The 105,019-nt window shown below is 65.9% G+C and carries 103 protein-coding genes and 1 pseudogene; 39 read left to right on the top strand and 65 right to left on the bottom strand.

Annotation, left to right across the window (positions count from 1 at the left end; all coding sequences use genetic code 11):
* Positions 1–43: 43 nt before the first annotated feature.
* Entirely contained in the window at positions 44–1,021 is a 978-nt protein-coding gene (locus ABZW16_RS06240) for a hypothetical protein (RefSeq protein WP_354952774.1), read from the bottom strand.
* A 102-nt stretch (positions 1,022–1,123) separates the two neighbouring features.
* Between ABZW16_RS06240 and ABZW16_RS06245 the strand changes: the two genes are divergently transcribed.
* Positions 1,124–1,804, top strand: coding sequence for a TetR/AcrR family transcriptional regulator (locus ABZW16_RS06245; RefSeq protein WP_354952776.1), 681 nt, complete (start codon positions 1,124–1,126; stop codon positions 1,802–1,804).
* Positions 1,805–2,178: 374 nt separating this feature from the next.
* Here the strand turns inward: ABZW16_RS06245 and ABZW16_RS06250 are convergent, their stop codons facing one another.
* From ABZW16_RS06250 to recO, 7 genes are all read right to left on the bottom strand, one after another.
* Entirely contained in the window at positions 2,179–2,784 is a 606-nt protein-coding gene (locus ABZW16_RS06250; protein WP_354952778.1) for a response regulator transcription factor, read from the bottom strand.
* Between the two features lie 24 nt (positions 2,785–2,808).
* Positions 2,809–4,173, bottom strand: a complete 1,365-nt coding sequence (locus ABZW16_RS06255; RefSeq protein WP_354952780.1) for a sensor histidine kinase — start codon at positions 4,171–4,173, stop codon at positions 2,809–2,811.
* A 321-nt stretch (positions 4,174–4,494) separates the two neighbouring features.
* Positions 4,495–5,274, bottom strand: coding sequence for an ABC transporter permease (locus ABZW16_RS06260; RefSeq protein WP_354952783.1), 780 nt, complete (start codon positions 5,272–5,274; stop codon positions 4,495–4,497).
* Position 5,275: 1 nt separating this feature from the next.
* Positions 5,276–6,238, bottom strand: a complete 963-nt coding sequence (locus ABZW16_RS06265) for an ABC transporter ATP-binding protein (protein ID WP_354952785.1) — start codon at positions 6,236–6,238, stop codon at positions 5,276–5,278.
* Positions 6,239–6,329: 91 nt separating this feature from the next.
* The gene (locus ABZW16_RS06270) at positions 6,330–6,758 is read right to left on the bottom strand and encodes a hypothetical protein (protein WP_354952787.1); all 429 of its coding nucleotides are present in this window, start codon (positions 6,756–6,758) and stop codon (positions 6,330–6,332) included.
* Positions 6,759–6,771: 13 nt separating this feature from the next.
* Entirely contained in the window at positions 6,772–7,596 is an 825-nt protein-coding gene (locus ABZW16_RS06275; protein WP_354952789.1) for an isoprenyl transferase, read from the bottom strand.
* Positions 7,597–7,639: 43 nt separating this feature from the next.
* A complete protein-coding gene (gene recO, locus ABZW16_RS06280; protein WP_354952791.1) occupies positions 7,640–8,425 on the bottom strand; it encodes a DNA repair protein RecO in 786 nt (261 codons plus the stop codon).
* A 106-nt stretch (positions 8,426–8,531) separates the two neighbouring features.
* Here recO and ABZW16_RS06285 point away from each other — a divergent pair, with 106 nt between their 5' ends.
* The 3 genes from ABZW16_RS06285 to ABZW16_RS06295 all read left to right on the top strand — a co-directional run bounded on the left by ABZW16_RS06285 (position 8,532) and on the right by ABZW16_RS06295 (position 10,092).
* Positions 8,532–8,702 (top strand): antitoxin MazE-like protein, encoded by a 171-nt coding sequence (locus tag ABZW16_RS06285; RefSeq protein ID WP_354952793.1) that lies wholly within the window; start codon positions 8,532–8,534, stop codon positions 8,700–8,702.
* Positions 8,703–8,808: 106 nt separating this feature from the next.
* Complete coding sequence (locus ABZW16_RS06290) at positions 8,809–9,294, top strand: HIT family protein (protein WP_354952795.1); 486 nt, start codon at positions 8,809–8,811, stop codon at positions 9,292–9,294.
* 21 nt (positions 9,295–9,315) lie between these two features.
* On the top strand, positions 9,316–10,092 hold the full coding sequence (locus tag ABZW16_RS06295; protein ID WP_354952797.1) for a M15 family metallopeptidase: 777 nt from the start codon (positions 9,316–9,318) through the stop codon (positions 10,090–10,092).
* A 206-nt stretch (positions 10,093–10,298) separates the two neighbouring features.
* On the opposite strand, the gene ABZW16_RS06300 is transcribed toward ABZW16_RS06295, so the two are convergent.
* Both ABZW16_RS06300 and ABZW16_RS06305 read right to left on the bottom strand, forming a co-directional pair.
* Complete coding sequence (locus ABZW16_RS06300; protein WP_354952799.1) at positions 10,299–10,898, bottom strand: TetR/AcrR family transcriptional regulator; 600 nt, start codon at positions 10,896–10,898, stop codon at positions 10,299–10,301.
* The gene (locus tag ABZW16_RS06305) at positions 10,885–11,751 is read right to left on the bottom strand and encodes an alpha/beta hydrolase (protein ID WP_354952801.1); all 867 of its coding nucleotides are present in this window, start codon (positions 11,749–11,751) and stop codon (positions 10,885–10,887) included. Before ABZW16_RS06305 ends, ABZW16_RS06300 begins: the two co-directional genes overlap by 14 nt.
* 163 nt (positions 11,752–11,914) lie before the next feature.
* Between ABZW16_RS06305 and ABZW16_RS06310 the strand changes: the two genes are divergently transcribed.
* On the top strand, positions 11,915–13,345 hold the full coding sequence (locus ABZW16_RS06310; RefSeq protein WP_354952803.1) for an amidase: 1,431 nt from the start codon (positions 11,915–11,917) through the stop codon (positions 13,343–13,345).
* Between the two features lie 329 nt (positions 13,346–13,674).
* Here the strand turns inward: ABZW16_RS06310 and ABZW16_RS06315 are convergent, their stop codons facing one another.
* The 12 genes from ABZW16_RS06315 to ABZW16_RS06370 all read right to left on the bottom strand — a co-directional run bounded on the left by ABZW16_RS06315 (position 13,675) and on the right by ABZW16_RS06370 (position 27,806).
* The gene (locus ABZW16_RS06315) at positions 13,675–15,216 is read right to left on the bottom strand and encodes a serine/threonine-protein kinase (protein WP_354952805.1); all 1,542 of its coding nucleotides are present in this window, start codon (positions 15,214–15,216) and stop codon (positions 13,675–13,677) included.
* Positions 15,217–15,220: 4 nt separating this feature from the next.
* On the bottom strand, positions 15,221–16,438 hold the full coding sequence (locus ABZW16_RS06320) for a hypothetical protein (RefSeq protein ID WP_354952807.1): 1,218 nt from the start codon (positions 16,436–16,438) through the stop codon (positions 15,221–15,223).
* 46 nt (positions 16,439–16,484) lie between these two features.
* A complete protein-coding gene (locus tag ABZW16_RS06325; RefSeq protein WP_354952809.1) occupies positions 16,485–17,981 on the bottom strand; it encodes a serine/threonine-protein kinase in 1,497 nt (498 codons plus the stop codon).
* Positions 17,982–18,004: 23 nt separating this feature from the next.
* Positions 18,005–19,567 carry a serine/threonine-protein kinase gene (locus ABZW16_RS06330; RefSeq protein ID WP_354952811.1) on the bottom strand — a complete coding sequence of 521 codons (1,563 nt, stop codon included), beginning with the start codon at positions 19,565–19,567 and terminating at the stop codon, positions 18,005–18,007.
* A complete protein-coding gene (locus ABZW16_RS06335) occupies positions 19,564–20,823 on the bottom strand; it encodes a hypothetical protein (protein WP_354952813.1) in 1,260 nt (419 codons plus the stop codon). The genes ABZW16_RS06330 and ABZW16_RS06335 overlap by 4 nt, the downstream gene beginning before the upstream one ends.
* Complete coding sequence (locus ABZW16_RS06340) at positions 20,810–22,279, bottom strand: serine/threonine-protein kinase (protein ID WP_354952815.1); 1,470 nt, start codon at positions 22,277–22,279, stop codon at positions 20,810–20,812. Before ABZW16_RS06340 ends, ABZW16_RS06335 begins: the two co-directional genes overlap by 14 nt.
* 122 nt (positions 22,280–22,401) lie before the next feature.
* The gene (era, locus tag ABZW16_RS06345; protein ID WP_354952817.1) at positions 22,402–23,313 is read right to left on the bottom strand and encodes a GTPase Era; all 912 of its coding nucleotides are present in this window, start codon (positions 23,311–23,313) and stop codon (positions 22,402–22,404) included.
* Positions 23,306–23,665: a cytidine deaminase gene (locus ABZW16_RS06350; RefSeq protein WP_354952819.1), complete on the bottom strand. Its 360-nt coding sequence runs from the start codon at positions 23,663–23,665 to the stop codon at positions 23,306–23,308. Before ABZW16_RS06350 ends, era begins: the two co-directional genes overlap by 8 nt.
* Positions 23,658–25,010 (bottom strand): hemolysin family protein, encoded by a 1,353-nt coding sequence (locus ABZW16_RS06355; RefSeq protein WP_354952821.1) that lies wholly within the window; start codon positions 25,008–25,010, stop codon positions 23,658–23,660. The genes ABZW16_RS06350 and ABZW16_RS06355 overlap by 8 nt, the downstream gene beginning before the upstream one ends.
* Positions 25,007–25,561, bottom strand: coding sequence for an rRNA maturation RNase YbeY (gene ybeY / locus ABZW16_RS06360; RefSeq protein ID WP_354952823.1), 555 nt, complete (start codon positions 25,559–25,561; stop codon positions 25,007–25,009). Before ybeY ends, ABZW16_RS06355 begins: the two co-directional genes overlap by 4 nt.
* A gap of 22 nt (positions 25,562–25,583) precedes the next feature.
* Entirely contained in the window at positions 25,584–26,669 is a 1,086-nt protein-coding gene (locus ABZW16_RS06365; RefSeq protein WP_354952825.1) for a PhoH family protein, read from the bottom strand.
* A gap of 219 nt (positions 26,670–26,888) precedes the next feature.
* Positions 26,889–27,806 (bottom strand): LysR family transcriptional regulator, encoded by a 918-nt coding sequence (locus tag ABZW16_RS06370; RefSeq protein ID WP_354952827.1) that lies wholly within the window; start codon positions 27,804–27,806, stop codon positions 26,889–26,891.
* Positions 27,807–27,904: 98 nt separating this feature from the next.
* Between ABZW16_RS06370 and ABZW16_RS06375 the strand changes: the two genes are divergently transcribed.
* Positions 27,905–29,146 (top strand): MFS transporter, encoded by a 1,242-nt coding sequence (locus ABZW16_RS06375; protein WP_354952829.1) that lies wholly within the window; start codon positions 27,905–27,907, stop codon positions 29,144–29,146.
* 38 nt (positions 29,147–29,184) lie between these two features.
* On the top strand, positions 29,185–29,574 hold the full coding sequence (locus tag ABZW16_RS06380) for a zinc-ribbon domain-containing protein (RefSeq protein ID WP_354952830.1): 390 nt from the start codon (positions 29,185–29,187) through the stop codon (positions 29,572–29,574).
* Between the two features lie 54 nt (positions 29,575–29,628).
* On the opposite strand, the gene ABZW16_RS06385 is transcribed toward ABZW16_RS06380, so the two are convergent.
* A complete protein-coding gene (locus ABZW16_RS06385) occupies positions 29,629–30,255 on the bottom strand; it encodes a TetR/AcrR family transcriptional regulator (protein ID WP_354952832.1) in 627 nt (208 codons plus the stop codon).
* Positions 30,256–30,503: 248 nt separating this feature from the next.
* On the opposite strand from ABZW16_RS06385, the gene ABZW16_RS06390 reads away from it, so the two are divergent.
* Both ABZW16_RS06390 and ABZW16_RS06395 read left to right on the top strand, forming a co-directional pair.
* Positions 30,504–31,439, top strand: a complete 936-nt coding sequence (locus ABZW16_RS06390) for a metal-dependent hydrolase (protein ID WP_354952834.1) — start codon at positions 30,504–30,506, stop codon at positions 31,437–31,439.
* Entirely contained in the window at positions 31,439–32,626 is a 1,188-nt protein-coding gene (locus ABZW16_RS06395; RefSeq protein WP_354952836.1) for a hypothetical protein, read from the top strand. The genes ABZW16_RS06390 and ABZW16_RS06395 overlap by 1 nt, the downstream gene beginning before the upstream one ends.
* Here ABZW16_RS06395 and ABZW16_RS06400 read toward each other — a convergent pair.
* Complete coding sequence (locus tag ABZW16_RS06400) at positions 32,597–33,052, bottom strand: MerR family transcriptional regulator (RefSeq protein ID WP_354952838.1); 456 nt, start codon at positions 33,050–33,052, stop codon at positions 32,597–32,599. The genes ABZW16_RS06395 and ABZW16_RS06400 overlap by 30 nt on opposite strands.
* Positions 33,053–33,133: 81 nt before the next feature.
* Here ABZW16_RS06400 and ABZW16_RS06405 point away from each other — a divergent pair, with 81 nt between their 5' ends.
* A complete protein-coding gene (locus ABZW16_RS06405; protein ID WP_354952840.1) occupies positions 33,134–33,748 on the top strand; it encodes a class I SAM-dependent methyltransferase in 615 nt (204 codons plus the stop codon).
* A gap of 2 nt (positions 33,749–33,750) precedes the next feature.
* On the opposite strand, the gene ABZW16_RS06410 is transcribed toward ABZW16_RS06405, so the two are convergent.
* The 4 genes from ABZW16_RS06410 to ABZW16_RS06425 all read right to left on the bottom strand — a co-directional run bounded on the left by ABZW16_RS06410 (position 33,751) and on the right by ABZW16_RS06425 (position 38,081).
* On the bottom strand, positions 33,751–34,491 hold the full coding sequence (locus tag ABZW16_RS06410) for a 16S rRNA (uracil(1498)-N(3))-methyltransferase (protein WP_354952841.1): 741 nt from the start codon (positions 34,489–34,491) through the stop codon (positions 33,751–33,753).
* 3 nt (positions 34,492–34,494) lie between these two features.
* Positions 34,495–35,646, bottom strand: a complete 1,152-nt coding sequence (gene dnaJ, locus ABZW16_RS06415) for a molecular chaperone DnaJ (protein ID WP_354952843.1) — start codon at positions 35,644–35,646, stop codon at positions 34,495–34,497.
* 175 nt (positions 35,647–35,821) lie between these two features.
* A complete protein-coding gene (hrcA, locus tag ABZW16_RS06420; protein WP_354952845.1) occupies positions 35,822–36,853 on the bottom strand; it encodes a heat-inducible transcriptional repressor HrcA in 1,032 nt (343 codons plus the stop codon).
* Positions 36,854–37,277: 424 nt separating this feature from the next.
* Positions 37,278–38,081 carry an alpha/beta hydrolase gene (locus ABZW16_RS06425; protein ID WP_354952847.1) on the bottom strand — a complete coding sequence of 268 codons (804 nt, stop codon included), beginning with the start codon at positions 38,079–38,081 and terminating at the stop codon, positions 37,278–37,280.
* 281 nt (positions 38,082–38,362) lie between these two features.
* Here ABZW16_RS06425 and ABZW16_RS06430 point away from each other — a divergent pair, with 281 nt between their 5' ends.
* A complete protein-coding gene (locus ABZW16_RS06430; RefSeq protein ID WP_354952965.1) occupies positions 38,363–38,548 on the top strand; it encodes a helix-turn-helix domain-containing protein in 186 nt (61 codons plus the stop codon).
* Here the strand turns inward: ABZW16_RS06430 and ABZW16_RS06435 are convergent.
* From ABZW16_RS06435 to ABZW16_RS06445, 3 genes are all read right to left on the bottom strand, one after another.
* A complete protein-coding gene (locus ABZW16_RS06435) occupies positions 38,545–38,763 on the bottom strand; it encodes a hypothetical protein (protein ID WP_354952849.1) in 219 nt (72 codons plus the stop codon). The two genes, ABZW16_RS06430 and ABZW16_RS06435, sit on opposite strands and share 4 nt — an antisense overlap.
* A 259-nt stretch (positions 38,764–39,022) precedes the next feature.
* Complete coding sequence (hemW, locus tag ABZW16_RS06440) at positions 39,023–40,183, bottom strand: radical SAM family heme chaperone HemW (protein ID WP_354952967.1); 1,161 nt, start codon at positions 40,181–40,183, stop codon at positions 39,023–39,025.
* 271 nt (positions 40,184–40,454) lie between these two features.
* The gene (locus ABZW16_RS06445; RefSeq protein ID WP_354952851.1) at positions 40,455–40,859 is read right to left on the bottom strand and encodes an SgcJ/EcaC family oxidoreductase; all 405 of its coding nucleotides are present in this window, start codon (positions 40,857–40,859) and stop codon (positions 40,455–40,457) included.
* A gap of 212 nt (positions 40,860–41,071) precedes the next feature.
* Between ABZW16_RS06445 and ABZW16_RS06450 the strand changes: the two genes are divergently transcribed.
* The 6 genes from ABZW16_RS06450 to ABZW16_RS06475 all read left to right on the top strand — a co-directional run bounded on the left by ABZW16_RS06450 (position 41,072) and on the right by ABZW16_RS06475 (position 47,018).
* Positions 41,072–41,164: an Ms4527A family Cys-rich leader peptide gene (locus tag ABZW16_RS06450; RefSeq protein ID WP_354952854.1), complete on the top strand. Its 93-nt coding sequence runs from the start codon at positions 41,072–41,074 to the stop codon at positions 41,162–41,164.
* 134 nt (positions 41,165–41,298) lie between these two features.
* The gene (locus ABZW16_RS06455) at positions 41,299–43,098 is read left to right on the top strand and encodes a nitrite/sulfite reductase (RefSeq protein ID WP_354952856.1); all 1,800 of its coding nucleotides are present in this window, start codon (positions 41,299–41,301) and stop codon (positions 43,096–43,098) included.
* A gap of 14 nt (positions 43,099–43,112) precedes the next feature.
* On the top strand, positions 43,113–43,847 hold the full coding sequence (locus ABZW16_RS06460; protein ID WP_354952858.1) for a phosphoadenylyl-sulfate reductase: 735 nt from the start codon (positions 43,113–43,115) through the stop codon (positions 43,845–43,847).
* A gap of 73 nt (positions 43,848–43,920) precedes the next feature.
* Complete coding sequence (gene cysD, locus ABZW16_RS06465) at positions 43,921–44,850, top strand: sulfate adenylyltransferase subunit CysD (protein ID WP_354952860.1); 930 nt, start codon at positions 43,921–43,923, stop codon at positions 44,848–44,850.
* A gap of 1 nt (position 44,851) precedes the next feature.
* Positions 44,852–46,141: a GTP-binding protein gene (locus tag ABZW16_RS06470; protein WP_354952862.1), complete on the top strand. Its 1,290-nt coding sequence runs from the start codon at positions 44,852–44,854 to the stop codon at positions 46,139–46,141.
* Between the two features lie 55 nt (positions 46,142–46,196).
* The gene (locus ABZW16_RS06475; RefSeq protein WP_354952864.1) at positions 46,197–47,018 is read left to right on the top strand and encodes a sirohydrochlorin chelatase; all 822 of its coding nucleotides are present in this window, start codon (positions 46,197–46,199) and stop codon (positions 47,016–47,018) included.
* 357 nt (positions 47,019–47,375) lie between these two features.
* Here the strand turns inward: ABZW16_RS06475 and ABZW16_RS06480 are convergent, their stop codons facing one another.
* Together ABZW16_RS06480 and ABZW16_RS06485 are read right to left on the bottom strand one after the other, a co-directional pair.
* Positions 47,376–47,687, bottom strand: a complete 312-nt coding sequence (locus ABZW16_RS06480; RefSeq protein WP_354952866.1) for a hypothetical protein — start codon at positions 47,685–47,687, stop codon at positions 47,376–47,378.
* A gap of 15 nt (positions 47,688–47,702) precedes the next feature.
* Positions 47,703–48,107: a spore-associated protein A gene (locus ABZW16_RS06485; RefSeq protein ID WP_354952868.1), complete on the bottom strand. Its 405-nt coding sequence runs from the start codon at positions 48,105–48,107 to the stop codon at positions 47,703–47,705.
* A 216-nt stretch (positions 48,108–48,323) separates the two neighbouring features.
* On the opposite strand from ABZW16_RS06485, the gene ABZW16_RS06490 reads away from it, so the two are divergent.
* Positions 48,324–49,274, top strand: coding sequence for an AraC family transcriptional regulator (locus tag ABZW16_RS06490; RefSeq protein ID WP_354952870.1), 951 nt, complete (start codon positions 48,324–48,326; stop codon positions 49,272–49,274).
* Positions 49,275–49,326: 52 nt separating this feature from the next.
* On the opposite strand, the gene ABZW16_RS06495 is transcribed toward ABZW16_RS06490, so the two are convergent.
* Positions 49,327–49,938: a TetR/AcrR family transcriptional regulator gene (locus ABZW16_RS06495; protein WP_354952969.1), complete on the bottom strand. Its 612-nt coding sequence runs from the start codon at positions 49,936–49,938 to the stop codon at positions 49,327–49,329.
* Between the two features lie 106 nt (positions 49,939–50,044).
* Between ABZW16_RS06495 and ABZW16_RS06500 the strand changes: the two genes are divergently transcribed.
* Positions 50,045–51,469, top strand: coding sequence for an MFS transporter (locus ABZW16_RS06500; protein ID WP_354952872.1), 1,425 nt, complete (start codon positions 50,045–50,047; stop codon positions 51,467–51,469).
* 8 nt (positions 51,470–51,477) lie between these two features.
* Positions 51,478–52,170, top strand: a complete 693-nt coding sequence (locus ABZW16_RS06505; RefSeq protein WP_354952874.1) for an SGNH/GDSL hydrolase family protein — start codon at positions 51,478–51,480, stop codon at positions 52,168–52,170.
* Between the two features lie 72 nt (positions 52,171–52,242).
* Here the strand turns inward: ABZW16_RS06505 and ABZW16_RS06510 are convergent, their stop codons facing one another.
* Together ABZW16_RS06510 and ABZW16_RS06515 are read right to left on the bottom strand one after the other, a co-directional pair.
* Entirely contained in the window at positions 52,243–52,686 is a 444-nt protein-coding gene (locus ABZW16_RS06510) for a hypothetical protein (protein WP_354952876.1), read from the bottom strand.
* Between the two features lie 180 nt (positions 52,687–52,866).
* Positions 52,867–53,808, bottom strand: coding sequence for a YafY family protein (locus ABZW16_RS06515; RefSeq protein ID WP_354952878.1), 942 nt, complete (start codon positions 53,806–53,808; stop codon positions 52,867–52,869).
* A gap of 98 nt (positions 53,809–53,906) precedes the next feature.
* Here ABZW16_RS06515 and ABZW16_RS06520 point away from each other — a divergent pair, with 98 nt between their 5' ends.
* Positions 53,907–54,314: a VOC family protein gene (locus ABZW16_RS06520; protein ID WP_354952880.1), complete on the top strand. Its 408-nt coding sequence runs from the start codon at positions 53,907–53,909 to the stop codon at positions 54,312–54,314.
* Positions 54,315–54,847: 533 nt separating this feature from the next.
* Here the strand turns inward: ABZW16_RS06520 and ABZW16_RS06525 are convergent.
* Together ABZW16_RS06525 and ABZW16_RS06530 are read right to left on the bottom strand one after the other, a co-directional pair.
* On the bottom strand, positions 54,848–55,642 hold the full coding sequence (locus ABZW16_RS06525; RefSeq protein WP_354952882.1) for an HAD hydrolase family protein: 795 nt from the start codon (positions 55,640–55,642) through the stop codon (positions 54,848–54,850).
* 208 nt (positions 55,643–55,850) lie between these two features.
* Positions 55,851–58,541 (bottom strand): Hsp70 family protein, encoded by a 2,691-nt coding sequence (locus ABZW16_RS06530; RefSeq protein ID WP_354952884.1) that lies wholly within the window; start codon positions 58,539–58,541, stop codon positions 55,851–55,853.
* A 600-nt stretch (positions 58,542–59,141) separates the two neighbouring features.
* On the opposite strand from ABZW16_RS06530, the gene ABZW16_RS06535 reads away from it, so the two are divergent.
* On the top strand, positions 59,142–59,903 hold the full coding sequence (locus tag ABZW16_RS06535) for a glucose 1-dehydrogenase (protein ID WP_354952886.1): 762 nt from the start codon (positions 59,142–59,144) through the stop codon (positions 59,901–59,903).
* 162 nt (positions 59,904–60,065) lie between these two features.
* Here ABZW16_RS06535 and ABZW16_RS06540 read toward each other — a convergent pair whose 3' ends face one another.
* From ABZW16_RS06540 to ABZW16_RS06580, 9 genes are all read right to left on the bottom strand, one after another.
* Entirely contained in the window at positions 60,066–61,685 is a 1,620-nt protein-coding gene (locus ABZW16_RS06540) for an FAD-dependent oxidoreductase (protein ID WP_354952888.1), read from the bottom strand.
* Position 61,686: 1 nt separating this feature from the next.
* A complete protein-coding gene (locus ABZW16_RS06545) occupies positions 61,687–62,691 on the bottom strand; it encodes a diiron oxygenase (RefSeq protein ID WP_354952971.1) in 1,005 nt (334 codons plus the stop codon).
* Positions 62,692–62,818: 127 nt separating this feature from the next.
* Positions 62,819–63,964 (bottom strand): Hsp70 family protein, encoded by a 1,146-nt coding sequence (locus tag ABZW16_RS06550; protein ID WP_354952890.1) that lies wholly within the window; start codon positions 63,962–63,964, stop codon positions 62,819–62,821.
* Positions 63,965–64,455: 491 nt separating this feature from the next.
* Positions 64,456–65,169, bottom strand: a complete 714-nt coding sequence (locus ABZW16_RS06555) for a hypothetical protein (RefSeq protein ID WP_354952892.1) — start codon at positions 65,167–65,169, stop codon at positions 64,456–64,458.
* Between the two features lie 304 nt (positions 65,170–65,473).
* Positions 65,474–66,469 (bottom strand): sulfate ABC transporter ATP-binding protein, encoded by a 996-nt coding sequence (locus ABZW16_RS06560; protein WP_354952894.1) that lies wholly within the window; start codon positions 66,467–66,469, stop codon positions 65,474–65,476.
* Positions 66,466–67,272: a sulfate ABC transporter permease subunit CysW gene (gene cysW / locus ABZW16_RS06565; protein ID WP_354952896.1), complete on the bottom strand. Its 807-nt coding sequence runs from the start codon at positions 67,270–67,272 to the stop codon at positions 66,466–66,468. The genes ABZW16_RS06560 and cysW overlap by 4 nt, the downstream gene beginning before the upstream one ends.
* On the bottom strand, positions 67,269–68,069 hold the full coding sequence (gene cysT, locus ABZW16_RS06570) for a sulfate ABC transporter permease subunit CysT (RefSeq protein WP_354952973.1): 801 nt from the start codon (positions 68,067–68,069) through the stop codon (positions 67,269–67,271). Before cysT ends, cysW begins: the two co-directional genes overlap by 4 nt.
* 215 nt (positions 68,070–68,284) lie before the next feature.
* Complete coding sequence (locus ABZW16_RS06575) at positions 68,285–69,292, bottom strand: sulfate ABC transporter substrate-binding protein (protein ID WP_354952898.1); 1,008 nt, start codon at positions 69,290–69,292, stop codon at positions 68,285–68,287.
* A 218-nt stretch (positions 69,293–69,510) separates the two neighbouring features.
* On the bottom strand, positions 69,511–69,600 hold the full coding sequence (locus tag ABZW16_RS06580; protein ID WP_309546086.1) for an Ms4533A family Cys-rich leader peptide: 90 nt from the start codon (positions 69,598–69,600) through the stop codon (positions 69,511–69,513).
* A gap of 106 nt (positions 69,601–69,706) precedes the next feature.
* On the opposite strand from ABZW16_RS06580, the gene ABZW16_RS06585 reads away from it, so the two are divergent.
* Together ABZW16_RS06585 and ABZW16_RS06590 are read left to right on the top strand one after the other, a co-directional pair.
* The gene (locus ABZW16_RS06585; protein ID WP_354952900.1) at positions 69,707–70,777 is read left to right on the top strand and encodes a M48 family metallopeptidase; all 1,071 of its coding nucleotides are present in this window, start codon (positions 69,707–69,709) and stop codon (positions 70,775–70,777) included.
* 377 nt (positions 70,778–71,154) lie between these two features.
* A pseudogene (locus tag ABZW16_RS06590) lies at positions 71,155–71,493 on the top strand (transglycosylase family protein); the annotation flags it as partial.
* A 153-nt stretch (positions 71,494–71,646) separates the two neighbouring features.
* On the opposite strand, the gene ABZW16_RS06595 reads toward ABZW16_RS06590, so the two are convergent.
* Positions 71,647–71,934 carry a hypothetical protein gene (locus ABZW16_RS06595; RefSeq protein WP_354952902.1) on the bottom strand — a complete coding sequence of 96 codons (288 nt, stop codon included), beginning with the start codon at positions 71,932–71,934 and terminating at the stop codon, positions 71,647–71,649.
* 103 nt (positions 71,935–72,037) lie between these two features.
* On the opposite strand from ABZW16_RS06595, the gene ABZW16_RS06600 reads away from it, so the two are divergent.
* Positions 72,038–74,023, top strand: a complete 1,986-nt coding sequence (locus ABZW16_RS06600) for a glycoside hydrolase family 15 protein (RefSeq protein ID WP_354952904.1) — start codon at positions 72,038–72,040, stop codon at positions 74,021–74,023.
* Positions 74,024–74,030: 7 nt separating this feature from the next.
* Here the strand turns inward: ABZW16_RS06600 and ABZW16_RS06605 are convergent, their stop codons facing one another.
* On the bottom strand, positions 74,031–75,830 hold the full coding sequence (locus ABZW16_RS06605) for a dynamin family protein (RefSeq protein WP_354952906.1): 1,800 nt from the start codon (positions 75,828–75,830) through the stop codon (positions 74,031–74,033).
* 85 nt (positions 75,831–75,915) lie between these two features.
* Positions 75,916–78,216 (bottom strand): hypothetical protein, encoded by a 2,301-nt coding sequence (locus ABZW16_RS06610; protein ID WP_354952908.1) that lies wholly within the window; start codon positions 78,214–78,216, stop codon positions 75,916–75,918.
* Positions 78,217–78,631: 415 nt separating this feature from the next.
* On the opposite strand from ABZW16_RS06610, the gene ABZW16_RS06615 reads away from it, so the two are divergent.
* The 3 genes from ABZW16_RS06615 to ABZW16_RS06625 all read left to right on the top strand — a co-directional run bounded on the left by ABZW16_RS06615 (position 78,632) and on the right by ABZW16_RS06625 (position 81,348).
* Positions 78,632–79,021 (top strand): hypothetical protein, encoded by a 390-nt coding sequence (locus tag ABZW16_RS06615; RefSeq protein ID WP_354952910.1) that lies wholly within the window; start codon positions 78,632–78,634, stop codon positions 79,019–79,021.
* A 70-nt stretch (positions 79,022–79,091) separates the two neighbouring features.
* Entirely contained in the window at positions 79,092–79,790 is a 699-nt protein-coding gene (locus ABZW16_RS06620; RefSeq protein ID WP_354952912.1) for a response regulator transcription factor, read from the top strand.
* Between the two features lie 367 nt (positions 79,791–80,157).
* A complete protein-coding gene (locus ABZW16_RS06625) occupies positions 80,158–81,348 on the top strand; it encodes a HAMP domain-containing sensor histidine kinase (protein ID WP_354952914.1) in 1,191 nt (396 codons plus the stop codon).
* A gap of 2 nt (positions 81,349–81,350) precedes the next feature.
* Here the strand turns inward: ABZW16_RS06625 and ABZW16_RS06630 are convergent, their stop codons facing one another.
* From ABZW16_RS06630 to ABZW16_RS06640, 3 genes are all read right to left on the bottom strand, one after another.
* Positions 81,351–81,557 (bottom strand): hypothetical protein, encoded by a 207-nt coding sequence (locus ABZW16_RS06630; RefSeq protein WP_354952916.1) that lies wholly within the window; start codon positions 81,555–81,557, stop codon positions 81,351–81,353.
* Positions 81,558–81,677: 120 nt separating this feature from the next.
* Positions 81,678–83,540: a translation elongation factor 4 gene (gene lepA / locus ABZW16_RS06635; RefSeq protein WP_354952918.1), complete on the bottom strand. Its 1,863-nt coding sequence runs from the start codon at positions 83,538–83,540 to the stop codon at positions 81,678–81,680.
* An 86-nt stretch (positions 83,541–83,626) separates the two neighbouring features.
* Positions 83,627–84,280, bottom strand: coding sequence for a DUF6304 family protein (locus ABZW16_RS06640; RefSeq protein WP_354952920.1), 654 nt, complete (start codon positions 84,278–84,280; stop codon positions 83,627–83,629).
* Positions 84,281–84,426: 146 nt separating this feature from the next.
* Here ABZW16_RS06640 and ABZW16_RS06645 point away from each other — a divergent pair, with 146 nt between their 5' ends.
* The 3 genes from ABZW16_RS06645 to ABZW16_RS06655 all read left to right on the top strand — a co-directional run bounded on the left by ABZW16_RS06645 (position 84,427) and on the right by ABZW16_RS06655 (position 86,277).
* Positions 84,427–85,155, top strand: a complete 729-nt coding sequence (locus ABZW16_RS06645) for a hypothetical protein (RefSeq protein WP_354952922.1) — start codon at positions 84,427–84,429, stop codon at positions 85,153–85,155.
* Between the two features lie 116 nt (positions 85,156–85,271).
* Positions 85,272–85,850: a type II toxin-antitoxin system PemK/MazF family toxin gene (locus ABZW16_RS06650; protein ID WP_354952924.1), complete on the top strand. Its 579-nt coding sequence runs from the start codon at positions 85,272–85,274 to the stop codon at positions 85,848–85,850.
* Positions 85,851–85,869: 19 nt separating this feature from the next.
* Complete coding sequence (locus ABZW16_RS06655) at positions 85,870–86,277, top strand: DUF5360 family protein (RefSeq protein ID WP_354952926.1); 408 nt, start codon at positions 85,870–85,872, stop codon at positions 86,275–86,277.
* A gap of 172 nt (positions 86,278–86,449) precedes the next feature.
* On the opposite strand, the gene ABZW16_RS06660 is transcribed toward ABZW16_RS06655, so the two are convergent.
* From ABZW16_RS06660 to ABZW16_RS06675, 4 genes are all read right to left on the bottom strand, one after another.
* Positions 86,450–87,238, bottom strand: a complete 789-nt coding sequence (locus ABZW16_RS06660) for an aquaporin (RefSeq protein ID WP_354952928.1) — start codon at positions 87,236–87,238, stop codon at positions 86,450–86,452.
* 186 nt (positions 87,239–87,424) lie between these two features.
* Positions 87,425–88,267, bottom strand: a complete 843-nt coding sequence (locus ABZW16_RS06665; protein ID WP_354952930.1) for a transglutaminase family protein — start codon at positions 88,265–88,267, stop codon at positions 87,425–87,427.
* Entirely contained in the window at positions 88,264–89,238 is a 975-nt protein-coding gene (locus tag ABZW16_RS06670) for an alpha-E domain-containing protein (protein WP_354952932.1), read from the bottom strand. The genes ABZW16_RS06665 and ABZW16_RS06670 overlap by 4 nt, the downstream gene beginning before the upstream one ends.
* Positions 89,238–90,827, bottom strand: a complete 1,590-nt coding sequence (locus tag ABZW16_RS06675; RefSeq protein ID WP_354952975.1) for a circularly permuted type 2 ATP-grasp protein — start codon at positions 90,825–90,827, stop codon at positions 89,238–89,240. Before ABZW16_RS06675 ends, ABZW16_RS06670 begins: the two co-directional genes overlap by 1 nt.
* A 432-nt stretch (positions 90,828–91,259) precedes the next feature.
* Here ABZW16_RS06675 and rpsT point away from each other — a divergent pair, with 432 nt between their 5' ends.
* Together rpsT and ABZW16_RS06685 are read left to right on the top strand one after the other, a co-directional pair.
* The gene (gene rpsT / locus ABZW16_RS06680; RefSeq protein WP_354952934.1) at positions 91,260–91,520 is read left to right on the top strand and encodes a 30S ribosomal protein S20; all 261 of its coding nucleotides are present in this window, start codon (positions 91,260–91,262) and stop codon (positions 91,518–91,520) included.
* Positions 91,521–91,900: 380 nt separating this feature from the next.
* Positions 91,901–92,146, top strand: coding sequence for a hypothetical protein (locus tag ABZW16_RS06685; protein ID WP_354952936.1), 246 nt, complete (start codon positions 91,901–91,903; stop codon positions 92,144–92,146).
* A 65-nt stretch (positions 92,147–92,211) separates the two neighbouring features.
* On the opposite strand, the gene ABZW16_RS06690 is transcribed toward ABZW16_RS06685, so the two are convergent.
* Positions 92,212–92,895: a helix-turn-helix transcriptional regulator gene (locus ABZW16_RS06690; protein WP_354952938.1), complete on the bottom strand. Its 684-nt coding sequence runs from the start codon at positions 92,893–92,895 to the stop codon at positions 92,212–92,214.
* A gap of 44 nt (positions 92,896–92,939) precedes the next feature.
* Between ABZW16_RS06690 and ABZW16_RS06695 the strand changes: the two genes are divergently transcribed.
* Positions 92,940–94,670, top strand: a complete 1,731-nt coding sequence (locus ABZW16_RS06695) for a recombinase family protein (protein ID WP_354952940.1) — start codon at positions 92,940–92,942, stop codon at positions 94,668–94,670.
* Between the two features lie 10 nt (positions 94,671–94,680).
* Here the strand turns inward: ABZW16_RS06695 and ABZW16_RS06700 are convergent, their stop codons facing one another.
* The 7 genes from ABZW16_RS06700 to ABZW16_RS06730 all read right to left on the bottom strand — a co-directional run bounded on the left by ABZW16_RS06700 (position 94,681) and on the right by ABZW16_RS06730 (position 101,666).
* Complete coding sequence (locus tag ABZW16_RS06700) at positions 94,681–95,004, bottom strand: hypothetical protein (RefSeq protein ID WP_354952942.1); 324 nt, start codon at positions 95,002–95,004, stop codon at positions 94,681–94,683.
* Positions 95,005–95,026: 22 nt separating this feature from the next.
* Entirely contained in the window at positions 95,027–95,902 is an 876-nt protein-coding gene (locus ABZW16_RS06705) for a replication-relaxation family protein (protein WP_354952944.1), read from the bottom strand.
* Positions 95,899–97,422, bottom strand: coding sequence for a type IV secretion system DNA-binding domain-containing protein (locus tag ABZW16_RS06710; RefSeq protein WP_354952946.1), 1,524 nt, complete (start codon positions 97,420–97,422; stop codon positions 95,899–95,901). The genes ABZW16_RS06705 and ABZW16_RS06710 overlap by 4 nt, the downstream gene beginning before the upstream one ends.
* Entirely contained in the window at positions 97,412–98,632 is a 1,221-nt protein-coding gene (locus tag ABZW16_RS06715; protein ID WP_354952947.1) for a hypothetical protein, read from the bottom strand. Before ABZW16_RS06715 ends, ABZW16_RS06710 begins: the two co-directional genes overlap by 11 nt.
* Before the next feature lie 77 nt (positions 98,633–98,709).
* Positions 98,710–99,249: a hypothetical protein gene (locus ABZW16_RS06720; RefSeq protein WP_354952949.1), complete on the bottom strand. Its 540-nt coding sequence runs from the start codon at positions 99,247–99,249 to the stop codon at positions 98,710–98,712.
* A gap of 662 nt (positions 99,250–99,911) precedes the next feature.
* On the bottom strand, positions 99,912–100,343 hold the full coding sequence (locus tag ABZW16_RS06725) for an SAM-dependent methyltransferase (protein WP_354952951.1): 432 nt from the start codon (positions 100,341–100,343) through the stop codon (positions 99,912–99,914).
* A 51-nt stretch (positions 100,344–100,394) separates the two neighbouring features.
* Complete coding sequence (locus ABZW16_RS06730; RefSeq protein ID WP_354952953.1) at positions 100,395–101,666, bottom strand: helix-turn-helix transcriptional regulator; 1,272 nt, start codon at positions 101,664–101,666, stop codon at positions 100,395–100,397.
* A gap of 860 nt (positions 101,667–102,526) precedes the next feature.
* Here ABZW16_RS06730 and ABZW16_RS06735 point away from each other — a divergent pair.
* The 5 genes from ABZW16_RS06735 to ABZW16_RS06755 all read left to right on the top strand — a co-directional run.
* A complete protein-coding gene (locus ABZW16_RS06735) occupies positions 102,527–102,670 on the top strand; it encodes a hypothetical protein (RefSeq protein ID WP_354952955.1) in 144 nt (47 codons plus the stop codon).
* The gene (locus ABZW16_RS06740) at positions 102,670–103,050 is read left to right on the top strand and encodes a hypothetical protein (protein WP_354952957.1); all 381 of its coding nucleotides are present in this window, start codon (positions 102,670–102,672) and stop codon (positions 103,048–103,050) included. Before ABZW16_RS06735 ends, ABZW16_RS06740 begins: the two co-directional genes overlap by 1 nt.
* A 6-nt stretch (positions 103,051–103,056) precedes the next feature.
* The gene (locus tag ABZW16_RS06745) at positions 103,057–103,359 is read left to right on the top strand and encodes a hypothetical protein (protein WP_354952959.1); all 303 of its coding nucleotides are present in this window, start codon (positions 103,057–103,059) and stop codon (positions 103,357–103,359) included.
* A gap of 180 nt (positions 103,360–103,539) precedes the next feature.
* Complete coding sequence (locus ABZW16_RS06750) at positions 103,540–104,613, top strand: hypothetical protein (RefSeq protein ID WP_354952961.1); 1,074 nt, start codon at positions 103,540–103,542, stop codon at positions 104,611–104,613.
* Between the two features lie 140 nt (positions 104,614–104,753).
* Positions 104,754–105,019, top strand: a 266-nt coding sequence (locus ABZW16_RS06755; protein ID WP_354952963.1) for a hypothetical protein, incomplete at its 3' end; no start/stop codon positions are given.

A 105,019-nucleotide genomic window follows, 5' to 3' on the forward strand; every position in this document is an offset into this window, starting at 1 on the left:
CCCGGTAGCGGTGGCCTGCGGTCGATTTCGAGGCGCGGTTCGGTCAGACGGCGACCGTTTCGCCGGACGGCACCGGCGCTGGATCGGCCGGTTGACGGCGGCCACGTAGTGCGCCGACGCCGAGCAGGGCGATCGCGGCGACGGCCCAGATGATCAGAACCACAAGAGGTTTGGTGGCGGCAGCACCGTCGAAGAAGGCGACCGAGCGCAGCAGCGAGGCAGCGGCGCCGGGAGGCAGCAGCTGACCGACGGCGCCCCACGGCTGCGGGAGCAGTTCCGGGGCCGAGGTGGCGGCCGAGAACGGGTTGCCGACCAGGAGCATGACCAGCGCGGCGATGCCGATGCCCGCGCGGCCGACCGCGGTGGCGAGCCCGACGACCGCGCCGGAGACCGCGAACGACACCAGACCGGCGACCGCGGCCAGCGTCAGGTAGGGACCGGGCACCACCGACATCCAGGTCTGGATGATCACGATACTCAGCAGTCCGCCCGCGATACCAAAGGTGACCAGGCCGATCGCCTTACCACCGACCGTCGGAATCAACAGGCTGAGCAGCACACCGGCCGCGATACCGGACATGACCAGCGGTAATACCATCGCCCCGAAGGCGGTACCGCGCGGATCGTCGGGATCGGCGGCGACCACATCCTCCACCGCCGCGGCCGGGGCACCGGACAGCTGCTGGGCGATCGCGGTGAGTTGTTGCGCCACAACGGGACTCGCACCGGAGGCAACCAGGACGCGCGGCGCGCCGCCGCCGGTGATGATGGCGCCGTAGACGTCGCGGTTCTCGATGGCGTCGCGAGCCGCCGCTTCATCGGCCGGATTGGTGATATCGAAGGCGTCGGGATCGTGCTGGGCCAGTTTGTCGGCGACCATCGCGGACTGCGGGCCGCTAACGGCAATGGGCAGATCGCGCGGCGCGATATGGGCCGCCGGCCAGGCGAAGGCGATCAGCATCAAGGCCTGGAGCAGGGCCGCGCCGACGCCCACGGCGAGCGCCCGCTGGGTGGTATTCATGACGTTCTCCCGAAAATCGAATGATCGTTCTCTTTCGATGTGGATACCGTCGCACGCCCCGTTGGACTTGTCAAGAACGAGCATTCGTTTTATTTTTGGGACATGCCTCGAGTCAGCGAAGAACACCTGGAACGCCGCAGACAGCAGATCCTCGACGCCGCCCAGCTCTGCTTCGCCCGCAAAGGCTTCTACGAGACCTCGATGCAGGACATCTTCAGTGAATCGGGGCTCTCGGCCGGGGCGGTCTACCGCTATTTCAAGAGCAAGGACGACATCATCGCGGCGCTGGCCACCGAGACCACCGTCGAACTGCGGGCGAGGATGACCGAGGCGATCCGCACCGACCCGCCGCCGACACCGGCGCAGTTCGTCAGCCTGATCGCGGAATACATCGTCTCGCAGAGCGGTCCGGAGGGTAGGGTCCGGCTGGCACCGCAGGCCTGGGCATTGGCTCTGGTGCGTCCCGATGCGTCGGACTACGTCAAAGCGGCGGTTCTCGCCATGCGCGATCTCTGGCACGAGTACGCCGAGCGGATGCGCGATGTCGGCTGGCTGCCAGCCGATGCCGATACACACGCGGTGGCAACCGTGTTGATCGGCCTGCTGCCGGGATTCATGCTCCAGCACTTGATCATCGGCGACCTCGAACCGGAAACCCTGGCACGTGGCGTGGCGATCCTACTGCCCTTCGACCAGCCCGCCGCCCACTCGACCGACGCGCTGTCAGATGTGCGCTCCAGCCGTTCGACGCGGGGCTCGGATCCGCTGGCGCATCAGCCCTAGCGAGACCAGCGGCGGCAGGAGTCGCATCCAGCCGCCGCCGCTGCCCGTCTTGTGCGGTCGTCGGTGGAATTCGCCGGGCTCGCTCGTCTTCGTACCGGCTGGCCTGCCGGTCCCCAACGCGAACTTCGGCGATCCCAGTCAGGCGGCGGAACGGATCAGAGTCGCCAGTGCGTCGGCACGGCCATCGGTACCGGCCCTTTCGTGCGTTTGCTGCCGGATGGCGCGCCCGAGCCCAAGGCGACCTACTCGTCGAGTTCGGATGCGATTCCGCATATCCAGTCGCTACCTCGCACAATTGGTGACTTGCGAGGTAGGCGCTGGTTATGCGGTAGCGCAATCGGCTGCTGCCCCGCGAGGAGTACCCGGGCGAGGGCTCAGAGCCAGCCGAGGCGTTCGGCGGCGCGTACGGCTTCGGCGCGGGTGGTGGTTCCGGTTTTGCCGATGGCGGACGAAAGGTGGTTGCGGACAGTGCCTTCCGAGAGGTGCAGCTGTTTGGCGATCGAGCCCGCGGTCGCACCATCGGCCGCGGCGGCGAGGACTTCGCGTTCGCGGGCGGTCAGCCGCGAGGTGCCGACGGTCAAGGTTTCGGTGGCGAGTGCGGGATCGACAACACGCAAGCCCATGTGGACTCGGCGCACCGCATCCGCGAGTTCGCGGGCCGGAGTGTCCTTGACGACGAATCCGCTCGCGCCAGCGTCGATTGCGCGCCGCAGATAGCCGGGACGGCCGAAGGTCGTGACCATCAGAATGCGCAGCTCCGGATGGGCGGCATGCAGTTGCGCCGCGACCGCGATACCGTCCAGGCCCGGCATTTCCACATCCAGCAGCGCCACATCGGGTGTCGTGCGGGCCACGGCGGCGAGGACCTCGTCACCGCGACCGACCTCGGCGACCACCTCCAGATCGGTTTCGAGGCCGAGCAGCGCGGCGAGGGCGCCGCGGACCAGCGCCTGATCGTCGGCGAGCAGCAGTCGGATCATGCACGCCCCCGGCCGATTTCCGGATCACTCGACAGCGGGCACCGTGGCACGCACACGAACTCCACCTCCTTCAGGCGAGGACAGCGTCAATGTTCCCCCGGCGGCCCGCACCCGTTCGCGCAGGCCGGACAGCCCCGATCCGGACTCGGGTTTGCCGATCCCGCGACCGTCGTCGACCACGTCGATGCTCGTACCGGTCACGATGACCGTGCAGTGCCGGGCAGCGCTGTGCCGGATCACATTTGTCACCGCCTCGCGCAGTACCCAGCCGAACAATTCACTATCGCGGATATCGGGCAGTTGCGCGATATCCGGAAGTGCCGCATCGATACCGGCGGCCGTCAATGCCGTTCGCGCATTGGCCAATTCACCGCGCAGCGATACCTCGCGCAGACCACCGACGGTGTCGCGCACCCCCGCCAGCGCCTCCCGCGCCAACCGCTCCACATCGGCCATCTCGGCCTTGGCCCGCGTCAGATCCACATCGATGAGGCGTTGCGCGAGTTCGGTTTTCACCGTGATGACGGTCAGCGAATGGCCGAGGATGTCGTGCACGTCGCGCGCGACGCGATTGCGTTCCTCGACGATCGCGAGCTCGGCCCGCTGGCGTCGAGTCAGCTCGGCCAATCGCTCACCGCGCACCCCGAGCTGCCTGGCCACCCAGACCACGACGGGCACGAACGATACATAGAACGGCACACCGGACAGGCTCGGCAGCGCTACCGGCACAAGCAGCATCGCGAGCATGACCGCGAACGACACATATCCCGATTCGCGCGGCGGCATATGGAAGACGGCGATCACGCCGACAAAGATCGAGGTCGGCAGGGCAACCGGGCCGAGCAGCGCGATCAGCGCCGCGGTGCACGATGCCATGGCCGCGAGCGTCGGCCACATGCGCCGGTCGAGCGGACGGTCCACCAGCGGGTCGCTGTGACTGGGCCGCCGGAAAACGATGAAGGATCCGACGATCAATGCCGCATAGGCCAGCAGTGCCGCGGTCGCCAGAACCGCGGTCAACCGGTCCCCGCTCACCCAACTCTGGATAATCGGCCCGACCATATAAAACAGCCACGACACCGATATGAATCCGCCGAGCCACCCGCGCGGCTTCCCCTCCACCGCATCTCCCCCGTCCTGCACCACCCGGTCCAGCAGTTCGGACGCCGCCCCGCCCCGCAGCGCACCGAGCGCGGACTTCACCCCCATCGCCGCGCCCCCACGCACGCGAAACTCCGATACCGGTCGCACGCGGAATGGCTGATCACGAGCACCGACGCTACCGAACTCGCCGATGCCGCCGCTATCGCGCCTGGCGGGGCGTCCTTGCCCGCCCATGCCTGATGATGGGGCGTCCTTGCCCGCCGCCGCGCCCGACGAATGCGGCATCCCTGACCACCACACCCGACGACGCGGCACCCCCGACCACCACACCCGACGACGCGGCACCCCCGACCACCACACCCGACGACGCGGCACCCCCGACCACAGCGGCTGCTGATAGCTGGGTAGTCCGCGTCCGCATCGCCATATCGTGCGGCGAACACTTCGGTCAGCACACGGTCATGCCATATCGCACGGCCACCGCACGCGGCATCGCCACCCCGCATCGGGCGGCCTCCCTCGGTCCTGCGACCTCGAACAGCAACATCACACCATGCCGCCCGGCCGCGCACCCTGGTAGGTGGGCGGCCGGATGCGCGGGACAACTCAGCGGGCAGTATCACGGCGGAACAGGATGGCGGCCCCGCCAATGAAGACCGTGGCCCAGGCGATGACATTGAGGATCGCCAGGGCGATCGATGCGGCGCTGGTATCGCCGAAGGGCATCCGCGCCAGGGTGGCGACGCCATTGGTCGGGAAGATCTTGGAGACCGTCTCGAACCAGCCGTGCAGCGGCATGAACAGACCGCCCGCGAAGGACAGGCCCGCAAGGACCGGACCGAGCAGCTGCATGACATTCTCCGAGGGCAGCAGGTAGCCGACGAACAGGCCGAAGGCGGCAAAGACCAGCGAGCAGATCCAGGCGAGCAGGAAGCAGCTCACCCAGGCCGCGGCCGTCAGGTGCGCGCCGAAGATACCGCCGACGACGAAGACCGCGGCGACCGAGACCAGGCCGAGCACCATCGCGACGGCAACCTTGGTGGCGATATAGGCGACTGGACGCAGTGGGGTGAGCCGCAATTGGCGACTCCAGCCCTGCGCGCGTTCGATCGCAACCATGGCGCCGCCGCTCGTGGTCGCCAGCATCGCGCCATACACCGCCATCGACACCATGACGTAGCCGGTGACATTGCCCGAGCCGAAAGACTGTGTCCGGTAATCGGATTGCAGTCCGAAGATGACGAAGAACAGCGGCGGCATGATCAGTGTGAACATCATGGTGCGCCGGTTGCGCAGCATGCGATGCAATTCCAGCCGCAGGAAGCCGAGGCTGAAACCGCCGAGCGGAACGCGCGTCGAGACCGCTTGTGGGACAAGAGTGGTCATATCAGTTGTCTCCCGTGGTGAGCGCCAGGAATGCCGATTCGAGATTGTGCGAGGTGATTTCGAGATCGACTGCCGGGGTCTCGGTCAGCAGATGGCGGGCGACAGCATCGGAGTCCTTGGTGTGCAGGATGATTCGGTCGCCGCGCAGCTCGACCTCGTCGACGCCGGGAATCGCCGAGAGCCGAGCCGGATCCGCGCCGGGCAAAGTGGCGCTCACCGCACGCCCCGCGGCCAGGTTCTTGATCTCGGCGGCGCTGCCATCGGCGACCACCCGGCCCGCGCGCACCAGCACGATCCGGTCGGCATAGGCATCGGCCTCGTCGAGGTAGTGAGTGGCGAACAGCACGGTCCGGCCGCGGTCGGAGTCCTCGCGCATGGCATTCCAGAACTCTCGCCGCCCCTCGACATCCATGCCGGTGGTCGGTTCGTCGAGGACGATGAGATCCGGATTCGGCAGCAGAGCCAGCGCGAATCGCAGCCGCTGCCGCTGCCCGCCCGAACACTTGCCGACCAGACGAGCACCGATATCGGTGATCCCCGCGCGAGCCAGCACTTCCTCGACCGAGCGCGGATACGCGTGCAGTGTGCCCACCAGCTGCACCGTCTCGGCCACGGTCAGATCGGGCAATAGCCCGCCCGACTGCAGGACCGCCGAAATCCTGCCTGCCGCAAGGGCTTCGGCCGGTGTCCCGCCGAAAACGTGCACACTGCCGGAGTCCGGTGCCGCCAGGCCGAGCAGCATATCGATGGTGGTGGTCTTACCCGCGCCATTGGGTCCGAGGAAGGCGACGATCTCCCCCGGCGCGACCGCCAGGTCGAGTCCATCGACGGCGTGCACCTCGCCGCCGCCCGGGAGCCGAAAGCTCTTGTGTAGATCGCGCAGTTCGATCGCGGACGACGCCCGGTGCCTGCCCGAGCCCCCCGCCGCGGCGAAGATGGCCGTGGATGTCAGTGCCGATGTCATGACTCAACGGTCACGCAATCAGCGGTCCGACACCTCGCACGAGTGTCACGAACCTCCCATGACATCTGTCATGGCGTCGACCCGGCCCGGCTCAGGGCAGCAGGCCCTGCCTGGCCTTACCCGCGCCGGAGAGCACCAGCAGCAGCATGGTGGCCAGCGCCTGATCGTCCAGACCCGCGGCCGGGAAGGTGTAGCGCAGGATGACATCGGCCTGGCTGCCCCGACTGATCAGCGTGATCGAGCCGAACTGGATCGCGCCATTGCGCTCGGCGACCCGCTTGTGCAGCTGCGGCTTGAGCGGGCGGTCCCAGGCCAGTACGCAGGTCAGCGTCAGCACGTCCAGGCCGGGCGCCAAGGTCACCGCGCGCAGCGAGCACAGTGCGCCCTCGTATTCGAAACCGAGCGAACCATCGGCGTCGACCCGCACGGCGACGTCGTAGAGCGACAGACAGGCACCCGCCCTGGCCTGTAGCTCCTGTTCGGGGGTCACTGTTGCGTCCATATCGGTGCCGCCGTTCATCTGCTGCCGCCGTTCACTTGGTCCCCCCGAAGCGACGGTCACGCGAAGCGTACTGGAGACAGGCCTCCCACAGGTTGCGCCTGTCGAAATCGGGAAACAGCGTGTCCTGGTAGACGTATTCGGCGTAGGCGGACTGCCAGATGAGGAAGTTCGAACTGCGGAATTCGCCGGAGGGGCGCAGGAACAGATCGACGTCCGGCATATCCGGCTCGTCCAGGTACTTGGCGACCACCGCCTCGTTCACCTTCTCCGGATCGATCTCACCCGCCGCCACGCGACGCGCGATTTCCCTTGCGGCATCGGCGATTTCGGCGCGACCGCCATAGTTGACGCACATGGTGAGGGTCATCACCGTGTTGTCCTTGGTCAGCTCCTGCGCGATCTCCAGTTCGTTGATGACGCTGCGCCACAACCGCGGTCGCCGCCCCGCCCAGCGCACCCGCACACCCATCTCGTTCATCTCGTCGCGGCGGCGGCGGATGACATCCCGGTTGAACCCCATGAGGAAGCGCACCTCGTCCGGGCTGCGCCGCCAGTTCTCGGTGGAGAAGGCGTAGGCCGAGAGCCACTTCACACCGATCTCGATACAGCCCTCGACGGTGTCCATCAAAACCGCCTCGCCGCGTTCGTGGCCCGCGGTGCGCGGCAACCCGCGCTCCTGCGCCCAGCGCCCATTGCCGTCCATCACCAGCGCCACGTGCCTGGGCACCAACTCCGGCGGCAGTTCCGGCGGCGTCGCCCCCGACGGGTGCGGCGACGGCGGACGGACGGCGCGTTCGGCACCCGACCGTGCACGGGTCGAACTGGTCGGCGCGGCGGAGTCTCGACGGAGGATCACGGCACCTATCCTGCCTGATTGTTGTGGAGAACTTGTGTGCAGGTCAGCCAGCTTGTCCTGCGGTCGAGGACGCCAAAACGGTCTGGCCATCGGTCGGGTGCGACCGCTCGATCAGCGGCAGGGTGCGCAGCTGACGCTCGAGATGCCACTGCAGATGTGCCGCGACCAAGCCGCTGGCCTGTCTGCGGACCTGCTCGGGGACCTGCTCGACGTACTCCCAATCGCCTTTCAGCAGGGCGATCAGCAGATCGAGGACGCCGGGGGCCGGGGTGGCGGAGCCGGGCGGGCGGCAATGCACGCAAACAGCGCCACCGGCGGCGACGTGGAACGCGCGGTGCGGGCCGGGTGTGGCACAGCGTGCGCATTCGTCCAGCGCGGGGGCCCAACCCGCAAAACCCATGGCGCGCAACAGGTATGCGTCGAGGATCAATTCGTGCGGACGTTGTTTTGCGGCGATTGCCCGCAGCGCGCTCGCGGTCAGCGTATGCAGCTTCGGTGCGGGTGCGCGCTCCTCACCGGCCAGTCGTTCCGCGGTCTCCAGCACCGCGCAGGCCGTGGTGTAGCGCCCGTAGTCGTCGACGATATCGGCGGCGAACGCCTCCATGGTGTGCACCTGGGTGATCGTGTCGAGATTGCGCCCGGGGTGCAGCTGCACATCCACATAGGCGAACGGCTCCAGCCGCGCCCCGAACCGCGACTTCGTCCGCCGCACCCCCTTGGCCACCGCCCGCACCAACCCGTGCTGGCGCGTCAGCAACGTGACAATGCGATCCGCCTCACCCAGCTTGTGCTGGCGAACCACGACCGCCTCATCCCGATACAAACGCACACCGTCATCCTTTCACGAATGGGCGACGCCCACCTCCAGGCAAGGCCGAGCAGCGCCGACTCGCAAGCGCGTGACATGTCCCCGCCGCACGCGAAACATGTAGCGCATGGCCGCTCAGGATCGTGTGCAGGCTCACCGTGACCGAATACGAGAGCAGGGGGCTCCGCAGTTCCTGGCCGAAGCACACCGGCAATCCGTGGTGCTCGCCGACAACCTGCACGCAGCTGGGGACCAGGCATTCGTGGACGCCATCAGCTACTCACTGGATGACGAGTGAAGCGAGGTGAGTTCTGGACCATCGCCACCGGCAGCGGCTATACCTCGTCGTATTCCTCGGCATCGCGGACTGAACTACCTGGGGAGGAACCGTGCACGGAGACCGGTTGCCATTCGATTTGGCCGGGTATACGGAGCGAGTGCGATCAGGGGGCTGCTTCATCTGCGACCTGGTCGCGGGTGCGCCCGGTTCGGAGCATGAGGTCATCTTCGATGACGGCACGCACATCGCGTTCCTCGGGAGATACCCGACGATGTACGGGCACGTTCTGGTGGCTCCGAAGGTGCACATCGAGCATGTGATCCGGGACTTCGAACAGGACGCGTACCTGCAATTGCAGGCGGCGGTTCATCGGGTCGCGCGCGCTGTCGAGGCCGTTGTCCCGTGCGAACGCACCGACCTGCTCTCACTGGGCAGCCAGCAGGGCAATGCCCATGTGCACTGGCATGTCCAGCCACTCACTCCCGGCACGCCATACGAGCGGCAACAGTTCCATGCGCTGATGGCCGAGAACGGGGTGATCCCATGGTCGGCTGCCGAGGCGGCGCAGTTGGGCGGGCGGTTGCGGGCGGAACTCGGTTCGGGAAGGTAGCGCCGCGGCTATGATCTTCGGATGCGCGGAATTCGGTTCTGCTCAGTGGTTTTGGCCGGGGTCGCCGCCTTCGGGGTAGCGGCTTGTGGGAACACGAAACCGAGTTCGCCCAAGGCCGACGAGTCGGCGTTCGTATCGGTGGCCGAGATCGATCCGACGATCGTTGTCGATGCACGGTATTTCGGGGAGCACAACTTCATCGGCGGGCGGATCAACGGATACGAAGCGCCGAAGTGTCTGTTGACCAAGGAGGCGGCCACGGCGCTCGCCGACGTGCAGCGGGAACTCCGGCCGATGGGGCTTGGGCTGAAGACCTACGATTGCTACAGACCGCAGCGCGCGGTGGATCAATTCGTCAGTTGGGCAAAGGATCTCGGCGACACCACGATGCGGGCGGAGTTCTATCCGACGGTGGAGAAGGCGAATCTGTTCCGGGACGGGTATATCGCGGAGAAGTCCGGGCACAGTCGCGGCAGCACCTTGGATCTCACGATCGTCGCACTACCGGCGCCGGATCAGGAGCAGTACCACAGCGGCGATCCACTGCGCGCCTGCACACTGCCCGCCGACCAGCGATTCCGGGACAACAGCCTCGACCTGGGTACAGGCTACGACTGCTTCGATCCACTCGCCCACACAGCCAACCCAGCACCGAGCGGCACCCAACGGGCCCTGCGGGAGCTGCTGGTGAACCTCATGGACGAGCACGGTTTCAAAAACCTCGCCGAAGAGTGGTGGCACTTCACCCTGAAAAACGAGCCCTTCCCGAACACATACTTCGACTTCCCCATCCAATAACCCAACCCCGCACATCCATTGCCCTCCCCACACAAGGTGCACAACCTACGCGCAAAGACTGCTCGCCGAGCGTAGTCATAGGGCGTCGAATACGGCCTGGGCGACCACCATTCGACTACCTTCGACCGCCCCTGGACCCAGGGGGCAATACGGGAGGAGCTAGCTGGGCGAGGCAGTAGGGCGACGGCCTCGCAAGCGCGCACACGTCAGGTGCGGAGGATGCCGCCGATGAGCAGCATCAGCGACTGCTGCGCCTGGGCTCTGGCCGCGTCCTTGTCGGTGGCGTGCGCGACGATCAGCCCCGCCTCGGTGACCGCGCTGAAGATCAGCTGGGCCAGTACCGGGATCGGCGCGTCGGCGATCAGCCCGGCATCGCGGGCCCGTTCCAGTTCGGCAATGACCAGTCCCAGCCCGTGGCGCGCCTCGAACTCGCGAAAGGCCTGCCAGCCGAGCACGGCGGGACCGTCGTACAGGGTTATTCGAATCATCTCGGGACGCTGACAGATCTCCAGGAAGACGCCGAGGCCGATGGCCATCGAGGTGAGAATGTCATCGGGATTCACTGCGCCGATGGCATTTTCGATTTCCGTGGTGCTCTCGATCTCGATTTTTTCGAGCACCGCAAGGAACAGACCGCGCTTATCGCCGTAGTGGTGGTGCAGCGCGCCGCGGGTGACTCCCGCCTCGGTGACGAGTTCCTCGGCCGAGGTCGCCGCGAATCCGCGCTCGGCGAACAACCGGCGACCGGCCTGCTCGAGCGCGGCTCGGGTGGCGCGGGAGCGATCCTCCTGACTACGGCGTTGCATGCAGCCGAGTGAACTCCAGGATCGTTTCGGAGAGCAACTCGGGCTGGTCTTCGGAGATGAACGTGTAGGAGTCGTCGATGAATTTCAGGGTGGCATTCGGCAGTTCGGCAGCCAGGCGCTCGGCGAACTTCACCGGGAAGATCTTGTCCTCGCGCGCCCAGGCGATCAGCACCGGAATCCGCACCGATGGGAATCGGGTCGCGGCATCGAGCGTGTAGCGACGATGCACGCTCTTCAGGAACCGGCGCAGATCCTTGCGGATCGCCGCCGACTTCCGGCTCGGCAGCAAGTAGGAGTCGACGATCTCCGGCGGGACCGGGCGCTTGGTCACCCAACCGAAGGCGATCGGCAGACGGTGCAGCGCACGGATGCGCATCAATTCGGTCAGCGGGCGCAGCGAGCCGGGAACCCGCGCCAGCACGGGCAGCGCCGCGAAGGCAGGCGGGAAGAATGCCTCGTAGGCGTCGCACGAACTCAGCACGACGCGGCCGATTCGTTCCGGACGACGGGTCAGCAACACCTGGGTGATCGCGCCACCGGTGTCATTGGCGACCACAGTGACGTCGGTGAGGTCCAGTCGCTCCAGGAAGTCGGCGATCAGATCGGCGACCCCGGTAGGCGTGAGATCCGCTGCGGGGACCGGGATTTCGTGTGAACCGAGCGGCAAGTCCGGACTGAGGCAGCGATAACCCGCCGCCGCGATGGTGGGGACGACCTTGCGCCAGAGGTCGGAATTGACGAGCAGGCCGTGGACGAAGACAACCGGCGCACCCTCGCCCGTGTCGTGATACCGGATGCGGCCGCCGGGTAGATCTACCTCGTGCGTGCGGCCGAGTGACGTACTGATTCCCATGGTTCCTCCATGTGTTCGCAGTGCGCATCCACTGTTACATACATACCGTATGTATGTCCATAGTCCGGCCTCCTACCTGGGGTGGAGATTTGCGAGCCGATGTGGACGGTTGACCAGCTCCGCGCTACCGTGCAACGAACGAACAAAGGAAGACGGAGCTCACATGACGGTGTCCGACCCCACCCTGCGCCCGGCCGCGACCACCGAACTGGGACTCGCCGACCTCGCCGCGGCACTCGCGCAGGGCACGATCAGCTCCGTGGCCGCGGCCGGCGCCGCGCTGGACCGGATCGAGGCCAGCCAGCCGACCCTGAACGCCTTCCGCGTCGTCCGGCGCGAGCAGGCACTGGCCGAGGCGGCCGCGGCCGACGAGCGGTTGGCCGCTGGCGAACGACTCCCCCTGCTCGGCGTGCCGATCGCGATCAAGGACGACACCGATATCGCCGGTGCGCCAACGGCATTCGGCTGCGGTGGCGACCTGCCGCCGAAAACCGAAGACGCCGAATCGGTGCGGCGGCTGCGCGCGGCCGGTGCGGTGATCGTCGGCAAGACCAATACCTGCGAACTCGGTCAGCTGCCGTTCACCAGCGGCCCCGCCTTCGGACACACCCGCAATCCGTGGGGCGCCGCACACACCCCCGGCGGTTCGTCCGGCGGCTCCGCGGCCGCCGTCGCGGCCGGATTGGTGCCCGCCGCACTGGGTTCCGATGGCGCGGGCTCGGTGCGCATTCCGACCGCGTGGACCAATCTCGTCGGCATCAAACCGCAGCGCGGCCGCATTTCCACCTGGCCGGAGGCCGAGGCCTTTCACGGTCTCACCGTGAACGGACCGCTGGCTCGCACCGTCGCCGATGCGGCACTGCTGCTGGACACCGCGGCCGGACCGCATGCGGGCGATCTGCACACCCCCGAACCGCTCACCGTCTCCGCTGCCGTCGGCCGTGATCCGGGGCGACTGCGCATCGCATTGTCGCTGCGAATTCCGTTCACCGCCACCAAGACCGCGCTGCATCCGGAGGTCGAGGTCGCGGTCCAGCACATCGCCGCCACGCTGCGCCGCCTCGGACATTCGGTGACCGTGGCCGATCTGCACTACGGCATCATGCTCGGTGCATCATTCCTGCCGCGCTCGATGGCGGGCATCCGGGCCATCTACGACAAAATGCCCGGCGCGCAGGTCGATCCGCGCACGACCGCCAACGTCTGGTTCGGCCGGGCCCTCAGCGGACCGGCACTGTTCGCGGCGCGCCAGGCGGAACCGTTGCTGCACAAGCGAATCGGCGGGTTCTTCCGCGACTACGATCTGGTGCTCGCGCCGACCACCGCGACTCCCCCGCCGCGCGCCGAGGAGATCGATGGCATCGGCGTCAATGCCACCAACGACCTGATCACCGCCGCCTGCCCCTACACCTGGCCCTGGAATGTGCTCGGCTGGCCCGCCGTCAATGTCCCCGCGGGCTTCACCGACGCCGGGCTCCCGGTCGGCGCACAGCTGATGGGGACGGCGAACTCTGAGCCACTATTGGTTTCCGTTGCGGCACAACTGGAATCGGAACTCCGCTGGGATCGCCACCGCCCCGAACCCTGGTGGTGAGTTCGGCGTTCGGGCGGGGGGCCAGACCTCGGTGACGCTCGTGGTGCCCGCCGCGCACCAGTCCGGACCCCGGCCGTTGCCGACGCCCTGCGGATACAGCAGCAAGCACTGCTGCGGCTGGCCGGACTTCCCCAGGCCGGTGGCGACGAGGATGCCGATAGTGGAGTCGTCGGCCACTCGACCTCGCGAGAAGCACAGCGTCCCGGTGACTCCGAGATAGTCGGTGCCGCGCATTCACAGCAACTCCAGGAGTTTGCCGATATCCTCCGAACCGGTATGACGTCCCTCCCCCTTGGTCGAATAGTTGGACGGCACAAGAACTTTCGCCGCTAGACCGGGGCGTTTCGCCACCAGCGTTCGAGGAGGTCTCGGCCGGATTCGCCACCGAATACCCGCAGCTGACAGTTGCTGCGTCCGGCGTCGGCGAATTCGACCTGTACCGCACCCGCCGGTCCACCGGCCGGACCGGTGACGTCCTGCCAGATCACCCTACCCCGGCCGGATGGACGCTCCCATTGCTCTTCCCCAGCGACTGCCGCATCGGTGTAGGGCTCTATCTTGCTCGGGGTTCGATTGGCATTGCACGCAACGATAAGCAGTTCCAGCGGATTGCGGTCACCGTTGCAAGACAGGTAGGTTGTCGTACCCACCGCCTGGTTTACATCGATCGGCCGCTTGTCCGCGTCCACCGCGACACATCGCATCCCCTGATAGCCGCTGTCCGCCGGGGTCTTGGGCAGCAGCTCGGGCAGCACCCGCACCATGTAGTTATGACCGCCCCACGATGCGGCGCCAGCGGCAACCGTAGTTGCCGGTGGCATCGTGGCACTGGTTGGCGAGACCACCGTACTCGACCCCGCCGTGGCACCGGTCGACCGAACGTCACTCGAATTCCTGTTCAGTGCAAGCGCACTCGCGACGCCGAGCGCGACGACCGATGCCGCGATACCGACAGCCAGCGCGATGCGGCGACGGGACCGCTGCTTCGTTCGCGGCCACGGATCGAGCGCGGCCACATCCCCCCGACGACCGAAAGCGGCCGCCGCCGCAAGCGCGAGCGCACCACAGGAGTGATGGCGATCTTGCGGGTTCTTCGCCATCGCCTGTGCGATCACGTCATCGATAGCCCGCGGCAGTGCCGGATTCGCTACGGAGGCACGTGGGGGCCGATCCTGGATATGCGCCTGCATCACCGCGACGGCGGTAGTCCGGGGAAAGGGCTTCTGTCCGGTCAGCAGTTCGTACAGTGTGCAGCCCAGCGCGTAGACATCGGCCCGGTGATCGATCTGGCCCGCCATCAGCTGCTCCGGCGCGGCATAGGCGAGCGTAGCCAGGACGGCCCCCGCTTCGGTCAGCGCCGTGGTTTCGATTGTGGCCCTTGCTATTCCGAAATCGGTAACGTACACGCGATCCGGCTGACCTGGCCGGGGCTGCAATAGGATATTCGCCGGTTTGACGTCGCGGTGCAGCATCCCGACCCGATGCGCCTCGTCGAGACCGCGCGCGGCGGCATCGATAATGTGCAGCGCCCGTTCGGATGTCAACTCCGCGGGGCCGCGGCGGATGAGCTGCGCGGCGTCGATACCGTCGACGAACTGCACCGCGATCCAGAGACGGCCGTCCTGCACGCCGCGGTCGTGCACGGCCACGACATTCGGATGGTCCAGCCGGGCAGCGAGTTCGGCCTCGCGAATGAACCGCGCGCGAAACTCCGCGTCCGCACCGTGCTCATCCGAGAGCACCTTCAGCGCATCGTGGCGCGGCAGCCGCGGATGTTTTGCCACATACACCGAACCCATCCCGCCACTGCCGAGCATCCGCTCGATCACATACCCGGCGAAAACCGTCCCCGGAACGAACCTTCCAGCCATATCCCTACTCGCTGTTCAACAGCAGACCGAGCTGCGCCGCGACCCGCTGATGGGTGCTCTCCAGATCGCGGCCGCGAATCAGCGCTATGTAGCGGCCGTGCATGAGGCTGCAGGTGAATCGGAGCGGGATCTGCGGGGGAACGTCGAGCTGCTCGAAGCAGCGGACGTCGGGCACTGCCTCCGGCGTAGGCGCGACACGCAGTTCCGGCTCCTGTCCCCGCGCGGGATCCGAGAATGCCCGGCGGGCGGCAACCGCATCCGGATAGCGTTCGAGCTCATTCCAGCCGTTGACGGCGGTGAGCTCGATCGAGCTCGGACGCTGGCGCGAGCCGTACAGGTAGGCACCACGCAGGCCGTAGACGATCCCGGTCACGGTGGCGGCGACCTGCCAGCCCGCATTCTGCTCATAGTCGGTCATCGCCACCGTCGGAAAGGGCCAGCGCCCAGGTACTTCGGCGATCAACCTGGCCAGCATGCCGTCGCTGTCGAGTGGCAGCGCGGCGAGCCGGTCCCGCGGTGTGGCCGAATAGTCGCGCAACCGGGTCGATTGCGCTTCGAAAGCCTGGCGCGCCACTGTGGTGAGCACGGCGAGATCCGGACTCGTATGCCCGACGAGCACACTGATCACGAAGGATTCGTGCGCCGTCGTCGCGGCCAGTGTCGGCACGTTCGGACGCCAATGCGCGGACGCCGACGGCTGATCCGGGATGGCAACGGACACATTGTCGGGACTCGCCGCGGCATCGGTCGCGTCCATCTCCCGAGCGGCCTGCCGAGCCGCGGCCGCATCGGGGAAGCGAAGCAGCACAACAGTCAGCAATCGGGACCGACCGATGACGGGTGGACCGATCTGTTCCTTGTCCGCGCCGCCGACCATGAAACCGGCCAGCATCCCGTACCGTTCGAGCACCGGGCGCACCGATTTCGCGAGCACTCGGGTCGCCTTCGCGGGCGTCGGTAGCGGCATTGCGCCGCCGGTCTCGAATGTGAATTTCAGGGACGCGTCGGCCTCGACCGGATCGATGATCGCCTCCGCCATCCGGACCGATTCCAGTGTCCGCCCATAGCTTTCGTTGTCGTTGGGCGGCACCTCGAGGGGTTCGATGCTGTTCAGGCCGACATCGAGTGCCTTCGGATTCGGGTTCGCCGGTACCGGATGCCCCTGGAGCGCACAACCCGCCGTCAAGACCAGCACCAAGACCGCTACCGCCGTGGCAGCCACCGAACGAGTCCGGTCGGCGCGGTTCATTCTCGCGCGATCGTTAACCTCACAGTGGCGCATCGAGCCACCACCGCGTTCGCAGATCCGCACCGGACCGATCGCCGACTATCCGCATCCGACAGAAGTTCCGATTCGGACTCTCGAACGACACCTCCAACTCGCCCAACACGCCTCCCAGCCGGTTCGTGTAGTTGCCCCAGTGCAGTTCGCCGGAACCGGACGGCCGGCTCCAGCGTTCGGCGCCCTCGGACCGTTCTTGCGCAGCTGCTGGCGGCATGACCGAACGATCGGTGTTGCAGGTGAGGATGACCTGTTCCATCGGATCCTGGTCGCCGGTGCAGTTCAGCCGATCGATCGGCATCCGCGCATCGAACGACATGGGGTAACCCTGCTGATCGAGGAACTTGCAATCGTGCAATTCCCGATAGCCGACACCCAGTGGTGTGGCCGGTAGCAGATCGGAAAATGCCGCGAAGACAGTGGCGTGTGGGCTCCATGCCGCGGCCGATGCGGCAGCCGCACGGTCGACGCTGGTGGTCGGCCCCGGCGCGGCGGGCGTGGCCGATGGGTCGCGACCGATCCGGTGCACCGCCGAAACCACCACCGCGACAAGGGCAATGGCGAGCACCGTTGCACCGAGCAGCGCCCGCCGATCCGGCCCGCGCGATGCGGGAGCCGGTGCGACCGCGGTCGGATCCGATTCGGGCAGCAGCGCCGCCGTCGCCGCGGTCGCGAGCGCTCCGCAGCTCGGGTACCGATCCGGCGGCTGCTTTGCCATGGCCTTGGCGATCACCGCATCGAATGCCGTTGGCACGCTGGGGTTTCCGCGTGAGGGCCGGGGCGGGGGCTCGTTCAGCTGCGCGTGCATCATCGCCCCCGGGCTGTCCCGAGGGAACGGGACCGAGCCGGTGAGCATGTGGTACAGCGTGCAGCCGAGCGAATATACATCGGCGCGATCGTCCACGGCGTCACCGCTGATCTGCTCCGGCGCCGCATAGGCCACCGTCCCGGGCATACCGCCGCCACCGGCCACTGTCGTCACATCGCCGACGGCGCGGGCGATGCCGATATCGGCGATCAGCACTCGCTCCGGCCCATCCGCCTGTTCGGCGACGAGGATGCGGCCCGGCCGCACATCCCCGTGCAGCAGGCCGGCACGATGGATCTCGTCCAGTCCGCGGGCCGCCTCAACGACTATGTGAACCGCGCGCTCCACGTTCAGCTCGGTTCGGCCGCGCCGGATCAACTCACCGGCATCGACGCCACTCACATACTGCATCGCAATCCACAGTCGGCCGTCCTGTTCACCGCAATCCCGGACCGCGGCGACATTGGGATGCTGCAGCCGCCCGGCGACTTCGGCCTCGCGCAGGAAGCGCGCGCGGAAGTCGGGCTCGGCCGCATAGTCATCGGACAGAATCTTCAGCGCGTCCCGACGCGGCAGCCTCGGATGCTGCGCCAGATAGGTGGTGCCCATATCGTCGGCGCCGAGGCGGCGCTCGATGCGATATCCGGCGAATGTGGTGCCTTCGGCAATATCCACGGCGTCTTCCTCCCTAACTCGGTTCAGAACGGCGCGCTACCCCACCAGCGGTCGTATAGGTCTTTGCCGGAGGTCCCGCCGAATACGAACAGCGAACAGAAGTTCCGCTGGGGATCGTCGAACAGAATCCGGATCAGGCCCTGGGGCCGGTTGGGGCCCAGGGGGTCATTGTCCGGAGTGCTGGTGTCGAACCAGAGAATTCGGCCGCGCCCGGATCGGCGCTCCCATCGTTCATCACCGATCGGGACGAAATTGGGGTCTGCGCGGTAGTTGGTCGGACTGCGATTCGAATTGCAGCCCACGAAGATCGTCTCCACCGGATCCCGGTTTCCGGTGCAATCCAGATTGGCGACCGCGGGCGCGGTTCGGTTCACATCGACGGGACGATTTTCCAAGTCCCGCGCGACGCACCTGAGGCCCTGATACCCGCCCTCGACCGGACTGGCCGGAAGCAGTTCGGGAAGGGCTTGCGCGACAAAGGTGTGGCTGCCCCACGACAACCGAGCGTTGGTGGTCGTTGCGGTGGCGGCGGGCGGGCTGGTCGCCGCCACCGGGGTGCTCGATCCGATCGTGACGGTGGTCGCCGCTGGTCGCGTCGAATTCCTCATCAGCGCAACCGAACTCGCGATTCCGATGACAACGACCGATGCGGCGACACCGATCGCGAGCCCGACGCGCCGCCGACGCACCGGAGGTCGCGGCTCGGCATTGGGCACCTCGACTGTGACCGCCTCCGCGCGGCCGTCGAGCGCGGCCGCCGCCGCATCGGCCAGCGCACCACACGACGGATAGCGATCATCCGGGTTCTTCGCCAACGCCCGCGCAATCACCCGATCAATGACCTGCGGCAGCAACGGATTCGCCGCGGTGACAAGGGGCGGCGGATCCTGGATGTGCGCCTGCATCACCGCGACGGCAGTCTTGCGTGGAAACGGCTTTGTGCGGGTGAGCAGTTCATAGAGCGTGCAGCCCAGCGCGTACACATCGGCCCGCTGATCGACCACGCCACCCATGAGCTGTTCCGGCGCGGCGTAGGCCAAGGTCGCGAGCACCGACCCTACCGAGGTCAGTGCGGTCGATTGTCCAGCGGCCCTGGCTATTCCGAAATCGGAAAGGAAAACTCGATCGGGTTCGCCGGGTCGCGACTCGAGCAGGATATTGGCCGGTTTGACGTCACGGTGCAGCAGTCCCGCGCGATGCGCGGCATCCAGACCACGGGCGGCCGATCCGACAATGTGTGACGCCCGCTCCGGTGGCAGCTCGGCGGCATCGTGGCGGATGAGTTCGGCCGCATCGATACCGTCGACGAACTGCATCGCGATCCACAGCCGACCGTCGTACACGCCTCGGTCGTGCACTGCGACGATATTGGGATGTTCGAGCCTGGCCGCGAGTTCGGCCTCTCGAATGAATCGAGCACGGAACTCGTCATCACCACTGTGGATCTGCGCGAGCACCTTGAGCGCGTCGTGGCGCGGGAGCCGCGGGTGCCGCGCGACGTACACCGTTCCCATCCCGCCGGTGCCCAGCACCCGCTCTATCAGATACCCGGCGAATACCGTGCCCGGGGCAAGGGTCTCGGTCATGTACCCCGCTCACTGTTCACCAGCAGCCCGTATTGAGCAGCGACCCGCTGTTGGAAGTCGCGCAGATCCCGACCGAAAAGCACTGCGACATAACGCCCGTACAACACAGTGCAGCTGTAGATGAACGGACGCGCGGTCAGCTCGCCCGGATCCTTCGCGCAGGCGACATCCGGCACCCCGGTTGGGCCGGGGATCGCTCGCCGCCCGTTCTTATCGACCCCGTCCTGCGCCTTCGTGAAGGACTTGCGCGCGGCAGCCACATCGGGGAATCGCATCAGAGCCTCTAAACCATTGAAGGCCATGAGCTCCGGCGGATTCGGTTTTCCGACACCCCGGTACAACAAGGTGGCATGTGTGCCGTATACGACGCCACTTGCCTGGGGAGCGCTATTCCACCCCGCGTTTGCCTGTTCGGTACCGAAGGCCACGGCGGGAAACGGCCAGCGCCCCGGCGCTTTCGGCACCATGCGCGCGACCATGCCGTCGCGGTCCAGCGGCAGGGCCGCGAGCTGTTCGCGCGGAGTCAGCGCGAACCCGCGCAGCCTGGGCAGCTGGGCATCGAATGCCTTGCGCGCCAACGCGGTAAGGGCAGTGAGGTCGGCAGCGGTATGTCCACCGAGCAGCGTGACGACAAACGACTCGTGCGCGAGCGAGACCGCTATCGTCGGCACATTCGGACGCCAGTGTCCGTGTGCGGCCGGATATTCCGGGATGGTGACGGACACATTCTCGGGACTGACCGACGCATCGACCGAGTCGATCTCCTCGGCGGCCCGCTGCGCCGCGGTGGGGTCGGGGAATCGCAGCACCAGCACGGTCAACAGCCGGGCGGTGCCGACGAACGGCGTAAGCTCGACCTCCTTGTCGATGCGACCGACGGCAAAACCGGCCAGCATTCCCCACTTTTCCAGGACCGGACGGACCGGGGCCGCGAGATACGCACCCGCTTTGGCGGACGTCGGCAGTGGCACGGCCGTGAAGCCACTCAGCGGGAAGGTCAAGGTCGAATCCGCCTCTGAAGGATCGGCCATGACCTCGCCCAGCCGCATCGATTCCATCACCCTGCCGAATTTCTCATTATCGCCGGCCGGTTCGTGGAGCGGTTCGAGGCTGTATCCGCCGATGTCGAGCGAGCCGAGGTCGGGCCGTTGCGGCATCGGCTGCCCGTGCGCGGTACAGCCGGTGGCGAGCGCCAGCATCGCCACCGTGCTGGCCAGGGCGGCACGGACTTTGCGTACCCGATCACAGCGGGGCATCAGGCCACCACCGGTCGTGTAGTTCGGTGCCCGACGCGGCACCGTCCACCTGCACCGTGCAGAAATTCCGGCTCGGATCGTCGAAGTAGACCTCCAATTGGCCGCGGATCTTGCCATCGATTTCGATATCGGAACCCCAGTTCACATGCCCCGTGCCGGACGAGCGGACCCAGCGTTCATCGCCCTCTATCCGAGCGAAGAAGCGATCGGGGAAGATCGCCGACCGGTTGGCATTGCATTTGACGGTCATGGTGCGCGCCGGGTCGCCATCACCGATGCAGAACACTTCGCCGACTACGGCAGGTGCGTCGAAGGAAGCGGCATGGCCTGCCTTGTCGAGTGGAATACAGCCCCCGACGTCCTTGTACCCGGTCGCCAATGGCGAGGGCGGCAGCAGTTCGGGAAATGCCTGCGCCATATAGGCGTAGGCACCCCACTCGGCGGTGTTCACATTCGGCGGACCCGCGGTGGTCGAGGGTGGTGGCGTGCTCGCCGGTGCGCCGCCGGTCCACAGAACCGTCGAAATCGCGCTTGCCACAACGACGACAACCAGCAGCCCCGTCGCGAGCAACCGGTCGCGGTGCTTGGTCCGCGCCGCGTCCGGTCCGGAACCGGTGAGCGCGCCCCCCACCAGTGCGGCCCGCGCCGCCGCCGCGAACGCCGCACAACTGGAGAACCGCTCGTCCGGCTGCTTTGCCATGGCCTTGGCGAGCACCGCGTCGAATGCCGGTGGCACGCTGGAATTTCCGAGCGAGGGCCGGGGCGGGGGCTCGTTCAGATGCGCGTACATCACCGCCCCCGGACTGTCCCGAGGAAACGGGACCGAGCCGGTGAGCATGTGATGAAGCGTGCAGCCCAGCGCGTAGACATCGCCCCGATGGTCCATCGGATCACCGCTGATCTGCTCCGGCGGCGCATAGGCCAGGGTGGCTGTGGTCCCACCGGAGGCGAGGGTGGTCGAATCATCGGCGGCACGGGCGATTCCGAAATCGGTGACGAGCACCCGATCCGACCCGTCGGGCTGCGCGGCGACGAGGATATTGGCCGGCTTCACGTCGCGGTGCAGCAGGCCCGCCTGGTGGATCTCATCCAGACCGCGCGCCGCCTCCCCGAAAATCCGAACGGCGCGCTCGATGGGGAGCGCGTTCATCTTGATCAACTGGGCGACATCGGCACCGTCCACATACTGCATCGCGATCCACAGTCGACCGTCCTGCTCACCCCTGTCCCGCACGGCGACCAGATTGGGATGTTGCAGCCGCGCGGCGATTTCGGCCTCACGCAGGAATCTGGCCCGGAACTCCGGGTCCCCGGCATGGACATCGGCGAGTATCTTCAGCGCGTCCTTGCGCGGCAGCCGCGGATGCTGGACGAGGAAGACTGTGCCCATCCCGCCCGCACCGAGACGGCGTTCGATCTGGTACCCGGCGAATACCGCGCCCTCGACCACGTCCACAGCTCAGCCCTCCGTATGCGTCGGGACCCTTCCGACGCATGTACGGCCCCGGAGTGATCACGGACAGCCGCCAACGGGCCGACTATAGCAGCGGCTCGAGCGTCACATCCCATGTTTCCAGGTCAGAACCCAAGTTTGCCAAGCTGTTTCGGGTCGCGCTGCCAATCCTTGGCAACCTTGACGTGCAGATGCAGGTAGATGCGGACGCCGAGAATGTGTTCGATCTGTTTGCGCGCGTTGGTGCCGACCTCCTTGAGGCGGGCACCGCCCTTGCCGATGATGATGGCCTTCTGCGACGGACGCTCGACATACAGCAGGGCATGCACGTCGAGCATGTCTTCGTTCTCTTCGCGCGGCAGCACCTCTTCGATGACCACCGCGAGCGAGTGCGGAAGTTCATCGCGGACACCTTCCAGGGCAGCCTCGCGAATGAGCTCGGCCATGAGGGTTTCCTCGGGCTCGTCGGTGAGCTCGCCGTCGGGGTAGAAGGCCGGGCCCTCCGGCATTTTCGAGGCGATGACGTCAACGAGAACCTCGACCTGTTCCCCCTTGACCGCGGAAACCGGCACCACATCGTGGTCCGGACCGAGCAGCTGCGATAGCGCCATCAGCTGTTCGGCGACCTGGTCGCGGCTCACCTTATCGATCTTGGTAACCACACCGAGCAGCGTCGTCTTCGGCGCCATCTGCTTGATCTGCTGCAGGATCCACTTATCGCCGGGACCGATCTTCTCGTCGGCCGGAATACACAGCGCGATCACATCGACCTCGGAATAGGTATCGCGGACGAGGTCGTTCAGGCGCTGGCCGAGCAGGGTGCGCGGGCGGTGCAGGCCGGGGGTGTCGACCAGAATGAGCTGGGTGTGGTCGCGGTGCACGATGCCGCGGATGGTGTGGCGGGTGGTCTGCGGACGCGAGGAGGTGATCGCGATCTTCTGGCCGACCAGGGCATTGGTCAGCGTCGATTTGCCGGTATTCGGGCGGCCGACGAAACAGACGAAGCCGGAACGGAATTCGGTGGTGTCATCAGCCACCCTGCACCTCCACACCCTCGGCATCGTCGACGATCTCGAAGACCGCGCCCGAGCGGTCGGTGAAGATGATGCGCGCCTCGGCCGCCACCTCGCGCACCGCGAAGACCCCGGCGTCCGACAACCTGCCCCCGACGACCACGGCCGCCTCGAATCCCTCCGCGCCGCTGGAGATCGCGGCCGCGACGGCGGCCTGCAGCGCGGTCAGCCGCAGCGACGGCAGGGAAACCTCACCGGCGGAATACGTGCGGCCGTCGGTATCGCGGATGGCCGCGCCCGAACTGCCACCGGTGCGGCCGAGCGCCCCCTTCGCCAGCACTAGTAGCTTGTTGTCCTCGGCATCCAGTTCAGCCATCGCTGTCTCCGTTCTGATCACGATCGTTCGGGATATCCCGTTCTGACCCGTTACTTTTGCGCCTGCCATTGGACTTCTCGGCATGCGATTTCTCCGGCGCCTTGCGCACGACAATGGTGTGCACTCGCACCCGACCCCGCGCGTCCGCGCCGCCTTCACCGCGCAGTACCAAGCCGTGCGCAACGGCTTTGGAGCCGGGCAGCGGCACCCGGCCCAGTGCGTGTGCGAGCAGTCCGCCGACGGTATCGACGTCCTCCTCCTCGATCTCCAGGCCGTACAGCTCGGCCAGATCATCGACCGACAGCCGCGCCGACACCCGGTAGCGGCCCTCACCGAGGTCCTCGATGGGCGGGGTCTCGTCGGTGTCGTACTCGTCGGCGATTTCACCGACGATCTCCTCGAGCACATCCTCGATGGTCACCAGTCCGGCAATGCCGCCGTATTCATCGACGAGCAGCGCCATATGGTTTCGCCTGCGCTGCATTTCGTCGAGCAGACTGTCCAGCGGTTTGGAGTCGGGCATGAACACGGCCGGGCGCATCGCGTCGCGCACCTGCACCTTGCGACTCCTATCCGCATACGGCACAAGGTCTTTCAGATACACCACGCCGAGAATATCGTCGACGTTCTCCCCGATCACCGGAATGCGGGAGTGCCCACTGCGCACCGCGAGCGACATCGCCTGTGCCGCGGTCTTATCCGCTTCGATCCAGACCATCTCGGTGCGCGGCACCATGACCGCGCGGGCCGGGGTGTCGCCGAGTTCGAAGACGGACTGGATCATCCGGCGTTCGTCATCGGCCACCACGCCGCGTTCGCTGGCCATCTCGAACACTTCGCGCAGCTCGATCTCGGATGCGAAGGGGCCGTTGCGAAATCCCTTACCAGGGGTGATCGCATTGCCGATCAGGATCAGCAGCCTGCTGACCGGACCGAGCACCGTGCCGATGAACTGCAGCGGCAGCGCCGAGGCCAGTGCGATGGAGTAGGCGTGCTGGCGGCCGAGCGTGCGCGGGCCGACCCCGATCACCACATAGTCCACCAGCACCATGACGACGGCGGTGAAGAGCAGCGCCCAATCGTCGTCCCAGAGCGGAATCAGCGCCGCCGCCAGCAGTACCGTCGCGCTGATCTCGCACAGAATACGAAGCAGCACAAGAAGATTCACATACCGTGGCCGGTCGGCCACGATTCTGGTCAGCCGCACCGCGCCCGGCCGCTCGGCCCGGACCATATCCTCGAGTCGTGCCGGTGAGATGGTGTTCAGCGCCGAATCGACACCGGCGAAAACCCCGCCCACCGGGACGAGCAGCACCGCCAGCAGGATGAGGGTCAGCGAATTCACGCGGGGCCCAGCGCCTCACCCGGTGTGGTGAAGCCCGCCTTCCCCAGCAGCCTGGCATCGCGTTCGGCCAATTCGGCCCGCAATTGCGCCTCGCGCAGGCTCTCGTACCACTCCTCGAGCAGCCGGGCCTGTAGCGCGAACATCTCCTTCTCCTCCTCGGGCTCGGCATGGTCGTAACCGAGGAGGTGCAGCACGCCGTGCACGGTGAGCAGCGCGAGTTCGTGATCGAGCGAATGACCGGCTTTGCGGGCCTGGCCCGCGGCGAATTCCGGGCACAGCACGATATCGCCGAGCATGGACGGACCCGGTTCGGCGCTGTCGGGGCGACCACCCGGCTCCAGTTCGTCCATCGGGAACGACATCACATCGGTCGGGCCGGGTAGGTCCATCCAGCGCATGTGCAGATCGGCCATGGTGTCGAGATCGACGAGCACCATCGACAGCTCGGCCGCGGGATGCACGTCCATCCGGCCGATGACAAATCGCGCGACACTGACCAGGTCTTCTTCGGGTACGTCGATACCCGATTCGTTGGCGATCTCGATGCTCACCGCATCAGCCTATAAGCCGACGTCAGCGCCGATCTCCCCGGCTCGCGGCGCGACGCTGGGCGCGATTGCCCGGATAGTGCGGCCCGACCTGGGGGACCCGCTCGGCTTCGGCCCGTTCGTAGGCGTCGACAATATCGGAGACCAACCGGTGCCGAACCACATCGCTGCTGGTCAGCAGGGAGAAATGGATATCATCAATGCCGTTGAGGATCTCGCTGGCCACGCGCAGACCCGAACGCGCGCCATTGGGCAGGTCGACCTGGGTGACGTCACCGGTCACCACGATCTTCGAACCGAATCCGAGCCGGGTGAGGAACATCTTCATCTGCTCGGCCGTGGTGTTCTGCGCCTCGTCGAGAATGATGAACGAATCGTTCAGCGTGCGACCGCGCATATACGCCAGCGGTGCGACCTCGATGACACCGGCCGCCATCAGCTTCGGAATGGCCTCCGGATCCATCATGTCGTGCAGCGCATCGTAGAGCGGGCGCAGGTACGGATCGATCTTCTCGTTGAGCGTGCCGGGCAGGAAGCCGAGCCGCTCACCCGCCTCGACCGCGGGACGGGTGAGGATGATCCGGTTGACCTGCTTGGCCTGCAGCGCCTGCACGGCCTTGGCCATCGCCAGATACGTCTTGCCGGTGCCAGCGGGGCCGATGCCGAACACGACGGTGTGGGCATCGATCGCGTCGACATAGCGCTTCTGGTTGAGCGTCTTCGGCCGGATGGTCTTGCCGCGCCGGGACAGGATGTCCAGGCTCAGCACCTCGGCCGGGGATTCCGAGGAACCCTCGGTGAGCATCGATACGGTGTGGCGCACCGCCTCCGGAGTCACCACTCGATTGCGACCGGTCAGCGCGACGAGCTGTTCGATCACCCGTTCGGCGAGGGCGACATCGGCCGCCTTACCGGTGAGTGTGACGGAATTGCCGCGGACGTGGATATCCGCGTCCAGCAGCTGCTCGAGTTCACGCAGGTTCTGGTCGGCCGCACCAAGGAACGGGAACACGGATTCGGGAGCGAGTTCGATGCTGGAGCGCACGGTGCGTGCTGCCGGACCCGAGCCGTCCGCTCCACCGGGGATGGAAGCCTGGGTGGCTGAGCTCATGCCTGCTGCGGGTGTAGTTGGGTCGCCGATCTCGCCTTGTGTTCTCAAAAGTGGCTATAGCCTGCTTCCGGTCTCGAATTGCTGCGTCGTTGATGAAAGTTTAACGCGCCCCACCGACAACAGGCAGTGAATAAACGGCTACCCCGCCCGTCGCGACCGCGGGCGGATCGCTCGAAACGGCCAGCCGTCCGGCGCGGGCGATAGCCTGCGGATCGCTTGCTATCGCCGTGGCATCTGGATTCCCCCGCGCCGACGGGCCCAATCCTCGGTGAAGTCACGAAATCGACGCACGGCGTCCGATGGCGGGGCGGTCGCCGACCAGATCAGCCCGACATCGCGTGCGGCTCCCGCATCGGCGAGCGGGACGGTCACCAGGCCCGATAGTGCGCCCGTGACCGGAATCGGATCTTCCAGCGGTAGCACCGCAACGCCGAGCCCGGCCGCGACCAGACCCGCGACCGTGACCAGATCGGTCGACTCGAAGGCGATGCGCGGACGGATATTCGCGGCCGCGGACAATTCCTCGAGTAATCGGCGCATACCGAAACCCGTTGGCATCGTGATGAATTCCGTATCGGCGAGATCGGCGAACCGAATATGCCGACGCGCGGCCAGCCGGTGTTCGGCGGGGACGGCGAGCACCAGCGGCTGGTCCAGCAGTTTGTGCCAGCCCAGTCCGGCGGCCGATGGCCGGGGCGACACGATCGCCAAATCCGCTGTGCCATCGAGTATCTGATCGACCACCGCGTCGAACGCGCCCTGCCAGAGGGTGCACGAGATGCGGGCCGAACCGCGGCGGAAGCCGCCGATCAGCTGCGGCACCAGCCAGCGGCCGAAGCTGTGCAGAAATGACAGGCGGACAACACCTTTCGCGGGATCGGTGCGGTCGGCGACAGCCTGGGCGGCCGCGTCGAGTTCGGACTGTGCGCGACGGGCGTGCTCATAGTAGATGCGGCCGCAGTCGTTGAGCTCGATGCGTTTGCCGTGGCGGTCGAACAGTTCGGCGCCGAGGCGGCGTTCGAGGCGCGCGAGCATGCGCGAGAGCGTCGGCTGGGCGATGTGCAGCCGTTCGGCGGCCGCGCCGACGCGCTCCAGTTCGGCGAGTGTCGTGAACCACAGCAGGTCGTCACCCAGCACGATCGGAGCTCTCCTTATGCGTTTGAAGCATTAGATACCAGATTACTATTCATTTCCTTTCTTGAAGTCGGCTGCCGATCCTGGATGCAGGAGGCGCCATGACCAGCACGGATACCCGCTCGACCAGCGTTTCGGGCACATCGCACGAACGTCGGATCACCACCGCACTGTTCGCCGCGGGGCTGACCACCTTCGCCTCGATGTACAGCGCGCAGGCATTGCTGCCCAGCCTGTCGGCGGCCTTCGGCGCCGATCCGGCGCACGCAGCCTTGGCGGTCTCACTGACCACCGGATTTCTGGCACTGGCGATCATCCCGGCAGGCGCACTGTCCTCGCGGCTCGGACGCACGCGCGTCATGACGGCATCCGCGGTGCTCGCGGGGGCGGTCGGTTTGCTGCTGCCGCTGAGCCCGTCGCTGGACGTATTGCTCGCGGGCCGAGCTGTGCAAGGAGTGGTGCTGGCCGGAGTACCCGCCGTCGCGATGGCCTACCTCGCCGAGGAGATCGGCAGCGCCGGATTGGGTGCCGCGATGGGGGTATACGTCGCGGGCACCTCGATCGGCGGGCTGGCGGGGCGGTTGATTCCGGCCTTCGCCCTCGAGCTGACATCCTGGCGTATGGCCCAGGCCGCGATCGCGATCGCGGCGGCGATCTGCACGATCTGGTTCGTGCGCGAGTTGCCGCCCTCGCGCGGATTCGTCGCTCGACCCGCCGGAATGCGTACCGTGCTCGGCGATCTCGGCACGTCGGTGCGCCACCGCGGACTGCTCGCACTGTTCGCGCTGGCATTCGTGCTGATGGGCGGCTTCGTATCGATCTACAACTTCCTCGGCTACCGCCTGGCCCGGCCGCCCTTCGAATTGCCTGCCGCCGTTGTGGGTTCGTTGTTCCTGCTGTATCTGGCCGGCACATTCGCCTCGGCCGCCGCCGGACGCATGGCCGATCGCATCGGCAAGCACCGAGTGCTCGCGGCATCGGTCGCGCTGATGGGCGTCGGCGTTCTCGTTACCATCCCGGACCAGCTGATCGCCGTCATTGTGGGGATAGCACTGTGTACCGCAGGGTTTTTCGGCGCCCACGCGGTGGCCAGCACCTGGGTCGGCGCGATGGCGCCTGGCAACCGTGGCGCGGCATCATCGCTGTACCTGTTCACCTACTACCTCGGTAGCGCGGTCATCGGCAGTGCCGCGGGCTTCGCCTATGCGACGGGCGGTTGGATCGGACTGGCAGGGTGTGTCGCCGCGCTGGTGGCAATCGCGGGAGTCCTGGTGTGGTACCTGACGGGCCACACGCGGTCGGCCGTCGGCATGGCGGGTCCGCCGACTCGGGCGAGCGGGTAGGGTAGCCGGCGTCAGATTTTCTATCTCGGGGGTTTCACATGCTCATCTGGGGCTGGCAGAAGCGTATTCACACGCTCGCCATGATCACCTTGGTCTGCGGCAACTGCGGCAATCCCGCCGCACACGCACTGCGCAAACTCGTCACCAAATTCACGCTCTTCTTCATCCCGCTGTTCCCGATCAGCACCAAGCACTCGCTGGAATGCACATGGTGCGGTGCGTCGTCGAACGTATCCGGCGACCGCGTCAATGAACTGCTCGCGCAGGCCAACAGCGGAGGTATGCCGGGGCAGTACCAGCAGCCCGCACCGCAGCAACCGAACGCGCAGTGGCCGCAGCAGCCGAACGCGCAATGGCAGCAGCCCAATGCACAGTGGCCGCAGCAGCCCACCCCCGGCGCACCCAACGCCGACCGGCAGCAATACTGACCCGAGCGAAATACGCTCGCCGACAGCGGTTTTGCGCCGCCGTCGGCGAGCGGGTCAATCGGTGCGTTCACCGTCCGACTTCGGTTGCGCGATGATCGCGGCCCCCATCCAGCGCCGTAGATATCGACGCAGCTCATCGTCGCTGCGTGGCGGATTGCCCGGAGCGATGAAGAACGACTGCATCGTTCGCAGGATGTATTCGACGAGTTCCTGCAGAGCTGCGTCGTCGTACCCGTACTGCGCCCAATCGACATCGAAGCGTTTGATCATCGTCATTCCGAAGATTTGCGCCTCTTCGGAGGTAAGGCTTTCGGGGTGCACATTCGAATATGTGCTCGAGAGCAGAATCCCCAGGTGGGGCGTCCGGCGTACCTCGGCAAGCGTGTAGACCACGCCCTCGGTCATGGCTTCGACCGGGTCCTCGATGCCGCTCACCTGTTGTGTCAGTCGGTCCAGAAAACCATCGACCGACGCGATCGCCGCGGCCCGCATCAGCGCGTCCGCACTGGGGAAGTATCGGTACACCGTCTGACGGATGACACCGAGTGACTCCGCGACGTCGGCAATGCTGATCTCCGAACCCGTTCGTCCGATCAACTCGACCGCAGCGGTGACTATTCGACGGGACGCTTCCGCATCGCTGGTCGGTGGACTCCCGCCCCACCCACGCCTTCCTGCCACTGCTCGCTTCCTCGGCTCGAACCTATGTCCGTCGCGTGCGAAACCGACTGCGGGCCGAGCCCGCCGACTGTCCGGATCAGGGGCTCGACGCTACCACAGGGTCGCTCCATCGCCGTTGTCCCAGTTCGGGCCAGCAAATACGATTTAGATCATACACACGCATCGATGTATGTATGATCAGCCGCATCGAGGCTTCGGCGCGTCCGAACACGGCTACCAGACCATTTCCGAAACAGAGGTATAGCCAAGTGACCGATCTACAAGTCCGAAAGATGCGATTCGCCTTCGCGGACTACGACGTACCGTTCCTGTGGAACGAAGCGAATCCGGCCTTCTCGTCCATGGCCAACGCAGTGTCCTTACTGGCGATCGGCTTCGAGAAGATGATCGTCAATATGATTCGCGAGGCCATGCCGCGGATTACCCATCCCGCGGTCGCGGCGGAGGCGGATGCGTTCGTGCGTCAAGAGGGGCAGCACTCCACCGCCCACCGCCAGCACGCCAACGCTCTGATCAGGCGATACCCAGGGCTGCAAGAGACACTCAACGAAGTGATCGCGGAATTCGACCGCCTCACCGTGCACACCTCCCTGGAGTATCGGCTCGCCTACACCGCCGATCTGGAGGCAACCTTCACCCCGGTGTTCAAACTGATGCTCGACAACGATGCGACGCTGTTCCGGCCGGGCGACGACCGTGTCGCATCGCTGTTCATCTGGCACTTCGTCGAAGAAGTCGAACATCGAAGTTCCGCGCTGATCATCTTCGATTCCATGGTCGGCAGCGATGCCTATCGGATGCGCATGGCACCGTCGATCTTCCGACACGTCATGAAGGTCATCCAGGTGGCGTGCGCCGGCTTCAATAAGCATGTGCCACTGGAGGATCGGGGCATCGATGCACTGGCAATGTTCGCGACGCACCGGGGTAAGCAGAAGCTGCGCAAGTGGTTGCGGCTGCCCGTCGAGGACAACGGCCCGATGTCGCGCGCATTCGATGATCTACGACTCGGCGAACAACTCATCGCGCTGGTAGGGATCATCCGCAGTCAATTGCCCAGGCACAATCCGGACCACGAGAAGCTGCCCGCACTCGCCGATGTGTGGTTCGAGCGCTATAACGCCGGTTACGACGTATCGCACTGGTACACCGCCGATACCGCCGCAGCGCCGCAGGGGGACTGATGGCCGATCATTGCGCACCCACCTTCGACCAACTCGCGAAGGCGCTCGGCTTTTCCTGTCAGGAGGCCGGTGGACTCATCGAGGTGCGAAACCCTGCTGCATTGGAGAACTGGACGCTGCCGGTTCTCGAGTTCACCATCGTCCTCGGCGCGGTGCTCGCGCTGATCTACGCGATTGTGCGCTTGCGTCGTCACGGCGATCCCACCAACCTCGTGGTCTGGTTCGGCGCGACGGCCTACCTGTTCATTATCGAACCGCCGCTGTACTTTCCCGCGGCCTTCGGTATCGATGCACACGTCGACACCATGTTCGCGCACAACGTTTTCACCGTGGATTTCCTCTGGGGCCGACTCCCGCTCTATATCGTCGCGATCTACCCGCTGATGGCCACACTGGCCTTCGAAATCGTCAGAATGCTCGGCGTTTTCCGTCGGTACGGCGTTCTCGTCGGTGCCGTCTGCGTGGGCTTCGTCCACCACAGCTTTTATGAGATCTTCGACCATCTCGGACCGCAGCTGCGCTGGTGGGAATGGTCGATCGAAAACTCGCTCAATCAACCGATGTTCGATTCGGTACCACTGCCGAGCGTGGTGGTTTTCGCCGCACTGTGGCCGATGTCGCTGGCGTTCTTCGTCCAGCTGATCGTCGGTCGCCATGTCGATGCGGGTCGCAGCTTCTCCGGACCGCAATTGGTCTGGCGCACTGCCGTTATCGGCATACTCGGGTCTCTGGGTACGGCCGTATTGCCCATCCCGGCAACGCTGTTCGGCGTCGGGAACACCTCGTTGCGGGGATTCCTCTATGCGGCCGAACTGGTCATTATCAGCATTGTCGCGATCCCGATTCTCACTCGCCAGTGGCTCCGGCTGCGCCAAAACGACTCGGACACACCGCACTACACGAATGGCTTCGTCCGAATTTACAGCGTGGTGTATCTGTGCGTAATGGCGTTGCTCTGGGTCACCGCATTGCCCGATTACTTCGACGCCGTGGACGGCTCGACGAGCAAAGGCGACCCCATCGGGAACCTCTGGTACACGCTGGTGTGCTTCACGGTCGCAATCCTCTGCGTGGTCGCCGTCTTCACCGTGCCACACGGAGCACCCGACCCACTACCAGCGGAAGGTCGACGCGTCCAAGGCGATGGCGGCGGAATTTCAGCCCGAGGCGGGCTCGTCGGATCGTGACCGATCGCCGTGTTCGGCGGTCAGTTGTTCGAAGGTCATACCTTCGACGAGCCGGTCCAGCCCGCCCATCATCGTCGCGCATTCGCGAGCGGGATGGTCGGTCGGGCAGTGCAGCGCGTGATTCAGGAACTCCTGCGCGCTGCGCGCCTGCTCGATCACCTGCTCCAGCTCGGCGATCCGCGCACGGACGGTCTCGCGCCACTGCGTGCCCGAAGCGTCGAGTACGGCGGCCGCGGTGTCCAGCGGTAGACCCAGCCGGTGCACGACCTTGATGAACGCCAGGCGGCGTAGCTCTTCGGGGCCGTACATGCGGCGGCCCGCCTGCCGCGTCCGCGGGCGCACCAAACCCCGCTCGTCGTAGTACCGCAGGGCCGACTGGCTCAGCCCGAGCCGAGCCGCGGCCGCGCCGATCGGAATCAGTTCCATACCGCCATTTGACTTCAAGTCGACCTGAACCGGCAAGGTCGGTGGTATCCACGAGCAGGTTTCACAAAGAAGGGACGACCGATGGACATTTCGCCAGCCACCGCCGCCAACCACCACGCCGACCACCCCGGTTTCGCCGGGGCCGCCGGACTATTCTTCGGCCTCGTGATGGCGGTCATGGGGCGCGCCAAGGCTCGGTTGGTGGTAGATCTGGCCGCGGTATCGGATGCGGATCGCGTCATCGACATCGGCTGCGGCCCCGGTACCGCGGCCCGGGCGGCCGCCCGCCGCGGCGCGCACGTGACCGGTGTGGATCCGGCGCCGGTAATGCTCCGGCTCGCGCGGCGCCTGACCCGCGACCCCCGCATTGTCTGGGCCGAAGGCACTGCCGAGCACATCCCGGTCCAAGACGGTTCCGCGACGGTTGTCTGGTCGATGGCCTCGATACACCACTGGCGCGATATCGCCGCAGGGGTGGGCGAAGTGCACCGAGTGCTGTTGTCCGGCGGGCGATTTCTCGCCATCGAGCGCCAGGTGCTGCCCGGCGCCACCGGCCTGGCGACCCATGGGTGGACCGAACAGCAGGCCGAATCGTTCGCGGCATGCTGCCGCGCGGGCGGCTTCGACGACATACGCACCGAACGCCACGGGACCGGACGAGGTGCCGTGTGGGTGATCAGCGCCGTCCGGCCCTGACTTCACCAACGGGAGGTCAGTGCCCCCAGGGCACCGAGGGCGACGGCGGCCGCGGTCGAGGTGCGCAAAACGGTTGGGCCGAGCAAGGTTATGTCCGCACCCGCGTCGGCGAAGGCGGTGAGTTCCGACTCGTCCAGTCCGCCTTCGGGGCCGACGATCAGCATGATCTCGGTGGCCTTGTCGAAGGGGAGTTCGACGAAGCGGGCGGCGCCGGATTCGTGCAGGGCCACCACGATTCCGCCCGCGGCGATGATCTCGCGGATGGTGTCGAGCAGGTCGCGGGTGTGATGTAGGTCGGCCACCTCGGGGATGTAGGCGCGCCGGGATTGCCTGGCAGCCGAGCGGGCGGCGGCACGCCATTTCTCGACGGCCTTGTGCGCCTTGCCTTCCCAGTTCGCGACACAGCGGTGTGCCTGCCACGGAACGATGGCGTCGGCACCCGCCTCGGTCATCAGCTCGACCGCCAGCTCGGAACGGTCGGACTTCGGCAGTGCCTGCACAACCGTCACCCGCGGCCGCGGCGGGTCGGACCGCACCCGGTTCAGGACCGTCAGTTCCAACCGGTCCTTCTGTGCCGCAACGACTTCCGATTCGGCCAGCAAACCGTTCCCGTCGGACAGCGTGATCGCCTCGCCGACCCGGATGCGGCGCACCGTCGCGGCGTGCCGCCCCTCCGGGCCGTCGAGGATCGCGATGGCGCCGGGCTCCGGTATGTCGTCGAGATAGAAGACCGTGGCGGCCAACGGCTATCGCCCGCTGAACGACGCCCGCAGGCGGGCGAACAGACCGCTGTTGTGCTCGGACTGCGCCGACATCACCTCGGCGCGTTCACCGGTGCGCATGCCCTTGTACTTGCGCAGCATGTCGGTCGACTTGGCGTCGAGTTTGGTCGGCACCACGATGTCCAGATGCGCGAGCAGATCACCGCGTGCACCCGAGCGCAGTCGCGGCATGCCGTGGCCGCGCAGCACCGAGATCTCACCCGGCTGGGTGCCCGGCGGAATGGTCAGCTCGGTCGGCCCGTCCAGGATGGTGTCGACGACGACGGTGGTGCCGAGTGCGGCATCGACCATCGGCACCCGAATGGTGCAGTGCAGATCGTCGCCGTCGCGGACGAAGACGTCATGCGGCTGCTCGACGATCTCCACGTACAGATCGCCCGCATGTCCGCCGCCGGGACCGACCTCACCCTGCGCGGCCAGCCGCACCCGCATGCCATTGGCAACACCCGCCGGAATCGGCGCGGCGATCTCGCGGCGCGCCCGCACCCGGCCGTCACCGCCGCATTTGTGGCACGGATCGGGGATGGTCTCGCCCGCGCCACGACAGGTCGGACACGGCCGCGAGGTCAGCACCTGACCGAGGAACGAACGCTGCACGGACTGGACTTCACCGGCGCCACCACAGGTTTCACAGCGCACCGGCTTGGACTTGCCATTGGTGCCAGCGCCGTGGCAGATATCGCACAGGATGGCGGTGTCGACGGTCAGATGCTTGGTGACACCGACCGCGCATTCGGCCAGGCTGAGCCGGGTCCGCAGCAGCGAATCCGCACCGGGCTGCACCCGGCCGCGCGCCTTGCGCGTCCCGCCGGAGCCGCCCATACCGCCGAAGAACGCCTCGAAGACATCGCCGAGCCCGCCGAATCCGGCACCCGAGAAGCCCGCGCCGCCGCCGCCGGACTCCAGCGGGTCACCGCCCATATCGACGATGCGCCGCTTCTCCGGGTCCGACAGCACCTCGTAGGCGGTCGACACTTCCTTGAACTTGGCCTGCGCCGTCTCGTCGGGGTTGACGTCGGGGTGGAGTTCCCGCGCCAGCTTGCGGTAGGCGCGCTTGATCTCCTGGTCGGTCGCGTTCTTCGCGACGCCGAGCAGTCCGTAGTAGTCCCGTGCCACTTGAGTTCTCTAGTCCTTGGTTTGCAACAGCATTAGTCGGATGCACTCAACTTTATCCGCCGAAAGGTCGAGGGTAACAGCGACGCCGACTGACCCTTTCGAGCGACCTGCAAGCAATCGCTACGGGCCCGTTTCAAGCGACCTGCAAGCAATCGCTACGGCCGGACGCCGCCCCTCATCGCTCCGCCAGCACCTCACCGATATATCGGGCGACGGCCGCGACCGATGCAATGGTCCCCGGATAGTCCATCCGGGTCGGGCCGAGCACGCCCATGCCGCCGAGAACCGCACCCGCCGCACCATAGCCGGTCGACACTACCGAGGTCCCGCGCATCTGCTCGACCTGGGTCTCCTCACCAATGCGCACCGTCACGGTGCCGGGATGCTGTGCCGCCGCGAGCAGCTTCAGCACGATCACCTGCTCCTCCAGCGCCTCGAGCACATCCCGCAGCGAACCGGGGAAGACGAAGTCGGCGGCATTGCGGGTCAGGTTGGCGGTACCGCCGAGGACCAGACGCTCTTCCGGATGCTCGACCAGGGTCTCGACGAGCACGGTCGAAACGCGCACCAGCACGTCCTTGAGTCGCTGCGGAGCCCGCTCGGGTAGTTCGGAGACGGCCGCCGAGGCATCGGACAGTCGCTTGCCATCCATCGCGCCGCCGAGCATGCCACGCAGCGCGGCGAGATCCTGGTCATCGACGAGCGCGCCGAGTTCGACGAGACGCTGATCGACGCGGCCGGTATCGGTGATCACCACCAGCAGCAACCGCGCCGGATTCAGCGCGACCACCTCGATGTGGCGGACCGTCGAGGCCGAAACGGTCGGATACTGCACGACCGCGACCTGCCGGGTGAGCTGGGCCAGCAGACGCACACCGCGGCGCAGCACATCGTCCAGGTCGACGCCGGACTCCAGGAATTCCATGATCGCCCGGCGCTCGGCGGGCGAGAGCGGCTTCACCTCGGAGATGCGATCGACGAACTGCCGATAGCCCTTGTCCGTCGGAATGCGGCCGGAACTGGTGTGCGGCTGGGTGATATAGCCCTCCGCCTCCAACACCGCCATATCGTTGCGGACCGTCGCGCTGGACACCCCGAGGTTGTGCCGCTCTACCAGCGTCTTCGACCCGATCGGTTCCTTGGTCGCGACATAGTCCGCGACGATCGCCCGTAGGACATCGAAGCGCCGATCCTCGGTGCTCGACATGGCCCCACCTCCTCGCTCGTCCTCGGGTACGTCTGTTTATCCAGTCTAATTGCCCGCCCGACAATTGCCGTTCCCATGCCCGCGAACCACCGGGTCCCCTGTGATCCAGGTCCCACCCGCTACTGCGCCGCACGCCGCGAACTCCGCAGGGCCAGTTCGAACCCTGCCGCAGCGCACCGAGACCTGTTGCCGGATCGACCGATCCCCGTCATGATCCGAGGCTCCAGAATCCGGCGATGCCCCGGCCCGCGCAGTCGCCTTCCTGGACCGACACTGCAGCCGCGGTACCTGGACGAGCTTCGCCGCTGGTGTTCACGCCCGCGGCGAAGCCCGTCCGATATCGCCGGCCGTCGACCGAGTCCACACGAAACGTGCTGGGGCGTCCGTTGGGAGCCGTCGACTGCACCACTCGACGGGCCAGTGGTCATTGGCCGGCGGCGGACTCCACTACGGCGGCAACCTCGGCGGGGTGGGAGACCAGGGAGGCGTGGGACGAGGCGATTTCGGAGGTGGTCGCGCCCATTCGGTTTGCCATGAAGCGTTGGGCGGCAGGGGGAATCACGTGGTCGTAGGCCGAGACGAGGAACCGGCTCGGGATCGAGGACCATGCGGGTGCGCCGGAGGGTTCGATGTTGGCGGCGACGGCGAGGGAGCGTTGGTGGGCGATCAGATCGGCCGCGACGTCGGGGCCTACGTCTTGGGCGAAGACTTCGTTGAAGCGGTCGGGTGCGATGTAGCTGTCGAGATTCCTGCCCGACAAGCCATTTGGATCGTCAACGACGCTGAATTGCAATGTCGGCGGCACCAGCTGGCTGCCTGGGAAGCGGATCGGGTCGAGTTCGAGCAGCCCGATTTCACCCTGCACCGGGGCGAAGGCCGCGATGTAGACCAGCGCTTGGACTTTCGGGTCGTGCACATTGCTGATGACGAATCCGCCGTATGAATGACCGACCAGCACAATGGGTCCCGAGATCGTGTCCAGGGCCCGCTGCACGGCTGCGGCGTCGTTCGCCGGACCGCGCAGCGGATTGTCGGGAACAACCACCGGATAACCGTGGTCGCGCAGCACCGCGGCGACGCCGTTCCAGCTCGTGGTGTCGGCGAAGGCGCCGTGCACCAGCACGATCGTCGGCAGGGGTGCGGCGGTCGCGGGAGCAACCGCCAGGACGGGCGTGAAAGCGAGGATGAGCGCCGCAAGAGCGGCGCGGAAGCTACGGGTGATCTTCATTCGGAGTCCTACCCTTTCGCTGATGAGTCGTTCTTCGCCAGGAAATCCAGTGCGGCATCGTGAACCGGCCGTATCAGCGGTCGGGACACGAGACCTCTTCGGGACAGGTGGAGCCGACCTGCGTCGATGACTGTTTCGAAGCCTAGAAGCGACCGCGCCAGCAGTCCCGACTTTGCACGATTCTCGACCGACAGTGCACGACCGGCCGCTATCGGCGAGCGAAACCGGCCGATGACGGCGCCGCACCGCCGAACGCCGGATACCGCCGCGAGCAGTGGATCATCCGGCAGTGGCGAGACCGGGTGCGCACCGAACTGGTCCGCCCGGACAGCAGACATCGCTCTAACGCGATGATCGCGCGCCGTTGGGGCCTGCACGACCCATCGCATTTCGCCCGCCGATTCCGCGCGGCATACGGCATGTCGCTGCGCGAATGGCGGCAGGTGGCCGCACTCGCGGGAGGTTAGAGCTGGGCCTGCGCGCTCTTGGCCATCTTGCCCGCCATCGCGTCCAGACCGAGCATTGCCAATAAGGCCACACAGTCTGCGGCATTCTCGGCGTGGCTGGCGACGGTCCGCGCGGCAATCGCACTCTGACGTGCGTTTTCCGCCTTTTCGGCGGCCCGCGACTCGGCGAATTCACCTTGTTCGGAGATCAGCGTGATGTGACGTGCCGGTGGCATAAGACTCCTTGGGTTGTTGCGCAGCCTACGCGCCTTTACCGATCTGTGATAGCGCAACCGACATTATTCGGCGGGCCTACCGCAGACATTCGGAGAACTCACAAGACCCGGATGTCCCACAAGCGGATGCACCACCGAAGACGGGATCTTGTCGACCGCACGCACTGTCGGATCGCCGCGATCCGCTGCAGTGTGCCCACCGCTGAGCGCAGAAGAGTCGGGCAGCGGCTCGCAAGCGTTGGCGGCAGAAAGAATGCGGTCAGGTCAGGAGATCGCGGACGACGCCGTCGGCGAGCAGTCGGCCGCGGTCGGTGAGGATCAGCCGATTGCTGGACCGAATTGCCAGGCCGTCTGCGATGATTCGGTCTGCGGCGGCGGATTCCGCTGGGGCCAGTTCGTTCAGCGGTAGGCCGGTGCGCAAACGGACGGTGAGCATGATGCGTTCGGTGTGCTGTTCGTCGGCGGTGAGGGTTTCCCAGCCTGCCGCGGGCAGTCCGCCGCGAGCGACCGTATCGGCATAGCGCGCCGGGTGTTTGACATTCCACCAGCGGACACCACCGACATGACTGTGTGCACCGGGGCCAGCGCCGAGCCAGTCACCGCCGTCCCAGTAGCCCAGGTTGTGGCGGCAGCGGGCGGCATCGCTTGCGGCCCAATTGGATACCTCGTACCAGGCCAGGCCCGCCGCGCTCAGCCGGGAGTCGATGCGCTCATACCTGGCGGCGAGCACATCGTCATCGGGGGCGGGCAGTTCACCGCGGCGGACGCGGCGCGCCAGGGCGGTGCCGTCCTCGACGATGAGCGAGTACGCCGAGACGTGATCGACGCCCGCACTCAGCACCGCGTCCAAACTCGCGTCGAGATCGCCGTCGCGCTCGCCGGGGGTGCCGTAGATCAGGTCCAGGTTCACATGGTCGAATCCGGCGGCGCGCGCTTCCCGCGCCGCGGCGACGGCCCGGCCCGGCGTATGGGTCCGATCCAGCACCTTCAGCACATGCTCGGCGGCGGACTGCATCCCCAGCGACACCCGGGTGAACCCGGCCGCACGGATCCGCTCGAAGAACTCCGGCGACGTCGACTCCGGGTTGGATTCGGTGGTCACCTCGGCATCGGCGGCGAGGGTGAAATGCGCGCGCACCGCGGCCAGCACGGCGGCCAAACCGTCACCGCCGAGCAGCGACGGCGTGCCACCGCCGACGAAGATCGTCGCCACCTCAGGCGTCGCCGTCGGCAGCGCCGCGAACCGCTCGGCCGCCGTCGCCAATTCACCGCGCAGCGCGTCCAGCCAGGACTGTGGTGACGCCGACGTGCCCAACTCCCCGGCGGTGTAGGTGTTGAAATCGCAGTACCCACAGCGTGTCGCACAGAACGGCACGTGGATATAGATCCCGAACGGCCCGCCCCCGAAGTCGCGCAGCACGAGGGCTGGCGTCTCGGCTTCGATCGGGGCAGCAGAACTCACCCCACCATTTTGATTCCTCCCCCGCCTGAAGCTGAAGGCGGGGGCTTCCTGGCTCGAGGAGCGCTCAGCGAGCGCCCCGGTGGCGGCGCCCCGATCAGCATTTCGAGCGGCCCAGCCACACGTGTGAACCGGGACCGCGTCGGGCGCAGAGTCGACGCGCTTCTCCTCGCCCTGAAGGACGAGGTATTCACGCTATGCCCGCCGCTCCCCTGAGCCGATGCGAGTGGGTTCAGTCGGCGACGACGGTGTTCTGGTTCGCGGTGAGCAGCCAGCGGCCGCTTTCCTTGGACATGACGTACATGGGCGACCCCTGCCCGGACAGCTGCCCGTCACCGTCGAAATAGCGCTGGACCACCTTGACCGCGGCGACATCCGGGCGGATGAACAGCACATGTTCGACCTCGTAGGTCGCGGTGCCGTTGCGCATCGCACCCGGCAGCACCTGGGCGGTGAATTCGGCGATGGCCGCACGGCCGAACAGCCGCTTACCGCCACCGGTGGTCCAGATCGCGTCTTCGCGGAACAGGCCGACGAATTCGTCGACGAGTTCGTTCTGCTGTGAGTGCTGGATGGTGGCGACGACCTCGCGGATAGCGTCGAGGTCGGTATCGGTGGCGGCAGCTGTGGTACTCATGGCACAGAGCTTGCAACCTCGACGTAGCTCGAGGTCAATGTGCCGTGAGACGGGTCACCTACGATGATCATGACGAATCATGCGACGCATTCAGCCCGCTAACTATGACCACCATCACAATCCGCACCGGCGGTCCAGGGAATTTCCCTCGATTTCGCGGGAAATACGGCCTCGCGGTCGGAACGGCCATCCTGACGTGGCACAATAGGCGCATGCGCGGATCTGGAGTACGACTTGTGGCACGTCGCCACGTCGACTACAAGCGCGTATGCAGCGCCTGCTGTCTGCCCGGTTCCTCCCGGTAGCTCAGCGGCGCCCATTCCCGGATTTCCCGGTCATCTCCCGATTCCGATGGACATCGGCCCGCTGACACCGCAGGCGTGAGTCAGCCCCTCACGCTCTCAGCACGGATGTACCCCCACCCAGCAGGAGCGACCCCATGACGTCGAGCACCGACGCCGGTCACCCGGATCAGCCCGGTTCCGGGCCGCACGCGCGCCCGCAGCGCCCGGCCGCCGAGCGGCGCGTCCGCCCGGACCGTCCCCGCAGCGAGGCGCCGACCGGCCCGCGTGCCCGCACCGGTAAGCCGGTGCGCCGCAAGGCCGAGGGCCAGTGGGCGCTCGGCTACCGCGAGCCGCTGAACCCGAACGAGCAGTCCAAGAAGGACGACAACCCGCTCAACGTCCGGGCCCGGATCGAGAACATCTATTCCAAACAGGGTTTCGACAGCATCGACAAGGGCGATCTGCGCGGCCGGTTCCGCTGGTGGGGTCTCTACACCCAGCGCGAACAGGGCTATGACGGCACCTGGACCGGTGACGAGAACATCGACATTCTCGAGGCCAGGTACTTCATGATGCGCATCCGCTGCGATGCGGGCGCGCTGAATGTCGCACAGCTGAAGACCCTCGGCCAGATCTCCACCGAGTTCGCCCGCGATACCGCCGACCTGTCCGATCGCGAGAACGTCCAGTACCACTGGATCGAGGTGGAGAACGTCCCTGAGATCTGGAAGCGGATCGAGGCCGTCGGTCTTAAGACCACCGAAGCATGCGGCGACTGCCCGCGCGTGGTGCTCGGTTCGCCGCTGGCCGGTGAATCGCTGAACGAGATCATCGATCCGACGCCCGCGATCGATGAGATCGTGCGCCGCTACATCGGCAAGAAGGAGTACTCCAACCTGCCGCGCAAATTCAAGACCGCGATCTCGGGCCAGCAGGATGTGGTGCACGAGATCAATGACGTCGCGTTCGTCGGAGTGAATCACCCGGAACACGGTCCCGGTCTGGATCTGTGGGTCGGCGGCGGTCTGTCGACGAATCCGATGCTGGCCCAGCGCGTCGGCGTGTGGGTGCCGCTGGACGAGGTGCCCGATGTATGGGAAGCCGTCGTCTCGCTGTTCCGCGATTACGGCTACCGTCGCCTGCGCACCAAGGCGCGGCTGAAGTTCCTGATCAAGGACTGGGGCATCGAAAAGTTCCGTCAGGTGCTCGAGGACGAGTTCCTGAAGCGCAAGCTGATCGACGGTCCGGCGCCGGAGCAGCCCAAGAAGCCGATCGATCACGTCGGCGTGCAGAAGCTGCGCAACGGGCTCAATGCGATCGGCTTCTCCCCCATCGCGGGCCGGGTGTCGGGCACCGTCTTGACCAAGGTCGCCGAGGCGGCGGAAAAGTACGGCTCGGACCGCATCCGGTTCACCCCCTATCAGAAGCTGATCATTCTCGATATCGCCGACGATAAGGTCGACGCGCTGATCGACGAACTGGAACCCCTTGGCCTACAGGCACGTCCGTCGCTGTGGCGCCGGAACCTGATGGCCTGCTCGGGCATCGAATTCTGCAAGCTCTCCTTCGCCGAGACCCGCAAGCGCTCCCAGGCGCTGGTGCCGGAGCTGGAGGAGCGGCTCGCCGATCTCAATGCGCAGCTGGATGTTCCGGTGACCATCAATATCAATGGCTGCCCGAACTCCTGCGCGCGTGCGCAGATCGCCGATATCGGTTTCAAGGGTCAGCTGATCGATGACGGCGCCGGGAATCACGTCGAGGGTTTCCAGGTTCATCTCGGTGGCAGCCTCGGCTTCGACAGCGCCTTTGGTCGCAAACTGCGTCAGCACAAGGTGACCACCGACGAGCTCGGTGACTACATCGAGCGGGTGGTGCGCAACTTCATCAAGCACCGCGAGGACGGCGAGCGGTTCGCCCAATGGGCCGTTCGCGCCGACGATGCCGACCTCAGGTGAACGGGAGACCAAGCGTGACAACAGATCAAGTAACGGCGGACCTGCCCGCGAAGCTGTCCGAAGACGAGTTGCGGGCGATCGCCGAAAAGGGCGCGGCCGAACTCGGGTCCGACGCTTCGGCAGCGGAGCTGCTGCAATGGACCGAGGACACCTTCGGCACCGGCTACATCGTCGCCTCGAATATGCAGGACGGTGTGCTGGTTCACCTTGCCGCCCAAGTGCATTCGGGCGTGGACGTGCTGTTCCTGGACACCGGCTACCACTTCGCCGAGACCATCGGCACCCGCGATGCGGCGGAGGCCGTGTACGGCGTGAATGTGATCAATGTGCGGCCGGAAAACACGGTGGCCGAACAGGATCAGCTGCTCGGCAAGGATTTGTTCGCGCGTGACGCCGCTGAATGCTGCCGGTTGCGCAAGGTTGTACCGCTGCAGCGCTCGCTCGTCGGCTACAACGCCTGGGTCACCGGTATCCGCCGGGTGGAGGCCCCGACTCGGGCCAACGCCCCGCTCATCTCGTTCGACGAGGCGTTCGGACTGGTGAAGATCAACCCGATCGCCGCCTGGTCCGACGACGAGATGCAGGCCTATATCGAACAGCACGGCATCCTCGTCAATCCCCTGGTGGAGGAGGGATATCCGTCCATCGGCTGCGCTCCGTGCACACGGAAGCCGGAGCCGGGATCCGATCCGCGAAGCGGCCGCTGGGCTGGCCTCGCCAAGACCGAATGCGGGTTACACACCGCATGACCGAGTCAGGGCCCGGAGGAGGCAGCCTACGTAACCACGTAGGGCCCCTCGGGCATGCGAAGAAGGACACGGCATGACCGAGACCATCAGCACACGTTCCCTTGGTATCACCGATTTCGACACCCTCGCGGCGCTCGAATCGGAATCGATCCATATCTTCCGTGAGGTGGCGGGCGAATTCGAGCGGCCGGTGATCCTGTTCTCCGGCGGCAAGGATTCCACCGTGCTGCTGCATCTGGCGCTCAAGGCCTTCTGGCCCGCACCGCTGCCGTTCGCACTGCTGCACGTCGACACCGGGCACAACCTGCCCGAGGTGCTGGAGTTCCGCGACAAGGTGGTCGAGAAGTACGGCCTGCGACTGCATGTCGCGAAGGTCGAGGACTACCTCGCCGACGGTCGCCTGACCGAGCGCCCGGACGGTATCCGCAATCCGCTGCAGACCGTTCCGCTGCTGGACGCCATTGCCGAACACCGCTTCGACGCGGTCTTCGGCGGCGGCCGCCGCGATGAGGAGCGTTCGCGCGCCAAGGAGCGGATCTTCTCACTGCGCAACGCCTTCGGGCAGTGGGATCCGAAGCGGCAGCGGCCCGAACTGTGGAACCTGTACAACGGCAAGCACGCTCCGGGCGAGCATGTGCGGGTATTCCCGCTGAGCAACTGGACCGAACTCGATATCTGGCGCTACATCGCCCGCGAGGATGTCGACCTGGCGAGCATCTACTACTCGCACGAACGTCCGGTGTACCAGCGTGACGGCATGTGGATGACGCCCGGTGTCTGGGGCGGTCCGCGCGACGGTGAGGTGCTGCAGACCCGTTCGGTGCGCTATCGCACCGTCGGCGACGGATCCTCCACCGGCGCAATACTTTCCGACGCGGCCGATAACGAGGCGATTCTCGCCGAGGTGGCCGCGTCCCGTTTGACCGAACGCGGCGCGACCCGTGGCGACGACCGAGTGTCCGAAGCCGCCATGGAAGACCGCAAACGAGAGGGTTATTTCTGATATGTCCGACCTATTGAGGCTGGCCACCGCCGGTTCTGTCGACGACGGTAAGTCCACCCTGGTCGGACGGCTGCTCTACGACACGAAATCCGTACTGGCCGACCAGATCGACGCCGTCACCCGCGCATCGGTCGACAAGGGCCTTGCCACACCGGATCTTTCGCTGCTCGTCGACGGGCTGCGCGCGGAACGCGAACAGGGCATCACCATCGATGTCGCCTACCGCTACTTCGCCACGCCCAAGCGGTCTTTCGTGCTCGCGGACACCCCCGGGCATGTGCAGTACACCCGCAATACCGTCTCCGGCGCCTCCACCGCGCAGCTGGTGATCCTGCTGGTCGACGCGCGCAAGGGGGTCATCGAGCAGACCCGTCGGCATGCCGCGGTGCTCGCGCTGCTCGGTGTGCCGAAGCTGGTACTCGCGGTCAACAAGATCGACCTGGTGGACGATCCGGCGACCGTCTTCGCGCAGATCTCGGCCGAATTCAACACCCTCACCAGCACGCTCGGCTGGTCGAGCGAGGACGTGCTGGGGATTCCGGTCTCCGCGCTGCACGGTGACAATATCGCGTCGCGTTCGGAGAACACCCCGTACTACGACGGGCCGTCGCTGATCGAGCACCTGGAATCGGTGCCCGTCGATGCCGACAGCTCGGGCGCGCACGCGATCGGTCTGCGCTTTCCGGTGCAGTATGTGATCCGGCCGCGCACCGCCGAATATCCGGACTACCGCGGCTATGCGGGCCAGATCGCGGCGGGCTCGGTTTCGCCCGGCGATGAGATCGTGGTACTTCCCTCGGGCATTCGCTCCACCGTCGAGCGCGTCGATACGCCCGATGGTGAACTCGCCGTCGCGCAGGTCGGCCGCAGCGTCACGCTGATCCTGGCCGACGATGTGGACATCTCGCGCGGCGACATCATCGCCTCGCCCACCGATGCGCCGGAGCCGATCGACTCGTTCGACGCGACCGTCTGCTGGCTCGGCGATAAGCCGCTGCGGCCCGGTGCGCGCCTGTGGCTCAAGCACGGCACGCGCACCACGCAGGCCATTGTCGGTGCGCTGGTCGAGCGGTTCGACGAGCAGAACCTGACCGCGGCACCGAATCCGGAGTCGTTGGAGCTCAACGATATCGGCCGGATCTCGGTGCGCGTCGCCGAACCCATCGCGGCCGATGACTACCGCGTCAACCGGCATACCGGCAGCTTCCTGCTCATCGATCCGGCCGGTGGCAATACGCTGGCCGCCGGTCTGGTCGGCGATGTGCTGACCGCCGTCGAGGTCGGAGCCTGAGATGACTTCGCCCGGCGGAATTGGTTCGATTGCTCGGTTGCCGAGCAATCGATCGATGTGGGCGGAGCTCGAACAGCTTCAGTCCGGGCCGGACCGCGGCGACCGACGGCCCGTATTGATCGCAGTTGCGCACGGCAGTCGTGATCCGCGCTCGGCCGAGACGATGTCGGCCGTGGTCGAGGACATCGCAGCGGCCAGGCCCGATCTCGACGTCCGACTCGCCTTCCTCGACCTGAATGCGCCCTCAGTGGAACAGGTCGTGGATGCCGTTGCCGCACAGCGATATACACATGCGGTGGTGACTCCGCTGCTGCTCGGCAGTGCCTTCCACGCCCGCGTAGACCTGCCCGCAATGCTCGCTGCCGCCCGTACCCGGCACCCGCAGCTGCGCCTGACGCAAGCCGAGGTGCTCGGGCCGGATCCGCAGCTGATCGAGGCACTGCGGGATCGCGTGCTCGGCGCGATGGTCGAGCGCGCTGGCGATACCGATCGCATCCCTGGTCGGCAAGCGTGCGGTCGCAATGACCGGATCGGGATCGCCGTCGCAGCGGTGGGGTCGTCGTCCCCGGCAGCAAACGTGCGCACGGCCGGGGTTGCCCGCCGACTCGCAGCTTTGACCGGATGGCGTACCGAGATCTGCTTTGCAACCACCGAACCGACTGTCACACAGGCGATTTCTCGACTGCACGCGCGCGGGGCCGATCGCGTGCTCATCGCGCCCTGGTTCCTCGCACCCGGACTTCTCACCGATCGCCTCATCGCCGCCGCGACCGAGCTCGTCCACGCGGACGTTATCGGGCCGCATCCGGCGCTCGCCGACGTAGTGTGGGATCGCTACGATGCCGCGATCGCGACCGACATGGCGCTGTCCGCCTGAGCACGCGCGGACGAATTCGATTCCGGTTCCGGATTCTCGGCCTCGAACACGGATCTCACGGTGGCGGGGTCGCGGTCAGAAAACGTCCTCCCACAGGTGCGACATCAATACCAGGTAGCGCTCACGCGACGACCGCCCGAATCTCGTCCCCACGTTGCTCAACGCTCACACCACTTCCTGAATCGGCTGGCGGGGACGGTTTTTCGGCGTTATGCCGCGGTCTCCCCGTCCGAGAACGATAGACGTTACGACCGCGCGCTCGCCGCATACGATTTCGGGCGTTACGGGGGTCGCCGTCAGCCGACCGCGGGCGGCGTCGGACTGCTGACGCCGCCCACGTTCTGGACAGCGAGTCGGTCACTCACCGATCACTTGGGTGACATCGCCGCAGCGGACTACCTCATCACCCTTCGCACCGGCATCGACGATGAGCTCGATCTTGTCGTCGTTGCAGGGCGAGTTGCTCTGGCGGTAGATGGTGAGTTTGCGGGCTACTTCGCAGCGGTTGTGGTAGTAGACGGTGGTTGTGAAGGTGCCGGGCTCGTACGAATAAGAGAAGCAACCGCTTTCGCCGCGTTCGGCGGAGGCGGTGGCGGCGGTGGCGGCGGTGCCTCCGATCGAGGCGGCGGCAATGGCGATTCCCGCGAGGAGCCTGTTCGTCTTACGCATGATGACCTTTCTGGCTCACTGGCAGTGCACGTTGAAGATCTGCCACTTGTCGTCGCCGATGATTCCGCCCCAGTCGATGCAGCGCCCCTTCGCCGAAACGTAAACCGGCCCTGCGAATTCGGTGAACTGGCCCTCGTCGATGGTCACGTCCTTCTTGCCTTCGGACAATTCCAGTCCGGCCGCCATGCGCACCGCGGCACCCGGCTGGTCCCGCACGGTGACGACGCAGTTCTTCTCGCCGTTATAGGTGAGGAAGATCGTGCCGCCACGCAGATCGTGGGTATCGATCACGTTGTATCCGGCACCGCATTGATTGCCATACGTCGCCGCCGCGGCGGTACCGGGCACGAAAAACGCTGCTCCGGCGGCAATTCCGGCCGCGGCCACACCGGACGCGACAATCTTCAGTGCGTTGCTCACGCAGTACTCCTCTATCGCTGTGATCGTGAGACCACGATGCTAGGGGCGGTCGGCGGGCTCCAATTGCCGGTGAGCGCAGCAAAATTGTCGCTGAGCGCAACGTCGATGGTGTCCTGTACCACGTTTAGCGCGAAGCGGCTGAGCCACTCTATGGAGGCGCAAGACCAACCAATATGTGGCGTGCCGATAGATAGCGATGGGCGGAAGATGATGCCGATGAAAGATGGGGTCGACCTGTTCGAGACCGGCACCACCAGCGCCGTCGCGCCACATGAGCGCACCGACTACTGGGGCGAACTGATCCAGCTGTGCCACTGCCGACGCGTGGGCTTCGCATTCCCCCGCCTGAGCGACTTCCGAGGACGGGTGGCGCTGCGCCGCACGGACAATTACCAAATCGTCGCCTGGCAGGCCGATATCGTCACCTATTACCGCACTGCCAAACATGTGCGCGAAGACGCCGACGGGGACTATCGGCTGATGCTGCCGACGACTGGACAGCTCACCATCTGGCAGGACGACCAGCACGTTCCCATGACGCCCGGCATCGGCGGCCTGATGACCATCGACCAACCATTCGCAATCACCCAGGTCAGCGGCACCGAGGGCCTGACCATGACCATCCCGAGGGGCGAGATCGACCACCGCCTCGGCCGCGCCGCGCCGCGCGCACCGCTGGTGGACCTCACCTCGGGGCTCGGACGGGTGGTCGCCGACCTCGCCACCAGCTTGGCCGCCGAACGCGACACCCTCACCCATGGCCAGTTCGACGCGGTATCCGAGCGGCTGGTCGAGCTGCTGTGCATGCATATCGTCGGCGACCACCCCACCGAACACCGTCATCTCACCGATGTGGAATCCCGAGTCCGCCACTACATCCGCACCAATGCCCACGACCCCGAACTGACCCCGGCCGCCGTCGCCCGCGCCCTCGGCTGGTCGCTGCGCCAGGTCCAACTCGCACTGCAACACGGCGGCACCACACCCCGCGAGCTCATCAAGGAAGAACGCCTGCGACTCGCCCACGCCCGGCTGCGGAATCCGGCGTATCACCACTGGAGCATCGCCACCCTCGCCGCCGGACTCGGCTTCAGCTCCGCCAGCTCCTTCAGCACCGCCTTCCGCCGCCGCTTCGGCGCGACCCCTCGCGATATCCGCCGATCCTGACCCGGCCCCGATGAAGGCGCTGTAATCGGTTGCACTGCAGAGCTATTGCGCTTCAGGCGAGCAGGCCGTCGACAATGGCACGTGCGGTGGTGACGCCGCGGTCATCGCCCATTTGCTGAGCGGTATTGGCGGCACTGAGCAGGGCGTCCAGTTCGAAGGCAACTGCTTCGGGGGTGCGGCCGTTGAGATGCCCCTCGTCTTGGGCATGGCGAATCTGTTCGGCCAGGAAGGTAAGCCAGTCGGCATGGTCCTCGGCAATGACGTCGCGGACGTGGCCCGGTTTGCTGTCGAACTCGGCAATGGTCGCGACACGGAAGCAGCCGCCGGGGAAGGTCGGGTCGGTGATGTGGTCGAACCAGCGGTCCATGAGAGCGCGCAGGCGGGTCAGGCCGCCCGGTTCGGTCATGGCGGGAGCAATGACGCGCTCGATGAAGGCCTCGCGGGCGGACTTCACCGCCGCCACCTGCAGCGCCTCCTTGGTGCCGAACAGGGTGGCGATGCCGCTCTTGCTGATGCCGAGATCGATGGCCAACCTCCCGATACTCAGGCCGGTCAGCCCCTCGACGGAGGCGAGATCGGCGGCGCGTCTGGCGATCGATGCCCGCGATCGCGCCCCCTTCGCCAAGCGTTGGTCCTGCTCAGGGGCGCTCGTCGACTCGGCCATGACCACATTCTTCCATTCAGCGCTTGCAAATACGAACGTACGGTCGTACGTTAATTGCACGAACGATCGTACGTTTTGTTTGCTGCTCCTGCCGAAGGATCTCCCCATGACCGAAGTGTCCACGCGGACCGATAGTCCGCCGACCGCGAAAGCCGCCGTGCGAACGCTCGTAATCGCCTGCGGCGCGGCGTTTATCGCCTTTCTCGACCTCTCCGTTGTCAATATCGCCTTTCCATCCATCGCGCGTGACTTCCCCGATACCGCGACGACCACGCTCACCTGGGTCGTCAGCGGATATGCGATCGCCTTCGCGGCCCTGCTCACCCCGGCGGGCCGGTTCGCCGACACCCTCGGACGACGCAGGCTGTTCCTGATCGCACTGGCGGGTTTCGCGCTGACCTCCCTGCTGTGCGGGCTGGCGCCCACCGCGGGTTGGCTCATCGCCGGCCGTCTGCTGCAAGGTGCGACGGCGGCGCTGATGGTGCCGTCCGCGCTGGGACTGGTGCTCAGCGTCACGCCGCGCGAGAAGATCGGCGCGGCCATCGGAGCCTGGTCTGCCGCAGGCGGTTTCGCCGCCGTGGTGGGTCCGGCGATCGGTGGTGCGCTGGTCGAGGCGTTCGGCTGGCGGGCGGTATTCGTGATCAATATTCCGGTGGCGATCCTGCTGATCGCGCCGGGGCTGCGCATTCCGGTGCCCGATACCCGACAGCCGGGCAGTGCGCTGCCCGACCCGCTCGGGACCGCCGCCATCGCCCTTGGCCTCGGCGGTCTGGTCGCCGGTGTCACCGAGGGCCAGCGGTGGGGCTGGACCGCGCCCGGTACGCTCGCCGCACTCGGCATCGGTGCGGTGCTGATCCTGGCGGCGCTGCTGCGTTCGGCGCGCCACCACAATCCGGCCATCGCGGTCGAGCTATGGCAGAGCAGGCCCTATGCGCTGGCCAATGCCGCCTCGTTCGTCTTCGGCGCGACCATGTTCGCCTGGTTGCTCGCCGGTCCGCTGTTCCTCGATGCGATCTGGCAGTATTCGGTGCTCGGTTCGGCGGCCGCGCTGACCGTGGGCGCGGTGTCCTCGATGGTGACCGCAACCATCGCCGGGCGCATCACGGCACCGACCACCCGGCGCTGGTTCGGTGTGCTCGGGGCGCTGATGTACACCGGCACCACCGTCTGGATGAGCACCGATTCCTTCGGCGCGACACCGGCCCTGTGGTCGGCCTGGGTGCCCGCCGGACTGCTCGGCGGCGGTGGTGTCGGGGTTGTCGTCACGGTCCTCGGTACGGCGGCCGCGAGTTCGCTTCCGCCGCAACGCTTCGCGGCGGGTATCGGAATGAATTTGACCGCCAGGCAGGTGGGCGGCGCGCTCGGTGTCGCGGTACTTGCCGCGGTATTCGCCGCCGATGCCGACGATGCGCTGGCCGCCTTCCATACGCTTTTCGCCGTCTGTGCGGGCATCGGCGCCGTGGCCGCGGTGGTAATGGCGATTCCGGCGCGCATCCCGGTTCCGCCCCTCGCCGTTCCCGCGCAGAACTAGGAGTTACCTTGACGCACAATGATATTCGCACCGAAGCCAGTGATCCGATGCTGCTGTCCGCCGCGGCGGCGCGCAACCTGCTGGCCGATGTCCCATGGCAGCGCTATGCGGTGCTGGGGGATTCGATCGCCCAGGGCGTCGGCGACCCGAGTCCCGGCTATGACACCGTCGGGTGGGCCGATCGCGTCGCCGCGGTACTGACGGCGACGAATCCCGCACTGGCATATCTGAATACCGGCCGCATCGGCGCGACATCCGCGCAGGTGATCGCCGACCAACTGCCACTGGTCCTCGAATTCGCCCCGGACCTGGTGCATCTGAGCTGCGGTGGAAACGATCTGTTCGTACCGGGCGGCAGCCTCGACGAGTTGCGCGCCAATCTCGACGCGCTGTTCGCCGCACTGGCCCGCAGCGGGGCCCAGATCAGCACATTCACCCTCGCCGATGTGTGGGAAGCGGAGCGGATGGCGCCGATGCGGCCGATGCGGGAGCGGATGTCGGCGCTCAATGACATCGTGCGCGAACTGGCCGTGCGCTATGACGCGATCCTGGTGGAGTTCTGGGATCATCCGCTGCGACTGCGCCCCGAGGTCATGAGCGAAGACCTCATTCACTTCACCATGAGCGGACATGCGGTGGTGGCCACCGAGATGGTCCGCGCATTGGCCGAACGTCTGCCTACGCGCGCACCGGCACGCTGACCGGCACCGGGCCGCGTCTGAGCAGATTTGCTCGGGGCGCGGCCCGGTGGTGTTCTTCTCAATAGACCCCGGTCAGGGCAGCACCTGCGGCACCGCATCCGGGTCGATGACGCCGACCAGGAGGCCGAAGACCGTGCCCCACAGCGCACCGGCGATCGCGCTGCTGATACCGCACGGAATCGCCATGACGATCAATCCGGGCAGGCACGCGGCAGCACCGAGAACTCCCGAACCGGCGGCTCCCGCGAGCGCGCCCGCGGCGGCTCCGTTGGCCAGCGGATCGTGATTCCCCGCATCCGGATTGGTTGCGACATTCTGCAGCGGGACCCCCGCCGCGACCGGCTCGAGGACCGGAGCCGACTCCGAGACCAGCTGCACTACCGCGGCCGGTGTCTGTTGCACAGGGGCGGTTCCCGGGTCGGCCGAAGCCACCCCGGCGAAGGTGACCGCCACTGCCAGCGGCAGCATTCCGGCGATCATCTTTCGGCCTGCGTTCTTGAAGGTCCGACGGACCATATGCTTACCCACTCCTCCCCGATCCCGAAACACTCGAACGCCGTATGAATCGACCGGCCGATTCATCGGGAACCAGCCGATCTCAGTTCATAGCGGACTGTTTATGTGATAGCAAGGAGGCGCGCACGGTGATCATTCGCTGTGCACGACTCGGTCTGTAAGACTCGTCCATCGCGCCCATCACTCGCCATATCGGTCGACGAGTTCAGCACCGAGGACGGCCAGTTCCGCCTGCACCGATCGCGGTGCGAGCACCTCGATTTCGGCGCCCCAGCCCGCCAATTGCTGCGCGATCATGCGCGGCGTCGGAGCGGTGACGCGGACCTGCATACGACCGTCGGCGACCGGGCCGTCCACCTCGCAGTGTCGGCCCTGCTGCTTGCGCAGGATCGGCAGGAGTCGCGGCGCGACGAGTGCGGTGGCCGAAGTTGCGGCGCGGCGTTGCTCGACCTCGCCGACCACCTCTTCCCATACTGTCGACAGATCGAAATCTGCTGGGCGATGGGCGATTTCGTCGGTGATCGCGGCATCCACGATGCGATCGACGCGGAAGGTGCGACGACCGCGATCGGTGCCGGCCACGAGGTACCAGACGGCATCCTTATCGACCAGGCCCCACGGGTCGACGCTGCGCTGGCTGCGCTCCCCTGCCCGCTCGTACTCCATGCGTACCTTGCGCCGTTCGACGACTGCGCGCTGCAGCAGATCCACGAGTTTCGGCCGCTGCTGATCGTGCTCACCCCAGCGCGCGGGATCGATGACCACCGCATCGGCCGCGGCCTGGGCATCGGTGCGGAATGTCTGCGGCAAGGCACGCACCAGCTTTCGCAATGCCGACTTCACCTCGGGCACTGCGCTCGCGGACGGTCCGGCCAGCAGGAACAGCGCGCGGGCCTCCGGTTCGGTCAGGCCGCTGAGATCGGTCCGCGCGCCGCCGACCAGCGACCAGCCGCCGCCGCGCCCCGGCTGCGGATAGACCGGAACACCCGCGGCCGACAGCGCTTCCAGATCGCGGCGCGCGGTCGCGACCGATACCTCGAGTTCGGCGGCGATCTCGGCGGCGGTCACCCGTCCCCGCGTCTGCATCAACAACAGGGTCGCCACCAATCGGTCCGCTCGCATGCGCACAATTCTGCCGAAAAAAGTGCTCATTTGCTGAGCACTTTGCGCGGAAAGATGGATCGCACAAGGCAAACAAGACCCGATCAGAGGAGACCAACATGTTGCGAGGAATGGCCACCGTTTCGTTCTATGCCGACGACCTCGAGGCCGCGAAGAGCTGGTACACCGAAGTACTCGGCTTCGCCCCCTACTACGCCGTCCCCGGCGGATACTACGAATTCCGCATCGGCGACTACCAACACGAACTCGGAATCATCAACCGCAAATTCGCACCCGCAGCCGCCCAGAACCAACCAGGCGGTGCCATCCTCCACTGGCACGTCGACGACCTCCAGCAGAGTTTCAACCGCCTCCTGGCACTCGGAGCCAAGGAATACTCCCCCATCACCCCCCACGGCGACGGAACCTTCATCACAGCATCCGTAATAGACCCCTTCGGCAACGTCCTCGGCATCATGCAAAACCCCCACTACCTCGACATCTTGACCAAAACCCACCCCGCCTAACCCCCTCCACAACATCCACATTCGCCACGAAATCCGCCGCCCCAGGCCCCTCCACCCACATCAGCGCCCCGCCCCTCCCCACCCCACCCCACCCGCCGAGAATGCTCTACTGCGGGAGCCTCTCGACGTCCCCAGCACCAGCACATGGTGGCCACTCGCCCAAGCCTCCGGGTGCGCGATCGAAACACACCCGCGCATCCCACAGTCCCCCGTCGCCGAGAATGCGCTGGTACAGGACGCACTCAACATTTGCCTGCACCAGCACATGGTGACCACTCACCCAAGCCTCCGGGTGCGCGATCGAAACACACCCGCGCATCCCACAGCCCCCGTCGCCGAGAATGCGCTGGTACAGGACGCACTCGGCGTTTGCCTGCACCAGCGCATGGTGAGCACCTGTCCAGGTTTGGGGGTGGGTGATCGGGACGCATACACCGATCCCCTGGCGTCCCGTCGTCGAGAATGCTGTGGCGCGGTGCGTATTCGGCGTTTGCCTATGTCGGAGCGTGAGCGGGTGTTCGGGTTGGGTGGGGTTAGGGGGTGAACCAGCGTTCTAGGATTTTGGCTACGCCGTCGGCGGTTACGTCGTCGGCTACTTCGTGTGCCCAGTTGCGGACTTCATGTGGGGCGTTTGCCATTGCTACGGAATGGCCTGCCCAGTGGAGCATTTCGCGGTCGTTGTAGCCGTCGCCGATGGCGAGGGTGGCGGCGCGGGGGATGCAGAGTGCGGTGCGTAGGCGCTCCAGCGCCCAGCCCTTGGAGACACCGCGCCGCGAAACTGTCAGCCACGGGCCGAATTCGCCGTGCACCCAGCTCGCGCCGGGTACGTGCAATTGGGCGAGCAGCCGCAGCATCTCGTCGAGGGAACCCTCGGGCCACCAGCCGTTGAGTCGCGGGGTCGGCTCACTGCTCAGTGCACCGTCATCGACGAGAACGTATTCACCGATGGAGAATTCGCCCGGACTGACCCCGGTTGCCCAGGTGCCGACACCGACCTTCTCCACCGCGAAGATCATCTCCGGAAACAGCGCGCGCAAGGCGGCGACGGCCGGTCCCGGATCGAATGTCTGCACGGCCACCGGCTCCCCTTTCGCCACATCGATGTGCACCGCACCGTTGGAGCACAACGCATGTCCTTCGACCAGACCCAGCTCCTCCAGCACCGGACGCGTAGTCATCAACGTCCGCCCCGTAGTCACGACAACATGCGCACCCGCCGCCACCGCAGCCCGCACGGCATCGACCACCCGCGCACTGATCGCCGCCCCCGGCACCAGCAACGTCCCATCAATATCCAGCGCAATGAGCTGAGGACCCCCATCGACCACCAACCCATTGTGCATCGCTATGACACTCCGTGTCATACAAACTAAACCGGTCCGAATCAGCCGAGAATGCGTTGGTGCAGGAGCGCTCTCGGGCGTTTGCCTGCACCAGAGCATCGTGAGCACTGGTCCATGTTGGGGGGTATGGGGTTTGGGGGGCGATGTCACTTGGGGTGGGAGTTTCGGTTCGGGGCGGAGGTGGGTGCGGTGGTTACTTGCGGGCTCCGCCGCTTCCACCGATGTGGCCGCTGCCTCCGCCGCTTCCGCCGCTGTGGGCTCCACCCCCGCCGCCGAATCCGCCCGACGTGGAACCGCCCGGCAAGCTGCCGCCGGATGTCGAACCGGCGGAGGAGGTTCCGCCGAATGGGGTGCTATTGGAAGAGGTACCCCCGGTTGAGCCGCCTGACATGCCGCCGCCATTGGTTGGACCACCTGAGGTACCGCCGCTCGTCGAGCCGCCATAGGTATGACCGCTGTTCGAACCAGCCAGGGCACCACCGCCATTCGAACCACTCGAACCCCCGGAGGTACCACCGCCGTTCGAACCACCCGAGGCACCACCGCTATCCGAACCACCCAAGGCACCACCACCGTTCAAACCACCCGAGCCACCACCGCCATTCAAACCACCCGAGCCACCACCGCCATTCAAACCACCCAAGGCACCACCGCCATTCGAACCACCGGAGGCACCCGAGGTATGACCGCTATTCGCAGCCCCCGAGGCACCACCGACGTTCGAACCACCCGAGCCACCACCGCTATCCGAACCACCCAAGGCACCACCGCTATTCAAACCACCCGAGCCACCACCGCCATTCAAACCACCCGAGCCACCACCACCGTTCAAACCACCCGAGCCACCACCGCCATTCAAACCACCCGAGCCACCACCACCGTTCAAACCACCCGAGCCACCACCACCATTCAAACCACCCAAGGCACCACCGCTATCCGAACCACCCGAGCCACCCGAGGTACGACCGCCGTTCGAACCCCCCGGAGTACCAACGCCGTTCGAACTACCGGGGGCACCCGAGGTGTGACCGCTGTTCGAACCCTCCTGGGTACCACCGCCGTTCGAACCACCCGAGCCGCCCGAGGTATGACCACTGTTCGAACCACCTGAGGTGCCGCCGCTTGCGGAGGCACCCGATGTGCTTCCACTCGTCGAACCGCCTGAGGTACCACTGCCGGTCGAACCGGAGGTACCACTCGTCGAACCGTTTGTAGATCCGCCCGATGTCGTACCGCTCGAACCGTTCGAAGACCTACCGCCCCAAGTACTCCCGTGCGTATTTCCCGACGCGGTGCCGGACGAACTGCCCGCGGAGGACGTTCCACCCGGACTCGCGGCTCCGGACGGGGTTTGGCCCGACGGGGTGCCTGTTGCAGGACCGCCGGAAGTCGGGATGTCGCCGACGTGCGTGCCTCCGGTTCCGGTGCCGGGGGTCGTGGTACCGGATCCACCGGTGGGCGGCGATGTGGGGGCGGTGGGAACCGAATTGTTCGGGGCGGGAACGGATCCCGGAATGCTCACGCGCGGGATGGGCATGGGAGCCGCGGGGATGGCGGGCAGCTCGGGGGCAGGTTGCGGGGTTTGGACGAAGGGTAAGGGGTTCAGGAACTGGGCCGGGTTGGCGTAGGTGCCACCCTCGGATTGCATCGGCCCACTTCGCGGATTCTGGTGGCTACCCCAGTGCGCCTCGGCCACCGACGGGCCGATCGCTGTCACGTGGTCTACCGGCGCGATCCCGTAGGCGGGCCGACCCGAGTAGCCGAAGCCCGCGGCATTGCTCGCCCAGTCGACGGCCCTGGATACCGCGGAACCGGCATCGGCCAGCGCCTCGATATGGGGTTCGAACAGCAGGTTGTCCATCGGGTACCGACCATGCGGGAAAGCGTCGACCAGGGACGGCCCCGCCGGGATGGTCGGGCCGCCGAATACCGTGACGGCCGATACCGCCACCGCGGATGCCACTGCGGCACTGGAGAATACGGCGACCTTCGGGGCCCGATGCCGACCGCCCGTCGACACCGGGGCGAAGTTGCGGGCGGCATAGCTGGCGGCGCCGACGGCGACGGTCTGGCCCGGATCGGTCGACATCACCACGGGACGCCCGAGTTCGGCGATGGTGCGCGCGACCTCGACGGGACGGGTCGCGCCGCCGACCAGCAGGATGCAGTCGACATCGGACAGGCTGCGTCCCGTCGATTCCACACACTCGCGGACCACGTCCAAGGAATCCCGGATGTGCTGGGTGCGTAGCCCCCCGATATCGACGATCGAGGTCATCTGCAGCATCGACCCGTTATCGCCGGGCGTGGCGACCCGCGCGTACCGCGCGATCATCGAACCGAGCGGACGGCCGCCGAAATCGTAGGAGCGCACGGACCTTCCGACGATCGGATGATCGTCCCAGTCCGGTCCGACCCGGACCATCGAGACGTCGAGGCTGGCCCCGCCGAGATCGTAGACAAGCACGAAACCCGACTCCAGCGGCCCGCGCTCGTGTTCGAGCCACTCCGCGGCCGCGACGGGTTCGGGTACCAGCATCACATCCGCGGCCCCGGCCAAGTTGAGCGCCTGTCGCAGCAGCGACAGCTGCTTATCGGAATAGCATGCGGGATAGGTCGCTACCGCGCCCGCGGTCGGCGGGAACGATTCGAGCAGGCCGTTCACCACCGCGGCGACCAGGTTCGCGGGCGACCAGAGTCGGCCACCCACGATCATCGACTCCGGGTCCCGCGCCAGATCGGCGAAATCCGTTACCGCCATGGTGAATTGGGGGATCCCACCGATCCGGATGCCACCCGCGCTGTCGAATGTCACCGCCGTGCGGCGCGTCCGCACCGATGACCATGATCGCTCACCGGTCACCATGGCGGATATCGAGTTCACTGAACCGATGCTGAAACCCAGACCTGTCGTCATTCGCTATCCCGTCAACGCACCGAGACCACGTCCATCACATAGGAGATCCATGTGGCCGCGGTCGCTTCCCAAACAGCTCCCACAGGTTAGCTGCTATCGGATCGAATGGGATGCCTAATTGATATGAAACGTTCGACTTCCGTTGATGAAGATTCAAACTCCCAGCTAAATGGCTCGAACAAACGCGATTAAGTCCCCTGGACGATCGGCGTTTCGCAACCAATACCCGATTTCACTGCGGCAGGCCGGGTTCCGCTACCCCTCAGTAACCCAACTGACGACCTCGATCGGCCCGCACGCAATAGACGATCATCGAAACCGCGCAGAAGCGGCAACACACACCGACTGGTCGGTAACCAAATAGTTGCCAGCGCTGGACATTTCATTGCACGGCCGCCCCGGCGTCGCTAATCATGACGCATCAAACGCCATGACTGTTTTACGCCAGCAGCATGATCCGCCAACGACTTGACTGGGTCGAGCGATGACGAAGCGCGCGGCCGAGCCGAGACCCTGCCCACGTCATCGAACATGAAATCGCAAGGACGAGAAGGGAAAACGAAAACGATGTCTACACGTTTCGCGGACAAGGTCGTGCTGATCACCGGAGCAAGTTCGGGTGTCGGCAAGGCAGTGGCGCTGCGGGCGGCGGCCGAGGGCGCGGCGGTGGTGCTCGGCGCTCGCGGTAAGGACGCGGGTGAACAGCTCGCGGCCGATATCCGCGCGACGGGAGGCCGGGCGGTCTTCGTGCCGACCGATGTCACCGTCGAGGACGACGTGGCCCGCCTGACGCAGGCGGCGCTCACCGAATACGGACGGTTGGACGCGGCCTTCAACAACGCGGGTGCCGTCAATGCCTTCGGCCCGATAGCACAGATCGACGAGGCGGGTTGGCGCGCCGATCTCGAACTCAACCTGACCAGCGTGTTCTACGGTCTGCGGCACCAGGTTCCGGCCATTGTCGCCGCCGGTGGCGGCGCAATTCTCAACAACGCCTCGAATCTGGGCGTGGTCGGCATGGGTTCGGTGGCGCCGTATGTGGCGGCCAAACACGGTGTTGTCGGGCTGACCCGTGCGGTTGCACTGGAAGCCGCCGACCAGGGCGTTCGGGTGAACGCGCTGGTCTCCGGCGCGGTCGACACTCCAGCATTCCGCAATTCGATGGGTGCGACACCCGAGGGTGCGGCCGCCATCGCCGCACTGCATCCACTCGGCCGGATCAGCAAGCCGGAGGAGATCGCATCCTTCTGCGCCTATCTGCTCAGCGATGAGGCCAGTTTCATCACCGGCGCGGCGCTCGCGATCGATGGCGGGTTCACCGCCAAATAATTCGCCAACCGGCACCTCGACGCGGCGCACGCCCTCATCGCATGCCCGAACGCCGAGGTGCCGATCATCCCTCGGACCCTACCTCGCACATGTCATGTCGGCGGGGGGCAAGAACTGTTACGCATCACCAATGCGTCATCGGCGCGAATGCGCCGCGACCGCTCAGACGCGGGCGAGCAGTTGGCGCATCCTGCCGGTCCGCACCACGGCACCACTGGCCACCACCGCGGGCCGACGGCCGCGCACCAAGTGGTCGAAGTCCGTCGCGCCGCCGACGGGTTCACGCAACCGCCCCGCATTGAAATCGTCGGCCAGCTGCCGAACAGTCTCCTGCGCACAGGACTTATTGGTACCGATGAACCCGGTGGGGCCGCGCTTGATCCAGCCCGTGACATATGTACCCGGCAGCACCGTGCCGCCCGACTGCTCGAGCACCCGACCATTGCGGTTCGGGATGACGGCGGCATGTTCATCAAATGGCAAGCCGGGCAATGCTATGCCGCGATAACCGACCGAGGTCAACACCAACCCGGCATCCAGCCGCTCGGTCTCCCCCGTCGCGACGGCACGCACGCGACCGTCCGGATCGGTGACGAGGACATTGCGGCTCACTTCGATACCGGTCACCACATCGGTGCCGAGAATCTCGGTGGGCGTGGCCAGATACCGGAAGACGATCCGCTTGCGCGCACCGAAGGGCCGCTCGGAAACGCCGACCCTTTCGAGCGACCTGCGAGCAGTCGCTACGGAGCGCAGCAGCCGCAGCTTCTGCTCGACCTGGAACGGCAGTCCCTCCGTCAACTCCGGCAGCTCACCTTCGATGGCGATATCGACATCGGCGCCGAGCAGACCGACGAGCTCCGGGACGGTGCAGGCGGATTCGGCCGGACCACGGCGACCGAGGATGACCACTTCCTCGATCTTGCTCTCCCGCAAGGCTTTCAGCGCATGGGGTGCGATATCGGTACCCGCCAGCACTTCCGGATCGCTGGCCAGAATGCGCGCCACATCGAGGGCCACATTGCCATTACCGACGATGACGGCCCGGCGCTGCGACAGATCGAAGGTGCGCCCCACGTGATCGGGATGTCCGTTGTACCAAGCGACGAAGTCGGTGGCGGATACATTGCCCGCCACCCCCTCTCCGGTGATGTCGAGCTTGCGATCCGAGGACGCGCCGACCGCGTAGATGACCGCATGGAAGTGCGCGAGCAGCTCGGCATGCGAAATATGCTTGCCCACTTCGACATTCAGATACGACCCGAAACCGGGCTGCGCCGAGATGATGTCGAAGAGCTTATTGACCTGCCTGGTCTTGGGATGGTCCGGTGCGACGCCGTACCTGGCCAGCCCATGGGGTACCGGAAGTCGGTCGAAGACCGTCACAGTGACATCGGGCTGGGTCAGCAATTCATCGGCCGCATACATGGCCGAGGGCCCCGATCCGATGATCGCCACCCGCAGCGGCTGGCGCTCGGTGTGGATCTCGGCCGCGGGCACCGGCTTCGCGAGTAGCGGCCGCGGTCGGGTCTGGCGATAGAAGTCGGCATTGATCTCGATGAACGGCTTCTGCTCGTCGGTCAGCTTCTTCGACGAGGTAATGGCATCCACCGGGCACGCCGTGGCGCAGGCACCGCAGTCCACACACGCCTGCGGGTCCACGTACAGCATCTCCGCCGTCAGGAAGTCCGGTTCATCGGGCGTGGGATGAATGCAGTTGACCGGGCAGGCGTATACGCAGGACGCGTCGCTACAACAGGACTGCGTGACGACGTAGGGCACGTCAGCCAGCCTTCGCCGTGCGCAACGGCTCGGAGCGGTAGCGGGTGGTGTGGCCGTCGATCTTCAGCAGCTTCCACACCGCCTTGCCGATGGGGTTCATCAGGCCGATGTCATGGGCCAGCGTGCGCACATCACCGAAGAAATCGCTGAACTCGTGCTCGGCCTGCTCCGACCCGTAGAACAGTTCCTTGCGCACCGCATCCGGGATATCGAACTCCCGGAAGAACGACCGGGGCGGTGTGTAGATGGAGCGGCCGAGAATCCACATGACGATCGGCATGACGATCGAGAGCACCAGCTTGTTGAACGCATTCGCATCGGGCACGTGCTGCTTCAGGAATTCGTGCGCGAAAGAGATGTGGCGTGCCTCCTCGGCGACATGGATGGCCATTACGCCACGCATGATCGGATGCACTTCCTCACCCGAGCGCAGAATCGCCTTCTGAATGTGATCGATCGGCTCCTCGCCCGCGAGTACGGCCATGAAGAACAGATTCGGGAACAGCGCGGCCACCGGCGCGCCGATGTACTTGAACTTGCGCACCAGCGGGCCCATACCGGGGACATCGATCCCGATCCGGTTGACCATCTCCTGGAACATCAGGGTGTGGTTGTGCTCCTCGATCATCTCGTGGGAGCAGTAGCGGAACTCGGGCGAGCCGTTGGGCAGGCCGAAGCTGTGCGTCACCATGCCGCTGATCAGGATGGATTCGAACTGCAGACCGACCTTGGCGACATTGGCCTGGCGGTACTTGCCGATGGCGATCTTGCGGTCGAGCGGCAGCGCCTGGTACCAGGGGTGGCGACCGAGCGCATCACCGGATACCGGGAGGACCCAGCGCTCTTCTCCGGCATCGGCAGCAAAGTCGGGGTTGTCCCAGTCGATGTCCTCGAAGGGGTCGAAGTGCTTGTTCACCGAGCCCTCGGAGAGCAGCAGCAGCTTGGCGGCATACTCCTGCGCCTTCGCCAGATCGGGATCGACTGTGGGCGTCACGGCTGTAGACATCGTCGTCACTGCCTCTCCTCGTGGGACATATTTACTGTATCCCATAGTTACACTTACGAGGAGTCACGTCAACCTGGCACATAATCGGCATCCCCGGCGACGGTGCGGCTCGCCGCCGGGGATGCCGCTACCGCAGCCCGAGCTGCGACAACCCCGCGACCACCGTGTCGGCGGGCAGCACCAGCGCGAGCGCCACCCCAGCGGCCGACATTCCCGCCGCGATCGCCACCCGAGTCAAGCGGCGCCTGGTGCGCCGGGAAAGTAAGAGGGCCCGCGCCGTCGCTCTGCGGTGTGCGCCATGATGTCTGCGTCGGTGGTGATGTCCGGCCGCCTCCTCCGCCGCCGCGGCGGCGCGACGCGCCATGATGGCGGCGCCGTCGGCGATGGTGCGCTCCGGATCCGGCGCCGTGATCACCGGACGCGCGAGTTCACCGGCGAGCACCTGGGACACCTCGACCGGGCGGGCAGCGCCGCCGACCACCAGGACACAGTCCACATCGGCCATGGTCACATCGGCCATCCGCAGGCAGCGGTACACCAACTCCAGCGAGGATCGAATGTGGATGGCCCGCAACTCATCGGCGGTCGCACTGGAGATAGCGGCCGCGGCGGTGCTACTCCCGGCCCGCGCGGCGACCAGCGCGCCGAAGGCACGGCCGCCGAATTCCGATGAACGAATCGGCACCCCGACGATCGGATTGCGCGGACAACCCGGCCCGACCCGCACCAGAGTGATATCGAGGTTGGCACCACCCAGGTCATAGACCAGGGCTAGGCCCGGCATCAGCGGACCGCGTTCGACCTCCAGCCAGGTCGCCGCCGCGACGGGTTCGGCGACCAGCGCGACCTGCCTCAGGCCGATCGCGTCCAATGCCGCGCGCAGCTCCCCCACCTGCCCCTCGGAGTAGCCGGCCGGATGTGTCAGCGTGACCCCGGCATCGGCCGCCCGGCGATCGCGGCGCGCCTCGGTGATCAGACAGTCCGCGACGACCGCGATCAGGTCGGCGGCGGTCAGCGCCCGATGCCCGACCCTTGCCCGCGTGGCCTTGCGCTGACCCAGGTCGGCGAATTCGGCGATCGCGCGCCCGTGCCGCGGAATCATGCCGACTCGGGCCATGCCGGTGCTGTCGAAGGCGAGGGTGGTGCGACGGGTGATGGCGGGTGAGCACTCGGCGGCGGAGCGGCGCCCCGGGGGAGCCTTGGCCGAACCCTCCTCCGCGAGCGCGGAAACCGTGTTCACCGTGCCGATGCTCAAACCAAGACCAACCGCCATCGCAATCCTCTGATCGCCGAGCCGATTTGCTTCGAACCCTATTCACGCAACCACTCCGCGACCCGCCTGCCAACCACCGGACATACGGTTGTCCGCATGCCGCCGGTACTGACACAGGTTGCACAGCAAAGCACCGAACCCAGCTCAGCTGCAAGGTGGCCACGCGCGCGGCGATCATGGTCGGATCCCATTACGGCGCGCCGAAATTCAACGATGACCCGATAGCGTTCGCCGGCCAATGCCGACTCCGCCATCTCAGCTATCGCCACACGTTTCTACATGCACAAACACCTCCTTGCAGCTCCCCTGATCAATGGTTGCCGGACAGCTGCCACAAGCGGGTTGGCGAGGCTTATCGATACTGACCAGTCCGTGCACGCCAAGGCGTCGCGATCGAATCTCGCACTCGCCCGAGTTCTGACTCCCCGCACCGGAATTCGTGTCCGATTCCGGTGCGGGAAAACAAAACCTTTGCGGCCATTGGCGACTGATCAGCAACATCGCAGCACCGCCTGAGCATTCGCCGCCGCGCGCGGCACTGGTCCCTGCTCCGGCCCGAGCAACCGCAGCACCATCTGCGCGGCCTGTTCCTGCCACCGCGCGTACGCCACCGCAACGCCGGAACGCTGCGCGGCCTGCGCCGCCTGCCACAGCGGCATCGCCAGGTAGTCCGGCGCGTTGACCAGCAATGCGTCCAGGAATCGCGCGGTCGCGTAGCGCACATCGATGAGCTGTTCCGGCGTACCCCAACCCGCGGAGGGACGCTGCTGGAACAGCCCGAGCGAGTCGTGATCGACCGGCTCGGTCAGGTTGCGCAGCATCGATTCCTGTAGTGCGGTGGCCAGTGCGACGACCGCCGCATAGGCGGGCATGCCGCGGCGCTGGACCACCCCGACAATCGTTCGCGCGTTATCCCACTGCTCCGGATTCGGCGTGAAATGCAGTTGATCACCCACGATTCCGTAAGGCAGCAACTGCGCGAGGGTGCGGCCGGTAGCGGAGTTCGGGATCGGCTTCCCCACCGATTCCGGGCTCTGCACGGCCACTTCGGGCGAGTCCACAGGAATCTCGATGATCACCGGCCCATCCGGTGCGCGCACTGCGGGCGTTCCGGTTGGTGGTGCGGCCGTGGCCGAACCGGATTGGATTATCACCGCGGCGCTGGCAATGGCCAGCGCGGGAAATAACTGTCTTCGAATTGACATGGCGATCGATCAACTCCTCGCCACCTGCACACGACCTGCGTCGTGAGCCCTGACCTACCGACAGCAGGTCGAGCAGGCTGCGATCGGGCGGCCGGATATCGGTTATCCGGGCCGCGTTCGACGACCATTGCGAATAGCTCACTTCGGATAGCGTTCCGATAACCCACCGGAACCCACTAGCGCGTGTTTCGCATTCAGCACGATATGAGAAGTTGAAACCAGAGTTCGGTTTCGACACGCCATAAATGGGTATAGATTTCACCCACACGGAAATCCGGCCGATAAAGCGGAGTCGAATTCACCCTTATCCGGCAGGCAGTTCCGGAATGCGAGTGGCCCGCGCGTAGACGGTTTCCCCGTCGCTGAGCCGCAATGCCTCGGCATCGCCGCGGGTCACCTGGGCGGCGAACAGATCGCCGGTGGCGGCATTGCGCAGTTCCACGCGCACCTCGAAACCCAGATGCACCACGCGTTCCACGGTGGCGCGAGTGACACCCGCCGATTCCGCGGTGCCCTCGTGCGCGGCCAGCGCCATGCTGGGGTCACGGCCGACCCGAATATCGTGCGGACGCACCAGATGCCCGTTGAGCCGGGCCACCGCGCCGAGGAAGGACATGACGAATTCGTTGGCGGGACGGTCGTAGACATCCTCCGGGCTGCCGACCTGTTCGATGCGGCCCTTGTTCATCACCGCGATCCGGTCGGCGACGTCGAGCGCCTCCTCCTGGTCGTGGGTGACCAGCACGGTGGTCACGTGGACCTCCTCGTGCAGGCGGCGCAGCCAGGTGCGCAGATCGGCGCGCACCTTGGCGTCGAGGGCGCCGAAGGGCTCGTCGAGCAGCAGCACCTGCGGGTCGACGGCGAGCGCGCGTGCCAGTGCCATGCGCTGGCGCTGGCCGCCGGAGAGCTGGGCCGGATAGCGGTGCTGGAAGCCGTCGAGGCCGACGATGCCGAGCAGTTCGTCCACGCGCTTGGCGATCTCCCCCTTGGGGCGCTTGCGGATCTTGAGTCCGAAGGCGACGTTATCGCGCACGGTCATGTGCTTGAACGCGGCGTAGTGCTGAAATACGAAGCCGATATCGCGCTTCTGCGGCGGCACATGCGTGACATCGCTGCCCGCGATGGCGACGACGCCGGAGTCCAGCGACTCCAGGCCCGCGATCGAGCGCAGCAGGGTCGATTTGCCCGAACCCGACGGGCCGAGCAGTGCGGTCAGCTCCCCGGACGGGATATCGATACTGACATCGTTCAGGGCGGCGAAGGAACCGTAGTTCTTCTTTGCGTTGGTCACGGTGATCACTTGGTGCCCCGCTTACGTTCGAGGAGGGTCATCAACAGAAGGACTACGAGGGCCAGGCCCATCAGCAGGGTGGCGGCGGAGTAGGCGCCGAAGGTGTTGTGGTCGTTGATGTATCGACCGTGTACGAGCAGCGTCAGCGTCTGCGATTTACCCGGGAGCGCCGAGGACACCATGATCACCGCGCCGAATTCGCCGAGTGCGCGCGCGACGGTCAACACCACACCGTAGGTCAGGCCCCAGCGGATGGCGGGCAGGGTGATCCGCCAGAACGTCTGCCAGCGCGAGGCTCCGAGGGTCGCAGCGGCCTGCTCCTGATCATCGCCGATCTCGTGCAGCACCGGCTCGACCTCGCGCACCACGAACGGCAATGTGACGAAGATGGTGGCGATCACCATGCCGGGCAGGTTGAAGATCACCTTGAAGCCGACGTCTTCCAGTCCGCCGAACCAGCCGTCCGCACCCCACAGCAGGATCAGCGCGACGCCGACCACCACCGGCGAGACGGCGAAGGGCAGATCCACGATGCCCTGCACCAGGGTGCGGCCCGGGAACTTGCCGCGTACCAGGGCAATCGCGGTAACGATGCCGAAGACAACATTCACCGGGACCACGATCGCCACGATGAGGATCGACAGCTGGAATGCCGAGATCGCCGCCGGTGTGGAGATCGAGTCGATGAACGCACCGATCCCCTTTTCGAAGGTGCGCCACAGAATGATGATCAGCGGCAGCACCAGCAGTACGAACAGGTAGCCCAGCGCAACGGTGCGCAGCGAGATGCGGGTCGGCCAGGACAGATTCATCGCGCCTCCTGCTCCTTGCGTGCGGTGCGCTCGGCCCACAGCCGCAGCACCAGCAGGGTCGCGAACGAGACGGCCAGCAGCGCGACCGAAACCGCGGCCGCATTCACCGGCCGGTCGATCTCGATCTGTTTCTGGATGTACTGCGAGGCCATCTCGGTCTTGCGCGGGATGGCGCCGCCGATCAGCACCACCGAACCGTATTCGCCGATGGCGCGGGCGAAGGCGAGACCGCCGCCGCTGATGATGGCGGGTGCGAGGGTCGGTAGGACGATGCGGCGGAAGGTGGTCCAGTTGTCCGCGCCGAGGGACAGCGCGGCCTGCTCGACCTCGCGGTCGGCCTCGATGAGCACCGGCTGCACCGAGCGGACCACGAACGGCAATGTGACGAACGCCAATGCCACGACCAGGCCGGGCTGGGTGGCGTTGAGGTGGATATCGATCGGACTCTGCGGCCCGTACAGCGACAGCAGCACAATGCTGGCGACGATGGTCGGCAGTGCGAACGGCAGGTCGATGAGCGCGTTGACGATGCTCTTACCCGGGAATTCGTCGCGCACCAGAACCCAGGCGATGAGCGTGCCCATCAGCACATTGATGACCGCAACCACCACCGAGACGACAACGGTGATGCGCAGCGAATCGATGGCGGCGGGCGCGGTGATGGCATCCCAGAACCCGGACCAGCCGTCGTCGAATGAGGTGACGGTGAGCGCGGCCAGTGGTAGCAGCACGATAATGCTGAGCCACAGCACCGCGGTGGCGATGCCGAGCGGACCCACCGAACCGGTCACCCGCAGCCACGACCAGCTTCGGCTCGTGGGTTTGGGCGCGGATTCCCCCGCGTCTTCGAAGCCACCGGGATCGGGCGCGTGCCCGATCCCGGTGCTGCTGCTTTCTGTCACAGTCGTCCAGTATCCCGTGTAGATGTGCGGCGCACGCGAGGCCCTTTGTGGTTACGAGCGGCCTGTTCCGGGCCGGTCGCGCACGCCGCAGGGTATTTCAGCGCACCGAGTTACTTGGTGGCCTTGTCGTAGATGACCGCGACGGTTCCGGTGTTCGGGGTGAACAGCTCCTTGTCGACGGTCTTCCAGCCACCGAGGTCGGCGATCGTCCACAGCTTCTGCGGAGTCGGGAAGTCCTTGGCGTAGTCGGCGGCCACCTTCGGGTCGACCGGGCGGAATCCGGCCGAGGCCCAGGCCTTTTGCCCGGCCGGGGTGAACAGGAAGTCGCGGAAGGCGCTAGCCAACTCCAGATGCTTGCTGCTCTTCAGCACCGCGACCGGGTTCTCGATCTTGAAGGTGGTCGGCGGCACGATGTGCTCGATGGGATCGCCATTGCGCTCGGAGAAGATCGCCTCGTTCTCATAGCTCAGCAGCACATCACCGGTGCCCTGTAGGAAGGTCTCGGTCGCTTCGCGGCCCGACTTCGGCTGCACCTGCACATGCTCCTTGGAGATGAGCTGGCTCAGGTAATCCAGACCCGCCTGCGGGTTCTTGCCGCCATCGCTCTTGGCCGCGTACGGGGCGAGCAGATTCCACTTGGCCGAGCCCGAGCTGAACGGGTTCGGGGTGACCACCTGGATGCCCGGCTTCAGCAGATCGTCCCAGTCCTTGATGCCCTTCGGGTTGCCCTTGCGCACGACGATCGCGACCACCGACCCGAACGGAATTCCCTTGGTGGCGTCCGCATTCCAGCTCGGGTCGACCAGACCGGCGTCGACGAGGCGGGTGATATCGGGTTCGACCGAGAAGTTGACGATATCGGCCTCGGCACCGTCCTTGACCTTGCGGGACTGATCGCCCGATGCGCCGTAGGAGCCGTTGATCTGGACGCCCTTGCCCTTATCGGTCTTATTGAATTCGGGGACGACCTTGTCGAAGCCGGGCTTGGGGACGGCGTAGGCGTAGAGGTTGAGCGTGCCGCCGCTGCCGTCGGCCCCACCACCGCCCACGGTGTCACTGGCTCCGCCACCGCACGCGGTGAGCACGACGGCGGCGACCGCGGTCAGCGCGGCGACCATCGGGCGACGGTGCGATCGGGACGATCCGAACAACAAGGACCTGGGTGACATGGATGGAACCTTTCCTGAGCGCTCCGCCGCGACGTGGACGAGGGGTCGCGACGGTCGAACTGCGACACGACTACCGACCGAGGGGTCGTTGGGGTCGGACACTGCTGCGAAAAAGTTTGCGCGCCAGTTTAGAGAGAAGATGGGTGCACAGCAGTGCCCGGCGCCGATCAGCGACAGAGAATGTCCGCGACCGCGAGATTGCCGACAGCGATCAACGCCAATTCATGGCGGACCTGCGGGACGGCACTCGAAGACACGGGCAGACTGTAGCAGAGGAAACGTCACCAGTTCGAATCAACGCCAGCTATCCGCTTGCAGGCGGCAAAAACCGACAAAGTTCCAGGAAGAGGGGGGTTTCATCCCATGACTACCAGCCCGGACCGGGTACGCACCCGGTTTCCCGATATCAGCACTCGCGCGTGGGAACATCCCGCCGACCGCACCGCCCTGGTGACGCTGCGCTCACTCGCCGGGTTCGACACCATTCTGCGTACCCTGTCCGGTTTGTTGCAGGAACGCCAGCATCGGCTGCTCTACCTCGCCACGGCGGTGCGGGTGGACGAACGCCAGTTCCGCTCGCTGCACCAGTTGCGTCAGGACTGCGTGGAGATCCTGGACGCGCGCACCACGCCCGAGATGTTCGTACTGCAGAGCCCGCATGTGAACGCCTTCACCATCGGCATGGACCAGCCGTTCATCGTGCTGACCACCGGGCTGATCGATCTGATGGACACCGAGGAGCTGCGCTTCATCGTCGGCCACGAACTCGGGCACGCGCTGTCCGGACACGCGGTGTACCGCACCATGCTCATGCATCTGCTGCGCATCTCGGCCAATCTGGGCTGGATGCCGGTCGGCGGATGGGCCCTGCGCGCGATCGTGGCCGCGCTGATGGAGTGGAGCCGCAAGTCCGAACTCTCCGGCGACCGCGCCGGGCTGCTGTGCGGCCAGGATGTCGAGGCGTCGGTGCGGGTGCATATGAAGACCGCGGGCGGCACCTGGATCAAGGAGATGAACCACGGCGCGTTCCTGCAGCAGGCCGATGACTACGAGCGCTCCGGCGATCTGCGCGACGGCGTGCTCAAGCTGCTCAATCTGGAGCTGCAGAGCCATCCGTTCTCGGTGCTGCGGGCCGCGGAGCTGCGCCGCTGGATCCAGTCCGGCGAGTACAACCGCATGCTCGGCGGCGACTACCCGCGCCGCGAACACGATAAGAACACCAAGATCAGCGATGAGATCAAGGAGGCCGCGCGCACCTACCGGCAGAACTTCGACCAATCCGAGGACCCGCTGATCCGCACCGTGCGCAATCTGGGGCGCGATGTCGGATCAGCGGTGAGCACGGTGGGTCACGAGGTGGGCGCGACCGTCTCCAAGATCGGCAAACGGTTCAACGACTGGCGCACCGATCGGGACGACTCGGCCGACGAGTGACGGCTGGGCGCAAGCCATCGTCCACGCGGTCGGTGCCCGTTCCACTCCCGCGGTAACCGATACGCGCACGGAAACCGGGCATTAGCGTGCGCTGCGTATGGCCGCTCGCGGCTTGCCCGCTGGGCACACCATGCCGCTATTAACGCGCGTACACACCGCCCATTCAGGTCGGTCGGTTGCGGCTTTGTATCGTCCAACCGCAGGCTGCCAGCTGGTTGAGACATGACATCGGTTGTATTGCGATGCGGACACGATACCGCTGGACTGCCACATCAGCTCACGGCGTGCAGCACACACTCGAACGGCCAAAGCTCCAGTGATCACCTTTCATGCTTGGACACCTGTATCAGGTTTGCTGACTCGAAAGGAACTGCGATATGAGCGCTCTGGGCACCCCACTCAAGAAGATCGTCGCCACCAGCGCGATCATCGGCGGAGCCGGAATGGCATACGTTGGCCAAGCGTCCGCCGCTACCGATCAGGAATGGGACAACCTCGCCGCGTGCGAGTCGGGCGGTAATTGGAATATCAACACCGGCAACGGGTTTCAGGGCGGCCTACAGTTCTCGCCGGGCACATGGGCCGCATATGGCGGTGCCGCATACGCGCCGACTGCCGACAAAGCCACCCGCGAACAGCAGATCGCCGTCGCCGAGCAGGTACTCGCCGCTCAGGGCTGGGGCCCTTGGGCAGGTTGTTCGGCAGCGCTCGGCCTGCACCGGTGAGACAGCAGAGCTGTCCAGCGGGGTCGTTCAGACGATCGCTGTAGGGACATGTTGGCCCCGCACAATGTCAGCGAGTGAACAACCACGCGATGACGATGAGAACCAGCAGAGCGACGAGGGCGAGCTGAACCCGGGAACGCGGCATCAACGCGCCCCGCTCTGCGCGGTCTCGCGCACCGGGACGGGCGGCCCGACCAGTTCGGGGATCAGGGCGGATTCCGCGGTCATCACATCCTCAACTGTGAGGGTCGGCACAGCGTCACTATTGCGGCCGAGCAGCTGCAGGGAAACCCGCAGCACTCGATCCAGCACGTAGGCGATGGCGAAGCTGATCGGGACCATGCCAACCAGCACCACGACGAACTGCGGGATGAACGGCAACCCCGCCACCCACAACTCGAAGCCGTCCCACCATCCTGCGATCCTGTGCACGGCACCAGCCTAATACTGCCCGGGCGGTCGGCCGAGATCGCGCCGTCAGGGCCGGGTTCGGCGCGGCGGTGGACGAGATGGGCCGACAGACCGAAGATGAGGTATGGCGTCTACCGATGATCCGACCGTCGACGAACCCGACGACCTGCCCACACTCAGTCACCTGAAGGTGGGTCAGCACGCCACATATCCGCCGATCGATGATTACGCATTCCTGTCCGACTGTGAGACCAGCTGCCTGATCGCCAGCAATGGCTCGGTCGAGTGGATGTGTGTGCCCAGGCCCGATTCACCGAGCATCTTCGGCGCGATGCTCGACCGCAGCGCCGGACACTTCCGGATCGGCCCGTACGGGGTCAATGTGCCTGCCGCGCGCCGGTATCTGCCGGGTGGCATGATCCTGGAAACCACCTGGCAGACCGAGACCGGCTGGCTGATCGTGCGCGACGCCCTGGTACTCGGCCCATGGCACAACAACGAACAGCGCAGCAAGACCCATCGCCGCACGCCGATGGACTGGGACGCCGAGCACGTCCTGCTGCGCACGGTGAAATGCGTGAACGGCACGGTCGAGCTGGAGATGAGCTGCGAACCCGCCTTCGACTACCACCGCGCCCCAGCCGGCTGGGAGTACACCGGCAAGGTCTACGAGGAGGCGACCGCGGTACGTACGCTCGACCCGACCGCGGGCCCGACCCTGGTGCTGACTACCGACCTGCGGCTGGGTCTGGAGGGCCGGGAGGCGCGAGCCAGGACCAGGATGAAGGAGGGCGACGAGGTGTTCGTCGCACTGACCTGGTCGGAGCTGCCCGCACCGCGCACCTTCGAAGACGCGGCCCAGAAGATGTGGCAGACCACCGAATGCTGGCGGCAGTGGATCACCCTCGGCGATTTCCCCGATCATCCGTGGCGCAACTACTTACAGCGCAGCGCACTGACGCTCAAGGGGCTCACCTACGCGCCGACCGGTGCGCTGATGGCCGCCGCCACCACCTCCCTGCCGGAAACCCCTGGCGGCCAACGCAACTGGGACTACCGCTATACCTGGGTGCGCGATTCCAGCTTCGCGCTGTGGGGTCTGTACACCCTCGGCCTCGACCGCGAGGCCAACGACTTCTTCGCGTTTCTGAGAGACGCCACCACCGGCGATAACGGCGAATCCGTTCCGCTGCAGGTGCTCTACGGTATCGGCGGCGAACGCGAGCTCGCCGAGACCACGCTCGACAATCTGACCGGCTACGACGGCGCCAAACCGGTGCGCATCGGCAATGGCGCTTACAACCAGGACCAGCACGATATCTGGGGCACCATGCTGGACGCGGTGTACTTACACGTGAAATCCCGCCAGCAGGTGCCGGAATCGCTGTGGCCACTGTTGGAGCGCCAGGTCGAGGCGGCCATCAAGGGCTGGCGCGAGCCCGATCGCGGCATCTGGGAAGTCCGCGGTGAACCACAGCATTTCACCTCCTCGAAGGTGATGTGCTGGGTGGCGCTGGACCGCGGCGCGAAACTGGCCGAACTGCACGGCGAATACGAACGCGCCAGCGAGTGGTACGCCATTGCCGATCAGATCAAGGCCGATATCCTCACCAATGGCGTGAACGCCAACGGTGTCTTCACCCAGACCTACGGCGGCGACACCCTGGACGCGTCACTGCTGTTGGTGGTGCTGAACCGTTTCCTGCCGCCCACCGACCACCGGGTGCGCGCCACAGTGCTCTCGATCGCCGACCGACTCACTGAAAACGGTCTGGTGCTGCGCTATCGGACCGAGACCACCGACGACGGCTTGTCCGGCGCCGAGGGCACCTTCACCATCTGCTCGTTCTGGCTGGTCTCCGCGCTGGTGGAAATCGGCGAAGTGCAGCGGGCCCGGCACCTGTGCGAGCGCCTGCTCGGCTATGCCAGCCCGCTGCGGCTGTATGCCGAGGAAATCGACTCGCGCAGTGGACGCCACCTCGGCAACTTCCCGCAGGCCTTTACCCATCTGGCACTGATCAATGCGGTGACGCATGTGATCAGGGCCGAGCAATCACACACCAGCGGCACATTCCAACCGGCACACTTACCGGCCGTTCACCCGTCCTGACCGATATTTACGCGGCCGCGCCGATGCCATCGGCATCGGCGCGCAGTCCGCGCAGCTTGCCGAGCTGGACGTCGAGGTCGGCGATTCGCTCCTCGCGGTGATCGCCGTACTTCCCGTAGGCCACCTCCGCCACGCGCAACCGCTCGTCGGCGGTGTGCAGCACATCGGTGGCGATATCGGTGAAGTGGTCGCGCAGCGTGCGCTGCAGTGCGCGCAACCGATTTCGCGATTCCTTGCCGACCTGGAAGACGACATCGTCCATCAGCCTGGCCACCGAAACCTTCGCCTCGGCCTGACGGCGCTGCCTGCGAGCCTTGCGATCGTCCCAGAGCGCATTCGCGCCGAGCAGCAGCGCGGCGGCGGCCGAATACCAGTTCACCAGCGGCATTTTCAGCAGACTGGTCAGCACACCCACCATCAGCAGACCACCATAGGAGCCGCGCATAACGGTCAGGAATTGCGCCATCACACTGGCTTTCGCACTGGTCAGGGGATCCAGCGGCGCAACAGGCCCGAGAACTTCACCGGGATTGTGCAGGCGTAGGTCCGGCAGTGGCGGGGTGCGATGATCGGCCGGGAATTTGGCCGCCACCTGTTCGGACAGTTCCACCGCCCGGTAGTGCGCCATCACGAAATTCTCTTCGACGGCCTCGCAGATGCGCGCGTCCAGATCGGCGCCGAAATCCTTCCAGCGCCGGGCCGGATCGGTCTGGGCGATCTCGGCCTCGGCGTCGCGGACCAGACTGCGCAACCGGTGCCGCAGATCGTGTTCGATATCGGCCATCAACTCGGTGCTGCCATCGCCGAGGGTGACCTGCCAGTTGGCCGAGCGCTGCCGCAGCTGATCGGCCTGGTCGCGGGCGGCCACCAATTGTTCGGTGATCTCCACCCGGCGGCGCGGATCGCGCAGCGCCTCGGCCTCGGTCCGCAGGGTTACCGCGAGATGGTCGGCGACCAGCCGGATGTCATTGGCCGCGGCCGCCAGGACCAGGGTGTCGGCCCTGCCCACCACATAATCGCGCAGATGGTCGACGAGCTGAGGTACGCCCGATTCGATATCGCGCTGATAGTTGCCCGCCTGCTGGTGCAGCAGCGCCGAAACCGGGGCCACCGCGAAGCCGAGTCCGGCCGCGTCCAGCAGCTCACGATTGCGCTGCTGGGTGTGCTGCCAGTGCGGGTGCAGGTCGATCTTGTTCAGCACACAGATCACCGTGGGGCAGATCTGCTGGATGCGGTCGAGATAGGTGATCTGCTCCGCGGTGAACTCGGTTCCGGCGTCACCGACGTAGAGCACGGCATCGGCGGCGGCGATCATCGACCAGGTGGTGTGGTCCTCGCCATTGCTGCCCGGCGCGTCCATCAGGACCACGCCATCGGCCAGCAGCGAACTCGGCTCGGTGAATTCGGCGCGGATCACCCCGTCGGCGGTCAGCGCCGGACCCGGATCGAGCGGATCGACCGACTGGCGTTCGATGCGGCCCGCGCCGAGCGATTTCACCAGCACCGCCGTCGGCTCGGGTCCGTACTCCGCGATCACCGGCACGCTCAGCGCACTCTCGGTGGCGCTGACCCTGGCCCCGACCAAACCGTTGACCAGGGTGCTCATACCGTTCTTGGACGCACCGACGACCACGAGGCGCAGCCGCGGGTCACCGACCCTGGCCCGCACCATATTCAGTCGGCCGCTCAGATCGTCCCGGCCCACGGAGCGGGTCATCTCCTGCAGTTGATCGAGAATTCCGATGACCGGCGCCATGACCTGCGGATGTTTCACCGTGGCGGCCTCCAGCCCGGCTGCGGCAGACAACCCTCCTCCTAACTGTCGTACGGATATCGCATTCGACGATGACATGCGCCAGCGCGACGGGTGCGCGCGACCCCCATCAGGTTTCCTAGATCAGGGCGATGTCCAGCCCCGATGCCAGGTGGTGGCCGTCGTCGACGGCCGCATCGGGCAGCAGCGGGGCGGACAGACCACCGGCGATCAAGGTCAGCGCCGAATGGTCGGGTTCATATATCGGATGCGCGAAGTCGGCCGGGTCGCCGAGTTCCGCGGCGATCGGATGCGGCTTGATGTCGATCGGCGGCTGCATCGGGGTGACCGGTGCTGGCATCGTCGGGACCGGCACGTGGGTCTGCGGAGTAGGGATCGGCGCGGGGGAATTCATGGTCGGGATGTCGATATCCACGGTCGGCACGAGGGTCGGCACGGAGTGGGTGGCCGTCGGCACCGAAACCGTCGGCTCGATGGTCGGGATGTCCACCGTCGGTGGGGTGTGTGTGGTCGGGGCGGAGTTGCCCCCGGTTCCGCCGTTGACGGTGCTTGGGGTGGCCCCGCCGTGACCGGTGCTCGGGGTGGTGCCGCCACCGTGGCCGGTGCTGGGGAGCGTCACATCGTCATCGTCCGGCACAGTCGGGGTTGCGGGGTGGCTCGGCGCGTTGGTGCTGGGCGCATTTGTGGTCGGCGCGTGCGTGGTCGGCGCCTGGGTACCCGGGATCTTGGTCGTGCCGGTGATGTCGGTGCCGGGGAGGGTGGCACCAGGGGTCTTGGTGCTGGCCGGGTCGGGCACCTTGGTCGGATGCCCGGTGGTGCTGTCGCCGGGGATGACCGGAACCGGCACCGTCTTGGTGACGGTGGTCGGGATATTGGTCAGCGGCGGGTGCGGCGAATGCGAATCGTCGACCAGGACCGGCTTGGCCGGTACGGGCTTGGGCTCGAACAGCGCGGGCACCACCGCGGCGGGCGCGGTCAGCGGCGACGGACCCGTCGGCGCCACAAGCACATTGGCGACCGGGGTGCTCGCCGCATCCGGCTGGATCGTGGTCTGCAGCGGTGTGGCCGCAACCGGCGCGGCGACCGCAGCGGGGGCAACCACCGGTGCTGGCGGCGCGACCGGCGGTGCGATCGGGGCGACCGGTGCGACGAACGGCTGAGCGGGCTGCACCGCGACGGGCTGCGCGGCGGCCGAGTACTGGGGGACGGACCCGGCAGGCTGCGTGGTCGACGCGCTACTCGAGCTGTGCCCCGAGGCGCCGGACTGGTCCAGCCCGGAACGTCCGGTCGTGCCGGGGGTCTGGCCGAGCCAGTCGGAGAACCGGTCGATATTGTCGCCGACCCGACCGGCACCGGTCTCGACCTTCAGTGCGCCGTTGACCTCGACCTTGGAGTGTGTGTTCAGGTACATCCCGTTCGGGCTGACGCCGAAGTCCACTGCGAGTTCGGTGTGCACGCTGAAGCTGGCGTCCGCATTGAGGAATACGCCGACGGCATCCGGATTTCCGACGCCGTGGAACATATCCGCGCCATGGAACGCGTCGGCGCCATGGAACGCGTCGGCGCCGTGGAACAGGTCACCGCTGCCCGCGGGCGCGCCGGTGTGAAACATATTGCCGCCGAAGAACGGAGCGCCACCGCCCGCGTTCGCGGCGCTACTGCCGTCGGCGTCTTCGGCCTGGCTCACCGGGCCCGCGGCTGCGGTGTCGCTGGCCGTCCCGGCCACCGGAATGCGGGGCAGGACAAAGGGGTTGGAGCCGGGCGCGACGAAGCCGTTCGCGCCGGGCAGACCGAAGCCGTGGCCCTCCTGCCCCAGGCCGTGTCCGGGCAGCCCGAAACCGCCCTGGCCGAAGTCGAGTCCGGGCACGCCACCGAAGCCGCCGCCCGCATGATCGGTGCCGAAATCGAGGCCGGACCGCGGCGTCTCGCTGTGCAGATCGAGTCCGGAGCGCTCGCTCTCGGTACCGAGAGCGAGTCCGGGCTGGTAGCCGTTGCCGTGGGCGGCGTCCTGCCACGGCTGCGGTGTGTGCTGCTGCGGCGGCGGACCGAGGTGCAGACCGGAGTTCGGCGCGTTCGGGATGGTGAACGGAGCATTGACGCCGATATCGCGCGGTGCCGGCGTGTGCCCGTGAATCGGTGCGGGCGGTGCCGAATTCGGATCCGGATCCGGGAAGGTCACCACCGGACTCGGCGCGTCCGCATCGGGATCACGAGAGTAGGCCGAGGTCCAGCTGTCGAGCCGTTGCCCACCGGGATGCGCAGGCGCGGTACCGCCATTGGCAGCGATCAGGGCGCCACCGGTGACGTACGCGCCCGCCCGCGCTACCCGCGCGACGCCGGTGGCGACGCGATAGGCGGTATCGCCCGCACGGTCGTCAGCATCGGTGTCATCGCTGTCGAAGGGCAGGTCACTCGTCATGCAAGCTCCACTCTCAGGTTTCCAGCATCCTCACCACGCCGGGCAGACCGAGTGAAGATCAACTAACGATATTCCGGAAAACCCAACTGTCACATTCTGCAGGTCCGCAAAGAATATGACTGTGACAAGCAACACAACCTTGCCATCGGAAAAACCAGAACGGAAGCCCCGATTCTGCGGGCATCCCAAACCAGGTACAGGTGTTGTCATTTGGACCTGATCGAGCACTTCGAACCGAGTTGCGCGGCAGCCGAAGCCGTGCCGACGAGAGTAACTCGTCGGTGGCGACCCGTACAGCCCATAGTTCGATGGGCTGCAAGAGATCTCTAACAATTTCTCGAGAGACGGTGAAGTTCGGTTCCCTAGCGTCGATCTCGCCGGGACGACCCGGCACCGACGCGAAGGAGATCGCATCATGTCCGCACCCCTCGGACGCGGCCGAGCCCGCACTGTCGCCATCGTCACCGGGACGGCATTCGCCGCCACGGCGTCCGTGCTGGTCGCGGGCGCCGCCTCGGCCCAGCCGCCGCAGCCGGGCGGTGGTCCGACCGTGACGTGTGTGCTGATCGCTCCCGGCGACCCGCACGTGGTGATCCAGGGCGGGCCGGGGCCGCAGGTCGCCGTTCCGGCCGCACCGCTGCCACCGGGCGCCGCGCTGCCCGACTGCCCGGATATCGATCCATCCGGACCGGTCATTGTCGGCCCCGCTCAGCCCGGTGGTCCGCACGTGATCATCGAACACCGACCCGGCGCCGTGCCCGTCCACCCCGCGCAACCGGCTCCTACCGGCAGCACCGGCAGCTGACCGCGCGACGGCTCTATCGTGGCCCCATGACGGCAGCATCCGGCAGCGATTCGATGAGGTGGTTGGCCGGATGACGGGCGGACAGCGCATCTTGGTCGTCGACGATGAGGTTCGAGTTCTCGCGTCGCTGCGGCGCGGGCTCGAACTGTCCGATTTCGAGGTGGTCACCGCGGGTGACGGCGCCGAGGCGCTGGCCATGGTCCACCGCACCGAACCGGACGCCATGGTGCTCGATGTGAATATGCCGAATCTCGATGGGGCGGGCGTGGTTACGGCATTGCGCGCGATGGGCAACGACATTCCGATCTGCGTACTCAGCGCCCGCACCGCGGTCAGCGATCGCATCGCCGCCCTGGAGCGCGGCGCCGACGACTACCTGACCAAACCCTTCGACCTCGGTGAGCTGGTCGCCCGGCTGCACGCACTGCTGCGTCGTCGGCCCGCGGCCGGGCAGCCCTCCGGCGACGGCCACCGCCAGGTCGGACAGGTCCGGATCGATCGGGCCGGATACCGGGTGTTCGCCAGCGGACAGCAGGTGGAGCTGACCAAACGGGAATTCGAGGTGCTCGCGCTGCTGGCCGACAACACCGGCATCGTGCTCAGCCGCGCGCAGATCCTGTCCGCGGTCTGGGGTTATGACTTCACCACCGACACCAATGTGGTGGATGTGTTCGTCTCCTATCTGCGGCGCAAATTGGAGGCGCACGGTGCGCCGCGGGTGATCCACACGGTGCGCGGGGTGGGTTTCGTACTGCGGGAGGAAGCGTGAGTCGGCACCGGCGAATGCCCCCCAAGGCAACCTCACGCACGGCGAAGCCCGGTGCCGGTGAGGTGGAGTCGTGAGTGGGTTTCGGCGAATGAACCCGAAGACACAGTCCGCGTCGCACACGCGGAATCGAGCCGCGAGTGAGGTGGAATCATGAGCGACGGCGGATCGCCTGGAGCCGAAAAGTGAAGGCGCCGAAAGTGTTGTTATCGTTGCGCGCCCGGGTGGCGCTGGTATCGGGCGTCGTCGCCGCACTGGTGGCGGTCGTGCTCGGTGTCGCGTACTTCGCACTGCTCGCCACCGCGAGTTCACGCCAGTTGGATCAGACGGTGCAGACGATGCACGTCCGGGTCGCGCGGCCGCGGATATCGTGCCGTCTCCCGGTCTGCCGCTCGATGCGCTACCCCCGCTGCCGGAAGACATTGCGCCGATACCACTTCCAACTGCTCCGCCGCACGTGGTCCAGTTCGCCGACGACGCCGTCGCCCCGGTTGCCGGAGCGCCCGGCCTTGCCGTGGTGCTGCGCCCGAACCGCGCCGCCGTCGACTCGGCAATCCAGCGCAGCCAACTGATCGGCCTGTCGGTCGCGGCCGGCGGCGTACTGCTGGCCGCCACGCTCGGCTGGTTTCTGGCCGGTTATGCCGCTCGACCGCTGCGGAAACTGGCCACCGCCACACACGGCATCGACACCCTGGAGAAACTGCCGCCATTGTCCGGCCGCGACGCGCGTGAAGCCGAGGAACTCTCCGATGCCATCACCCGCATGCTGGCACGGCTCGAGGCGGCACACGGCGCCACCAATCGCGCGCTGGCCAGCGCCAGGGACTTCGCCGCGGTCTGTGCCCATGAGCTGCGCACACCGCTGACCGCGATGCGCACCGACCTGGAAGTCCTGGCCACCAAGGAATTACCCGCTGAGCAGCAGCGCGCGGTACTCGCCGACGTGCTGCTCGCCGAACGCCACATCGAGAACACCCTGACCGATCTGGAACGACTCGCGGTCGGCGAACTCACCGAATCCGACGCATTCGAACCCTTCGAACTCTGCGAAACCCTCGACCGCGCGGTACAGGACGCCCGTCGCCGCCATCCCGACGCGCACATCAACCTCACCGAATGCACCCCGACAACCTTGACCGGCCTACCGGGCGGCCTCATGCTGATCGTCACCAACGCAGTCGCCAATGCCATACAGCACGGTCACGCCCGCACCATCACCATCGCCGCCCGCCACTGCGATCCGAACACCTCCGGTACACACCCCGACGATCCGAGCACTGCTGATCCAAGCCCCGCCGATCCGAACGCCCTCCGCCACAACGCCTCCGACGCAACGACCGGAGTCGAGATCGTCATCGACGACGACGGCACCGGCATCCCCGAACACCTCCGCCCTACCGCCTTCGATCGCTTCACCAAAGGCCCCGGCTCCCCCGGCTCCGGCCTGGGCTTGGCCCTGGTCCGCCAACAAGCCGAACTCCACTCCGGCACAGCCGAACTCGACCACGCCCCGCTCGGCGGTGTTCGTCTGCGCGTGCGGATCGCCGCACGCACTTCCTGAACTCAGCGAATCCAGTTCAGTAGCGGCGCGGTATCGAGTGTGACGGCCACCGGTTCCGGCAACGTCACCTCGAGGCCGATCGCATACCGGTGCACATCGAGGTACTTGTCGCCATTCGGGTTGCTGTGGACCACTACCTCGGCCGAGTCGCGGTCGATGAGCAAGTAGATCGGAATCTCCACTTGGGCGTACGCAATAGGCTTTTCCACGGCGCGCGCATACTGCTGCCAGCAGACATGATCTGTATCGAATCCGCACCAAATCACTGGCACACGGTTACAACCGCGGCCACTGGTCGTTGACCAGTCCGATTATCCGCCCGGACCGGCTTACTTCTGCCCCTTCGGTTTGTCGGAGGCGGCGTCCGACGAGAGCGCGGCGACGAAGGCTTCCTGGGGAACGTCGACGCGGCCGATCGTCTTCATGCGCTTCTTGCCTTCCTTCTGCTTCTCGAGCAGTTTGCGCTTGCGGCTGATGTCACCGCCGTAGCACTTGGCGAGGACGTCCTTGCGGATGGCGCGGATGTTTTCGCGGGCAATGATTTTCGAGCCGATGGCGGCCTGGATGGGCACCTCGAACTGCTGGCGCGGGATGAGTTCGCGCAGTTTGGTTGTCATCTTGTGGCCGTAGGCCTGGGCGGCGTCGCGGTGCACGATCGCCGAGAACGCGTCCACCGCCTCGCCCTGCAGCAGGATGTCCACCTTCACCAGCGCCGACTCCTGCACACCCGCCTCCTCGTAATCGAGGCTGGCATAGCCGCGGGTACGCGATTTCAGCGAGTCGAAGAAGTCGAAGATGATCTCGGCCATCGGCATGGTGTAGCGCAGTTCGACGCGGGTCTCCGACAGGTAGTCCATACCGCCGAGCTCACCGCGCCGTGCCTGGCACAGTTCCATGATCGAACCGATGAATTCGCTCGGCGAGATGATCGTGCACTTGACCACCGGCTCGTACACATGCCGGACCTTGCCCTCGGGCCAGTACGAGGGATTGGTAACGACCTGTTCGGCGCCGTCCTCCATCTCCACCTTGTAGACCACGTTGGGCGCGGTGGAGATCAGATCCAGATCGAATTCGCGCTGCAGCCGCTCGCGGGTGATCTCCATATGGAGCAGACCGAGGAACCCGCACCGGAAGCCGAAGCCGAGGGCCACCGAGGTCTCCGGCTCGTAGGTCAGTGCGGCGTCGTTGAGCTGGAGCTTGTCCAGTGCGTCGCGCAGGTCCGGGTAGTCCGAGCCGTCGACCGGGTAGAGACCGGAGTACACCATGGGGCGCGGCTCGCGGTAGCCGGTGAGCGGTTCGGTCGCACCGCCGCGCGCGGAGGTCACGGTATCGCCGACCTTCGACTGGCGCACATCCTTCACGCCGGTGATCAGATAGCCGACCTCGCCGACGCCGAGACCCTGGGTGGGTTTGGGTTCCGGGGAGACGATGCCGACCTCGAGCAGTTCGTGCGTCGCGCCGGTGGACATCATCTTGATCTTCTCGCGCGGAACGATCTTGCCGTCCACCACCCGGACATAGGTGACCACACCGCGGTAGGTGTCGTAGACCGAGTCGAAGATCATGGCCCGGGCGGGTGCGTCCGGATCGCCGACCGGCGCTGGCACCGCCTCGATGACCTTGTTCAGCAGTTCCGGCACACCGACGCCGGTCTTACCGGAGACCCGCAGCACGTCCTCGGGTTCGCAACCGATGATGTGCGCGATCTCGCCCGCGTAACGATCGGGATCCGCGGCCGGGAGATCGATCTTGTTGAGCACCGGGATGATCGTCAAATCCTTGTCCAGCGCCAGGTACAGATTCGCCAGCGTCTGCGCCTCGATGCCCTGCGCCGCGTCGACCAGCAGCACCGCGCCCTCACACGCTTCCAGCGCGCGCGACACCTCATAGGTGAAGTCGACGTGGCCGGGGGTATCGATGAGGTGCAGTACGTAGTCGGTGCCGTCGACCTGCCAGGGCAGTCGGACGTTCTGGGCCTTGATGGTGATGCCGCGCTCGCGCTCGATATCCATTCGGTCCAGGTACTGGGCGCGCATCGCCCGCTCCTCGACCACTCCGGTCAGTTGCAGCATGCGGTCGGCCAGCGTCGACTTGCCGTGGTCGATGTGCGCGATGATGCAGAAGTTCCGGATCCGGGCGGGATCGGTGAACGTCGTGTCGGCGAAGCTGGCGGGCACTCCACTCCTCATGGGTATCGGCAAACTGCCGTCCATCGTCCCATGCGCGCGGTAAAGACCCTGTCAGCGGTGCACCGTTCTGCGTTCCGAACCACTTTTCAGCCCCGATAGCCGGTGCCTGGAATGCGGCGCTCATAGTCGGCGCACAGATAGGTCTCGGGTACCTGCTCGGTGACCGGCACCTCGAAATAGTCGTCCTTGGAGCGGACCGCAAGGTACTTGTCCCTGGCCTCGCGATGACACCACATGCCGGTGAGGCCGTGCCCGTATGGCGAGTAGTCGGAAAACAGGCACGTCATACAGGAGATCAGGCGGACGTCGTCGGGAAACTGCTGTCCCAGTCGGAACAGCGCGTCCTCGAAGTACCGGTCGGTGGCCTGGTAGGTCTGCCCATCGATCTCGACAGCGAGTTGCAGTGACTCACCGGTCCCACCGGGTGGCAGTGTCAGCAGGAAATGGATCGGACCGGGTCGCTGCTCGCCGCCGACCGCCACCATGCCGGGCAACTCGCCGGAGAAGGTGCAGCCGGAAATGGCATCCCACTCGTCGATGGGCAGTCCCACCCGAAGTGCGGCGCCCTGGTCAAAGGGACCGAGCGCGTCGAAATCCGGACCCGCCACGGGGACACCACGGATCACGGTTCGGATATCGAAGCGGTTCGGACCCCAGTGCCGCGATGGCCCGATCCGCCACACGATGTGCTCGATACCGTGTCCGTCCTCGTAGGTTCCCGGAAAAACCTGCGGCTGCACAGCTGGATACCTTCCGCACGACGAATTCCGCAGACTCTAGCGGAGAATGCGCACGCGGCGAACCGGGATGCTCGACATCGCCGAATCCGTCCCGGCAATCGGACAAATCCCGCACAACGCCGGGTCTGCGGCCGTACCTTCGGCGGGTGGAGAAATTGGTCTTCGTTCTGCGCCGGTCCGATTCCGACGCGACCGACTCGTGGTGTGAATCGCTGCGCACCACCGTGGCCGCGCGCCTGGTCGACCTCGGGGTGGCGGGTGTCACCGTCTATGTCCGCGATGCGGCGGTCCGGGCCGCGCTGATGCGCATGGTCACGCTGGATCCGCCGATCGCCGCGGTCGTCACCCTCTGGGTCGAGCAGAGCTACGGCCCGGAGGCCACGGCCGCTGCCGAGATCCTCGGTGCATACGCCACGGCGGCACACGGCTACCTGGTGACCGAGTCCGTGCCGCTGCGGCTCGACGATGCGGTCCCCACACGCACCGAGGGCTTCGGCAATCTGGCCTTTCTGCGCCGACCCGCCGAACGCACCCGCGAGGAATGGCTGCGACGCTGGCAGCACGAGCACACCGAAGTGGCCATCGAGACACAGTCGACGTTCGGCTACACCCAGAACGTGGTGGTCCGGGCGATCACACCGGACGCGCCCACCATCGATGCCATTGTCGAGGAACAGTTTCCGGCCGCGGCGCTCACCGATCCGATGGTCTGGTACGACACGCGCGACGCGGCCGAGTTCCGGGATCGGGTGCGCCGCATGCTGGACTCGGTCGCGCGGATCGGCGCCGATCGCGACCTCGATACCGTTTCCGTCAGCAGATATCCAGTGCTGCAACCGTTTTCGCTACGGACACACCAGCCCAGCGGAGCATGATGCGCGAATCGTCTGCGCACCTCACACGACCGCGACCGCGAACCGCAAGTCGTTAGCGCTACCGACCGGTAGGCGGTGCGGATGAGAAGACGCGACCACGCCGTTACCATCCAAGGATGGCCCGAAGTTGGAACTCGATCGGCAAGCAGCTAGGCCTCATTGCGAAGGCGCAGAGTCCCAAGATCGTCAAGGAACAGGGACCGAAGCTGGTCGACAAGCTGCAGCGTTCGTCATTGCTCGAACGTGCGGTCGGCTCACTGGCGACCCGCAAGGCCCGTGCGGTGACGATTCGCCCGGCCGCCTCCACCCCGGTGCCGACGGGCGAGCGGGCCAGGCAGATCGTCTACTGCCCGCAATTGGACGGCCGCGCCGATCCCGGCGAGGTCGTGTGGACCTGGGTGCCCTACGAGGAGGATCCGAACAACGGCAAGGATCGCCCGGTGCTCGTCGTCGGGCGCGACCGCAGAACCCTGCTCGGGCTGATGCTGTCGTCGAATCCGGAGCGCGCGTACGACCGGAACTGGGTCGGAATCGGCAGCGGCAGTTGGGATCACGAGGGCAGGCCGAGCTGGGTCCGCCTCGACCGGGTCCTCGACGTACCGGAGGACGGTATCCGCCGCGAGGGTGCGATCCTGGCGCGCAAGACCTTCGACCTGGTCGCACATCGTCTGTGCGCCGAATACGACTGGTACTGATCGGGAATCGGGTGCCATCATGAATCGGGTTCTCGGGCCGACGAAGATCGCCATGCTGATCACCGATGTCGGGTTCCTGCTCTACTGGGCGATCGCCTTCGCGCACGTCATCCCGGCCGAATGGGCCTATAGGGACTACACCGATCCGATACTGACCGATTGGAACAACTCGTTCGTGCTGCTCGATCTGGCGGCCAGCGGCACCGGGCTCGCCAGCCTGTGTCGCGCACCCGGTTGGCGCACGCTGATGACCGTCTCGCTGACCTTGACCAGCGTGGCCGGACTGCAAGCCATCGCATTCTGGACGTTGCGTGCGGATTTCAGCCCACTCTGGTGGGTGCCCAATCTGTTCCTACTACTGTTCCCGCTGCCCGCACTGATCGCCCTGACCTGCACCACCGAGACCGAAAAGCGTTCGGCGGCATAGCACGTCGTGCTCGCATCGACCTGGGCTGCCACGAGAATGTCCACGCAACAACTGATCTCGCAATTACCCGGGTAACTCGCCGGGGACGAGCTAGCTCAACCAGCATCGACCAGCCAGTCCGCAATGCAGCTCTTGCGGCACTCACCGGTCGGCCTGAGACGCGGGGAGGCGGTCAGGACACCATCTCGCGGGAGCGGCCGAACAGCACGCCGTAGACCAGTGCGCCGAGTACGCCACCGATCAGCGGGAATACGATGAACGCCCAGACCTGGGGACCGGCGCCGTCCTGGTAGAAGGCGACGGCGAGGCTGCGGGCCGGGTTCACCGAGGTGTTGTCCACCGGGATCGAGACCAGGTGGATAACCGTGAACGTGAGACCGATCGACAGTCCGGCCTGTGGGATATCGGAGATCTGGTCGGTCGAGGCCAGCACCACGAAGACCAGCAGCGCGGTCAGCATGACCTCGACAATGATCGTGGCCGACAGGCCGTACCCGTTCTGGATCACCACCTGTCCCAGCGGACCGCGCATCGCGGACGGGCTGTGCTTACCCCAGCCGTTCGCGCCGAGTCCATTGACCGCGCGGTCGTAGGACGGCAGGTTCTTGGCGATCGCGAACAGCACCAGCCCGGCCAGGAAGGCGCCGATCAACTGTGCGATCACATAGCCGACCGCGGAGATCACCGAGAGCCTGCCCATCAGCAGCTGTCCGACGGTCACGGCCGGATTCACGTGGCAGCCGGAGATCGGCCCGATCGCATAGACCAGGAACAGCAGGGACAGTCCGAACGCGAATGCCACGCCGAGCGCGCCGACGCGCTCACCGGCCAGCACGGCGGTGCCGACACCGCCGATAACCAGGACGAAGGTGCCCAACGCCTCGGCCGCCCACTTCTTGGGCTCCGGCGTCGGCTCCAGTTCGGTGACTTCCTCGACGACTTCCTGAGCAGTGGGAGACATGCGCGCTACCTTCCGAAAGGGTCATCCCCGCTGGCACGGGGATCTGCCTGGGACCTGCTACGAAAATCACGGCTGATGTGAAAGGGACGTTACGCGAGACCGGTGAGCACTACAACGACCACGAATACCCGCGACGGCTGTCGCGCCACCCATGACCGGCAAAAAGGTCCGGGGATGCGCGGGAGCCTAGGCGAGACGGGTGATCTCCACGACGACCTCCAGATCGGTCGAGCCACCGCCGGAGAAAATACCCTTCAGCGGCGGCACATCCGCGTAGTCGCGGCCGACGCCGACGGATATGTGCTGTTCATTGATGGCAATATTGTTGGTCGGGTCGTAGCCCCACCACGCGCCGGTCCACGCCTCGATCCAGGCGTGTGACTGCCCGGCAACCGTCGTATTGATCTCGGCGGCCGGATTGGGGTGCAGATACCCGGAAACGTAACGACTCGGAATCCCCATGCTGCGCAACAACACCAGCGTCAAATGCGCATAGTCCTGGCATACGCCTCGGCGATCGGCGAAGGCCTGCACGGCCGAGGTGTGCACCGAGGTGGTCCCCGCGATGTAGTTCATTTCGGCGTGCACCCATTCGGCCGCGCGCACAACGGCCTTCGCGGGCGGCACACCGCGGGCGAGGTGTCTCGCGACCGCGGCCAGCTTCTTGTCCTGCGGCACATAGTCGGTGGGCGAGAGCATTTCGTCGAAGCGGTCACGGATGTGTTCGGAACGCAACTCCTCCCACGACAGCTCCTCGGCCGGACCCGCGAACGGTTCGGTTTCCACCACCGATGATCCGGTGACCTCCAATTCGGTATGCGGCGCATGCAAATCGAAGGAGGTGACCGCGGTGCCCCAGTAGTCGGTGTAGCGGTAGGACCGGGTGGATGGCACCGTCTCGACCCGGTTCAGGATGACGTTCTGCCTGCTGTCCGCACGCGGGGTGAGCCGAGCCTCGTTGAACGACCGGGTAACCGGAGCGTCGTATACATATCCGGTGGTGTGCACCACCCTGATCCGCCAGCTCACAGCTCTCCCTCCACCTGCGCATGGTTGTCGTGACTACTGCGCAGATCGGTCCAGGCCACCCACGGCGCGGCGTGGAAGTACTGCAATGCGATCGCCTCGCTGACCTCGCGGCAGGTCTTCTGCAGCGACAGCAGCCGATTCTGCAGATCCTCCAAAAGCGCACCGGGCGGCAGGAATTCGAGTTCGCTGCGGGCCCGGCCGAGCAGTCGCTGCGCCTCGTGTCGAGCGCCGACCCGGCTGCTCGGGCGCTGATCGAGTTCGGCCAGGCAGGCCTCGGCCACCCGCACCGAATGGAAGACCGAACGTGGGAAGAGCCGGTCGAGCAGGATGAACTCGGCGACCAGATTGGCATCCAGTGCCCCGCGGTGGGTACGCAGGTAGGTGTCGTGTGCGCCCGCCGAGCGCAGTACGGTCACCCACGCCGGTGACGAGGTGCGGTCGCCCGCGCGCGAAAGCAGCAGGCGCACGGTCATATCCACGCGTTCGATCGATCGGCCGAGCAGTAGGAAGCGGTAGCCGTCGTCGCGACTGAGGGTGGAATCGGAGAGCCCGGCGAACATTGCCGCCCGGTCCTTGATGTAGTGGAAGAATTCGTGCGGACCGAGGCTGCGGGCGGCCTTCTCGGCCGCGGCGAGCCCGATAAAGGTGGCGTTGAGGCACTCCCACATCTCGCTGGAGGTGACTTCGCGTGCGCCCCTCGCATTTTCGCGGGCATTGGCGATCGAATCGACGATGGAATTGCCGTGGTCGTGGCTGAACGCCACGAGGTCGGTCACCGACCAGACATCGAGTTCGACGTCGGGCGGTTCGATCCCCAATACCCGCAACAGGACTCGCGAGGTGCGGTCCGGGTCCACCGTGGCGTCCTCGAGCAGCTGATGCACCGCGACATCCAGGATGCGGGCGGTATCGTCGGCGCGTTCGACGTATCTTCCGATCCAGTACAGGGATTCGGCATTGCGGGCCAGCATCAGCGCATCCCCGCGCCCTGTTGCTGCTGCCCGGTCGATCGGCTTTGTCGCTGGCGCATCGACCCCAGCCGCTGTTCCTGTTGTTGCTGCTGTTGTTGCTGATTCGCCTGCGCCGCGGTCAATTCCCGGCCCAGCTCGCGCTGGTCGGACTGTGGCGGATCGCTGACCAGCTCCTCGCCAGCGAGCTCACGGTCGTCGGGTGAGGTCCGCCCGGCCAGCACCCAGGTGTCCTTACTGCCGCCGCCCTGACTGGAATTGACCACCAGCGAGCCCTCCGGCAATGCCACCCGGGTCAGACCGCCCGGCAGCACCCAGATGTCATCACCGTCGTTCACTGCGAACGGCCGCAGGTCGACATGGCGTGGGACCAGCGCACTTCCGATCTTGGTCGGCACCGTGGACAGCTGCACCACCGGCTGCGCGATCCAGCCCCGCGGATCCGACTTGATCTTGCGCCGGGTTGCCTCCAACTCCCGTGGCGAAGCCACCGGTCCGATGACGATGCCGTAGCCGCCGGAGCCCTCGACGGGTTTGATCACCAGTTCATCGAGGCGATCGAGCACCTCTTCGCGCTCCTCGTCGAGCCAGCACCGATAGGTGTCGACATTGGGTAGCACCGGCTTCTCGCCGAGGTAGTACTCGATGATCGTCGGCACATACGCGTAGGTCAGCTTGTCATCGCCGACGCCATTGCCGATCGCGCTGGAGATGACCACATTGCCCGCGCGCGCGGCGTTCACCAGCCCGGCGACGCCGAGCACCGAATCGGGCCGGAAGTGCATCGGGTCCAGGAAGGTGTCGTCGATGCGCCGGTAGATCACGTCGACCTGGCGCTCCCCCGCCGTGGTCCGCATATAGACGACATTGTCGCGGCAGAACAGGTCGCGTCCCTCGACCAATTCCACCCCCATCTGCCTGGCCAGCAGCGAATGTTCGAAGTAGGCCGAGTTGTAGACGCCCGGGGTCAGCACCACGACCGTCGGATCGGCCTCGTTCGGCGCGGCCGAGGCGCGCAGCGCTGCCAGCAGATGGGTCGGATAGTCCCCGACCGCGCGGACCCGGTGCGAGGAGAACAGATCGGGGAAGACCCGGGCCATGGTGCGCCGGTTCTCCATGACATAGGAGACCCCGGACGGCGAGCGCAGATTGTCCTCCAGCACCCGGAAATCGCCGCGTTCGTCGCGGATCAGGTCGATGCCCGCCACATGGATGCGCACCCCGTTGGGCGGCACCAGTCCGGCGGCCTCGCGATGGAAGTGCTGGCACGAGGTCACCAGCCGCTTCGGGATGACCTCGTCGCGCAGGATGTTCTGCTCGCCGTAGACATCGGCGAGGAACAGTTCCAGCGCGGTCACCCGCTGCTTGATCCCGCGCTCCAGCTTGGCCCATTCGGCGGCCGCGATCACCCGGGGCACCAGATCGAGCGGGAAGGGCCGCTCCTGTCCGGACAGCGAGAAGGTAATGCCCTGATCGATGAAGGCGCGGTCGAGCGCATCGGAGCGAGCCGCGAGATCGGCCACATCGATGGGCGCCAGCGCCGAGAAGATGCCCCGGTACGGCTGGCGCACCCGGCCCTGGCCGTCGAACATCTCGTCGAAGGCATCGGCGTACCGACCGGGGCCATAGCCCTCGAACAGTCCCGAAGTGGTTGCTCGGCCGTTGCCGTTCGCATGCCCGTTCGACCGGGCACGCGGCGGCGCCAGAGATCGAGCCGAACGTGGCGACGACACGGGAGTCATGCAAAAATCGTGCTACACGCAGCATCAATGCAGTGTGAGACGCAGGTAAATTTCTTGCATCACTCCTGGTTTCCGCCCAATTACTACGGTCGGTAACGTTGCCGATCGAACCGTTCGCGCGGTGGCGATTTCGCATGTCGGGTGGTGGTGATTTCGTGTGCGACGCGACGGCTGGTAACCTCGACCTTCGGCGTCGCGTTACCTGATCAGTCCGGTTACCAACGCGCGCTCGCGAACTTTTCAGCACAGTCCACTCAGCGACAGGAACACGAGGAAACAGGCGTGGCCAACATCAAGTCCCAGATGAAGCGGATCCGCACAAACGAGGCGGCGCGCAAGCGCAACCAGTCGGTCAAGTCCGGGCTGCGCACCGCGATCCGCAGCTTCCGGGAGGCCGCTGCCGCCGGTGATAAGGAAAAGGCCACCGAGCAGCTGGTCTTCGCCAGCCGCAAGCTGGACAAGGCCGCCTCGAAGGGCGTCATCCACGCCAACCAGGCCGCCAACAAGAAGTCGGCCCTCGCGCTGGCGCTGAACAAGCTCTGATCGCAGAGGTACCGCAGCGGTACCACCTCATACGCTGACGCAGCCGTCGTGGCCTCGATGACCACGACGGCTTTTGTCGTCCCCGATCGACTATTGCGAAGATCACTTTCTCGAGCTGCCGGTGCGGCGGGTCAGGCGCGAAACATACCGATTAGCATGTTTATCGCAACTATTCAGTAAACTTCAGCTTCGGCGGCAAGGCCGCTCTCTGGGCGTTGAGCGGAACGGCCCCGATAGGTGCCATGTCATCGAGACTGCCCTGGCAAATCGGTGGAGAAACGCCGGGTGGCGACCGCACCGGGCCATTGCCGCATCCCACTCCTCGAGCCGGATTCCGATCGGGCAGCCACATGTCGGAGGTTCCCGCTACGATTCGGCGCATGGTTACCGTGTACGCCAATCAGACGCCGGTTCGCTCCGAAGACCTCCCGGATGTCATTCGTGCCGCCGAGGTCCTAGGCATCGGACTGAAGATCGAGAACGTCATGGTCCCCGACGAGGAAGGCGGCTACTCGCTGGAGTGGATCGTCACCCGGGACGAGGAGATTCCGGTCTACGAGGAGTGGGAGGGCCGCTATGAGGAGCCGGAAGAGGATATCGAGCTGATTCTCAGCTCGGTCGAATAATCCCCCGCGCACCCGCACCCGCACCCGCACCGAGCGGGTGCGGATCTTCTGACCGGGGTGCGTGCTCACTCCAGGTCGGCGCATAAGCGATCCAGCGCGTCCTGGGAGTCTGCATCGGCCGCGCGGTAGATAATGATGCGCTGGTCCGGGTCCTGCAGCGGCATGAGCACTTCATAATTGACGACCAGCGGACCGACCCGAGGGTGCCGCAGCGGCTTCTGCCCGCGGCCATGGACCTTGACGTCGTGCCTGGCCCAGGCCTGCGCGAACTCCTCGCTGCGGGCGGTGAACTCAGCGACCAGATCGGCCAGTTCCTGATCGTCGGGGTGGGCCGCCCATGCGGCGCGCAAGTCGGCGATGCCCTCGCGAATGACGCGATCGCGCTCACCATAGAAATCGCGCAGCGCGGGATCCATCAGGCATAGCCACATGGTGTTGCGCTGCCGCGGCGGCAGGGCGCCGAAGTCGACGACCAGGCCGGCCATCTCCGGATTCCACGCCAGGATGTCGTAGCGGTGGTTGACCAGCATCGCGGGCAGCGGCGACAGATCGCGCACCAGCATCGCCAGGGCGGGCGCGGGGACGGAGCTCGACTTCCCGGCATTCGGCTGCCGCTGCTGGGCCAGGTCGAACAGATAGGCGCGTTCGTCGGTGTCCAGCCGCAGGGCCCGGGTGAGCGCCTCCAGGACATCCGCGGACGGGCGCAGGCCACGCCCCTGTTCCAACCGGACTATGTAGTCGGTGCTCACCCCAGCGAGATGTTCTTTATACACTCCTTGCCTAGGCTGGTGTCATGACTCGAACGATGACCGGCAAGGAACCTGTCTGGCTTGCGGAGATCAATGCTGCCTTGGCCGCTGGGGTGGCCGATGTGGATCCTTCCGAGTGGGTGTACGGCTATGTCCGTATCTCGCGTGATGAGAAGGACCGTGCTGAGGGGGTGCAGCTCCAAGCCAAGAACGAGGTCTCTTACGCGGCCCGTAAGGGGTTGGCGTTGGCGCGGATCTTCTGTGATAACGATCTGTCGGGCGCGGATGCGGACCGTCCGGGGTTGCGGGAAGTGCTGAGGTTGGTGGCCGCTGGTCCGTCGAAGATGGTTCTTGCGCGTGATGTGGCGCGGTTGACGCGTGATTACGACCTGGGCAACGAGTTGATGAAGCTGGGGCGGGATGAGGGGGTGCGGTATGTGTTCGTGAAGGACACCGACTACGACTTGACCACGGGTGCCGGGCGTAAGAATTTCATGGTGAAGGTCGCCGAAGCGGCGGAGTACCGGGAGACCAACACCGAAAACCTTTTGGACCGGATGAGTGAGGAAGCCGCGAAAGGGGTGATGCAGGGCGGTTCGCGTCGGTTCGGGTACGGGAAAGTTGTTGGCACGCATCCGATTACCGGTGATGAGATTCTGGACCGGTGCGCGTTGCGGGAGAACGAGGTTGTGGTTCTGTGTGAGGGGCGGGACCGGATCATCAACGGGGAGTCGCAGACGACGATCGTCACCGATTTGAACGCGCGGGGGATCACCACGTCTGAGGGCAAGCTGTGGCGGGTGGGCAAGCTCAGTGAATTGCTGCTGTTGGAGGCGTATGTCGTCTACGACCTGGGTGAGCACACCGACGCGAACGGGCAGCGCTGCGAGTGCTTGAACAACCCGGAAGGTAACGGTATTCGGGTGCATGAGCGCACCGGCACGCGACATCGCGCTCAGTGGCCCGCTGTGTTTACCCGCGCCGAGCATGACGCGATGAGGGCGGCGATCAAGGCGCACAGCCGGGCGAAGAATCCGGATCGCCCGCGTGCGCGTAACGGTGAGTATTGGCTGACTGGGCTGGCCGAGTGTGGCGGAGCGTGGCCCGTGGGCAGCGAGCGGGCCGGACGGTATTGCGGTAGCTGGTTGGTGGGTTCGCTGCTCGAGCGGCAGCGGAAGAACGGCACGGTAACCCAGCGTCGGTATGGGTGCCGGGCGAAGGATTCGGCGCGGGTGGCGTGTGGGTGCGGGCGGGTGTTCCGGGATGCGGGTGCGCTGGAGATGTGGGTGGCGCAGCAGGTGATCGCCGCGTACGAGAATCCGGAAATCTTGGCGCGGCTGGATCGCGGTAACGACAACGCTGGACGTATCGCGGCGCTGCAACAGCGCATCGAGACCACGGCGGGGAATCTGGATGCCGAAACCGACCGGCGCGCCGAGGTCCTGTCCGGTGCGCGGGACGAGGACGACTTGCGGGTGATCGAACGCACCATAGCGAGTTTGAAACAGACGTTGAAAACTCTTCGCGCTGAACAGGATTCGTTGCGCGGCGCGCAAGCCCTCGCAGTGCTGGCCGACATCGGCTCCACGCCTGGCGAGTTGCGCAAGGCGTGGGATGCGAAGGGTTCGCGGTGGCGGCACGAGGCAACCGCCCGTCTGGTCGAGAAAGTCATCGTGGCACCCGCGAAGATCTACGCCGCGAAGTGGGTGGACCAGAACGGCAAGACGTGGCGGTTCGACACGTCCTCGGTGCAGATCGTGTGGCGGGAACTGTAGTCGCAACACTTCATGCGGCTTTACTACCCCGGCCCTGGTCCCGGTCGAGGGTGTCCAGCGCGTTGCGCAGGAACAAGGCCAGGGATTCGATGACGGCCGGGTTGTCGATGCTGGGTGGGAGCCCTTGCCGGATACGGCTCTCGGCGACGAGGCGGCGGGTCTGCTCGCTGGTCGGTCCCACCCACATGCGCCCCTTGCTGGCTGCGGTCGTGCGGCGGAATTCGATCACGTCGGCATCGTCGGTGACTTGTTCGGGTTCGGGCGCGTGGTGGCGGTGAGTGCGGCGCTGACGGGCGTTGTCCAGGTTCGGGATGCTGTTGGGGTCGGCAGGCATGAGTCGTCTCCCTGGTGGCGTGTCAGGCGGCGCGGGCGGCCGGGGGTGGGGCGGGCAGGGCGGCAAGGCGGTGGCGGGTGGTGTGCCCTGCCAGCCACCACACGGACGCGGCGGGGTTGTCGGCGGCGATCTCGGCAACGGTGGCGGTGGCGACAGTGAGCCCGGACAGAGTGGAGGGGTCTTCGTCGAGTAGCCGGTGGAAATTGGTTTGCCGTTTCGGTCCGGGCAGCACGAACAGGACGGGAATGGTGATGTCGCCGGATCGTAGATCGCGGTATCCCTGCAATTTGTCGATCAGGCGGGATAATTCTTCGGTGCCGGTGTCGTATTCGAGAAAGAATCTCACGGTGCGGCCGTTTTCGGACCATACGCCGTAGCCGTCCGGGTGGGCTATTTTCGCGCACGCTGCGGTGGCTTCGCGTTCATCCCACCATTCCAATAGTTCGGCACCGGGATTGGTGCGGGCGTGATGGCACAGAGTGGTGAAGAATTCGTTGATGCCCAATAAGTGGTCGAGTTGCGGGTTGCGGGACAGTTTCAGCGTTTTCTCGTGCACGGTGCGCGGGGCGGGAATCGGTGCGTCGGTGGTGGCGGCATAAATCATCGCGCCGAGCGGGCCGAGGGTGTAGCGGTATTCCTGGGAGCCCGGCCGGACACAGGCCCGGAACCGGTCGAGCACACCCCGGTCGGTGAGCAAGACAAGACGTTTGCGGGCGGTGTTGTCGTCGGTGAACAACAGCCGGGTGATCTGGTGCGCGGTCAGCGCACGATGGGCTGCCAGCAGCCCGAGCAGCCGCAGGTCGCGGGGGGTGAGTTGCCGCTGTGCGGTGATCGCGTCCGCGATGGAAGGACCGTGGCGGGAGGCTATAGAAGCCTGTCGGGGTCGCCGCGCGGTCACCGCTCACCCCCGCCGGTCTGCGAGGATGCGTCGCCGGGGGTACCCCGGTCACTACCCCGCTCTAGGTGGGCGGGTGAACGGGGTAGTGAACGGGCGATAGAGGGTGGGGGTGAAAACCCGTGCCCCGCACCCGAATCCGCCGACCCGGTGCCGAGTTTCCCGGTGGCCAGTTTGCGACGGCGGCCGGTGGCGTCGCGGCGCTGGCGAGACAGTCCGGCGGTGACGCGTGCGGCCGTGCGCAACTGTTCGGCGCGGCCGGGAACCGGCGGGGGTAGCGCCTCGGTGGCGACGCTGAAGGGTTCGACCATGACCCCTTGGTCGATGATACGCACAGTGGCGGCGTATCCGTCACGGTGCCGCAAATCGGTGTCGTCGAATATCGGTTCGAAATGCGGGGCGAGTTTGCGCGCGTCGTCCGGGGAGACGGTGAACACTATTTTGTTGCGGGCGTTGGCGTCGACCGCGCCCCGGATTTCCGGCGGTAATTGGCTGAGATTCTGGTGGGCTAAAACAAAAGATACTCGGTAGCCGCGGGCTTCGGCCAATGCTTGATCGATACCGATCGGCAGGTGCAGGAAATTGTGGCATTCGTCCACGATGATCGTGGCATCGGCGCGTTTGTTCGGCGGAATCTTCGCCCGCCCGGTGGTGGCCTGCCACAGCCCCGATAACAGCAGTGATCCGACCAGTTGCACACCGCCCTCACCGATTTCGCCTTTCGGTAACCGGGCGATGAGAATTCCGCCGTCCAGGATTTCGGTCAGGTCGAACGTGGCGGCGGGCGCGGCGAACAGGTCGGCCGCGAACCGATGGGAGAGCACTTCCCGCAGGCGGGAGATCACCGCACCACAGGATTGCTGGCGTTGTGCGGGGGTTTGGGCGGTGAATCCGTCCCAGAATCCTTCGAATCCGATCGGTTCGCCGTAGCGGTCGATGATCGGCCGGTGGTAGCCGGGTGTGGTGAGGATCGGTATCACTTCGGCGAGGGTGGCCCCGGGCCGCCGCGCCAGGGTGAGGCAGGCAGCACAGAGCATTTCGTCCATGCGCGGCCCCCACCACTGCGCGTACACCTTGCGGAACGTCTCGATCACCATCCGGGCCGCACGCTCGCGCCCATCGGCGTCCTCGGCAGCCCCCGACGGTGCGGCCAACACGTTCCACGCCGGGGGCGCGGTCCGTTCGACCGGGTCCAGGACCACCAGCCGCCCCGCCGCGTCGGAGGGTAGGCGGGCAAGGACGTTGTCGGCGAGGTCGCCTTGGCAGTCGAGGACCACCAGCCCGCGCCCGGCCGCCGCTTCGGCCAGGGCGAGATTGGCCAGCCAGGTGGACTTGCCCGTACCGGTGACCCCGGGCACGTGGATGTGGTGACGGGCCGCTTCCACCGATACCCCGATCCGGAATCCGGCCGGGTCCACACCGAGGGGTTTGGGTGCCGCCCGCCCCGGCCAATCGAGTGCGGCCACATGTAGCCGACGCCGACCGGGGGTGTCTGGGGTGGGCGCGGGGCGCTCAGTGGTCACGAAGAGTCTCCTTGTCGGGCCGGGGCAGCCGAAGCGATGGGTTCCGGTGTTCGGCCTGTGGTGTGGTGCAGCCGGGTAGGCGCAGGCCGGGGCGGGCGGTGCGCGAGCGCGCCCGCACCACCGGCAGCTCGTAGCGGGCCGCGTCGGCGGGCAGATGCCACAACGCGGCCACCTCGGCCGGAGTGGCGACGAACGCCCGACCGGGCCGCCGCACCGACACCCGATACACGCGGTTGCGAGTGCGGCGGGTGACCAGTCCGCCGCTATCGGCGCAATCGGCGACGGCGTCGAATCCGCCCGCGATCGCCGCGACGAGCGCCCGCCCGTGCGGCAACGGCTCCGCACTGCTCACACCGACTCGCAGCGTCGCCGTAAAATGCGGTCCCGCTACCTGTTTGGCTTGCGCAGCCTGTTGCCGGGCAACCGCCAACGGCGACAACGTTGGGGCCGGGCCGGTGCGGGCAGCCGTGGTGGTGGTGCCGGAGATCGCAAACCGCACCAGCCCCAGTAGCTCCGACAGCCCCGCAGCCACAGCCTTGCCCACTAGCCGGGGCACGGTGCGGCGGTAGTAGGTGCCCAGGACCAGTTGCACGAACCCTGTCTCGCCTTCGGCGCGGGTGGACAGCTGTTCCAGCACACCGCCGAGCGGGTCCGGGTCCGTCACCCCCGCCCGCTGTGTGGTGCGGCCGGTGGCGCGGGGGTCGATCCAGGGAGCCCATACGCCGTTGCGGGCGGTGACCTCCATAGCCACCACCCGGTGATCGCGCACGAGCAGTGCAGGGGCGGTGTGGGTGATGACCGCGCCGGGCCAGGCCCCGGTGATCGCCGCCCCGATCTGTGCGCGGTCTACCCCGGGCGGCACCCATACTCCGATCTGCGCGCTTTGGGCGGTCGCGTGGATTTCCAGCACGATATGGCGGGCACGGAACCCGAAACGTCGGGTGCGGTGCAGCACGCCGGCCACCCGGCGCGCGAACACCCCGGCATCTCCGGCCACCACGGTCGCGGGAGTCTCGATCCGCAGCCACACCGCATCGGCCGCCTCACGCTCGCGCCAGCGCCGCACCCACCGCAACAGCACCCAGTAGACCAATGCCACAGCGAGCGCGCCCACGATCAACAGTTGCCAGCGCGCCATCACCACCCGCTCGAGCATGCCGAACAGCTCACGCGGATCGAACAAGTGACCGGTGAGGAGTTTCGCAATCACCTTGAGGCCCTTTCGAACTCGGGGATTGGGGGGTGTGCCGGGTGGTGGATTCCACCGCCCGGCACACCCCGAGGGGATCAGGCGGCGTCGTCCTGATCGATGTCGGTCACGGTGAACACCTCACCGCCGTAGGAACCACGCTCGAGCTCGCTATTCAGGTGGCCTCGGCAGACCGCCAGGGCCTCACCGTCGCAGCTGAGCACCGCGACAGCCGGTTGGTGGCAGTGCCGCAACCGGTGAAAGGTGGTGTCCTCGCCGTAGCGGTCGTGGCCTTCGGCGTCGCAGTACCAGCCCGGCACGATCCCCCGGTGGCTGAGCACATCTCCGTGCTCGGGACACCCTGACCACGGAATCTCACAGCCACCCGGCACCGGCTCGAGATCGGCCGGTGTCAGCTGAGCCAGTAGCGCCAGCCGCAGCAGCGCCCGATTGTCCTCCGCCAGCAGCCCGGCGACGTTCGGCGGCACCGGGGCCTGCTCGACCTCGACCAGCTCACGGAGCCGGTGTTCGGCCTCATCGAGCCAGCGTGCGCCCAACGCCGGTATCTCACGGTGCAGCCAGCCAGCCTGATCGATGCCGATACCGAAGGGGTAGTGACGGAACAGTTGAGACGACATGACATTCTCCTGAAACTCGTTGGCAGAGTTCAACTCCGGCCGAGACACTGATTGCTCGCCGGTGTGGTCGGTGGGGCGGTGAGGGCCGTTCATGATGTTCTCCGTTCCGGTCGGATCGTCGGCCCCTCCACGAACGTCGGAGGGATCCTGCGGATAGGGACTGACAGCCGGGGCTGCCCTTTCGATCCCGCCCCGGGGACTTCCTTCGGGCGGGTTGTGCTGGGCGTCCCGGCGGTGCGGGCGTGCCCGGCGGTGCGATCGGTTCATGTGTGCGCCTCCACGCGGGGTAGGTTGTCGACGTTTGTGTTGCTCTGACCAGGGACTCCCTTCAGGGGCGGATTGTTGGACATCGAGAGCGATAACTATTTGGTAACAATGTTTGACAAGCTGTCCCTGGCTTGCATATCCTGAGTACGGAGTAGTCTGCGTTGAGTCATTGAGCGGAACCACACAGACTACCCTTCTTCTCTGGGGTGTGTAAACCCTCAATTTTTTCGCTGCGCTGATTCAGCGCACAGGATCGCGGTCAGTCTCGCGATGCATGGGTTCGGCCCCCTGGCGCTTCGTTACGCCAAGATTGGGACCAAGTCTCGTTCGATTCGCAAAAGCGGCTCCCAACATCGAAGTTGGGAGCCGCTTCGGCTTCGGGGCGATGGCCGCGCTTAGAAGTAATTTTTCAGCATCTCGGTTGACCATGGAGCCTGGTGGATCTCGCCACGCGGCCCGAACTCCGCGAACCAGGGCTTGATGTCGAGCACGGGAGTACCGTCCACCGCGTCCAGTTCGGCTACGTGCAGGTCTAAGCCGTCCACGCGAAGCAGTCGAGTACGGGAAACCCCAAGCCAGTTGACGCGCCGCATATTCCGATGTCCGAAGACGCCGACCTTGGGCCATGCGGGGTTGTCGCGGGCACTGCGTGCACCGAAGTGCAGGTCTGTTGGATCGGTCAGGTGGAACCGGAAGACGATTTCGAGGTGGCTGAACGCGTCCAAGCCCTGCACGGACTCTTCGGTGAACCGAGGGTCATCTATGCGGATGATCGTCTCGGTACCTCCCCAGTGATCGTCTGTCGGTTCGCTTCGGCCACCGATCACATGCGCGACCGGAACAACTTCGAACACTTCGTCTGTCATATAACCCCTGTCCTATATTCCACTGGCGGCTAGATATTCCGCTGCCCGCTCATCGATCTCGCTCGCACCCGCAACATGCCGATACGGTGCCACGGTTGCGCGTATGTCGCGGGCAACATTCCTGGTGCGCCCCGATTGGACGCCGTCCATTGCGTCGAGCGCGGATGTCCATGTTGTGCAAGCCTGTTCGAGTTCGCCGCTGCGGGCCTGCACGGTACCGAGGTAGCCAAGGGTCACCGCGTGGGTCCGGGTGAATGTCGTGGCTTTGCGTTTGCGGACGCTGAGCTTGAATTGTTCGGCGGCACCGGCCATGTCCCCCGAATCACGTAGTGCGCAAGCGGTTTCGTGGGCGAGGCTCGCTTCAGAGAAGAAGAACACCCGAGCGGGCTCATGATCGGAGTCGGAAGCGGCGGCAAGATCACGTTCGGCCTCGAGCAGGGCTTTCGCGGACTCGGCTTTCTCACCCGCTGCGCTCAACGCCTTGGCGTGCACAACCTTTAAGAGCGCGCGTTCACGTGGGCAGGCGGCTTGGTATCGGGTGCCGCTGACTGATGCTTCGGCCAACTGTAGTCCCTGCTGGGGTTGGCCCAGGTCGATGGCTTGATGTGCCATGGCGCGCAGTACGTGACCGGTAAGCGGGGCGTCATTCGCTTCAGCGGAAAGCTTGGTCGATGCGGCGAAGTAGCGCTGTGCGGCTGCGTGCTCGTCGTTGTCGAACGCCATCCACCCCGCCAAGTAGGCCAATTCGCCTGCCGCTGCGAACATTTCACGACGCACAGCATCGCTGGCAAAGGACCCTTTCAGGTAGCTGGTCACTTCATTGGTCAAGTACTGGACAACAGCTGTCCGTCCATGCCCGCCGCCAAGTCGCTGGTCGATCTGGGAGAACAGGACCATCACGTCTCGCACTGCGGCTACATCGGCTTGGCCAACGTGCCGGATGCCGGTCTCCTTGTCCGGTGCGACAGATGCCGCCCGGTCGAGCCATCCAGGGAGCAACACGGATGCGCTGATCGCTGTGGAGTACCCGACACGTAGGAAAGAGCGCCGTTCCACATCAGCCTTTCCGAGGTTGAGCAAGGTTGCTACAGGGTCTTGGATTGCACCAAAACGCCTTTCGTACCACGCTATGACATCGGGTGTCTGCGTGCGCTGTCCGGTCTCGTAGTAGAAGAGCGCGGACTTGCTGTAGGGAATCTGAGCAGCCAGCGCGGCCAGGGAAACCCCAGCGGCTTCGCGAACCGCTCGAAGCTGTGCGCCGACGACAGCGGCGGGACCGTCCATACCGTCGAATCTAGCCGTTTCGTGAACGCGTCTAGCCGTTTTGTGAACGCGCTGTGGACGTCAACTCGTATTTTTCCGGATACCTCCCATGGTAAGCTAGATATGCGCCCGGAGAGACGACCCTCTCCCAGTCATTGAGAGTTTGTTTCAGGGGCCGGGCGCATCTAAGCCGCAGTCGACGCACCGGAGGTCGGCAGATGCCGAACAACGAGCTTCAAGATCGCGACCCGTTCGTAGGGCCACCCCGCAAGTACGCAGGAGCACCGGCAGAAAAGGTCGAACTCTTCGCGGAAGCGGTCCGGCAGTGGGGAACTGATCCAGCGTCGGCCGAATCGTCCCGGTGTCGGGGTGTCGAGTCCTCCGACACCGAGCGTACCAACAACAAGGTGGCGTGATGAACCGAGATCGCTTGCGTACCACCGAATCAGCAGACGCCCGGAAGGTCGCAACGTGGCGTCTAGTGGGCCGTGACTGCCAAGTACTCAACATCCAGAACCGGGCGGATGCCTCACCGGCCTACCGGTGGCCCAGCGGAACAATACTGCCTGCCGCGAAGCCGGGCTTGGTGATACTCGACGGACCGCCGAACCTGTGGGAAGCGCGCGACGCATTCCCCGGGCATGCCGATCTATGGGACGCGGTGCGCGCGGACTATTGGGACGTCTTGCTGTGCCGAACCGACCTTCCAACCACGATCGCGGGGGCGTAGCCGAGTGTCCGAGATCCAGCGCCAGCGGCGCGAAATCGCCGTGTCTGTACGGAAATTACTCAGGCAGTTCCACGAAGAGACCCCAGAGAAACTCGCTATCGCCCCGGTCGAGGGCGTCACACTCCGTCACTCCGCCCACGGGATAACCGAGGTGGACCAAGACGGTTGGTGCGCCGACTACGACGACACGACCGCACAGGACGCGATCACCGTCCATCCGATCAGCGTTGTCGACACCGTTCTGACAACCCACCACCACGACGAGCACACGAATTCACCGGAAGGACACCACTGATGGGCCTCAGTGACGAAGAGGGTTACGACAACGAGACCTCTCAGCAGATGTACTACGGGACAGTGTGGTTCTACCGCAACTACGGGACACCTGAACAGTTGGCCAAGTACACCGCCGGTGGCCCGCCGCCACCCGAGCCCGCTGACGGAATTATCGGAAAGATCCTGTGGCACGAGCATCATCGGGCGACCGTGGAGGAACTGACCGCGATCCTCGAACAGATGCGCGAGGAAGGCTTGGTCACCGACACAGGACCACGCGCCTACACCGGACCCGTACCGCCCGCAGATATCGCAGACCTCAAAGCCCACATGATCGAACACCCCCACCAACCCATGGACACCAAGCAACCCGCCAACAGCGGCGATACCAGCGAGTGAATCATCATGTCCAGCAAAGCAATTGGTCTGCTACTGCTCGAAATCACCGGATCGGATCGGCAACGGTACGAGCAGGTAATCAGACATCTGGCGCAGCGCCAAGGCTATGAGCTAGCCGGACTGCTCACCATCGCTACCGACACCTACATGCCGACGACACTGATAGTCGAAACCTTATGCAAGGCAGGCGCTTCCGCCATCTTGACACCCGACCTTGCCCACTTCGGCGGACACGCGAAGGCGGTTGCATTGGCGTGCGATCTGGTGACTCCGGCTGGGGTGGTGCCACGGTCTGGCGGGGAACGGTGATCGCGTTCCGAAGAGTGCGGTCCGAGGAAGAGTGCGGGCACTCACTTGGCCGAATCATCCACCTACGCAACGTATTCGATTGAATCGTCCACGATTGGCGGCGCGGGTTGCTCTCCCACCGGCGCGCGCCTCGGACCCGTGTTCTAGAGATCACCCTCAGTCATCCCGAAGGAGCCGGACATGATCAACGTCCCCGCGAATCTGAAGAGCGTGCGCGTCGCAGTCCTCTACGGGCCGGTCTCAGAAGAGGATCGCGTCTACATTCGCAACACACCGCACGAGAAATGGTCGCTGACTGCGATCATGGAAACCCTTACCGAGTCCGGTATCGACGCCGAACACCTCGACCCGACCGCCGCCGATTTCGTTGAGCGGGTCCGTAGGTTCGACGTCGCATACGTGAACGTCCACGGCCCCTGGGGTGAGGACGGCCGTCTTCAAGGTCTGCTCGATTACCTGCATGTCCCTTACACGTCGTCGGGTGTTCTCGCGGGTGGTATCGGTGCGGACAAGCTGGCCTCGAAGGCGGTGTTCAACTACGTCGGCATCCCGACACTGCGTGACTCCGGGCTGATCACGGAATCGGCGATCCCGGCGTTCCCGCTGCCCGCGATGCTGAAAGCGGTCGACGGCGGTTCCAGCGTCGGGCTGCAACGAGTCGAAACCATGACCGAAGCCGCCAACGCGGCGCACCGATTCCGTGAGCGCGGATTTCGCCGGTTCTTCCTCGAGGAGTTCGTCGTCGGTCGTGCGATGACGGTTGCGGTGCTCGGCACACCGACCGGGCCGAAAGCGTTGCCGCCGTTGGAAGTTCTCACCGAACGCGATTACTACGACGAGGAAACCAAGCTCGGTGGCGGCGATGGTCCAGCGGTTACCTATCAGGTTCCCGATGATCTGGCGTCGGCCACCCTCGACGCGATGTCCTTCGGTGCGCTGGCGGTATACGGATTCCTGGAGTGCCGTGGCGCGATCCGGATCGACTACATGGTCGATACGGCTGGTGTCGCATACGCGTTAGAGGTGAACACGACTCCGGGTGTGCAGCGGCACAGCAACCTGCCCGTTGCGGCCCGCGCGGTCGGAATCGGATATCCGGAGCTGATCCTGATGCTGCTCGCGGATGCGATCGAGAACGGGGTTCGTCCTCCGTGGGCGGTTCGATCGCTTGTTGAGCAGCAACGCGGCCCCTCGCCCCAGCTCGAGGCGGCGTTGCCCTACATTGGGCTGGCTACCCCGGATCGAACGGAGTGAGATTGCACCGCCTTCCGCTGGATGTCCACCGGTTCCCGCAACACTTCACCGACGACGAAACCGACGACCCTGGTTTCCCTTGGCCCGATGGTGGCCCACAGACATGGGGTGATCGGTGTTGCGGCATTGCGTGCCTGCGAATGCTGCTCCGGTTCCATGGCCTGCCGGTGCCGCTACAGCGTGAACTACTCCGAGAAGGGTTGGACACCAACGCGTATGCCACCGGGGTGGGCTGGACACACGCCGGACTGGTCGCGCTGGCCGCACGACACGGCCTTGCCGGTACTGCTGAAGCGGTCGACCGTTCCACACTTCAGGGTATGGCCGCTGACGGCATACCCAGCATCATCTCGTGCACGTGGCAACTGCCTGAAGACGGACGCAAGGGCGGGCACCTGATCGTGTT

It is taken from the genome of Nocardia sp. NPDC004604, assembly GCF_040609795.1.
Classification (GTDB): Bacteria; Actinomycetota; Actinomycetes; order Mycobacteriales; family Mycobacteriaceae; genus Nocardia.

Bases quoted from the DNA above. Each gene is read 5' to 3' on its own strand.
- ABZW16_RS06240 (WP_354952774.1), bottom strand. From the start codon at position 1,021: ATGAATACCACCCAGCGGGCGCTCGCCGTGGGCGTCGGCGCGGCCCTG.
- ABZW16_RS06245 (WP_354952776.1), top strand. From the start codon at position 1,124: ATGCCTCGAGTCAGCGAAGAACACCTGGAACGCCGCAGACAGCAGATC.
- ABZW16_RS06250 (WP_354952778.1), bottom strand. From the start codon at position 2,784: ATGATCCGACTGCTGCTCGCCGACGATCAGGCGCTGGTCCGCGGCGCC.
- ABZW16_RS06255 (WP_354952780.1), bottom strand. From the start codon at position 4,173: ATGCCGCATTCGTCGGGCGCGGCGGCGGGCAAGGACGCCCCATCATCA.
- ABZW16_RS06260 (WP_354952783.1), bottom strand. From the start codon at position 5,274: ATGACCACTCTTGTCCCACAAGCGGTCTCGACGCGCGTTCCGCTCGGC.
- ABZW16_RS06265 (WP_354952785.1), bottom strand. From the start codon at position 6,238: ATGACATCGGCACTGACATCCACGGCCATCTTCGCCGCGGCGGGGGGC.
- ABZW16_RS06270 (WP_354952787.1), bottom strand. From the start codon at position 6,758: ATGAACGGCGGCACCGATATGGACGCAACAGTGACCCCCGAACAGGAG.
- ABZW16_RS06285 (WP_354952793.1), top strand. From the start codon at position 8,532: ATGGCCGCTCAGGATCGTGTGCAGGCTCACCGTGACCGAATACGAGAG.
- ABZW16_RS06295 (WP_354952797.1), top strand. From the start codon at position 9,316: ATGCGCGGAATTCGGTTCTGCTCAGTGGTTTTGGCCGGGGTCGCCGCC.
- ABZW16_RS06300 (WP_354952799.1), bottom strand. From the start codon at position 10,898: ATGCAACGCCGTAGTCAGGAGGATCGCTCCCGCGCCACCCGAGCCGCG.
- ABZW16_RS06305 (WP_354952801.1), bottom strand. From the start codon at position 11,751: ATGGGAATCAGTACGTCACTCGGCCGCACGCACGAGGTAGATCTACCC.
- ABZW16_RS06310 (WP_354952803.1), top strand. From the start codon at position 11,915: ATGACGGTGTCCGACCCCACCCTGCGCCCGGCCGCGACCACCGAACTG.
- ABZW16_RS06315 (WP_354952805.1), bottom strand. From the start codon at position 15,216: ATGGCTGGAAGGTTCGTTCCGGGGACGGTTTTCGCCGGGTATGTGATC.
- ABZW16_RS06330 (WP_354952811.1), bottom strand. From the start codon at position 19,567: ATGACCGAGACCCTTGCCCCGGGCACGGTATTCGCCGGGTATCTGATA.
- ABZW16_RS06335 (WP_354952813.1), bottom strand. From the start codon at position 20,823: ATGCCCCGCTGTGATCGGGTACGCAAAGTCCGTGCCGCCCTGGCCAGC.
- ABZW16_RS06350 (WP_354952819.1), bottom strand. From the start codon at position 23,665: ATGGCTGAACTGGATGCCGAGGACAACAAGCTACTAGTGCTGGCGAAG.
- ABZW16_RS06365 (WP_354952825.1), bottom strand. From the start codon at position 26,669: ATGAGCTCAGCCACCCAGGCTTCCATCCCCGGTGGAGCGGACGGCTCG.
- ABZW16_RS06375 (WP_354952829.1), top strand. From the start codon at position 27,905: ATGACCAGCACGGATACCCGCTCGACCAGCGTTTCGGGCACATCGCAC.
- ABZW16_RS06380 (WP_354952830.1), top strand. From the start codon at position 29,185: ATGCTCATCTGGGGCTGGCAGAAGCGTATTCACACGCTCGCCATGATC.
- ABZW16_RS06395 (WP_354952836.1), top strand. From the start codon at position 31,439: ATGGCCGATCATTGCGCACCCACCTTCGACCAACTCGCGAAGGCGCTC.
- ABZW16_RS06400 (WP_354952838.1), bottom strand. From the start codon at position 33,052: ATGGAACTGATTCCGATCGGCGCGGCCGCGGCTCGGCTCGGGCTGAGC.
- ABZW16_RS06405 (WP_354952840.1), top strand. From the start codon at position 33,134: ATGGACATTTCGCCAGCCACCGCCGCCAACCACCACGCCGACCACCCC.
- hrcA (WP_354952845.1), bottom strand. From the start codon at position 36,853: ATGTCGAGCACCGAGGATCGGCGCTTCGATGTCCTACGGGCGATCGTC.
- ABZW16_RS06425 (WP_354952847.1), bottom strand. From the start codon at position 38,081: ATGAAGATCACCCGTAGCTTCCGCGCCGCTCTTGCGGCGCTCATCCTC.
- ABZW16_RS06435 (WP_354952849.1), bottom strand. From the start codon at position 38,763: ATGCCACCGGCACGTCACATCACGCTGATCTCCGAACAAGGTGAATTC.
- ABZW16_RS06445 (WP_354952851.1), bottom strand. From the start codon at position 40,859: ATGAGTACCACAGCTGCCGCCACCGATACCGACCTCGACGCTATCCGC.
- ABZW16_RS06450 (WP_354952854.1), top strand. From the start codon at position 41,072: ATGCGCGGATCTGGAGTACGACTTGTGGCACGTCGCCACGTCGACTAC.
- ABZW16_RS06455 (WP_354952856.1), top strand. From the start codon at position 41,299: ATGACGTCGAGCACCGACGCCGGTCACCCGGATCAGCCCGGTTCCGGG.
- cysD (WP_354952860.1), top strand. From the start codon at position 43,921: ATGACCGAGACCATCAGCACACGTTCCCTTGGTATCACCGATTTCGAC.
- ABZW16_RS06470 (WP_354952862.1), top strand. From the start codon at position 44,852: ATGTCCGACCTATTGAGGCTGGCCACCGCCGGTTCTGTCGACGACGGT.
- ABZW16_RS06475 (WP_354952864.1), top strand. From the start codon at position 46,197: ATGTGGGCGGAGCTCGAACAGCTTCAGTCCGGGCCGGACCGCGGCGAC.
- ABZW16_RS06480 (WP_354952866.1), bottom strand. From the start codon at position 47,687: ATGCGTAAGACGAACAGGCTCCTCGCGGGAATCGCCATTGCCGCCGCC.
- ABZW16_RS06490 (WP_354952870.1), top strand. From the start codon at position 48,324: ATGAAAGATGGGGTCGACCTGTTCGAGACCGGCACCACCAGCGCCGTC.
- ABZW16_RS06495 (WP_354952969.1), bottom strand. From the start codon at position 49,938: ATGGCCGAGTCGACGAGCGCCCCTGAGCAGGACCAACGCTTGGCGAAG.
- ABZW16_RS06500 (WP_354952872.1), top strand. From the start codon at position 50,045: ATGACCGAAGTGTCCACGCGGACCGATAGTCCGCCGACCGCGAAAGCC.
- ABZW16_RS06510 (WP_354952876.1), bottom strand. From the start codon at position 52,686: ATGGTCCGTCGGACCTTCAAGAACGCAGGCCGAAAGATGATCGCCGGA.
- ABZW16_RS06515 (WP_354952878.1), bottom strand. From the start codon at position 53,808: ATGCGAGCGGACCGATTGGTGGCGACCCTGTTGTTGATGCAGACGCGG.
- ABZW16_RS06520 (WP_354952880.1), top strand. From the start codon at position 53,907: ATGTTGCGAGGAATGGCCACCGTTTCGTTCTATGCCGACGACCTCGAG.
- ABZW16_RS06535 (WP_354952886.1), top strand. From the start codon at position 59,142: ATGTCTACACGTTTCGCGGACAAGGTCGTGCTGATCACCGGAGCAAGT.
- ABZW16_RS06545 (WP_354952971.1), bottom strand. From the start codon at position 62,691: ATGTCTACAGCCGTGACGCCCACAGTCGATCCCGATCTGGCGAAGGCG.
- ABZW16_RS06550 (WP_354952890.1), bottom strand. From the start codon at position 63,964: ATGGCGGTTGGTCTTGGTTTGAGCATCGGCACGGTGAACACGGTTTCC.
- ABZW16_RS06555 (WP_354952892.1), bottom strand. From the start codon at position 65,169: ATGTCAATTCGAAGACAGTTATTTCCCGCGCTGGCCATTGCCAGCGCC.
- cysW (WP_354952896.1), bottom strand. From the start codon at position 67,272: ATGAATCTGTCCTGGCCGACCCGCATCTCGCTGCGCACCGTTGCGCTG.
- ABZW16_RS06575 (WP_354952898.1), bottom strand. From the start codon at position 69,292: ATGGTCGCCGCGCTGACCGCGGTCGCCGCCGTCGTGCTCACCGCGTGC.
- ABZW16_RS06585 (WP_354952900.1), top strand. From the start codon at position 69,707: ATGACTACCAGCCCGGACCGGGTACGCACCCGGTTTCCCGATATCAGC.
- ABZW16_RS06600 (WP_354952904.1), top strand. From the start codon at position 72,038: ATGGCGTCTACCGATGATCCGACCGTCGACGAACCCGACGACCTGCCC.
- ABZW16_RS06610 (WP_354952908.1), bottom strand. From the start codon at position 78,216: ATGACGAGTGACCTGCCCTTCGACAGCGATGACACCGATGCTGACGAC.
- ABZW16_RS06615 (WP_354952910.1), top strand. From the start codon at position 78,632: ATGTCCGCACCCCTCGGACGCGGCCGAGCCCGCACTGTCGCCATCGTC.
- ABZW16_RS06620 (WP_354952912.1), top strand. From the start codon at position 79,092: ATGACGGGCGGACAGCGCATCTTGGTCGTCGACGATGAGGTTCGAGTT.
- lepA (WP_354952918.1), bottom strand. From the start codon at position 83,540: ATGAGGAGTGGAGTGCCCGCCAGCTTCGCCGACACGACGTTCACCGAT.
- ABZW16_RS06650 (WP_354952924.1), top strand. From the start codon at position 85,272: ATGGCCCGAAGTTGGAACTCGATCGGCAAGCAGCTAGGCCTCATTGCG.
- ABZW16_RS06655 (WP_354952926.1), top strand. From the start codon at position 85,870: ATGAATCGGGTTCTCGGGCCGACGAAGATCGCCATGCTGATCACCGAT.
- ABZW16_RS06660 (WP_354952928.1), bottom strand. From the start codon at position 87,238: ATGTCTCCCACTGCTCAGGAAGTCGTCGAGGAAGTCACCGAACTGGAG.
- ABZW16_RS06670 (WP_354952932.1), bottom strand. From the start codon at position 89,238: ATGCTGGCCCGCAATGCCGAATCCCTGTACTGGATCGGAAGATACGTC.
- ABZW16_RS06675 (WP_354952975.1), bottom strand. From the start codon at position 90,827: ATGTTCGACGGCCAGGGCCGGGTGCGCCAGCCGTACCGGGGCATCTTC.
- ABZW16_RS06685 (WP_354952936.1), top strand. From the start codon at position 91,901: ATGGTTACCGTGTACGCCAATCAGACGCCGGTTCGCTCCGAAGACCTC.
- ABZW16_RS06695 (WP_354952940.1), top strand. From the start codon at position 92,940: ATGACTCGAACGATGACCGGCAAGGAACCTGTCTGGCTTGCGGAGATC.
- ABZW16_RS06700 (WP_354952942.1), bottom strand. From the start codon at position 95,004: ATGCCTGCCGACCCCAACAGCATCCCGAACCTGGACAACGCCCGTCAG.
- ABZW16_RS06720 (WP_354952949.1), bottom strand. From the start codon at position 99,249: ATGTCGTCTCAACTGTTCCGTCACTACCCCTTCGGTATCGGCATCGAT.
- ABZW16_RS06730 (WP_354952953.1), bottom strand. From the start codon at position 101,666: ATGGACGGTCCCGCCGCTGTCGTCGGCGCACAGCTTCGAGCGGTTCGC.
- ABZW16_RS06740 (WP_354952957.1), top strand. From the start codon at position 102,670: ATGGGCCTCAGTGACGAAGAGGGTTACGACAACGAGACCTCTCAGCAG.
- ABZW16_RS06745 (WP_354952959.1), top strand. From the start codon at position 103,057: ATGTCCAGCAAAGCAATTGGTCTGCTACTGCTCGAAATCACCGGATCG.
- ABZW16_RS06750 (WP_354952961.1), top strand. From the start codon at position 103,540: ATGATCAACGTCCCCGCGAATCTGAAGAGCGTGCGCGTCGCAGTCCTC.